Below are 112,971 nucleotides of genomic sequence, written 5' to 3' on the forward strand. Positions count from 1 at the left end.
GACCCCCGACGGGCCCGGTTCAACCCCTGATCTCCCGTCGTCGGCAGAACCGAACGACCACGTTCATACCCCCCCGTCCACTACCGGCTACCAATGGACGGCCCGCTGTGGACCGAGACGCACGCCCCCGACCTCGCGGACGTCCCCCAGGCGGAGGTCCGCGACCGGCTCTCCCGCGCGGTCGACGAGCCGATGAACCTCGTCGTGCAGGGTCCGCCCGGCATCGGCAAGACAGCCGCGGTCCGGGCGCTCGCCCGCGAGACGCACGCCGATGCGGACAACGACCTCATCGAGATCAACGTCGCGGACTTCTTCGACCGCACGAAAAAGGAGATCCGCACTGACCCGCGCTTCGAGCCGTTCCTCCAGGGTCGAAGCCGGATGGCGAAACGCGACATGATCAACCGCGTGCTGAAGGAGTCGGCCGCCAACGCGCCGATGTCGGGCGAGTTCAAGACGGTGCTGCTCGACAACGCCGAGGCCATCCGCGAGGACTTCCAGCAGGCGCTCCGGCGCGTGATGGAGCGCTACCACCGCACCACACAGTTCGTCATCACCACCCGCCAGCCCTCGAAGCTCATCCCGCCCATTCGATCGCGCTGCTTCCCGGTCCCGATGCGGGTGCCGACCACCGACGAGACCATCGACGTGCTCGCCGGGATCTGTGAGGCCGAGGGCGTCGAGTACGACGACGACGGCCTGGAGTTCGTCGCCAGCGCTGCGAACGGCGACGTCCGCGAGGCCGTGCTCTCCGCCCAGGCCACGGCGGTCGAGCACGACGCGGTGACGATGCAGGGCGCCTACGAGACGCTGAACGACGTCGGCACCGACGAGCAGGTGCTCTCGGCGCTGGAGGAGGCCCGCGCAGGCGACCTCTCGGACGCCCGGGGCACGATCGACGACCTGCTCTCCGAGGAGGGGTTCGACGGCGGCGACCTGCTGCGGGAACTGTGCCGGGTCGCGCGCTCGAAGTCCGACGCCTCCTCCGAGTCCGTCGCCCGCCTCCACGCGCTCGCCGGCGAGGTCGACCTCGACCTAACCGACGGCCTCGACGACCGACTCCACCTCACCCACCTGCTCGCCTCGTGGGCGGCGGGGCGGCGGACGACCCGGCAGGGGGTGCGCGGCGACGGGTCGGCGGCGGGCGAGGGGCGGTCGGCCCGCGGCGGGGCGGACGCGTGAACCTCACCCCCGGCGCGTGGCGGTACGTCCTCCCGCCGCTGGCGCTGGGCATCCCGCTGCTCGCGCTGGTGTTCCCCATCGGCCTCGCGCTCGTCGGGATGTCGGCGTTCGCGGCCTGGTTCTTCCGCGACCCCGAGCGCAGTCCGGCGGGCGAGGGCATCGTCTCCCCGGCGGACGGCCGCGTCTCGGTGCTGCGCGAGGACGGCGACCGCGTGCGCGTCGGGGTGTTCATGAGCCCGTTCGACGTCCACGTCAACCGTGCTCCGGCGGGCGGCGAGGTGACGCGGCTCGACCACCGCGGCGCGGCGCACAGACCGGCATTCTCGAAGGAGTCGGCCCGCAACGAGCGCGTCGAGTTCTCGGTCGGCGACGTGGACGGCGCGCTCATCGCGGGCTGGTTCGCCCGCCGGATCACCCCCTCGGTTTCCCGTGGAGACGAGGTGACCCGCGGCGAGCGCATCGGCCACATCGCGTTCGGGTCGCGCGCCGACGTCGTGTTGCCCCCCGAATACGGCACGTCGGACGTGCGGGTGAGGAAGGGCGAGAAGGTGCGGGCCGGCGAGTCGATCGTGGCTCGTCGGGACTGACGACCCCCGACGGCGACTCGGGCGATTTTTGTGCGCGTCCCGGCATCCTCAGTCCGTGCCCTCCTCCGATCCGCCCTGGCGCTACGGCGTCGCGGTGTTCCCGCTCGTTCCGCTCGCGACGCTGACCGACCTCGTCGGCTTTCGGGTGTTCCTCGAACTCGTCGCCGGGGGCTCGACGAGCGAGGCCGGAATGCTGGCCGCCGTCGTCGCCTTCCTCGTCTCCGCCGTCGTCTCGATCGCGGGCGGCGTCGCCGCGCTCGTCGTGCTCGGCGCGCTCCTGCTCGACGCGCGAGCGCTCCGACGAACGGACGCTGCCTTCGCACCGCATCCGGCCGTCGCCGGGGTCGTGGGGCTCGTCCACTTGCTCGCGTGGCTCCTCGCGCCGCTGTACGTCCTCTCGGTGCCGGCGCTCGCCTACTACACCTACCGGCGGTTCGCGTAGTCACCGGGCGTCGAGACGGTCAGCGTCCGTCGAGAACCAGCACGTGCCGGACGAGCGACCGGTGTACCCGGCGCTCGAACGAGTCCGTCACCGACCACCCGGCAGCCTCCGCCTCGGCGCGCCAGGACCGGTCGGCGATCAGCACCCCGCGGGGCGCGACCCGGAAGGCCTCCGAGAGCGCGCCCTCCACGAGGTCTGCCAGCCGGTGCCGGGCGATCTTCGACTGCCGGCCGTACGGCGCGTCGAACACGACGCCGTCGACGGCATCGTCCCGGAGTCCGAGCGCCGTGGCGTCGCCCCGAATCACCTCGAACTCGACATCGCCGGGCAGATACCGTGCGAGGTTCTCCCGCGTTCCCCGGACCATCTTCGCCTGCGCGTCGGCCCCGAGGACGTCGCTGCCGACGAGGCCGGCCTCGATGAGCGTCCCGCCCGTGCCACACATCGGGTCGAGCACGCGGGTGCCGGGGCCGGCGCCGGCGAGGTTGGCGTACGCCCGGGCGTCCATCGGCGCCATGCTCCCGGGCTGGAAGAACGGCCGATCGGTCGGCTTGCGCGTCGAGAAGTCCCGGACCGACTCGGCGACGACCCAGCCGACCAGGCAGGTCCCGTCGGCGAACAGCACCCGGAGGACGTGGTCCGGATCGTCGAGGTCGACCGGGAAGCCGGCCTCGACGAGCGCCTCGCCGCACTCGCGCTCGGCAGCGCCGGTGCTCACGTCGGCCGAGTCGCGGACGACGCGGGCCCGGACCGCGACCGTCCCCTCGCGGCGTTCGGCGTCGGCGACGTCCCGCAGGCCCGACTCAACGACGGCCGTGGCGCTCGCGGCGTCAGCCCCTCCCTCGACCCGACCGAGCAGGTCGAGCGCGCGGTGGGTGTAGGCGAGCCCCCGGACGCGCTCGGGCGCGACCGCGTCGGCGACCGCGAGGCCCGGGGCGAGGACGGACACGCCGCTCGCGGCGGTCGCGGCCTCCCGGGCCGCGAAGGCGTCCTCCTCGCCGGCGAGTTCGAGCCCGTACACGGGCCCCACGTGGCGGCCGTCGGGTATCAACCCCGCGACTCGTCGCGTGTCGGTGCCGGCCCCGGATTTCGGCGGCGATACTACTTTAACTCTTAAATACGACCACTAGCAGGAGAGATGGCCGACGCAAAGGAGTCGATACATATCGAGAACGTCGTCGCGTCGACGGGGATCGGGCAGGAACTCGACCTCCAGACGGTTGCGATGGACCTTGAGGGGGCCGACTACGACCCCGAGCAGTTCCCGGGGCTCGTCTACCGGACGCAGGACCCGAAGAGCGCGGCGCTCATCTTCCGGTCGGGCAAGATCGTCTGCACGGGCGCGAAATCCACCGACGCCGTCCATCGAGCGCTCGATCTGGTGTTCGACGAGCTGCGCGCGCTCGACATCCCGATCGAGGAGAACCCGGAGGTCACCGTCCAGAACATCGTCACCTCGGCGGACCTGGGTGCCTCGCTCAACCTCAACGCGATCGCCATCGGGCTCGGGCTCGAGAACATCGAGTACGAACCCGAGCAGTTCCCCGGGCTCGTCTACCGGCTCGGCGAACCGGACGTCGTCGCCCTGCTGTTCGGCTCGGGGAAGCTCGTCATCACCGGCGGGAAGGAGCCCAGCGACGCCGAGGCGGCCGTGGACGTCATCACCGAGCGCCTCACGGAGCTCGGCCTCTTCGGCTGAGGGATGTTACTCCAGACCTCGCCGGGCCGGGTCGTCGCCGGCTTCCTCCTCATCGCGGTGCTCTCGACGCTCGTCGCCAACACCGCCGCCTACTACGTGCTCGGTGACGCCGCCGAACTCCGCCGCGCGGTGCTCCCGGGCGTCGCCATGGCGGCCGTCGGCCTCACCGCCGCCGTGCTCCCGGTGGCGGCCGTCATCGGCCTCGCGCTCGTCGTCGACTTCGTTGCCGTCGCGGTCGCGTACGACCTGAACCGCCGCGGCACCGCGATGGTGACCGCGATGCACTACACGCTCACGGTCGCGGTCGCGCTGTTCGCCAACTACTCGCTCGCGCTGTACCAGGACGCCCCGCTGTGAACGACGCGTCGCCCCCGCCCGCGGGACCGTCCGAGGGCTCGTCCGAACCCCCGGACGCGCCCGACCCGCGGGGACGGTTTCCCCGACTGCGTCGCCTGTTCTGGATTCCGGACGAGCGCCGGCCGACCGCGCCGCTCCGGCTGTTCGCCGCGCTGGTCGTCGTCGCCGTCGCCGCGGTCCTCACGTCGCTCCTGCTCGTCTTCCTCCCGCTCTCGGGCGTCGCCGCCACGGTCGTCACGAGCCTGGCGATTCCGGTCGCCGTCACGCTCGCGGTGCTGGTTGCCGCCCGGTTCGTGGACCGCCGGCGGCTCGCCGACCTCGGCCTGAGACGGGAGCGGGGCTGGCTCGCGGACCTCGGCTTCGGCCTCGCGCTCGGCGTCGCCCTGCAGGCGCTCGTCGCCGGCGTCGGCCTCGCAGCCGGCTGGTACCGGCTCTCGGGCGTCCTCGTCGGCCCGCCGGTCGGCCTGCTGACGACGCTCGCGCTGTTTCTCGGCGTCGGCGTCTACGAGGAACTGCTGCTCCGGGGGTATCTGCTCACCAACCTCGGCGAGTGGTTCTCGCGGCACGCCGGGCCCCTTCGGGCGGCCGGCCTGGCGCTCGTCGCCTCCAGCGGCGTCTTCGGCGCTGCCCACCTCACCAACCCGGGCGCGACGCTCGTCTCGACGCTTGGCATCACGTTCGCCGGCCTGTTCCTGGGACTGGGCTACCTGCTCACCGGGCGGCTCTCGCTCCCGGTCGGCGTCCACATCTCGTGGAACTACGCGCAGGGGAGCCTGTTCGGCTTCCCGGTCAGCGGGCTGTCGGTGCCCGCGAGCGTGCTCGCGCTGGAGCCGACCGGCCCCGAGGCGGTCACCGGCGGGAGTTTCGGCCCGGAGGCGGGGTTGCTCGGGATGGCCGCGCTGTGTGTCGGCATCGCGGCGACCACGTGGTGGGCCCGCTGGCGCGGGGAGGGGGGACTGGACGAACGGGTGCTGACGCTGGAGCGGCGCTGAACGAGCCCCGACGCGGCGTCCCTCGACGATCCACCCCGGTGACCGTCAACGGCCCGAGGGGGCAGGGTCGACGCGGAACGTTGATACGGCCCGATGCTGGCTCCTTGAACGTGTTCGAGTGGCTGTTCCCGACGTGGACGAACCCGGCCCTCCTCGCGCTGCTCGTCGGTCTGCGCGCGGCGGCCAACGTCGCCCTGACCGCGCTGGTGGCCCGGTCGCGACCCCCGAAAGCGGGGTCGGTGGTCACGGTCGGCGCGGCGGCGCTCACCGTCCTCTCCGCCGCGCTTTCGGTGCTGGTCCTCCGCGGCGACCTCGGGCTCGGCGCGTCGTACCTCGAGTTCGCCGTCCAGGTCGTCCTCGTCGTCGCCGGCGGCTACGCCGTCCGGTCGAACGGCTCCACCAGGCAGGTGCGGGCGGCCCTGCTCGCGGCCGCCTGCGCGATCGGACTGCTCCTCGTCACGATCCCGGCGTACGGCGAGGCGACCGTCGCGCCCTGAGGCGGGCGTCCGGAGCCGCGACGCGTGCTGTGGTCAGCCCACCGACAGATACTTCTCGGAGACACGTCCACAGCCCCCATGCGCCGTCGGACGTACCTCTCGGCCGTGGGCACGGGGATGGCGGGCCTCTCGGGCTGTGCGAGCGGGACTGACCCCGGGACGACGGGAACCGCCACCGAGCCCCCGACGGGCCGACACTCCGTGACGCCGTCCGGGACGCGGACCGAGACGCCGAGGCCGAACCCGGACACGATCTTCGTCGACCGCGAGGCGGGGGAACCCGGAAACCCCGGAACCGCCGAGGAGCCGCTCGACTCGATCCAGCGGGCCCTCGGTCACGCCCGGCCGGGCGAGACGGTGTACGTCCGCCCGGGCGTCTACCGCGAGCCCGTGTCGCCGCCCCGGAGCGGTGAGCCGGGCGCGCCGATCACGATCACCGGCCCGCCGGACGCGATCCTCAAGCCGAGCGAGCGGCGCTACTACATGCTCATCATCCGGCGGAGCCACGTCCACCTCACCGGCCTCACGGTCGACGGGCTCAAACGCCCCGACGAGCCGGACTCCGTCGAATCGTACGCCCGGACCTCGCCGATCGTGACCCGGCCGCCGCCCGACACCGACGAGTACCTCCGGGACCTGGTCATCGCGCCCCACGGGGTCGGCAACACTCGGAAGGCGCTCGTCGCCATCGACCGGACGCAGAACTCCGTCGTCGGCCCGTTCGAGGTGATCGGCCCCGGCGGGACGAAGTACCTGCTCACGGACCGGCACGGGCACAACGGCGAGGTCGTCTACCTCGGCACGTCGCCGAGCAACCTCGGGACCGACTGGCACCCGTGGACCGAGTACGACCGGACGAGCGGCATCCGGGTCCACCACGTCGACAACTCGGCCGGGTACGCCCACTCGGAGCTGGTGAACACGAAGCTCGGGACCCACGACATCACCGTCGAGTACTGCACCGACGGCGGGGGCTCGAAGAACACGGAGGACACCCCCGCGGCGTCGATGCGGCTCCAGAGCTTCGACACGACCGTCCGCTGGTGTGACCTCCGCGACGGGATGGGTCACGGCGTCGAGATCGGGAGCTACAAGGCCCGAGACGCACGCAGGGAGGGGAACCCGTCGGAGATCGAGCGGCGGGGCGGCTCGGACAACGCAGTGTACGGCAACCGGATCACCGGGTTCGACGACGAGGCGATCGCGTACCCGGTCGTCCGCGGACAGGCCGACCAGCGGTACGTCTGCGGGAACACGTACGACGGGGCCACCGACGGCACTCCCGACGCGAACTGCGGCGAGGAGGTGCCGACCGGCGACGGCATCGGGCACACCGGCGGCAACACCGAGCGATAGCTCCCCGTCGTGTCGTGGTGTGGCCTCCCCAACGTCGCCGCCGCACTCACTCCACCAGCCGCTCGATCTCGGTGACGAGGATGTCGGTCGCGCCGACCGACTGCAGGTCCGAGATGACGCCGAACACCTCGCGCTCGTCGACGACGACGTGGACCGCGACGTGGTCGGCCTTCCCGTCAACCTCGCCGGCGTCCGTGGCCGACTTGGGCGAGTCCGCCACGTCCATCACGGTCGGCCCGCCCATCCCCGGAATGACGTCCTTCACGTCCTCCAGCCGGTCGCTCGGGGCGTTCATCATCAGGTAGCGCTTCCCGTCGGCGGCGATGACCGACGAGAGCGCCGTCTCGACCTCCCCGACCTTCGGGTCGTCGGCGACGTCCGGGCGGGCGAACAGCCGGACCGAGGAAGCGAGCACCTCGTCGATCACAGCGAGGCGGTTCACCTGCAGCGTCGTCCCCGTCGAGGTGATGTCGACGATTGCGTCGGCCATCTCGACGTGGGGCGTGAGTTCCGTGGCGCCAGTCACCTCCACGACCCCGGCGTCGATGCCCTTCTCGTCGAGGTACTCGTGGGTGATGCGGGGGAACTCGGTGGCGACCGTGAGCCCCTCCACGTCCCCGGGTTCGGTGATGTCGCCCTCCTCGGGTGCGGCGAGCACGAGCCGGCAGTTGCCGAACGCGAGGTCGAGCAGGTCGTCCAGCTCCGCGCCCGACTCGCGGGCCTGATCGAGCCCCGTGACGCCCAGATCGGCCGCGCCGTCGGCGACGTACTCGGGAACGTCGGCGGCGCGTGCGAACAGCACGGAGACGTCGGGGTCGACGGTGTCGGCGTACAGCTGTCGGTCGGCGGTCTCCTCGACGTGCAGGCCGGCCCGTTCGAGGAGGTCCATCGTCGGCTCGTGCAAGCGCCCCTTGTTGGGCACGGCGATGCGCATGCGCGAGTCCAGGGGGTGGGCCGGGAACTGTCTTTCCCTCCGAGCGGGACCGGCACGGGGAGACGGTAGGCCTTTGGGCCGCGGTGCGGTGTCCCAGGTATGTTCGTCCTCCAGTCCGAGCCGAGCGCCGCCGCGCCAGCGCTCGGCCCGCCGCTCGCCCTCTGGGTCCTCCTGTGTCTGGTCGCGCTCGTGGTGGGGCTCGTCGCCACGGCGATCACCCGCCGGCTGTCGAACCCGGTCGGGAAGTTCCGCCTGCTGTACCTCGGCGTGCTCCTCCCGCTCGGCCTGCTCGCCTACGGCCTCCTCTCGCTGCTGGATCTCGGCGCCGCGCTCCGCGCGCCGCTCGTCGGGCCCCGCTCCGGACCGCTCGGGGTCGTACTCGCGGACTTTCTCACGATGCTGGCGGCGGGGGTCATCGGGCTGGCCGCGTACGCGCCGACGGTCCCCGCCGTCCGCGACGCCCGCGACATCGACCTGGGCGTCGGCGAGAGCCTCGCGGCGATGGCGCGCTACCTCGCCGGGCTCAGCCTCGTGTTCGCGCTGGCGTTCGCGCCGTTCCGCCTCGGCGGGACCGACTCGCCGCTCGCGCTCGTCGCCGGCCTCGCCGTTCTGGTCGGGCTCCTCGTCGCGGCCTCGCCGTGGCTGGTCGAAGCGCTCCGCTCGACCCACCGCCCGAGCGGCGCGGACGCGGACCGGGTCGCCGACCTGCGGAAGCGTGCGGGCCTCGACGTCCGGGACGTCCGGGTGCTCGACACCGACGACGAGGAGACGGCGAGCGCGCTCGTCCGCGGGCCGCCCCGGTTCCGCCGCCTGTTCGTCACGAGCACGTTCCTCGACGCGTTCGAGGACGACGTCGCGACCGCGCTGCTGGCGGTCCAGGCCGGCCGGCTTCGCTCGCACGCGCTGGCCCGCCGCATGGCCGCGGTCGTCGTCCCCGTCTTCCCGCTGGCGGCCGCGGTTTCGGGCGACGGTCCGGCCTGGCTCCTGCTCCTCGCGGCTGTCGTCGCGCTCGTTGGCGGTCTCGGGTTCGCGCGGCGCGGCGTCCTCGCGGCCGACGACGACGCCGCCGAGCGGGTCGGCCCGGACGTACTCGTCGCGGCGTTCGAGCGCTACGCCGCGTTCCACAACCTGGAGCCGTCGCGCCGGCGGGTGCCGAACCCGCTCTCGGCCAACGTCCCGCTCGGCGACCGGATCGACCGCATCCGGGAACGCGGTGCCGACGCCGCCGGCGGTCGTCGTGGCGGGAACGGGGGCCACGCCGACGGCGAGGACGACGCCGCTCGACCTTCGACGGATTGAGGGACCGTCGCCCCGCAGACGGGGTATGACCACGCTCGAAATCACCGGCGGCCGCGTCCTCCGCCCCGGTCGGGACGGCGGGACGGGATCGTCCCGGGCGGCCGACCACTCGATCGAGGCCGCTGACGTCCTGGTCGGCGTCGAGGCGGGCGAGATTCTGGCGGTCGGCCCGGACGTCGCCGAGGGGACCGACGCCACTGCCGGGGAAGCCGGCGGGGCCGACGAGACGCTGGACGCCTCGGGCGGCCTCGTCATCCCGGGGCTGGTGAACGCCCACGGCCACGCGGCGATGACGCTCCTGCGCGGCTACGCCGACGACAAGCACCTCGAGGCGTGGCTCCGGGAGGACATCTGGCCCGCGGAGGCCGAACTGACCCCCGAGGACGTCGCCGCGGGCACGCGGCTCGCGGCGCTGGAGATGATCCGGAGCGGGACGACGGCGTTCGCGGACATGTACTTCCACGTCGGCGAGGTCGTCGACGCGGTCCGGGAGGCGGGCCTGCGGGCACGGGTCGGGCACGGCGTCGTCACCGTCGGCAAGGACGACGAGGGCGCACACGCCGACTTCGAGGAGTCGCTCTCTGTCGCCGAGAAGTTCGACGGCGCGGCCGACGGCCGGGTCCGGACGGCGGTGATGCCCCACGCGCCCCACACGGTCGGGAGCGACTACTTCGCGGAGTTCGTCCCGCGGGCCCGCGCGGCGGGCGTCCCGTTCCACTTCCACCTGAACGAGACCGAGGTGTACGTCGAGGAGATCGGCGAGGAGGCGGGCGTCCGGCCGGCCGAGTACGCCGCCGACCACGACCTGCTGGCCGAGGACACCTGGGTCGCCCACGGCGTCCACATCGACGCCGGGGAGATCGACCGCCTCGCCGACTCCGGCACGGCGGTCGTCCACTGTCCGGCCTCGAACATGAAGCTCAACTCCGGGATGGCTCCCGTCCAGGAGATGCTCGACGCCGGCGTGACGGTCGCGCTCGGCACCGACGGCGCGGCCTCGAACAACGACCTCGACATGTTCGGGGAACTCCGCGACGCGGCGATGCTCGGCAAGCTCGCTGCCGACGACGCGGAGGCGGTCGACGCGGACACGGCGGTGCGGATGGCGACCGAGGGCGGCGCGAACGCGCTGGGCATCGAGGCCGGACGGGTCGAGGCGGGCGCGAAGGCGGACCTCGCGGTGGTGGATCTGGAGGCCGCCCATCTCACGCCCGAGCACGATCTGGTGTCGCACCTGGCGTACTCGGCGAAGGGGAGCGACGTTCGCCACACGGTGTGTGACGGCTCGGTGCTGATGCGGGATCGGGAGGTGCTGACGCTGGAGGAGGACGCCGTTCGGGAGCGCGCGGAGACGGCCGCGAGGGATCTGGCTGCGCGGGCGCGGGACTGACTTCGGGACGTTCGAGGATGGTGTTCTTGCCTGATCGGCGGTTTCGTCGACACGCCGTCGATCGTCTTGGAAGTCTTCGTGGCGTTCGTTTTCAGGCGACAGTCGATTGTCGTGGCGCACACCTCGAAAGCCCGCGCGGCCCCTTTCACTCCCGCCCACTGCGCCTCACCCTCCCCAGCCTCCTGTGCGTTACCTCGGAGCAAACTCCTCGGAAGTCACCCTCGCTTCGCTCGCGTGAGCCTCGCACGAGCGGTCTCGCTACGCTCGATCGCTGCGCGCCACGTGGCCCGTGTCAGGTCGTGCGGTCGGCGCGTGCCGGCGGGCCTCCGTTCACGCGAGCGAGCCTGCGAGCGAGGGTGATCTCACGAGACCACAGGTCTCGGGGAGTGCCCGCCGGGTGCGCGCGAGGGATGAGCGAGTGAAACGAGCGAATCGGCTGGGAGGCGTGTGGCTGTGCGGGGCGGCGCAGTGGGTGGGACTGAAAGGGGCCGCACCGAGCCGACAGGTGCGGGGGCTTTCGAGGCGTTCGATGCGACAACTGAGTCGACACGCATACCAACTGAGTCGACACACGATCCGAGAACGACCCGCACTACTGAGCAGCCAAACCGACCGCCTCGAATCGCCAGCGGACGCACAAGACATATCGGCCCGTCGCACCACCACCCGAACATGAGTTCGACCGCCGAGGGCGTCGAGGTGGACTTCGGCGACGACGGGCTGGTCCCCGCCGTGGCCCAGGACGCGGACACCGGCGAGGTGCTGATGCTCGCCTACGTGGACGAGGAGGCGCTGGCCCGCACGCACGAGACGGGCCGGGCCCACTACCACTCCCGCTCGCGCGACGAGTTGTGGGAGAAGGGAGCCAGCAGCGGGCACACCCAGGAGGTCCGGGAGGTCCGGGTCGACTGCGACGCCGACACCCTCCTCTATCTCGTCGACCAGACCGGCGGGGCGTGCCACACCGGCTACCGCTCCTGTTTCCACCGCACCGTCGACGGCGTCTCCGTGAGCGACGAGAACGGAGGCTCGTCGACCGTAACGGTCGACGTAGACGTCGACGGCGAACGCGTCTTCGACCCCGAGGATGTCTACGAGTGAGACCGCCGCCGGCGACGGCGACGCGGGCGACGCCGAGCGGGCGCTCCGTCGGGCCCGTCGCCGACTGCGCGACGCGGAGTCGGCCGTCGCGGAGTACGGCGAGTCCGACCTCGAACGGGTACGGGACGCGCTCGGGACCGCCGAGGGGCTGCTCGACCGGTACGAGGGCTCCGCGACCGGGACCGGCGACTTCCAGGCGTACGTCGAGTTCCAGGGCGAGTTCGCCGACCTCGTGGAGGGGCTCCCCGACGACCTCCCGGCCCGCGACGCGTTCGAGGCGGCCAACGACGTCGTCGACCAGCGCCGCCTCTCCGAGTCCGACTTCGCCGGCGCCCGCGAGCGGCTCGCCCCGGCACGCGAACTCGCCGAACTACTTTCCGACCGCGAGGCGGCCCGGAGCGCGCTCCGCGAGGCCGAACGCGACGCGCAGGCGCGGGTCGCCGACCTCGACGAGCGGGTCGACCACCACGAGCGCGTCCTCGACCTCGGCGAGGCGCTGACCGGCGAGGACGCCGACGCGGCGTTCCAGGAGCGGGTCGCCGACCTCCGCGGGACGGTCGAGTCGTACGACGGGGCGGTGACGGACGCCTTCCGCGAGTACCGCCGGACGGCGAGCGCCCGCGAGTTCCTCGGCTTCGTCGCCGACACCGCGGCGTACCCGCTGGTCGCGTTCGAGACGCCGCCCGACGAACTGCTCTCGTACGTCGAGTCCCACGCGGTCGGCGAGGAGCCGCTCCCCGACCTGCTGGAGTTCGCCGACTACTCGACGTCGAAGCTCGGTCACTACGTCGAGAACCCCGGCACCTTCCGGACCCGGGTCCCCGTCCACAGGACGTATCTCGACCGGCTCTCGGCGGACCCCCTGCTCGTGGACTGGCCCGCCCCGCCGGCCGGCGAACTCGACGCGCTCGCGGGCGAACTCGTCTCGGTCGTCGCCAAGTTCGCCGACGAGGACGTCGTCGCGTCGGCCCGCGAACTGCGGCGCGCGGCCGCGGCCGACGACTACGACCGACTCCGCCGCGTCGCCCTCGCGGAGTCGGAGCTCACCGACGAGGAGCGACGGAAGCTCGAAGCGGGCGAGATCGAGGCGGAACTGGACGCCGCCCGCGAGGAGCGCCGACGGCTCCGCGACGCGCTGGCGGAGACGGACGATACCTGACGATTCCCGGCCCGGTCGGCCGGCTCCGGCCCCTCACAGCGACTTCTCGTACATCACGGTCGGGTACGCCTCGCCGGCGACCTCGAAGGTCGCCTCGCCCCGGACCGTGAACCCGCGCGAGTCGTAGAAGCCGCGGGCGGCGTCGTTGTCGCGGAACGCTTCGAGGACCAGCGCCTCGGCATCGTCCGGAATCCGATCTACCCCCGCCTCGAGCAGCCGGCTGCCGATCCCCTCGCCCTGCCGGTCGGGGGCGACGTAGACGGCCCGCAGTCCGACCTCGTCGTCGCCGACGAACTGCTTGGTGAGCGCGGCGTCCAGGACGAACTGGGCGAAGCCGGCGACCCCGAGGGCGTCGGCGTCCCGGGCCGCCGAGCCGTCGTCGGCGCCGCCGACGGCGACGAGGAACGTCTGACCCTCCCGCCGCGCGTCGTCGTAGCGCTCGCGGAGTTCCCGCCCCTCCGGGACGGTGAACCCGTCGAGCACCTCGGCCGGCAGGATGTGGCCGTAGGCGTCGCGCCAGGCGGTGCGGTTGACCGCCATCGCGCCGCGGTACTCCTCGAGCGACGTGACCGGGCGGACCTCCATGGTCGCGGGTCGCGCCCCGCCGTGAAAAATCGGGGCGGCGTGACAGATCGGAACGGGATGACGGGTCGGAGCCGAGTGACGGGTCGGGAGCGGGCCGACGGACCGCCCCTGCCGCCCCCGGCCGCCTCGATCTCAGCCGACGTACTGCATCAGGAACCGGGGGATGATGACGAACGCGTAGAGGTCGTTGATCGCGTGGGCGAGGATGCACGCCCCGAGGTTGCGCCGCCAGACGTACAGCAGCGTCAGGAGGAGCGCGTTGACCCCGATCTGGAGCGTCCCGCCGACGCCCCAGAACGGGAGGTGGACCGCGGTGAACACGAGGAACGTGAGGCCCGCGCCGACCCAGACGCTCCCGGTCAGTTCGGCCAGCCGCTCGATCGGGTAGCCGCGGTAGAGCACCTCCTCGGTCACCGCGGCGGTGAGCGACAGCGCGATCAGGAGGGCGACCGGGAGGCGAGCGAGCGTCTCGATGCCGGAGACCGTGGTTTCGAACCCGAGCGCTGCCAGTAGCGGCGTCGTGACCACGTAGCTCGCGGCGCCGAGCACGAAGACGAGCACGGCCGCGGCGACGTCGCGCCAGCCGAGCCCACCGAGCCCGATGGAGTCGAGCCCCCGACCCTCCCAGTACAGCACGAGGGCGACGAGCAGCCCGGTCACGAACCACTTCACGCCGAGGTCGTTCACGACGAGTTGCCTGAACTCGCCGCCCGGCAGCACCGCCGAGCCGAGCGCCTGCAGGACCGAGAGGCCACAGAGCGCGATCACGAGCCCGACGAGGGTTGCGGCGTCGGTATCGATCGATTCGAGGCTGAACGTCGACTGTTCTGCCATACGCGCTCGTCGCCCGGCGACGACATCGACCCTCGGGCCGGACTGTCGAACCGACAGGTCGTGAGAAGGTTTATTGCGGGCCGTCCGCCGGAAGCGCCCGGTACGGCCGATACTGCCCCGAGTTCCGTGTTAGCGCGCCGCCTCGAGCGTCCGTCGCACGTCCGCGGCCAGTTCCTCGGCGCGGTCGGGTTCGCGGCCCTCCGCGTAGATCCGGACCTTCGGCTCCGTGCCCGACGGGCGCACGAGCACCCAGGCGTCGCCGTAGTCGAGGCGGTAGCCGTCGATGGTGCTCGGCGTGGCGTCGGCGTCCGCGGCGTACGCTTCGGCGGCCGCGAGCATCGCGTCGAGTTCGCGGTCGTCCTCGTAGGCGAGGTTGAGCCGGACGTTGTGGTAGTCGCCGTACGGCGCGACGACCTCGCTGACCGGCTCGCGGCGCTCGGCGAGCAGTTCGAGGAACTTCGCGCCGATGAACGCGCCGTCCCGGACCAGCCGGTACTCCGGGAAGAAGACGCCGCCGTTGCCCTCGCCGGCGACGGGGACCGACTCGCCCGCGTCCCACAGTTCGCGGATGCGGGTGATGATGTTCGTCGAGCCGATGGGGGTGAGCTCCAGCGTCGCGCCCGCCTCCTCGCAGACGTCGACGAGGCGCTGGGAGACGTTCACGGCCGCGACGGTCGTGTCGCCGACCGAGAGCCCCCGGGCCGCCAGCGCCGCGAGCGAGGCGTCGCCCTCGACGTACGCGCCCGTCTCGTCGTAGAAGATGGCGCGGTCCGCGTCGCCGTCGTGGGCGATGCCGACGTCAGCGTCCGCCGCGCGCACGAGGCGGCCGAGGTCGCCCAGGTTCGCCTCGACGGGTTCGGGCTGGCGGCCGGGGAAGTGGCCGTCCGCCTGCGCGTTGACCGTGACGACCTCACAGCCGAGTTCGCGGAAGAAGTCGGGGGAGGTGAGCGCCCCCGCGCCGTGGCCGGGGTCGAGCGCGACCGTCAGGCCGGCGGCCGCGACGGCGTCGCGGTCGACCGCGGCGAGCATGTCGTCGACGTACGCCTCGTTGGCGTGGGTGACCGCGGTCGTCTCGCCGACCTCGTCCCACGCCGCGTCGTGGAACGAGTCGGCCAAAAGCGCCTCCTCGATGCGTTCGAGCCGGTCGACCGGGAGTTCGATCCCCTCGTCACCGACGAGCTTCACGCCGTTGTACTCCGGGGGGTTGTGCGAGGCCGTGATGAGCACGCCCGGAACGGCCTCCTCCTCGCAGTAGCGGACCGCCGCCGGCGTGGGCGTGACGCCCAGCCGCGCCACGTCGACGCCGGCGCTGGCGATCCCCGCGGCGGCCGCGTCCGCGAACATCCCGCCCGTCGTGCGGGTGTCGCGGCCGAGCGCCACCCGGTCGGCCTCCCAGACGGTCGCGGCGGCCTTCGCCACGCGCAGGACGAACGCGGGGGTGAGCTCCTCGCCCGCGACGCCGCGGGTCCCGCTGGAGCCGAAGATCTTCATTCGTGTCGGCTTCGGCCCGGTGGCGGCATAGTGGTTCCGAACGACGGTCGCCCGGATCGACTCGCGCCGTCAGTCGCCGGACGGGTCCGACGGTGATCCGACCGTGATCTCGCCGTCGCTCCCGACCATCACGTCGACCCCGGCGTAGGTGAAGGAGACGCGGACGGTCGTCCCGCCGTCGTCCTCGACGCCCGTGAGGAGGCTGTTCAGGGCGTCGACGTCGATGCACTCCTGTAACAGCGGGACGGCCGTGGGGTCGCGGTCGGTGGCCTCCGCGACGGCCTCGATCAGGCCGATGCTCGGCTTACCGCTCCCGTCCCAGACGGCTCGAACTCGGTCGTCCTCCCCCACGATTCCCGATCGTTCCACGTTCGACTCGTTCTCTTTTTCAGTCATTCTGGAGGGTCGCTCCGAACGGCGCTGGTCCCCCGGCGATCCCCGCTCCCCGGCAGTCGTCCGCGCTTGGATTCAGCCCGGGGCATGGTACAATATACCACGGCCGGGTAAATGTCTTTTGTGGCGGGTCTCGAAACCATTCCCCACGCGATACGGCAAATACCGGGCCGTTTTCGGAGGAATGAAATCCGCGCGTTCGGCGTTCACGATCCGGTGCCGGTCACCGTTCTGCCCCGTTCGAACCGCCTCAAACTCGTTCGGTCCCCTCGGACTCCCCGGGCTCGTTCCGATCGCCTTCGGACTCCATCGGACCCGTTTCGGCTCCGGCCGCGCGCGCTCGCCGGGTGGAGCGGCCGGGCTCCCGTCCGGCCGGCAGGGCGACGGCGCGTGAAACCACGGGACCTAAGACCCAGCACGGAGAGCACCACCAACACCACCGATGCCGCGGTTCGCGTACCCCTGCCCGGGCTGTCGCACCACGAACAGCCTGCACGACGCCGCCTGCGACCACGAGGGGACCGCCTGGACCCGCGTGGAGAAGGCGTACACCGACCTGCTCGCGGTGCTGGTGCGCGATGCCATCACGGAGGACGCGCTCCGCCACGCGGTCCACGGCGAGTGGTCGGCGCTCCACAACGCGGCGCTGGACCTGCTCGTCCGCGAGGGTCGGGTCCAGGAGACCGACGCGGGCCTCCGCCTGCTGACCGCCGAGGAGTACCGCGAGGCGGTCTCCGAGCCGCGGAGCGAGCCGATGGCGACGCTGTACCGACAGGGGAGCTACCCCGGCGCGCACGACAACGCCGTGTTCGCCATGATCGCCTGGTACGAGATGGTCGGCCTGTCGTGGGAGGAGACTCGCGAGCACACCGTCGAGTGGCTGGAGGAGTCGGGCACCTGGGCCCGCGGCGGGTTCGAGGAGGCCTCCCCCGCGGCGCTCGTCGACAAGAAACGTCACGTGTACGAGGCCGGCTACGGCTGGAAGGAGAAGGCCCGCGCGGCAAAGCGCGTCATCGAGGCCCACCGGGGCTGAGACTGACACAACCCTAAGTCCGCCGCCGCCGAAGGGGCCGACGTGTCGCTCACGCGCTCGGCCACCGTCGCCGACGCCGAGCCCTCGCCGCCCGCCGGCTCCCGCCGCGCGGTCGCGGTGGTCGTCGGCGTCGTGTTCCTCGACCTGCTCGGCTTCGGCGTCGTCATCCCGGTCCTCCCCTTTTACGTGCGCTCGTTCGGCGTCAGCGACGTGTTCATCGGCCTGCTCGCGGCCTCCTACTCGCTCGCGCAGTTCCTCGCCGCGCCGACGCTCGGCCGCATCTCCGACCAGTACGGCCGCCGGCCGGTGATCATGGCCTCGGTCGCGACGGCGGCCGTCGCGTGGACCGTGTTCGGCCTCGCCGCGGAGGTTGGAACGCTCGCGGGCACTGCCGCGGCCGTGGCGACGCTGTTCGTCTCGCGGACGCTCGCGGGGGCGGCCGGCGGCAACATCGCCGCCGCGCAGGCGTACGTCGCCGACGTGACGCCCGAGGACCGCCGTGCCGGCGCGCTGGGACTGGTCGGGGCGGCGTTCGCGCTGGGGTTCGTCTTCGGCCCGGCCATCGGCGGCCTCGCCGCGAGCGACGGCGTCGTCGCGGCGGCGGACGCCGCGCTCCCGGCGTTCGTCCCGACGACGCGGTTCTCGCTGCCGAGCTTCGTCGCGGCCGGCCTGTCGCTGGTCGCGCTCGTCGCCGCCGCGCTCGTCCTGAAGGAGCCGGACCGGGAGCGCCGTCCGGCCCCGCGGCGGTCGCTGCTCGACTCGTTCCGGGACGCGCTGGCGGACGCGACGCTCCGGCCGCTGGTGGTCGCGTTCTTCCTCGCCTCGGTCGCGTTCGCGGGCATCCAGGTGATGTTCATCCCGTTCGCGGCGGACTTCTACGGCTACGGCGCGACGGAGGCGGCGCTGTTTCTCACGTACATCGGCGTGCTCGGCACGGTGAACCAGGGCGTGCTCGTGGGGAAACTGGAGCGGCGCTACGGCGCGGCGCCGCTGGCGGTCGCCGGCGGGGTGTCACTCGCAACCGCGCTGGCACTCCTGCCGTTCACGCCGGCGGTCGGGAGCCTGCTCCCCGCGCCCGCCGGGCCGGCGTGGCTCGACGGCCCGCTCCTGGCGCTGCTCGCGGACGGCGCGCTGCTCTCGTTCGGCAACGGCGCGTTCACGGTGTCGCTCACGACGCTCGTCTCCCGCGCCGCGAGCGAGGAGACGCAGGGGGCCGCGTTCGGGGTGACGCAGGGCGCCGGGAGCCTCGGTCGGACGGTGGGACCGCCGGTCGCCGCCGCCGCCTACGTCGCGGCCTACTGGTCGCCGTTCGTCGCCGGCGCCGTGGTGCTCGTACCGGCGCTGTTTCTTCTTCGACGGTGAGGGAGTTGCGATGAGGGATTCAGCCGGGTGGCGCGCGTGACGGCGAGCCCCGCAGGGGCGAGCGGACGCGCGCGAGGGACGAGCACCGCAGGCTCGCGAACGCGGTGAGCGAGCCGAGGAGCACAGGAGGCTGGGGAGGCTGAGGTGCTGTGCGGTGGCGGGGCGGTCTGGGTGGGACTGAAAGGGGCCGCGGCTGTCGGCGAACCCCGGCGCCTCAAGCACCGCAGGGAGCGAACGAAGTGAGCGACCGAGGAGCACAGAGCGTGCCGCGGGAGCCGACAGCCGCGGGGGCTTTCGAGGTGCTCCTCGCTGAACCCGAACGGGCGACGAGTGCGAAACGTCGAGAATCAAGCCACGCGGCGAATTTCGAGAACAGTCCCCACGAACCTCGACGAACGCCGGAGTCGAGTGATCCCTACAGAAACTCGGCAACCGCATCAGCGACCGAGTCCGGCCCCTCCACGTGAACCCCCCGCCACCCGAACTCCCGCGACGCCGCCACATCAGCGTCAAAGTCGTCACCGACCATGACGTGCTCGTCGGCCTCCAGCAGCTCCTCGGCCCGCCTGAACACGGCGGAGTCCGGCTTGTGCGCGCCGGCGTCGTAGCTCGTCAGGATCGCGTCGACGTACTCCGTCAGCCCGTTCGTCCCCAGCTTTCCGCGCTGCCACTCGGCCACGCCGTTCGTGAGGACGCCGACCGAGACGTCGTCGGTGCCCGACAGTTCGGCGAGCGCGTCGTGGACCGACGCCGGCGTCTCGGCCTCGTCGAACTCGGCGATGCGGAGGGCGTCGACGAAGTACGCCGGCTCCGCGTCGCCGCCCGCCGCGGCGATGGCGCGCTCGGCGCCGACGCGATACGGGTCGGGCTCGTGGGCCTCGAAGGCCTCGAAGAAGCCCCGGTCGTACTCCGACAGGAACTCGTCGGTCGGCTCGATGCCCGCCGCGTCGCAGGCGCGTTCGAGGATGGCCGCGTAGTCGTCGATGTCGAGCAGCGTTCCGTCGAGGTCGAACCAGACGGCGAGACGGGCCATGCGAACTGGCGGGCCGGCGCGGTGAAAAGGGTGCCGTGAGCGGGGGACGCGGTCGGCTCAGTCGCTCTGGATGCGCGGCGCGAGCATGAACGTCGTGTGGCCCATGCCCTCGGCGAACTCGTAGTGGAGCTTCACCGGGAACTCCTCGCCGAGTTCGATGCGGACCTCCGCGTCGGCCGGGATGGCCTTGTTCATGTCCTTCAGGTAGTCCAGCGAGAACAGCGAGTCGGCCGGGCCGGCCTGCAGGTCGATGAGGTCCTCGCGGGGAAGCTTCAGGTCGACGTCGTCGGTGTCGCCCTCGGCCTCGATGATGAACGCCTCGTCGGCCTCGTCGACGCGCAGGCGGATGTGGTCCGACACCATGTCGGCGGCCTTGATGCCGCGGTCGAGCTGGGCGCCCTCGAGGACGATCTCGGAGGTGAGATCGAGGTCCGGGATGTCCGGCTCCTGGCGGATGGAGTCCGGGTCGATGAGCGCGAGCGTGTAGCTCAGCCCCTCCATCTCGATGTGGAGCTTCCGGGTCTCCTCGTCGAGTTCCAGGTGGACCAGGTCACCCGAGTTGGCCATGCCGGCGATGTCCTCCAGCCGGTTGAGGTTCACGCCGATGACGCCGCCGTCGGCCTCGTAGGACTCGAACGCGGCGGCCTCCAGCGAGAGGTCGACCATGCCGACGCTCGCGGGATCGACCGCTCGGATCGCGAGTTCGTCCTCGTTCAGCCGGATCTTGCACTCGTCGACCAGCACGCTCACCGAGTCGAGTGCGTCCCGGAGGGTCGACGCGCTCACGATGGCCTTGAACATGTGTGGGCGCTACGGTTGACCCCCTCAAAATACCCGCGGTTCACCGACCCGAGCGAGCCGCCGTGTGCACGGAATCGGCCGGGCGAGGCCGTCGATCCGGGAGCGCACGTCCGCGGACCGTTCGTGAAACGCTCTCGCGGTTCGCTCGTAGTTCGGCCGTGGAACGCTCGTAATTCGCCCGCAGTTCAGTCAGGCCGACCGTCGGTGCCGGCGAGCAGGTAGTACACCGCGAGGAACGGCAACAGCGGCAACAGCAGGAGCGCCACGCCGGCCCCGACGAGCCACCCGGCGACGCCCATCTGCGGGAGGCGAGCGTACCCCCGGTTCGATCCCAGCGAGTACGGCGAATCGTCAGCCATACGCGATGATTTTCGACGGGGCGGTTTGAACGCCTCGAAAGCGGTCAGTCGTGAACCGGTCGCGCCCCCCCCCGGGACGCGGAACGAACCGCATAACCGCCTCGGGCCGCAAGGAACGGCAAATGGGTCGCAAGGACGAGTACTACAACAAGGCGAAACAGCAGGGCTACCGCGCCCGCTCGGCCTACAAGCTCCAGCAGCTCGACGAGGAGTCAGACCTGTTCTCGGGCGGCGAGACGGTCGTGGACCTCGGCGCGGCCCCGGGCGGGTGGCTCCAGGTCGCAGCCGAGCGCGTCGGCGACCACGGGCGCGTCGTCGGCGTCGACTTCCAGTCGATCGACGGCCTGGAGCACGACCACGTGAAGACGGTGCGGGGCGACATGACCGAGGACCGGACGCGCTACTACCTCCGGAAGGCGCTCGGCGCCGAGGAGGGCGAGCAGGTCGTCGACGTCGTCGTCTCGGACATGGCCCCGAACATGTCCGGTGAGTACTCGCTGGACCACGCGCGCTCCATCCATCTCGCCCGCCAGGCGTTCGAGGTCGCGCTCGAACTGCTGAAGCCCGGCGGCGACTTCGTCGTCAAGGTGTTCGACGGCCAGGATCTGGCCGACTTTCGCGCGGACGTGGAGCCCGAGTTCCAGTACGTCCGGGCCTACACGCCCGAGGCCAGCCGGAAACAGTCCTCCGAGCGCTACCTCATCGGCAAGGGCCGGACCGACGCGCCGGTCGCCGAGGACGACGAGGTGGAACTGAAGATCGTCGACGTCGGCGACGAGGGCGACGGCATCGCACGGATCGAGGGGTTCACGGTGTTCGTGTCCGGCGCCGAGGAGGGCGAGACGGTTCGGGCCCGGGTCGGGGACGTGAAGCCGCGGTTCGCGTTCGCGGAGCGGCTGGACTGATCTGCAGGTTCTCTACAGGTCGGTGATGCCGTTTGTTCGTCGCGGAGTTGGTCGAACGCCTCCGCCGGGATGCCGAGGACCAAGTAGGCGAGGGGCACTACGAACTCATTTCGTAGTCTTGCCATGGACGGAGAGTCCGTCCATCAATCCGTCGTAGCAGTATTATGACGCGTTCGTCCCGGTGTTCCATCGTGAGGTAACGGTGTTTGCCACCCACCCACCGACACGACCGCATGCCAGACCGAACACGGGAGAGACGCACAGGACTAGCCCAGTCGCGAAGACCCAGAATACGACTCTGGACAGCGGCCATGCCGCCGTCGCACCACTTGACTACTGTCACGATGAGCGTGAGCACCGCGACGACGCCACCAAGAAAACCGGCGCGGAATCCGACATCATCCGGGTCTCTCGAGCGGATTACGGCGATACCCCCCGCGATGAACGCTCCAATAACCATGATACCGCCACCGATGGTCGCCTCCGAGTTCGGCAACCAGTTTATCATGGCAGCGATGGGCAGTGAGGCTACCGCGCCGATGAGCGCGAACCGCCACGCCGATGGGGTAGTGCGGAGGAGCGATGGGGACATTCGTCCCAGGAAATCATCGAGCGCCATCAATACTCTTCGTCAGCGAACGGAGTACGCTCCGTCAGAGTGTCACTCTCGGCGCTCTAAGCCATCAAAAACGGGCCGTGACGACCGCTCGCTGTTCCGCCCGCGTCAGTCCGCGTACGCCAGTCGCTCCGACCCGCTCCGCGACCGGACCGCCCCGACGACGGCGTAGACGAACGGCGTGTCGACGACGGCGATGAGCAGCTTCAGGGCGTACTGCCCGACGACGAGCGCGGCGATGCTCGGGCCCGCGGCGGCCGTCAGCGGCAGGCCGAGCTGTGCCCCGATGCCCAGTTGCGGGAGGACGTAGAACGCGACGCCGACGAACAGCACCGTGTCGACGAGCTGGCTCGTCGCGGTCGAGCCGACGTTGCGGAGCCAGAGGTGGTCGCCGTCGGTCGCGTCGCGGATGCGGTGGAACACCAGCACGTCCCAGTTCTGGCTCACGAGGTACGCGAGCAGGCTGCCGGCGACGATGTTGGTGCTCGCCCCGAGCACGGTCGCGAACGTCGACGCGAACTCGGGGTTCGCGGCCGGCGCGGCGATGGTGCTCCACACCAGCGCGAGCACGACGAAGTTCATCAGGAACGCCACGTTGACCATCTCCTGGGCCGCCCGCCGGCCGTACAGCTCCGCGTAGCAGTCGGAGGCGAAGAACGTCACCGCGTACGCCAGCGCCGCGCCGGGCAGCGTCAGCGTCGCGCCGGCAAAGGGCAGCGAGAAGGGGATCGCGACCGCGAGCAGCTTCGCGGCCGTCACCTGCGCGACCACGAGCGCGGTCACGAACAGCGCGACGATGGCGAGACGTTCGGGCGGAAGTCGGGTGGCGCTACTCATCGTCGTCCCCCGTCGCGTCCTCCTCCAGCCGGCCGTGCCGGGCGTCGATCTCGTCGAGCACGTCGAGGGTTTTTCGGACGGACGCTCTCACCGCGTCGCTCCGGTTCACGAACTTGCCGTCGTCGCCGACGTGCTCGTCGAGGTCGGCGAGGAGTTCGCCGGGGATCTCGACGCTTATTTTGGGCATACTGGGAGATTCCCTCGGGATTATTTGAAGGCACTCATTGATCGGTGGTTGGCTCGGTGGGCTACAGCGGAATTTCGGTCGGGGGTGCCGCGACTACCTCGAAAGCCCCCGCGGCCCCTTTCAGTCCCACCCACCGCAACCGCACCGCCCCGCACCTCACCCTCCCCAGCCTCTTGCGCTTCTCGCTCCCTGCGGTCGCTGTCGTTCGAAAGGCGCTTCGCGCCTTTCGTGATGACGAGACGCCGCTGGCGTCTCGAACCACGATGCTCATCCCTCGCGCGCGTCCGCTCGCCCCTGCGGGGCTCGCCGTCACGCGGGTCACCGCTACCGGTGGGAAGTCACGTCGCCCGCGAAAATCGCGACCGGGCAGCCCTACCGCGTCGTCCCGACCGTCGGCTTCCGGAGGTCCCGCCTGCCGCCGAGCGTCAGCACGAACAGGACCCCCAGCCCGATGCCGTACGCGACCATCAGCGGCACCGTCACGAGGAACATCGTGATGACGTCCGCGGGGGTAAACAGCGCCGCGGCCAGCATGATGGCGACGGTGACCTCGCGCCAGCGCTTCCGCATCGCGCGGTAGGAGACGCCCGCCGAGTTGAGCAGGATCATCAGGATGGGTACGTCGGCCAGGACGCCGATGCCCAGCGTCGTGAAGATGACGAGCCAGAAGAAGTCGCTGATCCGGTAGCTGATGATCATCCCGGCCCGCAGCGCGTCGCCGACGAGCCACGAGATGACCGCCGGCGCGATGGTCGTGTAGCCGAGGTAGAGCCCGCCGAACAGCCCCACGAGCAGCATCGCGGTCCAGCCGAAGATGACCTGTCTTCGCCCGCGGACGAACCCGCGCTCCCGGAGCGCCGGCCAGGCGTAGTACGCCGCGAACGGGAGCACGGCGGCGATCCCGAGCAGCGTCGAGATCTTCACCTCGAAGATGAGCGCCTCGACCGGGTGGAGCACGATGACGCCGAACTGCTCCGCGCCCTCGCCGACCACCTCCTCGGGGAGCCGACGGACGAAGTTCCGCCGGACGTCCCCGATCCCGCCCGAATACAGCCACGCGAACGTCCCGGCCATGACGACGCCGAAGACGACGACGAGCCGGAACGCCCGGGAGCGCAGCGAGTTGGCGATGAACGCCAGGTCGTCGTAGTAGCCGCCGATGTCGTCCTCGTCGGAGTCGCCGTCGGTCAGTCCGTCGAGGAACGTGCTGCTCGCGCGTGACGTCCGGTCGCCGATGTCGTCGGACGCGCCGGGGACGCCTCCCCCGCCCGAACCGCCGGCCGCCTCCCGAGCCCGCTGGACCTCGTCGAACCGGTCGAGGACGACCCGCGCCTTCTCCGTGTCGCCCGCCTCGGCCGCCGTGCTCGCCAGGAAGTTCGCCCGCTGTTCGGACACCGCGGCGAAGGTGGCGTTCGGGGCACGCCGGACCTCCTCGGCCGAGAGCACTCCGATGTCGACCGCCTCCGGGTCGGTGCCGGCCGAGTACGCGACGTACACCGACAGGAGCGCGCCCAGCAGGACTGCGAGCAGCAGCCCCGCGGCGGCGAACAGGCCGAGCGCGGCCGTCCCCGTCACTGGCACCCACGCGGTCAGCGCGGCCGCCGAGGTGCCGTACTCGGTCAGGACGCCGTCGGCGAGTTCGGGCCGTTCGAGCAGCAGATAGCCGACCGCGAAGACGACCCCGCCGATGCCAAGCAGCACGTTCCACAGCCCCGTGAACCGGGCTCGCCAGTCGACGAAGCCGCTCCCGCGCCGGATCGCGCCGAGGACGGCGCCGTCGCCGGTGAGCAGGTCCCGCGGCGGGCCGGCGGAAGCGGCCGCGCCCGCCGCGTCGCCATCCGCCGATTCAGCACCCTCGCCCGCCTCGCCGGCGGCTTCGGCCTCGTCGTAGCGGTCGAGGATGGCCTGCGCCTTCGCGGGGTCGTCGGATTCCATCGCCGCCTCGGCGGCCGCGAGCGCCTCCTCCTCGTCCATCCCGGCGAACGCCTCGGGCGGCGCGGACCGGACGCCGTCGGCGTCGAGCCCGGCGAGGTCGATGCTCCCCGGCTCGCCGACCTTGCCGCCCACGTCGACCGCGGCGTTGAGTTCGACGTAGATGTAGTACGCCAGCGCGACCAGCATCGCCGCCAGCGCGGCGACGACGGCGGCGACGATCGCGACGGTCTCGGTCAGGACTGGGACCCTGGACGTGGTGAGGCCGGCGATTGCGGCGTTCACCGCCTCGGGGCCGCCGCGGAGGAAGAACAGCGCGACGGCCGCGCCCACGAGCACGCCGATCCCGCCGAGTTCGTTCCAGTTGCGCCTGGCGGTGGCGGGGGCGTCGATGCGGGCGCTCCCACGCTTTGCAGTGACGACGACCTTCGCGAGGTAGAGCGAGGCGCCGTACAGCACGAGCAGCGGCACCGCCCACATGACCTGGGTGAACGGGTCCGGCGGCGAGAAGAACGCGCCGAACACGAAGATGAGCAGGACCGCGTAGCGCCACTTGTCGCGGAACGTCTCGTACGGGATGATCTCCGCGTAGGAGAGCGCCGTCACGACCAGCGGCATCTGCGCGGCGAAGCCGAACGAGAACGTGAGCAGCATGATGAACTCCGCCCACTTCACGATGGAGTAGGTCGGCGAGATGCCCGCCGAGAGGGCGTTGTTCGCCAGGAACGCGAACATGAACGGGAAGAAGACGAGGTAGCCGTACGCGACGCCGCCGACGAACAGTCCCGCGGCGAGCAGGCCGATCAGGACGAGTTTCCAGCGGGCGACGGGCGTCTGGGGCCACAGGCCGCGTTCGCGGAGCGGCTCCCGGGCGAAGTAGAGGAACGGCGGGATGGCGACGAGTATCCCGACCGCGAGGCCGATCTTCGCCTGCAACAGGATGACGTCGAACGGCGTCTGGGCGATGATCTTCACCTCCTGTGCGGTCAGCGAGTCCAGCCGGGCCTCGGTGACGGCCTTCAGGAACTCCCAGACGTAGAGCCGCAGCGAGTAGAACGTCCCGAGGAACCCGACGAGAAAGACGATGAACACCTTCTGGAGGTCCTTCTGGGCCGAGCGGAGCATGGCCCGGACCGTGTCCTGGCCGGCCGCCAGCGCCTGCTGGGTGTCCTCGTCGAGTGCGCTCGACATACCGTTGGGGAGCCTCCTCGCGGTTATCAACCTTTTCACACCGCGACCTTTTACGCTGCGGGCCGCCTCCGGCGGCCCTCGGTAAAAGCTCGACCAAAAGCACTCCTCCCTCCCTTCACTCGCTCCGCTCGTTCGGGTCGCTCGTCGGCCCGCTCGCTCGGTCAGCACGGCTACGCCGTGCTTCCCTCCCTCCCGGAGGGTGAACTGGTGCCTTTGGCGGCTGGACGGTCGTCGCCCCGTCGGAAGCCGGACGATCGCACCTGACTCGCCGACGCGACCGACTTTCTCACGAGTCCATCGGAAAAGGCCTATAACTGACGGGGGAGGTAGAACGGATGATGACCGAGGACGCGGACGGGTCTCCAGAGTCGACGCCGAGCGACGGCGCCGACGAATCCGCGTCCGACGACGAGGAGCAGGTCTCGGACGGAGCCTCCGACGGCTCGGAGGCGCCGGACACGGATTCGGGGGAGAATCGGGATTCGACGAACGACTCCGGGTCGGGCACGACGGACGTGGAGGATGCCGACGAAACGGCTACTGACACTTCGGAGGACGACGAGCCCGAGGCGACTGACTCCGCTGCTGACCCCGATTTGGACGGCGACGGAACGCTCGAGAAGGTCGACCGACCTGACGACCCGGCCGACGCGGTGGCCGACGACCTCGACGTCGGCCCCGAGGAGCCCGAATCGACCCCGGACGCCGGTCGGGACGGCGAGGGCTCCGCCGAACCCGTCGACGCCGACGCGGCGGAGGCGGAGAAAGAGGAGGAACTGACGACCGCCCAGAAGGGGATGCAGACCGTCGAGAACGTCGGCAACGCGCTCGGCGGCTCCGTCGAGGGGCCCGACTCCGACCAGGAGATGCCCCTGACCCAGCACATCGAGGAGATGATGCGACGGCTCGCGGCCGTCTTCGCCGTCGCCGCGGTCGTCTCCGGCGCGGTGCTGTTCGTCGGCAGCGTCTCGCCGGTGGTGCCGAGCGCGGCCGAACTCATCCGCTACTTCTGGGACTACCACGTCGGCCTGCCGACCACGCCGGGCGGCGAGGGCGGCTACTCGCCGTACGTGTACGGCCCGCTCGAGTACCTCCTCACCAAGATCAAGGTCGTCGGGCTGGCCGGCCTGCTCGCGGGCCTCCCGATGTTCGTCTACCAGACGTACCGCTTCATGCGCCCCGGCCTCTACCCCCACGAGCGCCGGTACTACCTCGCGGCCGTTCCCACGAGCCTCGTGCTGGGCGTCGTCGGCGCCGCGTTCGCCCACTTCGCCGTCCTCCCGTTCGTCTTCGACTACTTCATCAGCTACACCGTCGGCACCGCCGAACTCGCGTTCGGCCTGAAGGAGACGTTCAACCTCATCCTCATCATGATGGGCTACTTCGCGGTCGTGTTCCAGATTCCGCTGTTCATCCAGCTCGCCATCATGATGGGCGTCGTCACCCGCCAGTGGCTGGAGGACCGCCGGCTCATCTTCTGGGGCGGGTTCCTGGGGCTCGCGCTCACGTTCATCTCGGTGGACCCGACGGGCTTTGCGCCCATCATCGTCGCCGTCACGATGATCACCCTCTTCGAGGGGACGCTCGCGCTGCTACGCTGGACCGGGAACTGAGCGGGCCGGACGCTTTTCTCGGAGGGCCGTGACCGCCGACGCATGCAGCCCTCCAGACGGCGCACGCTCGGAGCGCTCGCGTGTACCGCCCTCGCCGGCCTCGCCGGCTGTACGAGCGGCTTCGGCTCCGACGGCACCTCCACCGACGACTCCTCGGCCGGAAAGCCGTCGACCGACGGCACGCCCTCCGACGAGCAGCCGACCGGCGGGACCCCCGCGGTGGACCTCGAGGCGAGCCTGCACGGCCCCGACGGCACCCGTCACCTGTTCGACGAGCGCGACGTCGAGACCGTCGGCCCGGTCGAACGGACGGGCAGTTCCCCCGGCGTCCCGGTCACGCTGACCGACGGGGGGACGTCGTCCGTCGGCGAGACGGTGCGCACGGCGGGCGTCGCTGACGACCCCGACGCCTGCGAGATCGCCATCGCGGTCGACGGCGAGGAGGAGAACCGCTTTGGCATCACCGGCGGCCTGGCGGAGGCCATCGCCGAGGGGGAGTGGGAGGGCGAGTTCCTCCTGCTGTTCGAGGACCGGGAGCGGGCCACGAAGGTCCGGCAAGCGCTCCTGGGGACCGGAACCGAGTAACCCGCCGCCGGTTCGGTAGCCGCCCTCCTGACGGGATTCGTTCACGGCGACGACTGCCGTTCGGCCGCATCGTCACGCCCCCACCCGCCGGCGTCACCACGGCAACGCTTATATTAGTGTACCCTAATATTAGCAGGTGCTAATGAATGGCCAGCAGACCGACGGCGAACTGACCGACGGGCGGGGGCCGCGAGCGGCCGACTGCTGTGCGCGCGGTCACTCGCTCACCGACGGCGAGGTGGCCGCCGACGTGGAGACGCTCGCGGCGCTCGGTAACGACACCCGGTACGAGGCGCTCCGCTTCGTCGCCGAGGCGGACGACGCCGTCTGCGGCTGCGAGCTGGAGCCGTCGCTCGGCGTGAGCCAGGGCGCGGTCAGCCAGGCGCTCTCGCGGCTGTTCAGCACCGGGCTCGTCGAACGACGCAAGGAGGGCCGGTGGCGCTACTACTCCGCGACGCCGCGGGCGACCCGGCTCCTGGACGTCCTCGGCGACACGAGGTCGACCGCCGATGACTGACGAGGCGGCGGAACGGCGGACGGCCGTGCGGGAGCGCTACGCGGGCATCGCCACGGAGCAGTCGCGCGAATCCGGATCGTGCTGTGGCGGCACGGGCGGTTCCCGTGACTCTCCCGCGGAGCGGTCGTCGAAACACGGCTACTCCGACGAGGACCTCGACGCCGTCGCCCCGGGTGCGAACCTGGGGCTCGGCTGTGGCAACCCGACCGCGCTCGCGGGGCTCGAAGCGGGCGAGGACGTCCTCGACCTCGGCTCGGGCGGCGGGTTCGACTGTTTCCTCGCGGCGCGGGAGGTCGCTCCCGACGGCCGCGTCGTCGGCGTCGACATGACCCCGGAGATGGTCGAGAAGGCCCGCGAGAACGTCGAGTCGAACGACGCGGACGACGTCGAGTTCAGGCTCGGCGAGATCGAACACCTCCCGGTCGCGGACGGCGTGATCGACGTGATCATCTCGAACTGCGTCGTGAACCTCTCGCCGGACAAGCCGCGGGTGTTCCGCGAGGCGTACCGCGTGCTCCGCCCGGGGGGCCGCCTCGCCGTCTCGGACGTCGTGCTGACGGCCGAACCGCCGGAAGGGCTCGACGCCGACCCGGAGTCGGTCGCCGCGTGCGTCGGCGGCGCGTCGCCGACCTCGGCGCTCGAGACGATGCTGACGGATGCCGGGTTCGTCGACGTCTCGATCGAGCCGAAGGACGAGAGCGAGTCGTTCATCCGCGACTGGGACGACGAGCGCGACCTCGCGGAGTTCCTCGTCGCCGCGACCATCGAGGCCGAGAAGCCGACGGCCGAACGCCGATCCGGGCGCGAGGAGGGAGCCGCGTGACCGCTCCCGGAGGGGCCGAGTCTCGCCGGCCAACAGTCCGATCAGGACCGATCCGCGCGGGGTCGAACCGGCCGGAGCCGAACCGACCCGCGACCGCAACGAACCGACCCGCGACCACGGCACTCACCACACGCTCGATGTACGGACCACCCGCTCCGCGAGACCGTTCAGGTATCGACCAGCCCAGTTGGCAGGCAGTGTTCAGGGCCTACGCGATGCTGGCCGCGGGGGTCCTGTCGCTCTTGGCGATCGCCCGCCCGCTCGCCGCTGCCGGCGTCCTCGCGGCCGTCGTCGGCCCGTCGCTCGCCGCACGCCGAGCCGCCGCACTGGCTCGCTGTCTCCGGGTTTGCGGCGAGTTCACGGTCGACCTCGGCGGGAGCGTCCGCGTCACGGTCACGAGGACGGGCGTCGAGGCCGCTTCATGACCGAGCCGTCGATCACCCTCGAACCGGCGGGATCGAAGGGTATCGACCGCGTCGAGGCCGTGCTCGCGGCGAACGACCTCCCGAACGGCGACGTGCGGGCGAAGCCGGAGTGCTTCTATCTCGCGCGGTCGGACGCGGCGGTCGTCGGGGTCGGCGGCCTCGAACCGCACGGGGAGAACGGCCTCCTCCGGTCGGTCGTGATCGGTGAGTCGAACCGCGGGCGGGGGTACGGCGCGGCGCTGTGTGACGCCCTGGAGGCGCGGGCGAGCGAGGAGGGCGTGGGGACGCTCTACCTGCTGACGACGACCGCGGCGGGGTTCTTCCGCGGCCGCGGCTACGAGGCGCTCGACCGGGCAGCCGTTCCGTCTGCCGTCCGGGGGACGACCGAGTTTACGGATCTCTGTCCCGCGTCGGCGACCTGTATGCGGAAGCCGCTGGACCGGTGACCGTCCGCACGACGCTCCCCGGGGAAACCGGACGGCGCGTCTCCAGGGGAACTGGTGACCGGGTGGGTGCTGGTTTTCGACCGGGGCCGAGAGAATAGCCGTCGAGGGACGCTCTACTCGCCGCCCGGGTACGTTCTGGAGAGGTCCTCGGCCACCGCCCCGCCGTCGCCGAACCCCTCCGTTTCGACTCCACCATCGCCGTCTTGCGGTTCCGTCCCTTCGACCGTCGCGGGGCTGACGCTTCCCGTCCGGTACCCCTCCAGGTCGAGCGTGACGTGGTCGAACCCCAGATCGAGCAGGTGCTCGCGCGCTGCCGTCACGAACTCGGGGTCGAGCGCGGCGGCCAGTTCGTCAGCGCCGACCTCGATGCGGGCGAGGCCGTCGTGGTCGCGTACGCGGAACTGCGAGAACCCCCAGGTTCGGAGCATGCGCTCGGCGTTCTCGATGCGGGTCAGGCGCTCCTCGGTGACCTCGATGCCAGTCGGGATGCGTGAGGAGAGACACGCCATCGAGGGCTTGTCGGCCACGTCGAGGCCGTAGTGGGCGGCGATCTCGCGCACCTCGTCCTTGGTGATGGCGGCCTCCAGCAGCGGGGAGGCGACGTTCAGTTCCTCGACGGCCTGGAGCCCCGGCCGGTGGCCCTCGCCGGGGTCGGAGGCGTTCGTCCCGTCACAGACCGTCTCGATGCCGCGCTCGCGGGCCGCCTCGTACATCCGCGAGAGCCGCATCGTCCGGCAGTGGTAGCAGCGGTCCTCGCCGTTGGTCACGAACTCGGGGTCCTCGAGCTCGGAGAACGACACGACCGCGTGCTCGATGCCGATGTCGTCGGCGACCCGGCGGGCGTCCTCGAGTTCCGCCGCGGGCAGCGTCTCGCTCCGCGCGGTGCAGGCCACGGCGTCCTCGCCGAGCGCGGCGTGGGCGAGCGCGGCGACCACGCTGGAGTCCACGCCGCCCGAGAAGGCGACGAGCGCGCCATCGAGGGTGGCGAGCGACTCCTTTGCGGCGGCGGCCTTCGCCGCGACGTCGTCGTTCATGGGTGAACTGTGGACTCGCGGGCCAAAAGGGCCGCGTTTGGGGCGATTCGTACTTTCAGATTCGGGTGGTGCTTCGACGCCTCGAAGCCGAACGAGGTCTGAACGGGCGCGTCCCGGGGCGTCCAGGAGCTGAATCGGTCCCGCTCACCACGTCCGGTCCACGCGCGACCCTTTTCCCCGTCCACCCCACAACGCCACCAGGGATGGAGTTCGGCTTCGAACTGGCGCTGTGTGCCCACCTCGAACGCGCGAGAGACTGGGTGCTCGCCCGCCAACTCGGGGGCGCAGTCGCCTCGCCCGGCTCCCGCGTGATGGACGTCGTCGGGATCGAGCCCGGCCCAGGGTTCGACGACCGGGCCAGCATTACCGACGCGGAGATCCCGCACGCCGCCATCGAGGCAGACGTCGGCGTCGGGCAGGCGCGCGACTGGCGGGACGCGTTCGAGGGGCACCCGGATCACGCCCGCGAGCGGGTCGAGGCGGCGGTCGAGTGCGGCTTCCTCGCGCGCGGGCGGCGCGGCGGCCGGGAGTACGTCCGCCAGACCGCCCGCTACCCCGACGACTGGGTCGGCAAGCTCGTCGGCATCGAGAACAAGCCCGACCTCGGGACGCCGGGCGACCTCGAACGACAGCTCCGGTTCGACGTCTCGCTCGCCCTGTTCGACGAGGTGGTGCTGGCGACCACGAGCCACGTCACCGGCGCGCACCTGAACCGCATCCCGGACGCGGTCGGCGTCTGGCGGTTCGACCCCGGTTCGGGCGAGCGGACGGTGCTCCGCGAACCCGCGGAGCTGCCCGTGACCGAATCGGGCATCGAGACGGTCGGGGAGCGACCGTTACGGACCGAAATCGCGGTCGTCGACGCCGAGACCAAGGCGAAGAAACGCCGCCGCATCGCGGAGCGAGCCTACGGGAAGGGCTGGCGAACGTACGAGTTTCCGGACTGCGCGCGCTGTGTGGCGACCCCCGACGGCCGGTCCGAGTGCGCCCACTTCGACCGCGTCGTCAACCCGGCGGAAGCGTGCGGGCCGGACTGCTCCGGCTACGAGGAGAGTGAACCCGCGTCGGTCGATCCCGCGGCGCTCCGGGACGAGCACACCCCCTGGAACCGCGACCCGGCGGGGGCCGTCCGCAGACAGAGCGGGCTGGACCGGTTCGGGTGACGGCGGATCGGCCGTGGCCGCGGTGGCGACGGCAACCGCTCCCGGTCAGCCTCGCCGTCGAATCGCCGCCACGGCGGCGACGACCGCGAGCGCGACGACCACGCCCGCGCCGACGAGCGGCGCGGAGCCGCCGAGCGAGGGGCCGTCCTCGCGGGGCGGGACCGTCGTGGGGGCGGGGCCCTCGTCGGTGCCGCCGTCCGTCCCGTCGCCGCCGGTGTCGGTGCCGGCGTCACCGCCGCCCGTCTCGCCCCACAGCTCGTCGTCGGGGACGAGCCGGCTGCCGCCGTCCCAGCCCGTCAGGTACGCGTAACACTCCTCGATGCGCGCGGTGTCGTAGCCGGCGCTGCCTTGCATCCGGTGGGTACCCTCGGCCCTGAGCTGTCGCATCGTCGGCCCCTCGGAGCCGGGGTCGGTGCCGACGCGCTCGGCGTCGTACGGCTGCCAGGGGGTGTAGAACTCCCAGACGACCTCGCCGCGCGGCGTGACCTCCACGACCCGGTGGCCGTGGCGGTCGGTGACGAGCGTGTTGCCGTTCGGCAGGCGGTCGGCGTCGCGCGGTTCGTCGAGCCCGCCGCCCTCCAGCACCCACGTCTGCTCCCACTCGCCGTCGACGCGGGCGTACTCGACCACCCGGTCGTTCATGCTGTCGGCGACGAGCACGGTGCCGGTGCCGTTCTCGCCCTCGATGTAATCCGGGTTGTGCTGCTCGTTCAGCACGTCGTAGTCGTCGTCCGAGCCCAGCGTCCACAGGATCTCCTTCGACTCGCGGTCGATGGCGATGGTCTGATCGAAGTTCCGGACCGAGACCATGAACACGCCGTCGCGGATCTCGTCAACGTCGTTGACGTGGGTCCAGTCCTCGCCGTGGGGCCCGCCGCCCGAGTGGGAGAAGCGGTCGGTGTGGTTCTCGAAGCGCCACTCCCAGACGGTCTCCTCGCGGGTGGCGTTGTAGACGACGACGCGGTTCCGGCCGTCGCCCTTGTCGACGGTGACGTACTCGTCGTCGCCGATCGCGTCCACGTCGTGGGCGTCCTCGACGTTCTCCAGCCGCCGGACCGACTCGTGCTCGCCGGTCGCCGGGTCGACGCGCTCGACGACGGAGATGCCCGGTTCGGTCGTCGCCACGAGCAGGTCGCCGTTCGCCATCGGGTCGACGTCGTAGAGCCACCAGCGGCCCGCCGCGCTGTCGTTGTGGACGCCGACGACCGAGCCGTTCGGGGCGACCCCGACCATCAGCGAGGCCGTCTTCCCGCCGGCGCGCGCGCCCTGGATCGTCAGCAGCGTCGTGGAGTCTGGCTCCTGGCTGATCGTGCCGACACAGGGGTTCAGGCTGCCGGACTGGCTCGACTGGACGCCCGTTCCGGCCACGCCGGCGACGCTCCCGGGTCCTGAGCCGCCGGTTCCGCCGGCGACGACGCCTCCGCCGGCCCCGCCGCCGAGCGCCGCGACCGCGGGCGAGAGCGCGAGCAGCGCGACGAGCAGCGCCGTCAGGGCCGCCGCGCGGCCGCGACCCGCTCCGGGCTCACGACCTCCACGGCGTCCTCCACCGGGACCCGTCACGTCGACGCCTCCAGCCTGACGAGCACGTCGTCACGCTCGCGCGGGAAGCCGTCCGTCGCCCGTCCGTCCCGGTTCGAGGTGATGGCGTAGATGCCGCCGTCGGTGCCCTGCTCGACGTGGCGGACGCGACCGAGTTCGTTTTCGAGCACCGGGTTCACGGTCGCGGTGTAGGCGTCGTCGAGCCAGTCGGCGTCGAAGCGCCGGCCGCCGTTCTCCGGCGGGAGTTCGGCCTCCGGCGGGGTGAGCGTCGTCACGAGCACCTGCTGGCTCCGCAGGCCGCCGACGATCAGCCGGTTCCGCCATGACGGGACGACGTCGCCGGTGTAGAACAGACAGCCCGTGGGCGCCCAGGTTCGGTTTCCGGTGTTGAACAGCGGGCGGTGGACGCCCTCCGCGTTCCGGTACTCCTCCTCGGTGCGGACGTCGGGCCAGCCGTAGTACGCGCCCGCCTCGAGGCGGTTGAGTTCGTCCTTCGCGGACGGGCCGTGCTCGGTGGCGACGGTCGTCCCGTCGGGGAGCCAGGCGATGCCCTGCGGGTTCCGATGGCCGTAGGTGAACACCCGCGGGTCGCCCCCGTCGATGTCGGGGTTGGCGGGCGCGGGTTCGCCGTTGACGGTGATGCGGAGCGTCGCGCTCCCGAGGCTCGACGGGTCCGTCCCGTTCGCCTCCTCGCCGCCGTCACCGGTCGTCGCCCAGAGATGTCCGTGCGGGCCGAAGGTGAGCCGGCCGCCGTTGTGGATGTTCGAGCCCGGAATGCCCTCGACCAGCACCGTCTCGGTCCTCGAGGGGTCAGCCGCCGAGAGGTCGAACCGGGAGATCCGGTTCTCGCGCCCGTCGCCCTCGGGGGCGGTGTAGTAGACGAACAGCAGTTCGACGTCGGGGTAGCCGGGGTGGACCGCGACGCCGAGGGTGCCGCCCTCGCCGCCCTTCACCCACCAGGGCTGCTCGTCGTGGCCCGGCGGGACCGACCCGGCGTCGATGGCGTCCTCGGGCGCGAGCACGGACTCGACGTCGCCCGCCGAAAAGCGCGTGACTCGACCGACCCGCTCGGTGACGAACAGGTCGCCGTTGGACGCGACGGAGACGTCCCACGGGATCTCGAGGTTCTCGACGAGGACGTTCACCTCGACGTCGGCCGCCGGCGCGTCGGTCGGCACCGCCCAGTCCTCCGTCGGCGTGAACGAGGTCTCGGGCTCCGGTGCGGCGGTCGGCGTCCCCGTCGGCGTGTCCGGCGAGCCGAGGTCCGGCGGCTCGTCGTCGGGAGGGCTCTCCGGCTGGCTACAGCCGGCGACGGCGGCGGCACCCAGCGCCGCCAGCGCCCGGCGTCGGGACCAGTGGTTCGACATGTGCGTTGGGACCGGTGGCTCGGGGAAGTGTTTTCCGGGTACGGGTGAACCGGAACGGAGACAGCTCCGAACCGACCGTCGGCGGAACCTCGGATTCTCGAACGGCGGACGAACCGACCAAATTGGGAAGAATACGACCGAATCGGGAGGGTTCGCGCACGACCGGTGGTTCCCGAGACGCGTCACCGATCCGACGACGTCGACCCGCCGGCACCGTCGACCGGCGTCGAAGCGTCGGTCGATCCCGACTCCCCGGCGATCCCCAGTCCGGCCACGGCGCCGGCGACCGCGACGCCGAACACGAACGCGGCGAGCAGGCCGGTCGGAAGCGAGCCCAGCCCGAGCGCGTCGCCGAGCCGCAGGGCCGCCCCCGCCGACAGGTTCAACAGCACGACGTAGACGAACAGCCAGCCGGGGATCGTCGGGCCGTCGTGGCCCGTTCCCCAGGCGTCCCACTGGCGGATCAGGCCGTTAGCCGCGATCGCCCAGACCAGCCCGTGTGCGAGCGGGAACAGCAGCACGCGGGGGAACCCCTGGTACGTGAGCGCGGCCGGAACGAGGAACGCGACGAGAGTGAGGAGCCGACGGGCGCGGTCGTCCATACCGTCCCACACGCGTCCAGCCACAAAACCACGGGCGGTCGGGAGCCCCTGGAATCGAGCAGGGGCGGGTTACAGCAGCCCCATCGCGGCCAGCACCACCGTCAACACGTCGCCGTAGACGAGCGACACCACCAGCCCGAAGAACAGCGGGACGACGAACGGCAGCCCCGGCGACACCCAGACCGCGTCGGCCTCCGACACCGTCTCCAGCCCCTCGCGGAGCGTCGCCGGGTCGGTGCCGTAGGCGGTTCCCTCGAGGGAGTCGAGGAAGCGCTCGGCGGCCCACGGGTCCTCGTACTCGGGGGCGTCCACCGGCTCCGCATCCGCGACCGTCCCGTCGACCGATTCACCCGCGGTGGACGTCCCGCCGTCCGTCCGCGGGCCGACGTGGACCGCGCCGTCCGTCGGGTTCGCGGTGTCGGTCACGCTATCGGGGTTCCGGTGACGCTCCGGGTCGGCGCGGAGGTCCGCGAGCGTGCTCCCCCGCCAGCGGAGATACATCCGGAGTGCGTCGAGGTCGAGGCCCCGCGACGGGAGTCCGTCCCCGGCCTCGAGCAGCGAGCCGTGACGGTCCGGCAGCGTCCCGATGGAGGCCCACTCCCCGACGAACATCGCGGGGGAGACTCGACCGGCGAGCGCGTTCCGGACGCCGAGCGAGAGCACGAACACCGCGCCGAGCAGCACGGCGTTCGTGAGCGCCGACATCGCCGTGACGCCGAGCGTCGAGGGGACCACGGGATAGACGGTGTCGTGGAGCCACGTCACGCCCGGCAGCACCCACGTCGGGACGATGTACTCGGGCGTGCCGGGGAACACGACCGCGAGGGTGACGAGCGCCTTCATGTCCGCGCCGCCGAACGCCGCCATGCGATACGCGAGCACGGAGAACGGGACGAGAAACAGCAGCGCGAATCCCGTCCGGATCAGGAACAGCCGTCCCTCGTAGCCCGCGAACGGGTAGAGGGCGGCGGCGTCGAGCGCGAGCGCGACGAGGCCGACCGCGACGAGCGGCGGCCAGAGCCGGTTGGGGAGCCGACGGGTGCGGACGTCTCGGTAGGCCGCCCAGGCGAACGCCGGCACGACCAGGAGGCGGAGCAGGTCGGCCAGCGTGGCGATGCCGAGCACGGTCATTGGGGGCATCGGGGACCGGGGGGAGTTAGCCGTTGGGAATCGCGGTGCGGACGGCGTGCCCCGGGTCGGCGGCCGCGGTGGCGCGGGCGGTTACTCCGCCGTGGGTTCGCGCACGGCGGCGCGCTGGTCGGGGATGAGATCGAAGGCGGGTTCCACGTCGCCGAGCACGAGGAGCGCGTAGTAGCGCAGGTACGTCTGGACCGGCACCTGCACGAGCGCCGCGACGGCGACGAGCGACAGCCCGAACAGGAGGGCGAAGACGGCGAGCAGCCCGATGCCGACCGGTTCGGCGACGAACGCGAACACGGCGATGCCGAGCGCGGCGAGGAGCCCGAACGGGATGAACAGCGCGACCGCCACGAGTGCGGTCACGATGCCGACGGCCAGCCCGCCGAGGACGGAGAGGAAGAACCCCACGACGGCGTACGCGAGGTACTGCACCCACTGGTCCGTGATGGTCGGCCAGAGCCGCCGCCAGCCGGCGAGGACGCCGCCGCCCTCCAGCACCATGAGCGGGACGACGAACACGGTCGTGAACCCGTTGACGAGGCCAGCCACGAGCGCGAGCAGGAGGAGGAGCGGCAGCAGGACCACGAAGAGCGCGATGGCGACGCCGCCGCCGACCCCGCCGACGCCAAGCAGCGGGAGCACGAACGGCGCTGCGAGGAGCAGGACCGCGCCGAACACGAACAGGCCGACGACCAGTCGGAACGCGAACAGCCGCACGCCCTGCCGCCAGCGGCGACCCCAGTAGCGCCTGATGGTGACCTCCCGGTTCCGGAGCGACTCGACGAAGACGAACTCCATGATCGACCCGACGAGAGCGAGCGACAGCGCGACGAGCAGGACCGCGCCGACGACGGCGGCGACCGCGAGCCACGCCCGCGGGCCGAGGTCGGGGAACGCCATCCCGCCCGGCGGCGTTCCCCCGGTACCGTCCCCGCCGGGACCGGCCTGGAAGCTGCTCGTGCCCGCGCCCGGCCCGCCGACGAAGAACACGACGACCGCGAGTTTGACCCACACGGTTCGGTCGATCGGGGTGAGGAACTCGCGGGTGACCGCCAGCGCGTCGTCGACGTTCTCGAGAGCGTGCAGGGCCATGGGGCCCCGTACGGCCGCCAGCATGAAGAGAGTAGGAGTCGGTCGACGCGTGGTCGGGGCTCGGCCTCGTCGGGTCGGAGCTCAAGTGGCGTCGAACGTGTGAGAAGATGGCCGCAGCGTCGTCGGTCGTCGCAGAAACCGGACGTCGCCGATCAGATGACGCGGTTCTGCAGGTAGTCGAGATGCTTCGCGTTGTAGACGATCTGAATCTCGTCGGCCGCCGGCGAGCCGATGCAGGTGAGCCGGACGTTCTTCTCCTCGACCTCCTCGTCCGAGAGGATCTGCTGCATGTCCATGTCGATCTCGCCCTCCGTCACGATGGCCGCGCAGTTGGCGCAGGCGCCGGCGCGGCACGAGAACGGCCAGTCGTACCCCTGTGCCTCCGCGGCCTCGAGGATGTACTCGCCCTCGTTCACTTCGAGTTCGCCGTAGTCCTCGTCGTCGAGGCCGGCGTCGGCAGCCTCCGCGAAGAGGTCGTCGTCGTCCATCTCCCAGCCGTGGTCATCGAGCACTTCGTAGTTGAGGTATTCGACCGTGGGCATCAAGGCCGGATTCGGCGGCCGCCCAATTAGATGTTGCTATCTCCGTGCCCGAATTCGCCATCCTCGGGGGATTAGGCCGGCCGAAACCTCTGGATTCGAGCCGGGCGGGCGGTGCCGTCCGCCTCCCGAACCGACCGCACAGTCACCCGACGGGAGCCGGATCGGGCCCTCAGACCGGCGAGAGCGTGAACAGCGCGTAGGATGCCGCAAACGAGAGCGACGGTGTGAGGATCCAGAAGAAGATGACCCGGCCCGTCGTGCCGGGGTTGAACAGGTCGTCCGCGAGCAGGTCCTCGCCCTCCTCCTCGCCGACGCCGGGCACCGTTCCCTCGCCCTCGTTCTCGGCCGCGAGCGCGTTCACCGACACCTCCGGGCGCTCGCCCCGGACCGCGTCGCCGACGCTCGTCGTCCGGGTCGCGCGGCCCCAGCCGAGGCCGACGATGCACATCGTCGCCGAGACGGCCAGCGACGCGGGGATGTCGATGTACGAGAGGAACGTGATGAGGCTCGCGGAGACGACCTCGACGATGAGCGCCGCGAGCAGCGGCAGGTCCGTGAGGTCGTTGCCGACCGTGTCGAGCGTCCGCCGGGCGATGGTGAACGCCCCGAGGCCAATTGCGGCCGAGGCGACGAGGATGCCCACCTCGATCGAGAGGTTCGCCTCCGGGCTCCCGACCAGCGGCGCGACGGCGTTTGCCGCGTTCGACGCGCCCGCCGAGAACGCCATGTAGCAGGCGATGAGGACGACGACGACCGTGCCGAGCAGTTCGCGCGGCGTCGTCCCTGCCGCGCGCCGAACGCGGGGAAACCCGCCGGCGACGGCGAACTCGACGACCGGCCCGTCCGAGCGGTCGATGGCGAACCGCGCGTCGAGGTACGGGTAGAGATAGCGCCCGATGACCGCACAGACCCAGAATGCGATGACCGGCGAGACGAGCCACCAGCCGATGATGCGAACCATCACGTCCGCGTTCAGCGTGTTCGTCGCCGCGCCCAGCCCGGCGATGGCACCGACGGCGGTCATGGAGGTGGAGGCGGGGACGCCGAACGTGTTGGAGATGAGCAGCGCGAGCCCGACGAAGAAGAGGACGGCCACGCTGGCCACGAGGGTGAACTGTCCGGACGGGACGATGCGGCCGCCCATCGTGTCGATGACCCCGCGGCCGACCGTCCACGCACCCAGCAGCGCGAAGCCGGTCATCAGTCCCGCCGCGGTGAGTTTCGAGACGAGGCCGCTGCCGACGGCGGGGCCGAACGCGACCCCCGTCGAGGAGCCGCCGATGTTGAAACCGACGAAGACGGCGACCGCGAGCCCGACGAGGAGGAGGAGTTCGACCACACCGTCACTGTCGGCCGGGACGAAATAAGTCCCACGTCCGGCGGGTGACTCGGGGGCGGGGCCGGTTCGAAACCCCGGTCCGGTCGCCGGACCTCGTCGGGACCGTCACCAGCGCCACCAGTCGCCGCCGTCGGTTCCGCCGGTGTCGTCGTCACCACCGTCGCCGTCGTCACCGCCCCACCAGTCGTCCCACCAGCCGCCGTCCCACCAGTCCTCATCGGCGGGGGGTGCGGCCGGCGGCGCGGGAGTGGGTGACTGCGTCGGAGTGGCGGTGGGCGTCGCGGTCGGTTCCGGGGACGGCGTCGCGGTCGGTTCCGGGGATCGCGTCGAAGTCGGTCCCGTGGTCGAAACCGGGGGCGGCGGCGACGAGGACGCCGGGGGCCCCACGCCCACCGTCGCGTCGTCGACGACCGTCTCGGACGGCCGGTGGACGACGAGGAGGTCGAGCTCCGCGGGGCCGTCGAACGGGAACGGCGCTGCGGCGTAGCGCCACGTCGAGCCCGGTTCGAACGCGGTGCCGCCGTCGGCGAGCGTCCCGTCCACGAACGTCACGCTCGCGCTTCCGTTCGGTCCCCGAAGGACGAGCGAGAGCGCCGAGAGCGGGACAGCGTCCCCGCCGGCGTGGGTGACCGAGACGCCGGACGCGTTCGCGTCGAAGCGGTAGTCGCCGTACGTGGCGCTCCCGGCGTCGGCGTCCGTCACCGAGCCGACGACGACGCCGACCGTCCCCGAGACGAGGACCGCGACGACGGTGAGCGTCACGACCCCGATCGCCTCCGTCTGTGCGCGCCCGGCCACCCGAAACGGTCGGGCGACCTGACAGTAAATCGCTTCGACCCGGCTATCGAGCGCTGATACTCGCGTGCCGCCACGACAGCGTTTAAGCCGTGAAGCGAGTAGAACGGGACATGGAATGGAAGACTGACTGGGGGTTACGTGGACGCATGGTCTTCACGATGTTCCTCCTGTTCGCCCTCTACATCGTCTTCGCGGCGGTGCTCTCACAGACGAGGTACGTCGGGTTCCTGGTGCTCATGGTGCCGTTCCTGCTCGCGCAGTTCTTCTTCAGCGACAGGCTCGCGCTGTACTCGATGGGGGCCAAGGAGGTGAGCGAGGAGGAGTACCCCGACCTGCACCGGAAGATCACGCGGCTGAGCCAGCAGGCCGACCTGCCGAAGCCGAAGGTCGCCGTGTCCGACGCCCGGACGCCGAACGCGTTCGCCGCCGGGCGCTCACAGAAGAAGGCGACGGTCTGTGTGACGACCGGACTCCTGCGGACGCTCGACGACGAGGAGCTGGAGGGCGTGCTCGCTCACGAACTCGCGCACGTGAAGAACCGCGACGTGATGGTGATGACCATCGCCTCGTTCCTCTCGACCATCGCGTTCATGGTCGTCCGCTGGGGGGCGTTCTTCGGCGGCGGGCGGAACCGAAACGGCGGCGGCGTGCTCGTCGCCATCGCCGCCTCGCTGGTCGTCTGGATCGTCTCGTTCATCCTCATCCGGGCGCTCTCGCGCTACCGCGAGTTCGCCGCGGACCGCGGCGGGGCGGCCATCACGGGCAAGCCGGGCGCGCTCGCCTCGGCGCTTTTGACCATCGACGGCCGGATGGACAAGGTCCCGGACGACGACCTGCGCGAGACCTCCGAGATGAACGCCTTCTTCATCATCCCGCTCAAGAGCGGCGTCGTCGGGAAGCTGTTCTCGACCCACCCGAGCACCGAGAAGCGCGTGGACCGGCTGCGCGACCTGGAGCGGGAACTGGAGACGGTCTGATTCGTCTCGGGTTCCGGGACGTGCACTGATTCTTCGGAGACGGTGAGCAGGATTTCGACGGCCAGGAACGCCTCGATGGCCGCGGGGGCTTCCGCGGTCTGCACCACGATGCCGTCGCATTCTGTTCGACACACTGTATCCAATACCACGAACCAACGCTTATACCCGGAGTTTCCCTACCCCGAAACATGTTCCCGCTCCAGTCGAGCGACATCGCGCTCACGCTCGAAACCGCGCTGCTCGGGGTCGTCGTGGCGCTGTTGCTCGTCGTCACCGTGCTCCTGTTGCGGCTCTGGGCATCCGTCCGGGGAATCGACGACGACGAGATCGAGGTCGACTCGGACGCGCTCACCGCCGCGGTCAGTCGCACGTTCACCGACCTGGAGTTCGCCGAGAAGGTCGACCGCATCGAGACGCACGCCGACAGCATGCAGAACCTCCACGCCGACCTGGACAGCATGCTCCGTGACCCCCGCGAGCGCGGCGCGTTCGGGGAGGAACAGCTCGACGTGCTGCTCTCCGAACACCTGCCCCCGGAGATGTACGGCCTGCGCGAACAGGTCGTCGACGGGAAGACGCCCGACGCCCACATCCGCTCCTCCTCGGGGCTCATCTGCGTCGACGCGAAGTTCCCGCTGGACAACTACGAGCGCGCCGTCGCGGCCGAGGACGAGGCCGAGGCGGCCCGCCACCGCGACGCGTTCGCGGGCGACGTGCGGTCACAGCTCCGGAAGATCGCCGACGACTACGTCCGACCCGCCGCGGGCACGACCGACTTCGCGTTCGCCTTTCTCCCCTCCGAGAGCGTCTACTACCACCTCGTCACCGAGGAGTACGACATGCTCCGCGAGTTCACGAGCGAGGGCGTGCAGGTCGTCTCGCCGCTGACGTTCGGCCACAAGCTCGAGCTCATCAAGGCCGACGTGCAGGCCAGACAGCTCTCCGAGGAGGCCGAGGCCGTCGCCGAGCAGCTCGACGGGCTCCGGGAGTCGTTCGCCGCCGTCGAGGACGAGTGGGGCGTCCTCCGGACCCACGTCCGCAACGCCGCGAACAAGGCCGACGACGTCGACCGGCGGTACCGCAGGCTCCGCGAGGAGTTCGACCGCGTGGACAGTCCGAGCCTGGCGGACGAGAGCGACGCGAGCCCCGCGGTCGGGATCAGCACCGACGGGGAGGGGAACTGATGGGGCTGTTCGACTCCGTGAAGGCGGCGCTGGGCATCCACGCCGAGTCCGACGCGACGCGCGAGGCCTACCCCGAGGACCTGTTCGGGATGAGCACCGCCTACGTGACGATGGAGGCCGACCTCGGCTTCCGGCCGGTCGGCGAGGCCGCGCTCTGCTTCTCCTCGGTCGACTCGACCGACTTCGCCGGGGCGGTCGAGGAGGTCGAGGAGATCCTCCACGCCGGGAGCGAGGAGACGGGCACCGAGTTCCGGCTCCACGAGGACGACCACGGCTATCACTGGGTCGTACTCGCCGACGACGACCCCGAGGACCTGGTCACCTCGATCCACTTCGCCGCGGACACGTTCGTCGAGCGCGGCTACGGTTCGCGGCTCCTCGCCGCGGTGTTCGGGTTCGAACGGGAGGACGCCCCCGACGAGCGGGGCTACTGGGTGTACTCGTTCCGCCGCGGCGCGTACTACCCGTTCGCGCCGACGAACGGCGAGCACGACAAGCGCATCGAGGGGAAACTCGAGTCGGTGCTCGACGGCGAACTCGACCTCGAACCCGAGAAGGAGTACTGGTACCCGCTCTGGCCGGACGGCCCCGGGAACCACCCCTGGGGGTGAGCCGCACCGTCGGCCGTGCCGAACGCTTTTGCCCCGGAGCCTGAATTCCCGCACGTGATCCCCGACACGAAGTCCCTCGTCGCCACGGTCGGCCTCGTGACGGTCGTGCTCTCGGAGTGGCCGCTCGGCGACGAGTCGCCGGCGTATCTGGCGATCCTCGGCGGGCTCGCCCTGCTCATCCTCGTGCTGACGGTCCGAACTGACCTCCGCGACACGCGCGCCGCGGGCGTCGCAGTCGGCGGGCTCGCGACGCTTCTGGGCGGCTTCCACCTCGCGTTCGGGCGCGGACTCCCCGACGTCGCCTTCGGCGGCGTCATCGCCGGCTTCGGCCTCCTCGTGCTGGCGAACAAGCTCGGACTGGCACCGTGGTCCGACGAGGACCCGGTCGTCTGAGCCGCCGGCCGTCGCGGCTTCCCACCTAAACGTTCTCGGATCCGACAGAACCGTCCCGTCGCCTGCTCGCATTTTCACTTCCACTTCTCTGTTAACGGGGGTTTATGTACGGAGCCGCACAAGCCGGAATCACGATGGCAGAAGACGACCTCGAAAGCCTTCCCGGCGTGGGGCCGGCGACGGCGGACAAACTCGTGGACGCGGGCTTCGAAAGCTACCAGAGCATCGCGGTCGCCAGTCCGAGCGAACTGGGCAACACCGCCGACATCGGCGACTCGACCGCCAACGACGTCATCCAGGGCGCGCGTGAGGCCGCCGACGTCGGCGGCTTCGAGTCCGGCGCGCAGGTGCTCGAACGCCGCCAGCAGATCGGGAAGCTCTCCTGGCTCATCCCGGAGGTCGACGAGATGCTCGACGGCGGGCTCGAGACGCAGTCGATCACCGAGGTGTACGGCGAGTTCGGCGCCGGCAAGTCCCAGGTCACCCACCAGATGGCCGTAAACGTCCAGCTCCCGAAGGAGTACGGCGGCCTGGAGGGAAGCTGTATCTTCATCGACTCCGAGGACACGTTCCGCCCCGAGCGCATCGACGACATGGTGCGCGGGCTGGACGACGAGATCATCGAGGCGCTGCTCGAGGACCGCGAGATCGAGGGTGCCCCCGGCGACGACGAGGCGATGGAGGCGCTGCTCGAGGACGTACTCGACAAGATCCACGTCGCCAAGGCGTTCAACTCCAACCACCAGATCCTCCTCGCGGAGAAGGCCAAGGAGGTCGCCAGCGAGCACGAGGACGACGAGTTCCCGGTCCGCCTGCTCTGTGTCGACTCGCTCACGGCCCACTTCCGCGCGGAGTACGTCGGCCGCGGACAGCTCGCCGACCGCCAGCAGAAGCTGAACAAGCACCTCCACGACCTGATGCGCGTGGGCGACCTCTACAACTCGGTCGTGCTCGTGACGAACCAGGTCGCCTCGAACCCGGACTCCTACTTCGGCGACCCGACCCAGCCCATCGGCGGCAACATCCTGGGCCACACCTCCACGTTCCGGATGTACCTCCGCAAGTCGAAGGGCGACAAGCGCATCGTGAAGCTCGTCGACGCGCCGAACCTGGCCGACGGCGAGTCGATCATGCGCGTCCAGGACGCGGGGCTCAAGCCCGAGTAGTCGGCAACGCCCCCGGATTCGTCCGCGACACGCGCCCCGTTTTTCCCCTTCCGATCTCACCCCCGAGCGACGGCGTCGCTGCTGGACGTGGTTTCGGGAGGAAACCGCCACCCGGCCGAACCCGCGAGTGCCTCAGTCCTCGGTCTTCGTCACGTCGAGGTCCTCGAGCTCGCCCTCGTACAGCTTCGCGCCGTCCTGGGCGATCTGTCTGGCGAGCACGGCGCACTTGATTCGCATCGGGGAGATGTCGACGCCGAGCATCTCGGTGACGTCGTCGGTGTCCAGTTCCGCCAGTTCCGCGAGGCTCATCCCGTGGAGCCGTTCGGAGAGCATCGACGCCGACGCCTGCGAGATGGCACAGCCATCGCCCGAGAACGCGACGCCCTCGATGGTCTCCCCGTCCTCGGCCAGTTTCACGTCGACCGTGATGGTGTCGCCACAGGAGGGGTTCTCCCCAGTGTGCGAGAACGTCGGGTCCTCGAGCTCGCCGTAGTTCCGGGGGTTCTTGTAGTGGTCCAGGATCTGCTGGCGATACATGTCCGAGCCGCCGCCGATTCCCATTGTTGTCGGTAGTTGGCGAGTCGACCCGAAAAGCCTACCGCCCCACCTGTTGGAGCGAGCGGCTCTTTTCGTCCGACATTTTCGAGAAGCGGTGAGGGAAACGCGAGCGGAGCGAGCGCGAGGGCACCCGACGATGAAAGATTTAGGCGAACAGCTCCCGCGCGTCGTCGACCGCCTCGACCAGTTTGTCGACCTCCTCGCGCGTGTTGTAGACGTAGAAGCTCGCGCGGGCCGAGGCCGCCGTGCCGAGCACGTCGTGGAGCGGCTGGGTACAGTGGTCGCCGGCGCGGATGGCGACGCCGTGGTCGTTGAGGATGCTCGAGAGGTCGTGGGCGTGGACGCCGTCGACGTTGAACGAGACGAGGCCGGCGCGCTCGTCGCCCGGCGGCCCGTAGATCTCGACGTCCTCGGGCTCGGTGAGCCGGTCGTACGCGTACTCCGTGAGCTGTGACTCGTACTCGTGGACGTTCTCCATGCCGATCCCCTCGAGGTAGTCGATGGCGGCGGTGAGCGCGATGCCCTGCTCGATGACCGGCGTGCCGGCCTCGAACTTCCAGGGCAGGTCCTCCCACTCGGTCTCCTCGAAGGTGACCTTGCGGATCATGTCGCCACCGTAGAGGTACGGCTCCATCCCCTCCAGGATCTCCTCCTTGCCGTACAGCACGCCGATGCCCGTCGGGCCGAGCATCTTGTGGCCCGAGAAGGCGAGGAAGTCGCAGTCGAGTTCCTTCACGTCGACCGGCCGGTGGGGAACCGACTGGGCGGCGTCGAGGAAGATGTACGCGCCGTTGTCGTGGGCGATGTCGGCCAGTTCCGCGACGGGGTTGACGGTCCCGAGCGTGTTCGAGGAGTGGACGACCGAGACGAGCTTCGTGTCCTCGTCGATGAGTTCGCGGGCGTGGTCCATGTCGAGGCGGCCGTCGTCGGTGATGCGGACGAACCGCGCCTCCGCGCCGGTCTTCCGGGCGGTCTGCTGCCACGTGACGAGCGAGGCGTGGTGCTCCATCTGGGTGAGCACGACGTTGTCGCCCGGGCCGAGTTCGTTCAGCCCCCAGGCGTACGCGACGAGGTTCTCGGCCTCGGTGGCGTTCTTGGTGAAGACGACCTCCTCGCGGCCGGCCGCGCCGATGAACTCCGCGACCCGGTCGTGGGCGTTCTCGTAGGCGACGCTGGCCTCCTGGCTCAACTGGTGGATGCCGCGGTGGACGTTCGCGTTGTACGAGCGGTAGTAGTCGGCGATGGCGTCGACGACCTGGTCGGGCGTCTGGCTCGTCGCGGCGCTGTCGAGGTAGACGAGCGGCGTCGTGTCGCCCTCGTCCTCCCCGGGAACGGTGGCGTCGCCGCCCACCTTCCGGTCGAGGATGGGGAAGTCCGCCCTGACGGCCTCGACGTCGAGGGGGGACGGTTCCTGTGTGGGTTCCATTGTCGGGGACAGGGGTTGGAGGGCTAACATCCCTTCGGTCCTGCCGGCCGGGCGAAATCGGTTCCCCTTACGTTGCCGGAGGAACGTCGGGAATCATCCCTCCGTCTCCCCGTCCAGCCCCTCCTCGTCGACCTCCACGAGAAAGCCCGTGACGTACGAGAGCAGCGCGTAGAGGCCGAGCGCGACGACGACGAGCGCGCCGAAGCCGACGACGGGGGCCTGCGCGATGAGGTAGAACGACGCGAGGAGGAGGAGCAGCGCGAACATGCCGAGGAGGGCGTCGATGCGGACGAGCAGGTCGGTGTCGGCCATGACTTTTTCGAGGGTACGTCGGACCAAAAGAATGCGGGCCGTTTCCGGTGGGGCGACGGTTCCGGGGGAGCGTCGTCAGGCGCGCGGCGGCCGCGCGGAGCGCGGCCGCTCGTGCGAGGGACGAGCATCGCAGGCCGAAGGCCGAGGAGCGCAGGAGGCTGGGGAGGGCGAGGTGCGGTGGGTGGGACTGAAAGGGGTCGGCTGGGTACGCGAACCCCGGACCCGCAAGCACCGCAGGGCGCGAACGGAGTGAGCGACTGAGGAGCGCAGCGTGGTCCGCGGGAGCGTACCCAGCGGGGGGCTTTCGAGGCAGTCGTCGCTAAATCCGAGCCATCACAGAGTGCGACACGTGATAAACCGCCAGCTGCAGGGGCTTTCGCGGTGGTTACCCCAGCAATCCCAGCGGCAGCAAAGTCACCTAACCAACTCCCAAAACGTAAGAACCCTCGATCGAACGAACCCTATCGCAGCCAGAGTAGCTGCGCGTGAACCGTCTCCCCGACCTCCAGCACGCGGTCCTCGTCGATGATGCCCGCCTCCACCGCCACGGAGACGCACTCCTCGCCGACGAGGTTCGCCGTGTTCGCGCCCATGAGGCTCTCGACGACCCGGTCCTCGTCGGCCGACTCGGCGTCGTCGCCGCCGTAGAACGCCTCGGTCACCTCCAGGGTGACCGTCCCGTTCTCGTACGTCTCGCCGAGACAGTCCGGGTCACAGACCGAGACCAGGGTCCCCTCGGGCGTGTCACGCTCCTTCAGCAGCATCAGTGCCCCTCGCGTTCCTCGTACTCCTCGACCATCTCCTGCTCGGCCTCCTTGCGGAGCTCCTCGGCGCGCTCGGCCGCGGCCTCGGCCTCCTCCTCCTCGCCGAGCTCGTCGAGCGCGCGGGCCTTCTCCTCTAGCACCTCGGCGTTGCGCATGCCGAGGCGGATGGCGTTGTCGAAGGCGTTGACCGCGTCCTCCAGCAGGCCGCGCTCGACCAGGAAGAAACCCCGATTGTACCACGCCTGGGCGAACCGCGGGTCGATCTCGACGGCGCGCTCGGCGTGTTCGAGCGCCTGGCTCGTCTCGCCGAACTCGTGGAGCGCGTACGCCAGGTTCGTCTCGGCGCTGGCGGCGTGCTCGGAGTCGTCGTCGATACGGAGCGCCTCGCGGTAGGCGCCGATGGCCTCGTCGTACTCCTCCAGTTCCGCGTGGGCGACGCCCTTGTTCACCCAGGCTTCCTGCTCGTCGAGGCTGTCGTCCTCGGCAAACTGGGCGGCGCGGCCGAACGTCTCGGTCGCCTCCTCGAACCGGTTGATCGCCATGTAGGAGAGCCCGACGTCGATGAGGCTCTCCACCTCGACCTGCTCTTTCGCGATGTTCCGCTCGTCGAGGAGGTCGGTGAGGGCCCGGGTGTCGACGGGGTCCACCTGCGAGGGGTCGGCGTTCAGCGCCTCCGGGTCGAGGGTGAACTCCTCGTAGTCCTCGTCGAGTCCCTGCCCGGACGAGAACTCGTGTGGTCGGTCCTGCTCCTCGTCGGTCATACCACGGGGTTGGCGAACCGTGCGGGTAAGGCTTGCGCGTCGGGCTTTTCACGGTCCAGTTCCCCAGTTCCCGTATGCCACGGCTGTTCGTCTCGCTCGACCTCCCCGACGCGCTCGCGGAGTCGGTCGCCGCCCTCCGGGACGAGGCTCCCGACGCGCCCGGCCTCTCGTTCACCGACCCCGAGCAGGCGCACGCGACGCTGAAGTTCCTCGGCGACACCCCCGACTCCGACGTCGAGAAAGTGACCGACGCGCTGGACCGGGCAGTCGCCGACGCCGACGTGGGGCCGTTCCCCGTCGAGGTGGGCGGCCTCGGCGCGTTCCCGAACGACGAGTACATCCGCGTCGTCTGGGTCGGCGTCCGCGAGGGCGCGTCCGAACTCGGCCGCCTCCACGAGGCGGTCGAGCGCGAGACGACCGCGCTCGGCTTCGAGGCGGAGGAGCACGAGTTCACCCCGCACGTCACGCTGGCGCGGCTGAGCAACGGGCGCGAGAAGGACGCCGTCCAGCGATTCGTCCGCGAGCGCGACCCCGACGTGGGGCGGTTCGAGGCGACCGAACTGTGCCTGACGGAGAGCGACCTCACCGAGGCGGGGCCGGAGTACCGGACCGTCGAACGGTTCCCGCTCTGAGCGAGAGTCCGGCCGCGCTGCGAGCGGTTTTCACACGACTGCAGTCGGTTGTGCGGAGCGTTCGCACGCGGTCGGGGCGCTTACCCCGGGTCGCCGAGAGTGCGGGCCATGGCGACCGGCACCCGGGACCCGGTGGCGGACTCGCGCGTCCACCTCGGCGGCCTCCTGGTCGCGGCCGTCGGGTTCGTGGTGACCCGCTCGGCGACGCGAGCGCGAGCGGGACTCGGCCCGGCGAACCGCCCGGCTCACCGCGCTGAACCGAATCCTCAGGCACGAGGTGCTCAACCGCGTGAGCGTCGTCCGGGGCTACGCCGAACTCGACGGCTCGCAGGGGAAGGCCGCCATCGGGCGGAGCGCCGACGCCATCGAGAAGGCCGTCACGGAGGCGGGCCGGATCGCCCGCCCGGACGTCGTCCTCTCGCCGGTCCCCGTCGCCGACGCGGTCGAGCGTGGCGTGGCGTCGGTCCGCGGGCACTCCCCCGACGCGACGGTGACCGTCCGGGACGACGGCGGCGACGCCCTCGTCTGTGCGACCGACCGCCTCGCGGACCTGGTCGAGCACCTCGTCGAGAACGCCGTCGAGTACACCGGCCCGGACTCGCGGGTCGTCGTCGACGTCCGGGCCGACGCCGCGACGGCCACGCTCCGGATCGCCGACGACGGCGGTGGCCTCCCCGAGCGCCAGCGTGCACTGCTCACACGCCGGGACCCTGCCGGAGTACGACGACCCGAACGCGGGGTTCGGGCTGACGTTCGTCCGCCTGCTCGCCGAGGAGTTCGGCGCCGGCATCGCGGTCACGCCGGGCATCGACGGCGGGGGGACGGGCGTGGAGGTGACGTTCCGCCGCGAGGGAACCCCGGCGGCCCGCCTGACCGACCGCGACGGCGTGACTACCGCCCGACTCGCCGACGTTGCCGCCGCGGCCGTGCTCGCGGGCGTCCTCATGGGGCTCGTGCAGACGGCCATGGGCGGGTCCGTCCCGGTCATCGGCGCGCTGTACGGCGTCGAATCCGCGGTCGTCGGCTGGACGACCCACCTGTTCCACAGCCTCGTGTTCGGCATCGGCTTCGCCGCCGCGCTCGACCACCCCCGACTCGGTCCCTGGCGGGGGCGGCCGCTCCGGATGGTGGCGCTGGGGCTCGCCTACGGCGTCCTGCTGGCGCTGCTCGCGGCCGGCCTCGTGATGCCGCTCTGGCTCCGCGCGGTCGGGATTCCGGCCCCGCTCCCGCTGCTGGGCGCCATGGGGCTGGTCGGCCACCTCGTCTGGGGCGGAACGCTCGCGCTCGGGTTGCTCGGGCTGGATCGGCTGCGCGACCGGGTGAGCGCGCCGCGGACGGTCGCGGGCCCTCACGCTGGCGCCGAAAGGGGACGGTAACCCGCTGAACCACCCCGCGGGTTCATTCCCCCCGCGCCCGAACGACGGGACGATGAACGACCCGTACCGGGGGGACTCGAGCCGGGGAGTTCCCTGCGGAGCGAGCCCGACGTGCCGCGCACGGTCGAACAGGCCGCTGAACGAGGGAGCTCCGCACGGGGCACTCAGGAACGGTCGGTCGGTCGGGGCAGATGGCTGAATACGAGATACTACTGGTACTCGTTGGTCTCGCCATCTTCGGGGCGGTCGTCCTGCCGCGAGTCCTCTCGGACGTGCCGATGTCGTTTCCGATAATATACGTGGCCGCAGGGGCGATCCTCTTTTCGCTCCCCCTAGGAGTCGAGACGCCGGACCCCGTCAGACACGGCGATCTCGCCGAGCGACTCACCGAGCTCGTCGTGATAATCGCACTGATGGGTGCGGGACTGAAACTCGATCGGCCGTTCGATTGGCGGGCGTGGTCGAACACCTGGCGACTGCTCGCCATCACGATGCCGGTGACCATCGTCGCCACCGCCGTCCTCGGCTGGGGCCTGCTGGGCGCCCTGCTCCCGACCGCCATCTTGCTCGGTGCCGTCGTCGCACCCACTGATCCGGTACTGGCTTCGGACGTACAGGCGTCGCCCCCGACCGAGGCGATAGACGAACAGACCGATCCCGAGGAGCAGGAGGGCGAGATTCGGTTTGCGCTCACGTCCGAGGCGGGCCTCAACGACGGACTCGCGTTTCCCTTCACGCACCTCGCCATCGCGGCGGCTGCGGCTGCCGGGGCATCGTCACTGGGCTGGGTGGGCGAGTGGTTCCTCGTTCACGTTCTCTACGAGATAGCGGTCGGCGTCGTGGTTGGGTACCTCGTCGGGCAACTCATCGCCCGAGTCATCTTCAGTAGGGCCGTCACGACCGAGTTGGGAAAAGTCATGGAAGGCGCGGAGGTGTTGGCGGCCACGTTCATCACGTACGGCCTGACCGAACTCCTCCACGGCTACGGCTTCATCGCGGTCTTCGTCGCTGCACTCGAACTCCGTCACTACGAGTGGGAACACGAGTACCACGTCGCCATCCACGACTACGCCGTGATGGTCGAACGGATCGTGATGGCAGCGGTCCTCGTACTGTTCGGCGGAACCATCGCCGGCGGACTGTTCGACCCACTGACGATGCTCGACGTGACGGTCGGTCTCCTGCTCGTCTTCGTGATCCGCCCGACGGCCGGGTTGCTCGGTCTGTTCGGCACGTCGATGCCCTGGCGGGAGCGACTCGTCGTCTCGTCGTTCGGCATTCGCGGCGTCGGTTCGTTCTACTACCTCGCGTTCGCGCTCAACGAGGCGACGTTCGCGGAGCGGGAACTGCTCGTCGCCGCCGACAAACTCTGGGCGCTGGTCGGGTTCGTCGCCCTCGCGTCCATCGTCGTTCACGGGATCTCGGCCAACACCGTGATGAGTGCGTTCGAGTGAACCCGTGAGGAGGGCTCCGGCGAACTCACCGCGCCTCCTCTCCCGATAGCGTTCGTCCCGCCTTCAGTCCGGTATCGCCCTCCATGCGGTCGAACGCCGGTGGTGATTCTACCGGCAGCGACGACCGCGAGTCAGACGCCGGTCGCCCGGCCGTCCGGCGCCGCCTCGTCGTCCAGGGGGTCCTCCATCTGGCCCATCACGGCCTCGAACGCGTCCGTCGCCGTCAGGAGGCCGACGACCTCGCCCTCCGAGAGCACGAGCGCGAGCTCCTGCCCTTCGGCCTGGAACCGGTCGACCGCGTCGCTGACGCTCGTCTCGGGACTGATGGTCATCGGCGGCGCGGCCAGTTCCTCGAGGGTCGTCTCGCCCAACCGGAGCTCGTCCACCGCGCTCAGGACGGCGGGGACGTACACGATGCCGCGGAAATCGCCCGACTCCTCGCCGACGAGTGGGTAGCGCGTGTAGCCCGCGGAACGCATCCGGTCGAGGTTCTCCGCGGTCGAGTCGGCCGTCGAGAGGAACACGACGTCCTCCTCGTCGACCATCAGGTCGACGACCGGGCGCTCGCCGGCGGTGAGCGCGTTGACGACCTCCTCGTGGCGCTCCTCGGAGAGGTCGCCGCGGTCGAGCAGCGAGTCGAGGCGATTGCGGAGCTGCGCGCGGTTCTCGACGATCTCCTCTTCGGTCTCCAGCCACGCGCCGGTCATCTCGACGCCGAACAGCGCGAGCGTCCACTTGGCGACGTGGTCGCCGACCCACATCACGGGGTAGAGGAGCTTCGCGAAGTAGTACAGCGGCGTCGCCCCGTAGCGACAGACGAGCTTCGTGCGCTCGACGCCGAGGTACGTCGGCGTCTGCTCGCCGTGCGTGAGGTGGAGGAGGTTGATGATGAGGAACGCGAGCAGCGCGCCGGCGCCGACCGACGCCAGCCACGTGTTCGCGAAGTACGGCTCGAACAGCGCCGCGAGCGCCGGTTCCGCGACGATGCCGACCGCGATGGAGGAGGCGGTGATGCCGACCTGGCAGGTGGTGAGATAGATCTCCAGGTCGTCGGTCATCGCCCAGGCCCGGCGGAGCCCCGGCGCGTCGAACTCCGACTCGCTGTACTGTCGGACCCGCGTCAGGGCGAACTCGATGGCGACGAAGAAGCCGTTCGCCAGGATAAGGCCCAGCCCCGCGGCGAGGCGGACGAGTATCTCGGCGGTGTTCATCGCCCGAACGTCCCGGCCGACGATACAAGGTTTTGTTGGCTCGAACTGGTCGGATGGCCCTCGGCCCCGACTGACCCGCCGCGGACGGGACGCCCCGCCGTCCGGTCAGCTCACGTCCCGTGCTGCCAGGAGCCCATGTACTCGCGCTGCTCGTCGGTGAGTTCGTCGTGGGCGACGCCCTCGGCGTCGAGTTTGATCTCCGCGACCTCCCGGTCCAGTTCGTCGGGCACCTCGTGGACGCCCGCCTCGTACTCGTCGCCGTTCTCGACGAGTTCGCGGACGCAGACCGCCTGCACGCCGAAGCTCTGGTCCATCACCTCGACCGGGTGACCGAGCGCGATGGGCGCCGCGAGGTTGACGAGCCGTCCCTCCGCGAGCACGTTCAGCCGGCGGCCGTCGGACGTCTCGTACGCCTCGACGCCCTCGCGGGCCTCGTAGCGGTCGACCGCCAGGTCGGCGAGTTCCTCGAGGTTCACCTCGACGTCGAAGTGGCCGGCGTTGGCCAGCAGGACGCCGTCCTCCATGACCTCGAAGTGCTCACGCGTGACGACGTCGCGGTTGCCGGTGGTCGTGAGGATCACGTCCGCCTCCTTCGCTGCCTCGGCCATCGGCTTCACGTCGTAGCCCTCCATGTGGGCTTCGAGCGCCCGGCGCGGTTCGACCTCGGTGACGACGACGTCGGCGTTCTGGCCGGCCGCCTTCTTGGCGACGCCCTTGCCGCAGTAGCCGTAGCCGGCGACGACGACGGTCTTGCCGGCCCACGAGAGGTTCGTCGTCATCGCGATCGTGGCGAGCGAGGACTCGCCGGTGCCGTGGACGTTGTCGAACAGGCGCTTCATCGGCGTGTCGTTCACGGCGAAGATGGGGTACTCGAGCGCGTCGTCCTCGTCCATCGCCCGCAGGCGGTGGACGCCGGTCGTCGTCTCCTCACAGCCGCCGACGATGGAGTCGATGAGGTCGGGGTGGTCCTCGTGGACGGCCGCGACCATGTCCATCCCGTCGTCGACGGTGACGGTCGGCCCGTGGGAGAGCACCGACTCGATGGCGGCGTAGTAGCCCTCGTCGTCGACGCCCCGCACCGCGTAGGAGGTGATGTTCTCGTGGGTGTCGAGCGCCGCGCTCACGTCGTCGTGGGTCGAGAGCGGGTTGCAGCCGGTGATGGCGACCTCCGCGCCGCCGTCGGCAAGCAGCTCGACGAGCGTCGCGGTCTTGGCCTCGACGTGCATCGCCATGCCGATGACCTGCCCGGCGAACGGCCGGGACTCGACGTACTCCTCCCGGAGTTCCGAGAGGATGGGCATGTGCTGTATCGCCCAGTCCATCTTCTTTCGGCCTTCCTCGGCGGCTTCCTGCGGGTTCTCGAGATGTTCGGTGACGGGGGCGTACGGCGTCTCGCTCATGTGGCGTGGGTTCGGGTGGTCGGTTCTTAACGCCGCCGAAGGCGGATGCTGGTTCCGTTCGTCGTTCTCGGGGCGGCCGGTTTCGACGTCGTGGTCAGTTCAGTTGTCGTGGCGCACGCCTCGAAAACCCCCAGTCGTTCACGCCCAGTATCGTTTCGGCCTCGGCCACGACCGCATCGAAACGACGACCAACCGACCGGAAGCGCCGACGGCCACGGCAGCTTTCGCGGTGGTCTCGACGCGATCAGTCGGATATCGTTCGGGGAAACCGGATCACGGCCATCGAAGCCGACGTCACCATTGAATAGCCGCGAGCGCCCTCGATTCACCATGGAGCCAGTCGACTTCGAGGAGGCCGAGACGTACGAACCCGACGAGGGCTGGCAGCGCCGCGCGCTCGCCGGGAGCGACGAGTTCAGCTTCGAGTGGTTCGAGAAGCCGCCGGGCCACTCCTCGCCGATGCACGACCACGAGAACGAGCAGGTCTGTCTCGTGCTCCGCGGGGAACTCACAATCCACACCGATGACGACGCCGTGACGCTCGGGGAGTACGACTCGGTGCTGCTCGAATCGTGGGAGTCCCACCGCGTCGAGAACACGGGCGAGGAACTCGCCGTCGGCCTCGACGTGTTCGCGCCGGGCCGCTCGTTCGACTTCTGGACCGACCGCGCGGACGGGGGCGACGAGGAGGACGGCGGCTCGGACGAGGCTGGATCGGGGGCCGACGGGTAGATGCGGTATCTCGCCCGGACCGCGGACGGCCGGCCGCTCGTCGGCGACGACGAGGGGTTCGTCCCGCTCGCGGCCGCCTACCCCGACGCCGAGCGGGTCCGCGACGTCCTCCCGCGGGCGCCCGACGGCCTCCGCGACCTCGACGGGGTTCCCGCGGACCGGACGCCGCGCGAAACCCTGTCGTTCGGCCCGTTCGTCGACGAGCCGGGCAAGCTGTTCGGCATCGGGCTGAACTACGCGGACCACGCCGCCGACCTCTCGGAGGACCCGCCCGAGGAGCCGGCCAGCTTCTTCAAGCCGGCCAGCGCGGCCACCGGGCCGGGCGGCCCCATCCGACTCCCGCCCGAACGCGGCTCCGAGGTCGCCGCCGAGCGGGTCACCGCCGAGGCGGAACTCGCGGTCGTGATCGGGCGGACGTGCCGGAACGTGGCCGTCGACGCGGTCGACGAGGTCGTCGCCGGGTTCGCGCCGGTCGTCGACGTGACCGCCGAGGACGTGCTCGAACGGAACCCCCGGTTCCTGACCCGGGCGAAGAGCTACGACACGTTCCTCGTGCTCAGCCCGCACCTCGCCGTCACCGGGCCCGGCACGGACCTCGAGGACGTCGAGGTGCGGACCGTCGTCAACGACGCCGTGGAGTCGCGAAACGTGGCGTCGAACATGCACTTCTCGCCGCGCGAACTCGTGGCGTTCCACTCCGAGGTGATGACGCTCGAACCCGGCGACGTGATATCGACCGGGACGCCGGGCGCCCACCCCATCGACCCCGGCGACCGCGTCCGCGCCGAGGTGGAGGGAATCGGGACGGTGGCCGCGGACGTCGTCAGGTGAGGACGGATTACTATTCAGTTGGTTACCAGATTACGATAACTACCGTCCTGAGTTTCACTATGTCTATCTGACGCTGCAACAACTATATTACGGTATATGAGTAATTGGTGTGGTATGGCAGAACACAGCACGAACAGGCGGACGTTCCTCGCCGCGACGGGCGTGACGGGGATGGGAGCACTGGCCGGCTGTGCCGGCTTCGGCGGCGGTGGCGGCGGCGGAGGGGGCAACGGTGACTTCCTCTCGACCGCCCAGCAGCTCGGCATCGCGGACAACTGGCAGCAGCGCCGGATCGGGGCCGCCGACGACTGGCCCATCGAGGCGCGGCGGGAGGTGCCCGAGCGCCAGAGCGCCACGACCTGGACCGACAGCGGGGCGTTCCAGAGCGCGGTCGAGAACGACGTGTGGACGCCGCCCGAGGGGTGGCAGGACACCGCCGCGGGCGACGTGGAGACGCTGCAGATACTGAACCACGGCGCGGCGAACATGGAGTTCGACCCCGCGACGCTGGCCGCCCACGAGATGTTCACCGAGATCACCGGGATCGAACTCGACGTCATCGAGATCGGCGTCGACCAGGCGAACACGCGCGAGCAGCAGTTTCTCTCCTCGGAGGAGCCGAGCCCGCACGCGTTCAACGTCGACGGCATCCTCGTCCCGGTGTTCGTCGAGCAGGGCTACCTCGAGGCCACGGACGCTCTCTACCCGGAGGGCGGCTACGAGCCGTACATTCCGGCGCTCCAGAGCCTCGTCCAGTGGGACCTGGACCCCCAGTACGAGGGGACCCACACCTTCGGCTACCCGAACATCGGCGAGGCGAGCATGGGCCACCTGCGGCCGGACCTCATCGAGGAGCAGGGGATCGACCCCGAGCGGTTCCAGGGCGAGTGGTCCTGGGACCTCCTCGAGGAACTGGGCGAGGCGTTCGCGGGCACCGACGTCAACGCGTTCGCGTACTACGCCGGCACCTCGACGTACCTTGCGTACTCGTTCCGGGAGCTGCTGTTCCAGCAGGGCGGGCGCATGGTTCAGGACGACGGGACGGTCGTGATGAACTCGGACGCCGCCGTCCGGGTCATCCAGAAGATGCGGGACTGGCGCGACGCGGGCTACGTCCCCAGCGACGTCATCTCCTACGGCGAGGGGGACATCGTGGACCTGATGGCGTCGGGACAGCTCGCGTACACCACCGCGTTCAGCGACTTCGTCCCCCGGCTGCTCCAGGAGTACGAGCCCGGATCCCAGTACCAGGTGGTCGTCCCGCCGGCGGCCAACGCGGGCCCGTCGCCGACGCAGGCGGGGCTCGTCGCGCCGAACACGACGAGCATCAACCGCTTCTCGGACACGGGCCACAAGCTCGCCGCGATGCTGTACGGCGACCTGAAGCTGAGCTACTTCACCCAGTGGCTGGAGTTCACCTACGAGGGGAACATCTCGTACATGGACCAGGTGTACACCGACTCCTCGGAGAACGACTTCGTCACGTTCGGCGGGGTGATGGGGAACGCCATCGAGAACGGCGTCCTCGAACTGTTCCCGCAGATGGCCTCGGTGTTCCAGCAGATGCTCTCGCCGGTCCAGCGTGCGATCCAGGGCTCGATCGAACCGCAGGCGGCCATGGACCAGGTGCAGGAGTTCGTGGACTCCGAGATCAACGAATGACCGGACGGCACGCACCGATTCGCCATGGCCACTGAGGAGTACGAGGGCGAAGTAGGCCCCCACGGCGGCGGCCTCACCGGCGCCGTCTCCGACTGGGTGAACGACCACATCCGGACGGTGCTGCTCGGCCCGTCGCTGGTGGCGCTGTTCGTCGTGTTCATCTACCCGGCGGTGATGTTGCTGTGGCTGTCGCTCCAGAACACCCGCGGCTTCGGCGAGACGTTCGAGCCCGCGTACAACTACGGGCGCATCTTCACCGACCCGACGTTCTGGAACGCGGTCGAGAAGACGCTGATCTACTCGTTCGGCTCGCTGTTCGTCTCGGTGAGCGCCGGGCTGGTCATCGCGCTCGCGCTGAACAAGCTGCTCAACCAGCGGCTGCGTGACGCCTACTCGACGCTCATCCTCATCTCGTGGGCGGTGCCGCTGTCCATCGTCGGGGTCACCTGGCAGTGGATGTTCGACGGGCAGCTGGGGGTCGTCAACCAGGTCCTGGTCGATCTGGGAATCCTCGAAACCGGCTACTCCTGGCTCTCGAACTCCGTGTCCGCGATGGTCGTCGTCATCCTCGCGGACTCGTGGTCGCGCATCCCGTTCGCGACCATCGTGCTGCTCGCGGGGCTCCAGTCGATTCCCCAGGACATGTACGACGCCGCCAAGACCGACGGCGCGACGACCTGGCAGACGTTCCGGCACGTCACGCTGCCGTACCTCCGGCCGTCGTTCTTCGTCGCGGGACTCATCACCTGGATGTTCGCGTTCCGCGCGTTCGCCATCCCGTACTCGACGACGGGCGGCGGGCCGGGCGGCGCGACCGAGACCCTCGCCATCTACATCCACCGCTTCGGCATCCAGCTGCTCGACTACGGGTTCGCCTCCGCGGTCTCGGTGTTCCTCGTCGCGGTGACGCTCGTCGTCGCGACGGCGTACGTCTACTTCATCCTCGAACAGATGGAGGAGATCGAGGTCTGACATGGCGGGAGCGGAGTTCGGCCTGGACCAGTACCGGCGACGACAGCGGCTCTGGGACGCCGTGGAGAGCCGCTACGTCGTTCACCTCGTGCTGTTCGCGGCGGTGTTTTTCGCGATCTCGCCGCTGGTGTGGCAGCTCCTCACGTCGTTCAAGACCCAGCAGGGCGTGCTCGCGCTGACGTACCTGCCGCTTGACCCGACGCTGGCCGCCTACGAGCGGGCGCTGATCGACCGCGGGTTCTGGCGCGCGGTCGTGAACAGCGTCATCATCGCCTCCGCGTCGACGGCGATCGTGATGGTGCTCGGGACGCCGGCCGGCTACGTGTTCAGCCGGTTCCGCTTCCCGTTCGACAACGCCGTGTTCGTGTTCGTCCTGTTCACGCGGTTGTTCCCGCCGATCGGGCTGGTGACGCCGTACTACCGGATCATGACGACGACCGGGCTGTTGAACACGAAGACGGGCATCGTCATCGCGAACGTCTACCTCTGGCTCCCGCTGGTCATCTACATCATGCGGAACTTCTTCATCACCATCCCCCAGTCGCTCGACGAGGCGGCCAGGGTTGACGGCTGCACGAAGATCCAGGCGTTCTGGCACGTCGTGTTCCCCGTCGTCCTGCCCGGCTTCGCCGCGGGGACCATCCTCACCTTCCTCTACTCCTGGCGGGAGTTCCTGTTCGCGTTCACCGTCAGCACCGACCTCACCTCGATGACCATCCCCGTGGCGACGTTCCTGTTCGTCGGGGACGCCGGCATCGACTGGGCGGCGATGGCCGCCGCCTCCATCGTCTCGGTCATCCCGTCGGCGCTGGTGGTGGTCTTCTTCCAGCGGTACATCGTCGTCGGCATGACGGGAGGGCTGAAGGGATGACCGGGATCAGGCCGCCCCGAGCGACGCGAATCACCCGCGCGAGCGGGACTCCGGACGCACCGGCCGCACGACCGACCACGGAGACCATCGATCAATGAGCGACACAGCAGGACCCAAAGCGGACGAGCGGACGACCCAACCGACCGATCGCGACGTCAGCCTCGAACTCAGGGACGTCACCAAGACGTTCACCGAGGACGACGGCTCGACCGTCGTCGCGGTCGAGGACCTGGACCTGACGATCTACGACGGGGAGTTCGTCGTGATCGTCGGCCCGTCGGGCTGTGGAAAGACCACGACGTTGCGGATGATCGCCGGCCTCGAGGAGCCGACCGAGGGGGACGTCGTCATCGAGGGACGCGACGTGGCGGGGCTCGACCCCCGCGAGCGCGACATCGCGATGGTGTTCCAGAACTACGCGCTCTACCCCCACAAGACGGTCCGGGAGAACATCGCGTTCCCGCTCCGGATCCGGAAGTTCCCGGACGAGGAGGTCGAGGGGCGCGTCGAGGACGTCGCCCGGTCGCTCGACATCCCGGAACTGCTCGAGCGCCGCCCGTCGGAGCTCTCGGGCGGCCAGCAGCAGCGGGTCGCGCTCGGGCGCGCAATCGTGCGCGACCCGGCGGTGTTCCTGTTCGACGAGCCGCTGTCGAACCTCGACGCGAAGCTCCGCATCGAGATGCGGACCGAGCTGAACAAACTCCACGACCGCGTCGGGAAGACGTCGGTGTACGTCACCCACGACCAGGTCGAGGCGATGACGCTCTCGGACCGCGTCGTCGTGCTCGACGACGGGCGGCTCCAGCAGTTCGCGCCGCCCCAGGAGCTGTACGGCGCCCCCGCCAACAAGTTCGTCGCGGGCTTCATCGGCGAGCCGCCGATGAACTTCTTCGCCGCCCGCGTCGAGGAGCGCGGCGGCGACTGGTGGGTCGTCTCCGACGCGTTCGAACTCCGCCTGCCCGACGAGCACGACGCGAAACTCCGGGAGTGGACCGGCGACCTCGAGAACGCCGAGTTCGGCGTCCGACCGGAGCACCTGTTCGACGTCGCCGTGGAGGGCGACCCCGGCGAGGGAGCGACGTTCGACGCGCTGGTGAAGGTGATCGAACCGATGGGGCCACACATGGACGTCACCGTCGCGCCGTCGGAGCGGCCCGACGACGAGGACGCCGAGTTCACCGCGCGGGTGTCGAACGAGAGCGACGTGGCCACCGAGAGCCGGGTCACGCTCGGCGTCGAACTGGACAAGGCACACCTGTTCGACGGCCGGACCGGCGAGAACGTCCTCCGGTAGTTGCCGGGCCAGCCCCGCCCCTCACTCCGCCGGTTCGAACGACGGCTCGCCGTCCACGAACGAGAGTTCCTCCGGTCCCTCCACGACGACGCCCTCGGGCGGGTCGCGCGCGAGCGCCTCGGAGACGCGGAACGACGACAGCGACGCGGTGTCCCGGATCCAGGCGACGCGGACGTCCGCCGGGTCGTAGGTCCCGACGGTGGAGAGCGCGGCCGTCAGCGCCCGCTCGTCGTCCGGGAGGACGACCGGGAGCTTCGCCTTGCTGAGCGACCCGCTCGTCAGCGCGTTCGTGTACACCTGGTCGAGGTCGAGTTCATCGGCGACCGCGCGGGTCGTCACGTCCGCCAGCCCGATGCCGTTGCCGTTGCCGTGGGTCGCCTCCGTCAGCCCCCGCACGACGATGCGCTTGATGTCGGGCAGCGCCGGGTCCTCGGCGTTCAGCACGCTGTACCGGCCGACGACGTTCGTGTCCATCCCCGCGCCGGAGACGTCCTTGCCGATCTCGTCGACGACGAGCACGTCGAGGTCGTCGAACGGGAGCGTCGGCATGTACTCGTCGGCCCGCTCCAGCAGCGGCTCCTCCGCGTCGGGGAGCGCCGACGCGGGCACGCCCTCGACGTGGGCCGTCCGGTCGTGGAAGTTCTCAACGACGGCGAGGCCCCCCAGCAGCGGCGTCTCGGCGCGGACGACGTCGTAGGCCGCGGCGATGACGGGTACGTACCCCTCGACGAGCGCGTGCTCGTGGGCCGCCTTCGCGCCTGGCTGTTTGCCCAGCCCGATGGTCGCCATCTTCGTCAGCCCGCTCTCGAACCGGCCGGTGAAGTTGGTGTGGGCCTTCACGCGGTTGATCACGAGGACCCCGTCGGCCTCCAGGGCGGCCGTCGAGAACGGCACCGTCGCGCCGACCGCGGAGTCGCCGAGGTCGGTCGTGTCCATCCGCGCGTCGATCGGACAGCCGAGTGCGTCCTCGGTCAGCCCGATGCCGGCGAGCGTCCGCCGCTGGCCCTCGGCGGTCGCGCCGCCGTGGCTCCCCATCGCCGGCACGACGAACGGCTCGAAGCCGCGACGTGCCAGTTCGTCGATCACGGCCCGTGCTGCTGGAACGACGTCGTGGATGCCACGGCTCCCCAGCCCGACCGCGACGCTCCCCCCCGGGGGGACGTCGCCGAGCGGGAGTTCGTCCACCTCCGCGCGGGTCCTCCCCTCGACGTCGTCGAGTTCGGGCGTCTCCGGCTCGTACCGCACCGACGCGAACCGGGGGAGGGTCGGTCGGCCGAGCGCCGCGTCGACGACATCGGCGTCCGGGAATCGCATGCTCGTTCGTTGGCGAGCGGCGAGTAAACCGTGTCGGCGGTGCTGCGCGGTCTCGTGTCCCGTCGTTTCGTGTCGTGTGGTACCACTGAGCATAACGATTTACCGATCCGTCCCGAAAGGCTCGTATGGAAGTCGCCGAGGTCGAGAGTTTCGCGGTCTCCATCCCGCTGGCGGAGCCGGTGTCGTTCGCGACCCGGACCGTCGAGGAGCGTGACCACGCCGTCACGTACGTCCGGACCGACGACGGGGTCGAGGGGCTCGGCTACACGCTCGGCTACGGCGGGGCGGGGCTCGTCGCCGACGCCGTGACCGACGTGCTCGCGCCCATCGTCGAGGGCGAGGACCCGCGCGACACCGAGCGCCTGTGGCGCGAGATGTTCGACGGGACGGTCCAGATCGGGCGGAAGGGCGTCATGCTGCGGGCCATCGCGACCGTGGACGTCGCGCTGTGGGACGTCGCCGCGAAGGCGGCGGGCGTGCCGCTGTACAAGTACCTCGGGGCGTACCGCGACTCGGTTCCCGCCTACGCCAGCGGCGGCTACTACCGCGAGGGGAAGGGGCTGGAGGGGCTCCGCGAGGAGATGGGGCGGTACGTCGAGCGCGGCCACGACGCGGTGAAGATGAAGGTCGGGCGGCTCTCGCCCGCCGAGGAGGCCGAGCGCGTCGCGGCGGTCAGGGAGACCATCGGCGACGAGCGGGTCCTGATGGTCGACGCGAACGGCGCGTGGAAGAGCAAGCCGGAGGCGCTCCGAACGTGCCGGGCTATCGCCGAGTACGACCCGTACTTCGTCGAGGAGCCGGTGATGCCCGACGGCGTCTCGCTCATGGCCGAGGTGAACGACGCGCTGGAGTACTCCGTGGCGGCCGGCGAACTGGAGTTCTCGCGGTACGGCTTCGCCGAGTTGCTCCGCGAGGGCGCCGTCGACGTGGTCCAGCCCGACGCGACCGTCTGTGGCGGCATCACCGAGTGGCTGAAGGTGGCGAACACGGCCGCCAGCTACGACGTGCCGGTGGCGCCCCACTACAACTGGGACCTCCACGCCCACCTCGTCGCAGCCAGCGAGAACGGCACCTGGGTCGAGTACTTCCACCGCGACTCGGACGTGAAGGTGTTCGACGACGTGATCGAGGAGCCGCTGACGCCCGAGGACGGCGAGATCGCGCTGCCCGACCGCCCGGGCCACGGCATCGAACTCGACCGGGACGCCCTCGCGGCGTTCGAGGTGTGACCGTGCGGGACTACGGCAACCGGGCGACGCGCCGGGCCGACGCGCGTGACGTGGAAATCACGGGGCTCGACACCGCCGTGATCGAGGGGAACTTCGACTGGAACCTCGTGCGGGTCCACACCGACGAGGGCGTGACGGGCATCGGCGAGTCGTACCGCGGCGGGGCGGTCACCGACGTCATGGCGTACATGGGCGAGTTCCTCGTCGGGGAGAACCCGCTCGACGTGGAGCGACTGTTCCGCCGGATGGTCCAGGAGACGTCCGGGCACGGCGGGACGACGGGGAAGGTCGTCACCGCCGCGTCGGGCATCGAGATCGCGCTCTGGGACCTCGCGGGAAAGCTGCTCGACGTGCCGACCTACCAGTTGCTCGGCGGGAAGTACCGCGACGACGTGCGGGTCTACTGTGACCTCCACGCGGGCGAGGCGTACGCGGTCGACGACGCCTCCGGGTTCACCGAGTACGCCGACGAGGCGGCGTACCGGCCGGCCGCGTACGCCGAGACCGCCGGGGCGGCCGTCGAACTGGGGTTCGACGCCATCAAGTTCGACCTGGACACGCCCGGGGACAACGAACCGGACCCGTTCAACGGCCGGCTCTCGGCGGCGGACGTGGAAGACAAGCGCGAGATCGTCGCCGCCGTCGACGACGCGGTCCCCGACGGGGTGGAGGTCGCGTTCGACTGCCACTGGGACTACTCGCTCGACTCGGCAAAGCGCCTCGCGCGGGCACTGGAGCCGTACGGCCTCATGTGGCTGGAGGACGTCGTCCCGCCCGAGAACGCGGCGGCCCAGCGAGAGGTTGCCCGCTCGACGAGCACGCCGCTGGCGACCGGGGAGAACCGCTTCCGCGTCCACGAGTTCTCCGAACTGCTGTACGAGTTCGCCGTCGACGTCGTGACCCCGGATCCGACGACCTGCGGCGGGCTCGCGGAGTCGCGGGCCATCGCCAACCGAGCCGAGGAGAACTACGTCGTGTTCTCGCCGCACAACGTCTGTAGCCCCGTCGGGACGATGGCGTGTGCTCACCTCGGGGCGTCGGTGCCGAACTTCGGCGTGCTGGAGTACCACGCGCTGGAGGTGGACTGGTGGGACGACCTCCTGGCGCGCTCGGAGCCGCTCATCGAGGACGGCTCCATCGCCGTCCCTGAGACGCCGGGGCTCGGCGTCGAACTCGACGAGGAGGTCGCCGCGGAACACGCGAAGGGAGCGGGCGATCTCTGGCCGTGAGTCGCGGGCCGGAAGCCTGGACCACCAGGCCCCGAACCCCTTCGGCCGGCTCAGACGAGCGTGTCCGGCCGCGTCGAGAGGTAGTCGAACACCGCGCCGAGGCCGAAGCCGTAGCCGAGGTGGCCGACGAACGTGAACAGGAGGTAGCCGGCCAGCCAGTACGACGGGTCGTAGAACGCCATGGCGAACCCGGTCCAGATGACGGCCCCGAACGTGATGCCCCGGAGGGCGAAGCGGTCGCCCGGCAGGTACGAGCCGATCGAGGCGAACAGCAGCGGCCAGATCACCATCCCGCCGGCGAGGAACACGAGGAAGCCGACGGCGACGGGGTACTGCGGGAAGAACACGATGGTCCCGGTCATCTCGGCCAGCGTCCCGAACGCCGCCAGGTCGAACGCGCCGAACGTCCGCGCGACGAGCAGGCCGACGGTGATGATGGCGGTGCCGACCGCGCCGCCGACCGCGCCGACGAACCCGTCGGTGATGACGCCGAACAGGTGGTCGAAGTCCGGTTCAGCCTCCTCCTGGGCGGCGTCGACGGTCGGGGTGTCGACCCGTGATCGCTCCTCGTCCATGTCATATGATACCATCGTTCGTGGTGAAAAGCGTTCCGTCGATCTCGGCCGCCGGAGCCGGCTTTCGGGGGAGGGCCCGGTGGCTCTCGCCGCAATGAATAAGTGAACCGGGGGGAAGTTGGGACCAACGTGCAGAGTTAACGGATGGCATGACATTCAACCACATCGGGGCGGCAGTCACGCTCGCGCCGCTCCAGAACGGTATCGTCCCGCGAGGGACGCGCGTGGAAGTGTTCCGGGAGATCTTCGACGTGTTCCTCCTGCTCGGGACGCTCGTCGGCGTGGTCGTCGTGGGGTACATGCTCTACAACGCCTACAAGTATCGGGCGGGCGCCGATGGCGTCGAGCGGAAGAACGGCGAGGACGAACTCCCCACGCTCGGCGAGCTGCCGACGGGCGGCGGCGGGGGCGGCAAGCTGTTCGTCTCGTTCACGCTGAGCGCCGTCATCGTGATCTCGCTCATCGCCTGGACGTACGGCGCGCTGGCGTTCGTCGAGACCGACTCGCCGGTCGACGAGGACTCGCTCCGTGTCCAGGTCGAGGGGTACCAGTTCGGCTGGCAGTTCGAGTACCCGAACGGCTACACCGACACGACCCTCCGGGTGCCGGTGGACAGGTCCGTCCAGCTTTCGGTCACCTCCCGTGACGTGTTCCACAACATCGGCATACGCGAACTCCGGGTGAAAGCCGACGCCATCCCCGGACAGACCACGAACACGTGGTTCATCGCCGACGAGCGGGGGACGTACATCGCGCAGTGTTACGAGCTCTGTGGCGTCGGCCACTCGTACATGACCGCCCAGGTGAAGGTTATGCCACAGGACGAGTACGAGGCGTGGTACGCCAACACGACCGCCGAGAACGGGACCGCCGGCGGCGCGAACGGCACCGCCGGCAACGCCACCGGCTCCGGTAGCTCCGCGAACGTGGTGGGTGCGCTATGACCGAGCGCGACGAGGTCGACGACCGGGCCGACGAGGCGACTACGACCGACGAGACGACCGCGACCGACGGCGGCCACGGGGCAGCCGGCGAGCTCGAGGACCACCACGGCCTCCCGGGCACGAACACGCTCACGCGCTGGTTCGTCACGACGAACCACAAGGACGTCGGCATCCTCTACACGGTGACGGCGCTGTTCTTCCTCGTGTTCGGGGGCGTGCTGGCGATGCTGATGCGGGCACAGCTCTGGATCCCGGGCGACCAGATCCTCTCGGCGGCCGCCTACAACCAGGCCGTCTCGGCACACGGCCTGCTGATGGTGTTCTGGTTCCTCTCGCCGTTCGCGTTCGGCTTCGCCAACTACGTCGTGCCGCTCCAGCTCGGGGCCAAGGACCTCGCGTTCCCGCGGCTGAACGCGCTCTCCTACTGGCTCTACCTGTTCTCGGGCGGGCTGTTCTTCGTCTCGTTCTTCCAGGGCGGGACGTTCACCGGCGGCTGGACGATGTACGCGCCGCTCAACCTCCCGATGTACACCCCGGAGCCGGGGGCGACGACGACGGTGCTCGCGATGATCATGTTCGTCGCCTCGGTGACGGTGTCGTCGGTGAACTTCCTCACCACGATGCACCGCATGCGCGCGGAGGGGATGCGCATGCGGGACATGCCGCTGTTCAGCGCCTCGATCCTGCTCACGGTGTGGATGATGCTGTTCGCGTTCGCCGCGCTGCTGGCGGCGATGATGATCCTCACCTCGGACCGCCTGCTCGGGACGACCTACTTCGCGGCGACGAGCGCGGGCGGGTCGCTGCTGTGGGCCCACCTGTTCTGGTTCTTCGGCCATCCGGAGGTGTACATCGTCTTCTTCCCCGCGCTGGGGGCCATGGCCGAGATCTTCCAGACGTTCACCGGGCGCCGCATCGTCGGGCGCAAGTGGTTCATCGCGTCGATGCTGCTCGTCGCGCTCCAGAGTTTCGTCGTCTGGATGCACCACATGTTCCTGACGGCGATCAACCTGCAGATCAAGACGCTGTTCATGGCGACCACCATCGGCATCTCGCTGCCGTTCGACCTGATGGTGTTCGCGCTCATCTACACGACGATCAAGGGGCGCATCCGGTTCAAGACGCCGTTCCTGTTCGCCTTCGGCGGCCTGCTGGTGTTCATCATCGGCGGCATCACCGGCGTGTTCCTGGGCGCGGTCGTGCTCGACTACGAGTTCCGGGGCACCTACTGGGTCGTCGCGCACTTCCACTACGTGATGGTCGGGGGCGTCACCGCGCTGGTCGGCGCGCTCTACTACTGGTACCCGAAGATGTCGGGGCGGATGTACGACGAGTTCCTCGGGAAGGTCCACTTCGCGGTGTACTTCATCGGGTTCAACCTGCTGTACTTCCCGATGTTCATGGCCTGGGAGACGCCGCGCCGGGTGTTCGAGTACCCGATGGCGCTCATCGGCTACCACCAGAGCGCGACGATCGGCGCGTTCCTGCTCGGCGGGTCGTTCATCATCATGTTCTGGAACCTCACGAAGAGCCTCTGGGCCGGCGACCCCGCGCCGGACAACCCCTGGGAGTACGCGACGACGGCCGAGTGGGTCGTCTCCTCGCCGCCGCCCCTGGAGAACTTCCCCGGGCGCCCGAGCTACGCGAGCGGGTCGCTCTCGTTCGTCGACGAACTCCGGCCGGGCGGCGACTCGGGGACCCCGAGCGTCGCGGACGGCGGCGTGGCCGACGGGGGCGTCGCCGACGCGACGATGCCGGTCGCACACGACGCGGGCGAGCACGCCGAGGAGGACCACGGCGCGGACCACGCGAGCGTCTGGCCGTTCGTGATCGGCCTCGGCGGTTTCTTCGCCCTGCTGGGCCTGTCGGGCTTCCAGGAGGGGAGCTTCGTCGGCGGGATGGCCGGCGCGATGTACGTCGGCCTCCTCGCGGTCGGGACCGTCGTGCTCGGCTACGGGCTCGTCGGGCTGACCCGCGAGCCGTTCGAGGGGCTCACCGGCCCGTTCGGGTCGAGCTGGCCGTTCGAGAACATCGAGAACACGAAGCTGGGGATGTGGATCTTCCTCGGCTCGGACGTCGTGCTGTTCGGCGCGTTCATCGGCTCGTACGTGTTCATCCGGGTCGCGGAGGGGTGGCGCAACTGGCACCACCTCATCCCGGAGGCCCACGTCCCGCTCCCGGGGCTGATCAACACGTACCTGCTGCTCACCAGCAGCTTCACCGTCGTGCTCGCGCTGGTCGCCGCCGAGAAGAACAAGCGGTGGGGCGTCGTCGGCGGCCTCGGCGCGACGTTCCTGCTCGGGGTCGGGTTCCTCATCAACAAGGCCCAGGAGTGGCTCCACCTGTTCCACGTGAGCACCGAGGCGTTCCCGCACGGCTGGACCCTCTCGACGAACGTCGCCTCCTCGACGTTCTATCTCACGACCGGGCTCCACGGCGCGCACGTCGCCGTCGGGCTGCTCATCACGCTGTACATGCTGGTCCGCGCGGTGAAGGGGGCGTACCTCGACGACGAGCGGCCGGTGGAGTACTTCGGGCTCTACTGGCACTTCGTCGACATCGTCTGGCTGTTCCTCTTCCCGCTGTTCTACATCCTCTAGGTGAGACCAATGACATCAACAAAACTCTACACGGCGATATACGTGGTCCTGTTCGTGCTGGCGACCGGACAGGTGCTCATCGAGCAGTTCGAGGGGTTCACCTACTGGACGGCGTTCGCGATCATCATGGTCGTCTCGGCCGCGAAGGCGGTCGTCGTCGCGGCCTACTACCAGCACCTGCGCTCGGAACCACGTTCGGTGACCTACATCATGGTCGGCGGGCTGGTCGCCGCGCTGGCGCTGACGGTCGCGGCCTCGTACTCGATCCTCTAGCCTCACGCGCGGCGACGGCGTCCGGGGGCGACCCCGTTTTCGCCGACTCGCTCCAGCCGACGACAACACTGATTGGGGTCGGCCGGAATCGGGCGGACATGGTCTCCCGCAGCACCACCGTCGTCCTCGCCCTCCTCGCGTTCGTCGGCGGCGTCACCGCCGGCGGCCTCACGGCCGTCGTCGCCACGGACGACCCGTTCGCCGGCCAGCAGGACGCGACGCTCCAGGGGTTCGAGACGGTCAGCGTCGCCTGCGTCGACCCGACCGAACGGGGGAAGATCGACCGCACCGCGAGCGCCCCGAACGGCTCCGGGGCCGACCTCACGCTCCGCGAGAACGTCACGGTCCCCGACACCGCGTCGGGACTGGAGCCCCGGTTCGACCGCATCGCCCCCGGGACGTTCCTGCTCGACGTGCGGACGGTCACCGCCGACGGGGAGGACGCCGGGGATGACTGCGGCGAGGGCCGCCCCGAGGCCAGGTACGTCGCGAACCTCACCCTCCCGACCGAGGAGTACACGCTCGTCCTGTTGCGCGACGGCGAGTACGTCGGCGTCAACTACGCCACCTCCGGGGCGCTGTCCGGGAGCGCCGGTGCGGGCCGGAGCGCGTCCGCGTCCGACGGCGGCGAGTCGTCGGACGATGCTGACGCCGGGAACGCCTCCTGACCGGCCCGGCCCGGATTCGCGGGACGCCGCCCGCTCACCGATCCGAACCGACGGGCCGCTTCCGACAGCGTTTCACCGCGGGCCGCCCGAGTGCCGCCAATGACCCTGCGGGTGACGTTCCTCGGGACGAGCGGCGCGGTGCCGACGGTCGAGCGCGCCCCCAGCGCCGTCCACGTCAACCGCGAGGGCGACGAACTGCTGTTCGACTGCGGGGAGGGCACACAGCGGCAGATGATGCGGTACGGCACCGGGTTCGGCCTCTCGCACGTGTTCGTTTCACACCTCCACGGCGACCACATCCTCGGGCTCCCCGGCCTCGTGCAGAGCCTCGATTTCAACGACCGCGAGGAGGCGCTCGCCATCCACGGCCCGCCCGGATCGAAGCGAACCATCCGCCGGCTGGTCCACGCGGGCGGGCACGAGCCCACCTTCCCGGTTCGTATCGACGAGGTCCGCCCGGGGAACGTCGCGCTCGCCCGCGAGGAGTACCAGGTCCGGACGTTCGAGACGGACCACCGGACGACCTCGATGGGGTTCGCGCTCGCCGAGGCAGACCGGAAGGGCCGCTTCGACCGCGAGAAGGCCGAGGACGAACTCGGGATTCCGCCCGGCCCGGCGTACGGCCGGCTCCACGGCGGCGAGGCGGTCGAACTGGACGACGGCACCGTGATTCGGCCCGAGGCGGTCGTCGGGCCGCCCCGGCCGGGCCGGACCGTGGTCTACACCGGCGACACGCGACCCGTGGACGCGACCGTCGAGGCCGCCGACGGCGCGGACCTGCTGATCCACGACGCGACGTTCGCGGACGACGACGCAGAGCGCGCCCGGAAGACGGCCCACTCGACCGCGACCGAGGCGGCCGAGATCGCCCGCCGGGCCGGCGCGAAGCGGCTCGCGCTCACCCACATCTCCTCCCGGTACGCCGCCCGCGCGGGGCTCCTGGAGTCGGAAGCGAGGGAGGCGTTCGAGGCGACGGGGGTCGACGCGCGGACGGGCGTCGGAGGCGGAAACGGCGACGCCGTCTCGGTGTTCGTCCCGGACGACGGCGACGAGGTCGAGGTCCCGTTCCCGGACGACCGGTGAGTCGGTCCGGCGACGACGACCGGCGAGTCGTCTTCGGGGCGGCGAGGAGTGACTACGTTTCCCACACGGCGACCATACCCGCCACATAGCGGCCGTTAAGCCGCGATGGACGGACCCACGGACGATGACCGACGCCGACCTCCGCCTGTTCCTGGCCGACGCGAACGCGGGGTTCCGCGCCGCCGCGGTCGAACTGCTGGGACGGGACGGAATCCTCGTCGAGTCGACCCCGCGGATCCGCTCGGTCCCGGACTCGGCGTGGCGAGCCGACTGCGTCGCGGTCGATCCGGGGGTCGCGGCCGGCGCCGTCCGGGCAGTCTGGCTGGCGCGCCGCGGGCCCCCGCTGGTCGTCGTCACGGGCGCGCCCGTCGAGGACCTGCCCGAGGTGCTGCTCGCGGCCGCCGACGGCTACGTGGAGAAGGGGACGAACGGGACGTTCGGCGCGCTCGAGGGCGCCGTCCGGCGCGCCGCCGAGGGGCGGAGCGAGGCCCCGACGGTCACGGGCGTCGCCTGATTCGGGGGCGCATCCGGTCTGGCCCCTCACGGACGCCACACACGCAGGGTGGCTGGAGCGGCGACCCGACTCCCGATCCATCGACGCCGTGGGTCGGTTCCGGCGGGGCATTTTTAGCCCCGAACCGCCAACGAGGGGGCGTGAACGCCCGGACGAGCGTGCTCGACTCCCTCGTCTACGGGGTCGACGTGCAGAGCGGTGACATCCGGGGCGACGCGCCCTCCTACGCCCTGGTGGCCTTCGACGGCGAGACGCTGGAACGCGACGTGGTGAGCCACCGCAAGCTCAGACGGCGCATCGACGCCGAGGGGCCGGCGCTCGTCGCCACCGACAACATGTACGAACTGGCCGAGGACAAGGACGCTCTCGTCCACTTCCTCCGCGCGCTCCCCGCCGAGACGTCGCTCGTGCAGGTGACCGGCGACGAACGGCCCGAGCCCCTCTCGCGGGTCGCGGCCCGCCACGGCGTCCCGTACGGGAAGGACCCGATGAAGGAGGCCGAGGCGGCCGCCAGGCTCGCGGCCGCGAACGTCGGCTACGCGGTGCGCGCGTTCGCCGACACGACGACCGTCAAGGTCTCGCGCGGCCGCTCGACCGGCAAGGGCGGGTGGAGCGAGGACCGCTACACCCGGCGCATCCACGGGAACGTGAAGCGGCGCGCCCGCGAGGTCGAGGACGCGCTGGAGGGGGCGAGCCTGGAGTTCGAGATGGACGTGAAAGAGCAGTACGGCGGCTACGGCAACGCGGTCTTCACCGTCGAAGCGCCGCCGGCGGACATCCCCGTCTCGCGGAACCGCTCGGGCGACACCCGGGTCGAGATCGAGCGGGAGCGGCGCGACGGCGTTGAGTTCGAGCCGCTCGCCAAGCGCCGCGACCACGTCGTCGTCGGCATCGACCCGGGGACGACCACGGCGGCGGCCGTCCTCGACCTCGACGGGAACGCCCTCGACGTCGTCTCGACCAGGACCGCCGACACGGCCGAGGTCATCGAGTGGCTCGTCGAGCGGGGCCGACCCGTCGTCGTCGCCGCGGACGTGACCCCGATGCCCGAAACGGTCGAGAAGTTCCGCCGGTCGTTCGACGCCGCCGGCTGGGCGCCCGAGCGCGATCTGCCGGTGGACGACAAGCTCCACCGGACCGAGGACGTCGCCTACGACAACGACCACGAGCGGGACGCCCTGGCGGCGGCGCTGTTCGCCTTCGACGACCACGAGGATCAGTTCGAACGGATCACGCACAAGACCCCGGCTGGGATCGAGCGCGGGGAGGTGATCGCCAGGGTCGTCGCCGGCGAGGAGTCCGTCGAGGCGGCGCTGGCGGAGCTGAGCGACGACCCCGAGGACGAGGGGGCCGAGGAGTCCGACCACGAGCCGCGGGAACTCACCGAGCAGGAGGAGCGGATCCGCGACCTGGAAGCCCGGGTCGAGCGCCTGCAGGAGCACGCCGAGGACTTGAAAGCGGATCGGGCGGAGAAGGACGACCGCATCGCGGAACTCGAGGACGAACTCACCGAGGCCAGACGCGAGTCGCGCCGCGAGGCGCGGCGCGACCGCGAGGTGACGCGCCTCCGGCGCGAGAACGACCGGCTGGAGCGGGAGAAGGACGACGCCGAGGCGCGCGCCGAGGAGCTGTCGGACAAGCTCGACCGGCTGAAGGCGCTCTGGAAGCTGGACCACGACGACTTCGCGGACGTGGCCGAGGGCCGCGACCTCGTGCCCGTGAAGGTGGTCGAGCAGTTCACCAAGGCCGCGCTCGACCACGCGGAAGAACAGTTCGGCCTCGCCGCCGGCGACGTGGTGTACCTCCGGGACGCGTCCGGCGCGGGCCGGGCGACCGCCGAACGGCTCGCCGACGTCGAGCCGCGGGCGGTGCTCCGCAGCGGCGGGCTCTCGGACGCCGCCGACGCGGTGCTGTTCGAGCACGAGGTGCCGGTCGGGCCGGCCGCCGACGTGCAGGTTCAGGAGGTGGACGAACTCGCGGTCGCCCGCGAGAGCGACGTGGAGGCGCTCGTCGCGGACTGGGCGGACCGGGCCGAGGAGCGCGAGCGGGAGCAGACCGCCGACATGGTGGACGAGATCATCTCCGAGCACAGGGCGAGCGGCGCGGAGTGAGCGGCGGCCGAGCCGGTTAGTACCCCGCTAATCGAGCCCCTACCGAACTGCTGGTTGCACTCGCCGACAACCACCTGACTGCGAGCCGAACACTCTCGAATTCGGACACCTCGAAGACCCCTTCGTTTCGAGTGGAGTGTGGGGATTTACCACGGGAGTAGTCCTCGTGTACTCAGTTGACGCGTTCGACCTCGTACCCCTGGTCGCGGACCGCCGAGATGATCCCGCTCGCGTGCTCGCGGCCGCTGGTGACGACCCGGAACACGAGGTACGCCTCGCCGACGCGGAGGTCCTCGACCGCGCGGTCGTGTCGGACGTGCCGGATGTTCGCGCCCTCCGCGGCGATGCGGTCGGACAGGCGCGCCATCTCGCCGGGCTCGTCGTCGATGCGGACCCGGAGCCGGAGGAGCTGGTCCCGGTCGGTCATCGCGTGGGTGAGCACCGTCTGGAGCATCGACATGTCGATGTTACCGCCACACAGCACCGGGACGACCGTCTCGTCGGTCACGTCGAGGTCGGGCGAGAGCATCCCCGCGACGGAGGTCGCGCCCGCGCCCTCGACGAGCTGTTTCGCCCGCTGGAGCAGCGTGAGGATGGCGTGGGAGATCTCGTCGTCGCTGACGGTCACCACCTCGTCGACGTGTTCCTCGATGAGTCCGTAGGTCAGCTCCGAGATGCCGCCGGTGGCGATGCCGTCGGCGATGGTCCGGGTCTCGTCGACGCCGACCGGCTCGCCCTTGTCGAGGCTCTCCGGGACCGTCGCGGCCTCCTCGGCCTGCACGCCGACGACGCGGACGTCGGGCGCGACGGCGGCGAGCGCGGTCGCGATACCCGAGATGAGCCCGCCACCCCCGATGGGCACGACGACGGCGTCAACGTCGGGTACCTGTTCGGCGATCTCGAGCCCGAGCGTCCCCTGGCCGGCGACGATGTCGGGGTCGTCGTAGGCGTGGACGAACAGGCTCCCCGGCTCGTCGGCCAGTTCCTCGGCGTGGGCGAGCGCGTCCTGGAAGCCCGCGCCGTGGAGGACGACCTCCGCGCCGTACCCGCGGGTGGCGTTCACCTTCATCTGCGGGGCCGTCTTCGGCATCACGATGGTCGAGGGGATTCCCTCGTGGGCGGCCGCGAGCGCGACGCCCTGGGCGTGGTTGCCCGCGCTGGCGGCGACGACGCGCTCGGCCTCGCCCGCCTCCGCGACCCGGGAGAGCTTGTTCGACGCGCCGCGGGTCTTGAACGAGCCGGTGCGCTGGAGGTGCTCCATCTTGAGGCGCACGTCCGCGCCGCTCAGTTCCGAGAGCGAGCGGGAGCGTTCGATCGGCGTCTCGCGGACGATGTCGGTGGCGAACCGCTCCCGGGCGGCCCGGATGGCGGTGACGTCGACGGTCATGGGTGCGCGTCGCGGCGCCGTTACAAAAATTGCGGGAATGGCTAGTCGAGAACGTGCGGGAATAGCCGGTCGGGGAACGCGATCAGAGGAAGTCGTGGACGTCCGAGTACCACATGTCGTGGTGGTCCACGCGGTCGACCCGTTCGGCCAGGTCGACCGCGATGGCGTGCCAGCAGCGCTCGTCCGGACGCTCGGCGTCGAGGTTGTACGTCGCGTCCGGGCAGTCGCAGTCGCCCTCCTCCACGATGTGCTCGGCGCGGTGGCCGACGACGACCGTGAAATCGCGGTACTGTTTCACCCGTTGCTCGGAGACGGCCTCGATGGCGCGCCGGCCGCGACCGTCGTGGGTCTCGATGATCGCCTTCACGATGACCGGGCGGAGTTCCCCCGTCGCGGCGAGGGCCGCCCGCCAGTCCTCCTCCGCGAGGGCGGCGACTTCCTCGGCCGAGGGGCCGTCGCTGTCCGCGTCGGCGGACGCCTCGTCTGCCGGGTCGACGTCCGCCGGATCCGCGTCGGAAGCGGCCGAATCCGCCTCGGAAGCGACCGGATCCGCCTCGGCGTCGATGCCGGCGTCGGCGTTCCCCTCGGGCACGTCCGGCGCTTGGTGCCCCCGGGGGAAAACCACTTCGGAGGCTCGAATCCGCGGGTTTCGCGCCTTCGGAGGGACGCCCGCGGCGGCCGTCCGTCGCAGTCGGGTCGCTTATCCCCGCTAGCGCCCCAGTGCCGACAGCATGGAGATCGAGGAAGGGGGCGTCACGGTCGAGATCGAGGACGCCCGCGACGGGGCCAGCGAGGGGCGCACCGACGACGTGTTCTACAACCCCGAGATGGAGCTAAACCGGGACGTCACCGTCGCCACGCTCCGCGCGTACGCCGACCGCGAGGGGCGGGCCGAGACGTACCTCGACGCGATGGCCGCCTCGGGCGTCCGGGGCACCCGCGCCGCCGCCGAAGGCTGGGCGGTCACCTGCGCCGACGTCGAACCCGAGTCCGTCGAACTCGCGGCCCGGAACCTCGCCGACTACGACGGCTGCGAGGCGGTCGAGCGCGACGCGAACGCGCTGCTCCACGCCGACTTCTTCGACGTGGTCGACGTCGACCCGTACGGCTCGCCGATACCGTTCGCCGACGCCGCGGTCGCCGGCACCCGGAACCTGCTGTGTGTCACCGCGACGGACACGGCGCCCCTGTGTGGCGCGCACTTCGACGCCGGCGTCCGTCGCTACTCGACGGTCCCCCGGAACACGGACTACCACCCGGAGATGGGCCTCCGAGTCCTGCTCTCGGCGCTCGTCCGTCGCGCCGCCAGTCGGGACAAGGCGGCCACGCCCGTCTGCTCGCACGTCTCGCGCCACTACGCCCGGACGTACCTCGAACTCGACGCGTCGGCCTCCGCGGCGAACGACCGGCTCGACGACCTCGGACACGTCCACCACTGCCAGGACTGTCTCGAACGCGAGCACGAGTACGGCCTCCACGCGGACCCGCCCGAGGCCTGCCCTCACTGCGGGTCGAACCGCCTCGTCATCGCGGGTCCACTCTGGCTCGGCCGGGTCGCCGACCCCGAGTTCGCCGACTCCGTCCGCGAACACGTCACCGACGATATGGGCACCGCAAAACGCGCCAGGAAGCTGCTCGAGACGGTTTCCGACGAACTCGACACGCCGACCCACTACGACCAGCACCGGCTCTGTGAACTGTGGAACCGGCCGGCCTCGGGGATGGACGAGTTCGTGGAAACCCTGCGAAGCGCCGGCTTCGACGCCAGCCGCGCCCACTACGCCGGCACCGCGCTGAAGAGCGACGCGACGATCGCGGAGATGCGGGAGGCGACCGCCGACCTGGGGTAACCCTCGCCTTCCGCGGACACGATACGGACCGGCAGGCGCGCCCGACGACGACCCCGAGGACCGGTCGGGGAGGATCATCGAACTCGGCGACCGTCACGTCTCGGCCGCCGACCGGGGCCGAGCCCTGGACGACGCTCACGGCCGCGTCAGTCCACGAACACGTACCGTTCCGCCTCGATGGCGAGGGTTCCGTCCGTCGTGATCCGGACGTGATAGCCCGCGTACTCGAACGCGAGGTGCCCCTCGGTGAGGCGAGACCTCCCGGTTTCATCCGCGGTGAAGAGGGTCTCGAGCGCGTCCGGGTCGACGGCGTCCGCGAGGAGCGGCAACTCGGTGGGGACGGTGTCGTCGACGGCGGCGACCGCCCGGAGCAGTTCCGTCCTCGCGGATTCGGTCTCCGGGTCGAACTCGTGCAAGTAGCGGTACGGTGCGGTTGAGGGCTCGTCGTCGGTTTCGTTCTGGTCCGGCATTGGTGGATCACGGAGCGTTGGACCCTGTGGTGTTCCCGTGGACACGGCCGACCACGCACACGACTCACCGCACTACTGGCGTCCTGCTTCCCATCGAGAGTGGACACACGGCGTGAAATCTCTCGTTTGCACGTGGAGACCGGATGCACAAAACCCCCGCATTCACCCGGATCATCAAAACCGGCCAGTCGGTCGCGGCGCTACCGGACGATTCGCGGCGTATCGGCGACCGTGTGTTACACGGGGGGCGCCGGACTCGGGTGCGGAATCGCCATAGCACTCTTGTCGCTGTCAGGCGAACCACGGACCGTGTCAACGCAGCTCCGGGCCAGAGCTTCGCGGACAGTCGCCGTCCTCGGCCGGGTGGCCCGGACGACGAGCGATCGGGACGTCACCTTCCTCGCGGCGGGCGTCGCCTACTACGCGTTCGTCTCGTTGCTCCCGACGGTCGTCCTCGTGTTCGTGCTGGCGACCGCGGTCGGCCAGCAGCAGCTCGTCGCGGCCGTCGTCGACGGCAGCGCCGGCGTCCTCACCGAGGCCGGCCAGCAGTTCGTCATCGAGGCGCTGGCCAGCGGGGCGGGACGGGGCGGCACCACCGTCTTCAGCGTCCTGCTCGCCGTCTGGGGCTCCCTGAAGGTGTTCCGGGGCATCGACACCGCGTTCGAGGAGATCTACGGCGCGAGCGACTCCAGTTCGTTCGTCGGGCGGCTCCGGGACTCGCTCGTCGTCGCGGTGAGCATCGGCGCGAGCTTCCTCCTCATGCTCGCGCTCGGGGGCGTCCTCGCCGTCGTCGACCTGGGATTCGGGCTCGGCATCTTGAGCTTCTTCGTCCTCCCGGCCGTCCTGACGGCCGCGTTCCTCCCGATGTACTACTTCTTCCCGAACGTGGACGTGAGCGTCCGCGAGGTGCTCCCCGGCGCAGTGTTCGCCGGGGTGGGCTGGACGCTGCTCCAGGCGCTGTTCCAGGTGTACGTCGGGTACCAGGGGAGCGCCGGGAGCGGCCCGCAGGTGTACGGCGCGATCGGCGCGGTGCTGCTGCTCGTAACGTGGCTCTACCTCGGCGGGATGGTCCTCCTCGTCGGCGTCGTCCTGAACGTGACGCTCGCGTCGGAGGGCCGTTCCGGCGTCGACCACGACGAGGATCGGGGGCGTGGCGAGCTCGTCGGCGACGGGAGCGGCCTCGGCGCCCCGGCCGGGCACGACGGGTCGACCGCCCCCCACGACCCGACGGACCGGCACGGTAAAGGGGACCCCGGACGACGCCGGTCACGTATGAGCGGGGACGATACCGACGAGCCCGCACCCGACATCGCCGAGCTGGACCGCCGGGTCGCGGCGCTGCGGGCCGACCTCGACGACATCGACGGCCGGACCGTCGAGAAGCCGGCCCTCGAGTCGGAGCTGAAGCGGTACGTCCGCGGCCGGATGCGCCGGGGGCACGCACGCGGCTGGGGCCCGTACCTCGTGCTGCTGTACGGCGTCGTTCTGACGCTCGGCGCGTTCAGGTGGCTGGAGGGGCTCGTCGCCATCGCCGCGATGCTCATCCTGTTCCTCTCGACGCTCGGACTGTACACCCTGTTCCTCATCGTCGGAGTGGGGCTGAACCTCCTCGACGTCCCGGGCAAGGCGCTCGACGCCGTCCGGGCGAGGCGGTGACCCATGCGCGGGGTCGGACTCGCCGGGGCGCTCGCGGCGCTGCCCGAGCCGGTCGTGGCACTCGCCGCGCTGCTCACACAGCTCGGCGACGCGTGGTTCCTCTATCTCGGCCTGACGCTGCTCTACTGGCTCGGTAGCGACCGGCTCGCGGTGAACCCGCGGCGGGTCGGCGCGACGCTCGTCGCGCTGGGGCTGGCGGCCCTCGCCGTGACGACCGCGCTGAAGACGCTCTTCCTGTTCCCGCGACCGCCCGGTGCCGCGGTGGCGACGGCGCCGCTGTGGCTCCCCGACCTCCTCGGCCCGGCCTACGAGAACGCGGCGACCGGCGAGAGCTTCGGCTTCCCGTCGGGCCACGCCATCGGCGCGACGATGGTGTACGGCGGGCTCGCGGCGTTCCTCGACGTGTGGGACCGCCGGACCCGCTGGCTCGCCGCGGGGGGCGTCGTCGTGACCGTCTCGCTCACGCGACTCGTGCTCGGCGTCCACTACCTCGTCGACGTCCTCGTCGGGATCGCGGTCGGACTCGTCGCGCTCGCGGTCCTCGACCGCGTCGCCAGGTCGGGGTTCCAGCCCCGGCCGGACCGCGCGTTCTTCGCGGCCGCCGTCGCCGGCGTCTGTGCGATGGCGGTCGCGTTCGCGGGCGGGCACGGAACCGAGACGCTGGACGCGGCCATCGCCGCCGGCGGCGCGCTCGGCGGCTACGCCGTCTGGCGGCTCCGTGGGACGGAGACGGCGCCCGTCGGCCCCGCGGCGGCCGCGCTCGGCGGGGTGCTCATCGGGACGCCGTTCCTCGGGGCGTACGGCATCACGGTCGTCGGCCTGCCGTACGTGTTCGGCGTCGTCCCCGACACGACCCGGTATCAGCTGCTCGCGGTGCTGCCGCTCTCGTTCCTGGCGGTCGCGCTGGTCGTCGCCTGGCCGACGGTCGTCGGCCGCCTGGGTCGGCCCGAGCTCGCGGAGCCGGCGGGCGACGGCTGACCGGGTCGCTGACGACTGCCGGGCTGGTTCGCTGACGACGGCCATCCGAACGCGGTCCCGGCGCGGAATCGACGGCGACGCGTCTCACCGTCGAGCGACGCGCAAAAATCGGAGGTCCGGGAGCGGCTCAGAACGTCTCGAGGTACTGGTCGAGCTCCCACTCGGAGACCTCGACGCGGTACTCGTCGTACTCGGCCGTCTTCGCCTCGACGAACTTCTCGCTGACGTGCTCGCCCAGCGCGTCCTGGACGACCTCGTCCTCCCCGAGCGCGTCGATCGCCTCGCCGAGGTTCGAGGGCAGCGTCTCGATGCCGTACTCCTCGCGCTTGGCCTCGTCGAACTCGTAGATGTTCTCGCGGATCGGGTCGTCGCAGTCGAGCTCCCGCTCGATGCCGTCGAGCCCGGCGCTGATGAGCGCGGCGAACGCGAGGTACGGGTTGCACGACGGGTCCGGGAAGCGCGCCTCGATGCGCGAGGCCGCCGGGACGCGCGCGGCCGGCTTGCGGATGAGCGCCGAGCGGTTCCGGTCGGACCACGCCACGTAGACGGGCGCTTCATAGCCCGGCACGAGCCGCTTGTAGCTGTTCACCGTCGGGTTCGTGACGGCCGCGATCGCGGGCGCGTGTTCGAGGATGCCCGCGGTGAACTGCTTTGCCGTCTCGCTCAGGTCGAACTCGTCGTCACCGTCGTGGAACGCGTTCTCGCCGTCCTCGGTGAAAAGCGAGATGTGCGTGTGCATGCCCGAGCCGTTGATGCGCGGGATGGGTTTCGGCATGAACGTCGCGTGCAGGTCGTGCTGGGCGGCGATTGCCCGGACGACCGTCCGGAACGTGCCGACGTTGTCGGCCGTCGAGAGCGCGTCGTCGTACTCGAAGTTGATCTCGTGCTGGCCCTCGGCGACCTCGTGGTGGGACGCCTCGATCTCGAAGCCCATCGACTCCAGGCCGTAGATGATGTCACGGCGCACGTCGCTCGCGAGGTCCTTCGGCGCGAGGTCGAAGTAGCCGCCGGCGTCGTTGGTCGTCGTGGTCGCGCGGCCGTCCTCGTCCTCCTCGAAGAGGAAGAATTCCGGCTCCGGCGCGGCGTTGACCTCGAAACCCATCTCCGCGGCCCGGTCGAGGACGTCCTTCAGGACGCGCCGGGGATCGCCCTCGAACGGCTCGCCCGTCGAGGTGTTGATGACGTCACAGATGAGCCGTGCGGCGCCGCCGCCGTCGTTCTCGCGGGTGCGCCACGGGAGCACGGCGAACGTCGCCGGGTCGGGTTTGAGCCGCATGTCCGACTCCTGGATCCTGACGAACCCGTCGATGGAGGAGCCGTCGAAGTAGATCCCCTCGCTGAACGCCTTTTCGGCCTGGGAGGCCGGGATGGAGACGTTCTTCACCGTCCCCAGGATGTCGGTGAACTGGAGCCGGAGGAAGTCGACGCCCTTCTCCTCGATCTCGTCGAGGACCCGCTGTTCGTCCGCACTGAGCCCGCCGTCAGTAACCGCGTTTTCGTCCGTCATGTACTCAGACGGTAGGACTGTGAACACCCAGTATAAAATCCTTGTCGGTCGGTGCAACCATCCCCTCCTGAGCCAATGGGTGGACATTCGTAAAATTCTAAACCCCCAGACCCGTGGTGGAACGTGATGACGTACGAAAACCTCGACGCGAAACTCGTCAACGCACTGCTCGGAAACGGTCGCGCCAGCCTCCGGAGCCTGGGCGAGGACCTGGACGTCTCGGTGACGACCGTCTCGAACCACCTCCGCGACCTGGAGGAGGAGGGCGTCATCGAGGGGTACACGCCCCGCGTGAACTACGACAAGCTCGGCTACGACGTCACCGCCATCGTCCAGTTGAAGGTCGAGGGCGAGGCGCTCCCGGAGATCGTGGACCGGCTCGAGGACCAGAAGCAGATGGTGTCGGTGTACGAGGTGACGGGCGATTACGACGTCATCGCCATCGGCAAGTTCACCGACACCGACGAGATGAACGAGGGCATCAAGGGCCTGCTCGCGGACGCGGACATCCGCGAGACGAACACCTCCGTCGTGTTGAACACCGTCGTCGAGAACGGCCAGTTCGACCTCGACGTGGAGTAAGCGCGGTCGAGCCGTCGCTCGTCTCGCCGTTCCCACGGTCGCTCACAGAACCACCTCGGCCGGCCGTCCCGTCGTTCTCAGCGCCTCGATCCCGGGGGTCACACCAGATACTCGGTCACGTCGTCCATGTCCGTCCGACAGAACGGACAGCGGTAGCGCGTCGAGAAGCCGCCCGACTGGGCCGTCGTCTTCGCCTCGAGTTCGTGCATCCCGATCTGACGGCCGCAGTCGGGGCAGTTAACTTTCGGCACGGGTGTGTCACTCGATTCCACGGTCATAAACCCCATGACACGGCGTCGGAGAGTAATCTATTTGGTCGAAGAATCACAGTAGCGGCCCGCTACCCCGTCCCTGTCGGGATGACGCGATCCGAAGACGAGCGTCAGATCCGGCCGTCCAGTCAGTCGAGTGACTTCTCTCGCCGCTCAGTCCCGCTCCTCGAACGTGAACGTTCCGTCCCGCTGGACGACCTCGCCGTCGAGTTCGATGACCGAGTCCTCGCTCATGTCGACGATCATGTCCACGTGCTCCGCGGACTCGTTCACCTCGTTGCCCTCGCCGACGGTCTCCGGGTACGCGCTGCCGACCGCCATGTGGACCGTATCGCCCATCTTCTCGTCGAACAGCATGTTGTAGGTGAGCCGGTCGATGGCGCGGTTCATCCCGATGCCGAGTTCGCCGAGGTAGCGGGCGGCCTCGTCGGTGTCGAACACGCCCGCGAGCACCGCCTCGTTGCGCCCGGCCGAGAACGACTCGACCCGCCCGTCCTCGAAGCGGAGGCGGACGTCCTCGATCTCGCGGCCCTGCCGGTACAGCGGCATGTCGAAGTGGACCTCGCCGGTCACCGACTCCTTCACCGGGGCCGTGAACACCTCGCCGCCGGGCAGGTTCTCCTCGCCGACGTCGTTGATCGCGGTGTTGCCGGCGATCGACATCGTGAGGTCGGTTCCCTCGCCCGACCGGATCCGGACCTCGTCGGCGTCGTTCAGCAGGTCGACCAGTTGTTGCTGGAACTCGCCCTGGGCCTCCCAGTCCAGCGACACCGCGTCCCAGACGAAGTTCTCGTACGCGTCCGTGCTCATGCCCGCCAGCTGGGCGTGGCCCCGCGTCGGGTACTGGGTGAGACACCAGCGCTTCGAGAGTCGCTCCCGCTGGACGGGACGCATCGCCCGGTTGTACGCCGCGGTCGTTTCGGGGTCGACGTCCGACTTCTCGGCGACGTTGCCGCCCGAACGTGCGATGACGAACGCGTCGGCCTCCTCGTACAGCGCCCGCCGGTGCTCGGGCGTCTCGAACTCGTCGTCGCCGGCGCGGAGGAACGCCCGCGTCGCGCGGTCGTCGTTGTTCAGGAGTACCGGGTTCGCGCCGCGGTCGCCCGCGAGTTCGTGGACGGCGACCGCGAGGTCGGCTGCCTCGCTCGGCAACTGGACGACGAGGTCGTCGCCCGCCCCCAGGTCGATCGAGTGGTCGACGATGATCTCTGCGTGCTCCCGGATTCGCGGATCCATTGGCGTGAGGTGCGGACGACGAAAGGTATGGATTTCGACTGGCGGGCGACCGGGCGCTCGCCGGGACACTACCCCTCGTTCTCGACCCGTTCGAGCACGATTCCCTCCGCGAACCGACCGCGCTCCGACGCCTTGGCGGTTCGAATCCGGTTCACGTGCGACCGGTCCCGCCAGTCGAGCAGCGTCTCCACGACCTCCAGCACGTCCGCGAGTTCGGCGTCGGCGTCCTCGTCGTCGTCCGTGCGGGCCTCGCGGAACTCGGTCGCTTCCTCGACCAGTTTCTCCGCGAGGTAGGCGTCGTACTCCGCGCCCTCGACCCGCCGGGTGACCGGCGTCTCGTCGTTCCCCTCGATTATCTCGGGGATGCGGTCGTGGACGAGTTTGTCGTACTCGGTGGGCATCGTCCGGGGATGGGCAGGGGGCTCTGAAAAGTCGGCCGGGTCGGTGGCCACCTCGGGCGTCCACTTCACCGACGGCCGGTGTCGGCTCAGGCGTTCACTTCGACGGCGTACCGTTGCCGGCTCAGGCGTTCAGCACGGCCCGAAGGATCTCCGGCGCCGCATCCAGCGCGTCGGCGAGCGCGCCGACGTCGGGGCCGCCGCCCTGCGCGAAGTCCGGCGGGCCGCCGCCGCCGCCGCCCACGCGGCCGGCCAGTTCGCCGACGACCTCGCCGGCGTTCACCCCCACGTCGTCCGGGACGCCGACGACGAACGTCGCCGCGCCGCCCGCGCCCGACCCGAGCACTGCGATGCGGCCGTCCGCGACGAGCGCGTTCGCGGCCGCCCGCAGTTCGTCCGAGTCGGCGTCCATCCGCTCGACGATGGCGGGTGTACCGTCTATCTCGGCGGCGGGTTCGGCCGTCTCGATGCGCAGATTCGCCAGTTCCTCCTGCAGTCGGTCGATGGTCTTGCCGCGGTCCTTCCACTCGGTGAAGAACCGCTCGGCCGTCTCCGGCACGTCCTGCGGGTCGACGTCGAGAACCGCGGCCGCGTCGTACAGCGCGTCCTCGGTCCGGTGGGTCGCGTCGACCGCTGCCTCGCCGGCGGCGAAGACGATGCGCTCGACGCCGTCCTGCACCGGCTCGGTCTTGAGCACCTTGATGAGGCCGATGTCGCCGGTCCTGGCGACGTGGGTGCCGCCGCAGGCCTGCACGTCGTCGCCGACGGTGATGACCCGGATCTGCTCGCCCGGCGGGATGCCGCCCTGGTAGAGGTCGAAGCCGTACTCGGACTGGGCGTCGTGGCGGTCGGGCCACTCCTGCTTGACCGAGCTGTTCTCCCGGACGAGGTCGTTGGCGACGCGTTCGATCTCCTCGACCTCCTCGCGCGAGATGCGGTCGTAGTGGGCGACGTCGAGCCGGGAGGAGTCGAGCCCCTTCTGGGCGCCCGCCTGCCGGACGTGCTCGCCCAGCACCTCGCGGGCGGCGTAGCCGACGACGTGGGTCGCCGTGTGGTGGGCCATCAGCCGGCGGCGGCGCTCGCCGTCGACCTGGCCGCGGACGAACTCGCCCTTGCCGGGGTCCGCGTCGGTCCGGTGGAGGATGACGCCGTCCCTGATCTGGACGTCGTCGACCTCGGCGGTGAGGTCGTCGGTCGAGAGCGTCCCGCGGTCGGCGGGCTGACCCCCGCCCTCGGGGTAGAACATCGTCTGGTCGAGCACGACGTCGTAGCCGTCCTCGCGCTCGAACACGTCGAGGACGACCGCCTCGAACTCCGTGCGGTCCTGATCGTCGTAGTAGAGCCGCTCGGTCTCCGGGAGGTCCGCGAGGCGCTCGTCGCTCCCGGCCCCCTCGCTCGCCGCGTCGACGGCGTCGTGGCGGGCGGCGACGAGCCCGTAGAAGTCGTCGGGCACCCGCACGGTCGCGCCGCGCTCCTCGGCGATCTCCCGTACCATGTCGGGCTGGATGCCGTGGGAGTCGTACAGTTCGATGAGTTCCTCGACCGGAATCGACTCGTCCGTGCCGGCGTGCTCGTCGGCGAGCGCCTCGACCTTCCGGCCGCCGCGCTCGAGCGTCTCGCGGTACTTCTCGACCTCGGTACGGACGATGTCGCGGATGGTGTCCCGGTTCCGGTAGCCGAGGCGGTCGGCCTGCATGTCGACGAGTTCGTCGAGCGGGGCGTCGACGCCGACGGTGTCGACGAGCCGCTTCGTCCGGCGGAGCACCATCCGGGCGAGATAGCCCGTGCCGACATTCGAGGGGACGATCTCGTCGCCGAACATGTACGCGAGCGTCCGGCAGTGGTCCGCGATGGCGTAGATGTCCTCCAGCGGACGGAGCAGGTCGGTGAGCCGCTCGGTCCCCACGTCGAGCTTGTCGGCGATGTTGTCGCGGGCGGCCTCGACGTCCTCGGCCTCGTCGATGTCGAGGTGGCCCGAGAGCTTCGACGCGCGGTGGACGAGCGTCTCCTCCGCCTCGGTGAGTTCGATCCCGGCGTTCTCCTTCAGGAACGAGATCATGTCCGGGTAGACGGCCTCGTACACCGTCGGGGTGCCCTGGCTCATCCAGGTCCACCGCTCCAGCCCGTAGCCGGTGTCGACGATGTACGTGTCCATCTTCGAGTACGTGTTCCCGTCCTTCATCTCGAACTCGCCGTCGGGGTCCTGCTCCATCGACATGAAGACGAGCGTGGCGAGTTCCGCGCCCTTGTAGATGACCTCGATGGCGGGGCCGGCGTTGCCGCCGCCGACCCACGGGTCCTCGATGTAGGTGATCTCCGCGAGGTCCGCGCCCATCGACTCGAAGAAGCCGTCGCAGTAGCGGACCGTCTCGTCCTTCCAGTACACCTCGCCCGAGTAGGCGTACTTGTCGCCGACCTCCTCGCGGGCGTTGAACGCGTGGTGGGCCATCATCTCGAACGCCATCGTGTGCCGGCCCGTCTTGCCGACGTTGTCGATGTCCTGCATCCGGATGCACGGCTGGCTGATACAGAGCGGGTTCGCCGGCGGCGGCGTCCGCCCGGAGGTGACGAGCGGCTGGAAGTCGTAGATGGATGCCTGCGTCAGGAGGACGTCGTCCCGCCAGCGGTTCGCCGCGACCGGGTACGGCTCGATCCGCTCGTGGTCGTTGTCCTCGAAGTACGAGAGGAACGCCTCGCGCATCTCCTCGAGGCTGTACGCCTCGTCGAAGCCGGGGTCGTCGATGAAGGAGTAGTCCTCGCACGGCGGTTCGCCGCACAGCTTCCGCTCGGGGTCGCGGGTCCAGAAGTGGTCCCCGCAGGAGGAACACTCGCGTCGGTGGAACCCCTCCTCCTCGAAGTAGTCGAGGCGGTATTCCCCAGTGAGGTCGCTCATTACGCCTCACTACCCCCGTCACCGTGCAAAAGGGTTCCGGGCCGGCGACGGCGCCGCCCGACGCCGTTCACGGGCCGGGAGCCCCCTCACCGACATTCTTAAATTCCCGTTCGCTAACAATGGGTCCGACTGTCCGGTGGACCACATGACACCGTCGCTCAGGCACCTCGTCGTCGCCGGCGACGACGCCGCAGACGTGGCTGCGGGGCTCTCCGACGCGGGGAGCGACTCGGTCGAGGCCGTGGCCCTCTCGGAGCTACGGGGGCGGATCCGGTCGGGGTCGACCGACTCCCCGCCGCCCGACGCGGTGGTCCTCTCGAACGCTGCCGAGCCGGACGAGGAGACGCTCGACGCGCTCGACGTCGCCGGCGTCCCCGTCGTCGTCATCGGCGCGGAGCCGCCGCCGTACGCCGACGGGTTCGTCCCGACGGACGACCCGGCGACATTGCTCCTGGAACTGTCCCACGCGGTCGCCGGCGAGACGCGGCTCCAGTTGCGCGAGAGCCGAAACCGCATCACCCGACTGCACGATGGAGCGGCCGAAATCGCCGCCTCCCGGAGCTTCGACGAGCTGTTCGAGCGCGCGAGCGACGTCGCCGAGCGGGTGCTCTCGTTCGACCACAGTTGGCTCGGCGTACACGAGGGCGACCGGCTCGTCGCCCGCTTCCGGATCGGCGACCCCGACCCGGTGCGGGACGGCATCGACGTCGACGAGGGGCTCGCGGGCGTGACGTTCCGGGAGAACGAGTCGATCCTGGTCGAGGACGCCGACGAGCACGGCGGGGTACGGGATCCGGACGGGTTCGGGTCGTTCGTCAGCGTGCCGGTCGGCGACGTCGGCGTGTTCCAGGCCGCGTCGTCCCGACGGGGCGGCTTCGACGGGGAGGACCTCGAACTCGCCGAGCTGTTCGCAACCCACGTCGCACAGGCCCACGGCCGCATCCAGGCCGAGACCGACCTCCGGGAGCGCCAGCGGACGGTGACCGAACTCCACCGCGCCGCTCCCGGCCTCATCGACGCCGACAGCGAGGAGGCGCTGTTCGAGCTCACCGTCGACATCGCGGAGAAGGTGCTCGCGTTCGACCGGTCGTACCTCCTCGTGGCGCTGCCTGACGGCGACGGCTTCGAGACGGTCGCGACCACCGACCCGGACGCCCCCGACCGAGCACCCAACGCCGGCGTCCTCGGCAAGACGTACGAGGAGGACCGGACGTTCCTCGTCGACGCGGTCGCGGACCACCCCCACGCGCGGCCCGACCGGGACGGCCCACAGAGCGCCATCAGCGTCCCGTTCGGCGACGACGCGGTGTTTCAGGTCATCGCCGAGCGGGAGGGCGCGTTCGACGAGGCCGACCGCGAACTCGCCGAACTGCTCGTCTCGCACGCGACTGCGACGCGCGAGCGGGTCCGCTCGGAGTCGGCGCTCCGGGAGTCCCGCCGAACCATCGAACGGCTCCACGAGGCGGCCACCGAGATCTCCCTGGCCGAAACCGAGGACGCCGTGCTCGACCGGGCCATCGACGCCGCCGAGGGCGTGCTCTCGTTCGACAGGTGTACCATCAGCCTGCTCGACGAGACGGGCGAGATGCTCGTGCCGGCGGCCGAACCCGAGAGCGCGGACCCGGACGCCTCCCGCGCGATGCACGTCTCGGAGGGCGTGACGGGACGGACGTTCCGGACGGGCGAGTCGGTCCTGATCGAGGACGTCGCCGACAGCGAGGACGCATCGCCCGCCAAGCCGGAGTACCGCTCCGGGGTGAGCGTGCCGATCGGTGACCTCGGCACCTGTCAGGCGGTGGCGACGCGGCCGAACGCGTTCGACGAGACGGACCTCGAACTCGCCGAACTGCTGATGTCACACGTCGCGGTCGCGCTGGAGCGCGTCCGTGCCGAGGGGGACCTCCGCGCCGAGCGGGACCGGCTCTCCGCGCTGTTCGAGAACGTCCCCGACGCCGCCATCTCGTTCGAGATGGTCGACGGCCAGCCCATCGTGCAGGAGGTCAACAGCGCCTTCGAGGACGTGTTCGGCTACGACGAGGCGGACGTCCTCGGCCGGGACGTCGACGAGTTCATCGTTCCCGACGAGGGCGACCTGAAGCGGGAGGCCGCGGAGCTGAACAGGCGACTCAAGCAGGGGGACAACGTGAGGCGGGAGACCCGGCGGCTGACCGCCGACGGCGTGAGGGACTTCCTGATGTACGTGGTCCCGCTCGAACTCGACACCGAGAACCTCGGCGGCTACGCCATCCTCTCGGACATCACCGAGCGGAAGGAGCGCGAACGGGCGCTCGAGCGGCAGAACGAACGGCTCGAGGAGTTCGCCTCGGTCGTGAGCCACGACCTCCGGAACCCGCTCTCGGTCGCGGAGGGCTACCTCGACCTGGCGCGAGAGACGGGCGACGACGAGCACATCGACACCGTCGCGGACGCCCTCGATCGGATGCGGGGACTCATCGACGACCTGCTGACGCTCGCCCGGGAGGGCCGGGTCGTCGGCGACACGGAGGCCGCCGAACTGGCGGCCGTCGCGGACGTCGCCTGGCGGCACGTCGACACCGACGAGGCGACGCTGGCGGTCGAGGAGGACTGCGTCGTCGAGGCCGACCCGGACCGCCTCTCGGAACTGCTGGAGAACCTGTTTCGCAACGCGGTCGAGCACGGCGACCCCGACGTCGCCGTCCGCGTCGAGTGCACCGAGGCCGGCTTCGCCGTCGAGGACGACGGGGACGGCATCCCGGAGGCCGACCGCGAGACGGTGTTCGAGCCGGGCGTCACCACCTCCCAGGACGGTACCGGGTTCGGGCTCGCCATCGTCCGCAGGGTCGCGGAGGCCCACGGCTGGTCGGTCGAACTCACGGAGTCGTCGTCGGGCGGCGCGCGGTTCGAGTTCTCGACGTGAGGCCGCCAGCGACCGGGTGGCGCCTGGCGCGTCCGAGCCGCAGCGAGGAGCGCCCCGACCACCCCAGAGGGTGTTCTGATGGCTGCACGGGTGGCCCACGCTTAAGCCGAACGCGACCGTCCCTTCGACCGTGTCGACCGCAGCCAGCGGCGGGGCCGCGGGGCGGCTGGGATCCCGGCTCGGCCTCGTCGCGCTCGTCGTCCTCGTCAACGCGCTCGGCGCGGCGCCGGCGCTGCTCGCCGGCCCGGACACCGCCTGGTTCGCCGCGCTGGCGAAGCCGGGGCTCTACCCGCCGCCGGTCGTCTTCGGCGTCGTCTGGACGCTCCTGTTCACTCTGCAGGCGGTCGCGCTGTGGCTCGTCGTCCGCGGCGGCTCCGGTCGGACCGGGGACGGTGACGCCGGCGTTCGAGGCTGGGGTCGCCCCCGGCGCGTCGCGGTCGCGGCGTTCCTCGTCCAGTTCGCCGTCAACCTGGCCTGGACGCCGACGTTCTTCGGACTTCAGCGGCTGCTGGGCGGCCTGGTGGTCATTCTGGTGCTGTTCGGACTGGCGCTCCTCACGGCCGGCGCGTTCGCGCGGGTCGACCGCCGGGCGGCGCTGCTGCTGGTGCCGTACCTCGCGTGGGTCGCGTTCGCGGCCGTGCTGAACTACCGGTTCTGGGCGCTGAACGCCTGACCGGTCGCCCGTCAGGCCGACTCGACCGCGTCCGCGATGCGGTCGAGCGCCGTTTCCACGTCCTCGCCGTCGACGTCGAGGTGGGTGCAGAGCCGGCAGGTGTGCTCGCCGAACGGGGAGAAGGAGACGTCACGCGCCTTGCAGGCCGTCGAGAGTTCCTCGCCGGTGAGTCCCGCGCCCCCGCTATTGACCATCACGATGTTCGTGTCCGGCGTCGGCGCCGAGAGCCCCTCGATGGCGTTCAGGCCCTCGGCGAGTCGCCGCGCGTGCTCGTGGTCCTCGGCGAGGCGGTCGACGTTGTCCAGCGACTCCAGTCCCGGCGCGGCGATGATTCCCGCCTGCCGCATCGCGCCGCCGAACAGCTTCCGGATCCGGCGCGCCCGGTCGACGAACGCCGCCTCGCCCGCCAGAACCGACCCGACGGGCGCGCCCAGCCCCTTCGAGAGACAGAACAGCACCGAGTCGACGTGTTCGGTCATCGCGGCCGGGTCCTCCTCGAGCGCGACGCAGGCGTTCAGGAACCGGGCGCCGTCGAGGTGGACCGGCACGTCGCGCTCGTGGGCCGCCGCGGCCGCCGCGTCGAGGTGCTTCTTCGGGACCGCGACGCCGCCCCGGGAGTTGTGGGTGTTCTCGAGACAGAGCAGCCCCGTGCCGGGGCGGTGGAGGTCCTCGGCGACGTACCCGGCTTCGACCTGCTCGGGCGTCGGGACGCAGCGCTCGCCGCAGTCGAGGATACGCGGCTGGACGCCCGAGAGCTGCGGGATGCCGCCGAGTTCCCACTTGTACACGTGGGCCTGCTCGTCGCAGAGCAGTTCCTGGCCCCGGTCGGTGTGGGTCCGGATGGCGATCTGGTTGCCCATCGTCCCGGAGGGGACGAACAGGGCGGCCTCCATCCCGGCGAGGTCGGCCGCGCGCGCCTCGAGTTCGTTGACGGACGGGTCGTCACGGTACACGTCGTCGCCGACGGGCGCGTCCGCCGCGGCCCGCCGCATCGCGTCGCTCGGCTTCGTGACGGTGTCCGAACGGAGATCGATCATCGGGTGACAGTCGTCGTTCGCGCGGAAATATCGCGCGGTCCCCGGGCGATGTTGCTCCTTCGTCGCCGCTACTGTCCCACCGCCCGACCGTCCACCGGCCCTTACGCCCAACTGCCCACTAGCCCATACGCCCGACCGGCCACCTGCCAGCGTCCGCCGGACTACCCACGGCGGCACGAGCGGTAGTCGGGGGAGCGGCGCTCGGCCGAGTTCCCGCAGGGGGAGGGAATGGAAGGGGCCGCGGCTCTCGGGGAACCCCGGACCCGTAAGCACCGCAGGAGCGACCGCAGGAAGCGGCGAGGAGCACAGCGCGGTCCGCGGGAGCCGAGAGCCGCGGGGGCTTCCGAGGCGGTCCGAACGGGGCGGGTGGCTGCTCCAGGTACGGTGATACAGGAGACGACTGATGACACACGGGGAAACCGACCGGACCACACGCACCACGAGAAGGCTTACGTTGGCTCCCCCAATACCCCGACTCGATGGCCGACATCCTGCCCTCCACCCCCGACCTCGGGAGCCCCGAGGAACGCGAGCCGCGGGTGCTCGGCGTCGACGCCGACGACGCCGACGACGTGCTCGCCGCACTCTCCTCCGAGACCGCGAGGACCGTCCTCGCGACGCTGCACAGCGACCCCGGCAACGCCAGCGACGTCGCCGAGCGCGCCGACACCAGCCTCCAGAACGCACAGTACCACCTGAAGCGGCTCCGCGAGGCCGGCCTCGTCGAGGTCGGCGGCACCGCCTACTCCGAGAAGGGCCGCGAGATGGACGTCTACCGGCCCGCCGACCGCGCGCTCGTGCTCGTCGCCGGGCGCGAGGAGGACACCCGCGGGCTGAAGGGGACGCTCAAGCGCCTGCTCGGCGGCGTCGGCGTCGTCGGGCTGCTCGCGGTGCTCATCGAGACGGCCCTCGAGGGGCCGTTCGCCCCGCCGCTCCCGTTCGGAACGGCCGCGAGCGGCTCCGCCGACGCTGGCGGGGAGTACCAGATGACGGCCGAGTCGACGGATATCGCCGCCTCCGCCGGGCCGACCCTGCTGGAGCAGGTCGCGGCCTCGCCGGGCGCGCTGTTCTTCCTCGGGGGCGTACTCGCGCTCGCGCTGGCCGTCGGGTACGTCTACTGGCGACGGAGCCGCTGAGTCGGGGGCTCACCGCGAGCTGTGACGACCGCGGGACCCGCGGTCGACGGGTGCGTGTGTGACTAAAAGCGCCGTTTGACATTACCGTGGGTATATGCTGTGAGCGGCAGTACGGGTGAGTACGGTCCCCCGACGCTTCGGCCCTCCAACCCGGTCCCCGCTGAACCCCCCGCTCCGCCCGAACGGACGGCACCCGTTTCGAGACGCTCTCTTGTGGAGGACCCTCGCCGGTCCACACCGACCATCGTTCGTCCTACTCGCGGTCGGGCGACACCGTGAACCGCCGGAACGGTTCCCCGTCCGTCGTCACCAGTCGCCCGACCAGCCCCTCCGCCGCCGGGTCGGCTTCCAGTTCGGCGTGTGCGGCGCGGTTCCCCCGCGGCTGGGCGTGGCTCCCCGGGTTCAACAGCGGGACGTCGCCGGAGTCGTCGAACTCCGGGCGGTGGCTGTGGCCGAACACGACCAGGTCCGCGTCCCGCTCGCGGCCGAACAGCGCCAGCCCGGTCGCGCCGCTCCGACTGCGGTGCCGGACGGCGACCGTGACGCCCTCGTAGGCGACGACCCGGTCGGTCGGGAGCCGGTCCCGCACGGCCGCGTCGTCGTTGTTGCCGACGACGCCCGACAGCGAGTCGTTCTCGTCGAGGAAGGCGTCGAGCACCGGTTCGCGGTAGAAGTCGCCGGCGTGGATCACGCGGTCGGCCTCGCGGACCGCCGCCAGCGTCCGTCCGCGGAGGCGATGGCCGTCCGTGCCGTGGGTGTCGGAGACGACGGTGAGCACGTCCGACCGTACGGGTGCCGACACCTGAACGGTTCGGTCCGGCGGCCGGTCGTGCCGCGGCGACCCGCCGTCCGGAACCCGCAGCCATCCCACAGCCAGACGACAGCGACGGCGCAGGAACGTATTTGTACCACGGATTCTGGGCCGTACAATTATACGCGCCGACGCCTAGCCGAGCGTATGGCAGAGGAGTCACGCGACGGCGGGGAGACGGACGCGTCCGGACCGAGCGGTCCGCGTGAGACCATCAACCAGGGAATGCTGGACCTGGAACACGTGTGCGAGACGCTCGCTCACTCGCGCCGTCGCTACCTCATCTACTCGCTGAAGGAGGACACCGAGTGGTCGCTGCGGGAACTCGCAACCAGGGTCGCCGCGTGGGAGGACGACGTCCCCGAGGCGGCCGTGAGCGAGGCGCGCCGCGACCGGGTGTACGTCTCCCTGTATCACACGCACGTGCCGAAGTTGCGGGACGAGGGGGTCGTCGCGTGGGACCCGGGGACGGAGACGATCACGGCCGGCGAGCACGCCGAGCAGGTGCTGGCCGCGCTCGCCGGGATGGGCGCGAGCCTCGACGCCAGCCAGGAGGCCCACGCGCGCACCATCGACGGTCCGGGGGTCGAGGAATGACGAGTCCGGCCGACGAGTGGACCGCCGACGGGGGAGAGTCCCTGGACGAGTCGGACGGGACCTTGCGGGAACTCACGCAGGCACACTACGACCCGGCGACGAACGGGGAGCTCTCGACGGCCATCGTCTACGCCGTCGCCGAGGCCGCGGGCGTCGAGGCGACCGAACTCAGGTCGCCCCTGCTGTACGACGCGGTCGACGTGGCCGCACTGGAGAGCGCGCTTTTCGGCCCGAACACGGACGGGCACTCCCGACGGGGCGTCGAGACGGTCGAGTTCGAGTTCGACGGGTACCTCGTCCGCGTCCGCAGCGACGGCTGGATCACGGTGCTGGAACCGGGATGAGTCCGGCGCGGACCGAATCCCCCCGGCGGCCCGACCGGTCCACCCAAAGATAAGTTCGGGGCGGGCGAGTGTCCGGCAATGGCCGGGAGCAAGTCCGTCGTCATCGCCGCGCTGTTCGCCAACGGCGCGATCGCAGTCACGAAGTTCGTCGGCTACCTGCTGACCGGAAGCCCGTCGATGCTCTCGGAGACGTACCACTCCGTCTCGGACACCGGGAACCAGGTGTTCCTGCTCATCGGCATCCGCTACTCGGCCCAGGAGGCGAACCGGACGCACCCGTTCGGCTACGGCAAGGCGCAGTTCTTCTACGCGTTCCTCGTCTCCGTGCTGCTGTTCGGCATCGCCGGCTGGGAGTCGCTGAACCACGGCTGGAACGCCCTCACCGGGGGCGGGCACGGTGCCGAGCAGGCCGACGTCGTCATCGCCGGCGTGAACCTCACCGAACTGCTGCCCGTGGAGGCGTTCTGGGTCAACGTCGTCGTCCTCGTCGGCGCCATCCTGTTCGAGACGTACGCGTTCTGGAAGGCGTACCAGGAGCTGAACCGCCAGACGGAGCTGTACGGCTGGTCCGGCTTCAGGGAGGCGTTCCGGAAGACGAGCGACGTGACGACGCTCACCGCGTTCACCGAGGACGCGGTGGCGCTGGGCGGGGCGATCATCGCGCTCGTCGGCATCAGCCTGACCCGATACACGGGTAACGGCGCGTACGACGCCGCGTCCGCGGTGATCATCGGCCTGTTGCTGATGGGGTTCGCGCTCGCGCTCGCCTGGGAAAACAAGCGCCTGCTGGTCGGCGAGTCGCTCCCCGAGGACGTCGAAGCCGAACTCCGGGCGGCGGTCTCGGGGAACGGTCGCGTGACCGACCTCCGGGAGCTCCGGACGATGTTCATCGGGGCGAACGAGGCGCTCGTGACCGTGACCGTCGGCTTCGACGACGACATGGTCACCGACGAGGTCGAGGCGGAGATCGAGCGGATCGAGCGGGCGCTGCGGGAGCGGGACGAGCGGGTGAAGCTGGTCTACGTCGAACCGGAGCGGTAACTCGGCGCCCGAGGGCGCGTGCGAACTCCCGACACGCCCGACTTTTCCCGTCCCGGCCTGATGGGCCCCCATGGGAATCGGGGAGACGGCGCGGGCGGCCTACCGGGACGCGCTGCCCGCGCTGTCGGGCAGCCTCGTCGGCGGGCTGCTCGCGGGCGTCGTCCTCGGCGGGATGCGCGCGGAGTTCCGCGCCGTTCCGGGCCTCCTCGTCCTCGTCCCCGCGCTGCTCGCGACCCGCGGGAACGTCTACGGCAGCTTCGGCGCGCGGCTCTCGACCGGGCTCCACCAGGGGCTCGTCGAACCGCGCGTTTCCCCCGGCGACGAGCGGCTGCGCGGGGCCGTCGCCGCCGCGCTCTCGAACGGCGTCGGCGTGGCCGCCTTCGCCGCGGTGGCGGCGTTCCTCGCGCTCCGACTGCTCGGCGAGCCGGTCGCGCCGCTCGGGACGCTCGTGCTGATCGCGGTGCTCGCGGGGCTGCTCTCGGGCGCCGCGCTCGCCGCCGTCGTCATCGTCGTCGTCTTCGCGGGCTACCGGCGCGGGCTCGACCCCGACACGCTCGTCGGGCCGCTGGTGACGACGACCGGCGACGTGTTCGGCACGCTGTTCCTCCTCGTCGCGGTGCGGGCGACGCTGGCGCTCGTGGGGGGTGGCGGATGACCGCGGCCCGGCGGTGCCGACCGGACGCCAGCGGAGGTGACCGATGACCGAGGAGTGGACCGTCCGGCGCATCTCGCGGGCGATGGTGCCGCTGCTGCTCGTGCTCACGGTCGTGGAACTCGGCTCCGGGCTGGTGCTGAGCGCGTTCGAGGAGCGCCTGCTGTCGGCCCCGTCGCTGCTCGTCCTCCTCCCGGTGACCATCGGCACCGCCGGGAACCTCGGGTCGGTGCTCGCCTCCCGGCTCTCGACGGCGTTCCACCTCGGCACGCTGTCGTTCTCGCCGACCGACGACGACCTGGCCGGCAACGCGCTTGCGACGGTCGCGCTCGCGCTGACGCTGTTCCCGGCCGTGGGGCTCGGCGCGTGGGCGCTGGCCGGGCTCACCGGCTCGACCGCGCTCCCGCCCGGGACCGTCCTCCTGATCGCGGTGAGTTCGGGCGTCACGCTCGCCGTGCTGGCGGTGGCGGTGACGCTGACGGCGACGTACGCGGCCTACCGGCTCTCGCTCGACCCGGACGACGTGGTCATCCCCGTCGTGACGAACGTCTGTGACGTGCTCGGCGTGCTGGTGCTGTTCGCGGCCGTGCTGGCGTTCGCGCCGTAGGACCGTCGTCGGTCCCGCGGCGACGCGACGAAACTACACGCCGCCGCCGGAACCGCACGCATCGCCGGACCTGCACGTGCCACCGACGGCGACTGCCGGGGACCTGAATCGTTCACACGCGACCGCAGCCCCTAAACCCGGACCGCCCCCCACACCAGACGATGGACGGCACGCTCCGCGACGACGTCGTGGTCGTCTCCGGCGACGCCCGCCAGCGGTTCCACGACGCGCGCGGCTACGGCCGGGCGCGCGGCCCCGACGTGACGCTGGCCCGGATCGAAGCGGCACACCTGCTGTACCGCGGCGACCTCGAGACGGTCGACGGGATGGCGTTCCGCGAGTTCTTCACCCGCTCGGTCGAGCGCGGGGAGCGGTTCGCCGCCCGGTTTCTCACCTACGCCGACCTGCGCGAGCGCGGCTTCTACGTCGCGCCCGACCGCGACCGCTGGCCCGGCGAGAGCGCCGACCCGCTCCCGGACCTCACCGTGTTCGAACGGGGCGAGAAACCCGGCGGCGACGTGGCCTACCGGGTTCGCGTGGTCGGCGAGCGTGAGGAGCTTCCGGCCCGCGACCTCGCCGGCCTGACCCTCGCGGTCGTCGACGAGGAGAGCGAGGTGACGTACTTCGCGTGCGAGGCCGGCGGCGGCTTCGACGGCGACACCGAGTACGACCTCCCCGATTCGCTCGACTCGGACCTGCTGGAGGACCGCGTCGTCTGCTGGGACCCGCCGGGGTCGCTGTACGGGTCGGCGTTCTACGGCCAGCCCGTCGCCGGCCGGGACGCCGCCGTCGTGGCGGGGCTCCAGCTCTCCTTGCTCGAAGCCGCCGACCTCGCTGAACGCGGGACCCTCTCGCTCGACGCGGACGCCGTGATCGAGCGCGGCCGGAAGGTCGAGGGCGACCGGTTCGACCGCCGGCTGACCGTCTACCGGCGCCTGCGCGACCGGGGCGTCGTCCCCAAGACGGGCTACAAGTTCGGCGCGGACTTCCGCACGTACGACGCCGTCGAGTCGGTCGAGGCGCTCCCGCACTCGGAGGCGCTGGTCCGTGTCGTCGCGCCCGACCACCGGTTCCACCCGCGGGACCTCGCGCTCGACGTGCGACTGGCCGGCGGCGTGCGGAAGCGAATGGTTTTTGCGCTGGCCGGCGACGACTCGGTCGCGTACCTGACGGTCGCACGACTCACCCCATGACGAGCGACGATTCCGCCCCCGACGGGGGCACGACCGGCGAGGAACAGGGCGGCGCGAGTGACGACGGCGGCGTCGCGCTCGACCCCTGGGGCTCGGCGACCGTCGGCGACTACCGGAACCTGTTCGAGGAGTTCGGCATCGAGGAGTTCGACGAGATCATCGACCGCGTGCCCGACCCCCACTACCTCATGCGCCGGGGGGTCATCTTCGGCCACCGGGGGTACGACGCCGTCGCCGACGCGATGCGAAAGGGCGACGAGGTCGCTGCCCTCTCGGGGTTCATGCCGACCGGCGACCCGCACATCGGGCACAAGCTGGTGTTCGACGAACTGATCTACCACCAGGAGCACGGCGCGGACACCTACGGGCTCATCGCGGACCTGGAGGCCCACTCGGCCCGCGGGATGACCTGGGCGGAGATCGACGAGCACGCGCGGGACTACCTGCTCTCGCTCATCGCGCTCGGCTTCGACGCCGAGGCGGGGACGCTGTACCGCCAGTCCACCAACCGGGAGCTCCAGGACCTCGCGTTCGAACTCGGCGCGAAGGCCAGGTTCGCGGAGTTCGAGGGCATCTACGGCTTCGACGGCGGCACCTCCGTCTCGCACATGCAGTCGGTCGTCACCCAGATGGCCGACATCCTCTACCCGCAACTGGTGGACGGGCCGAAGCCGACCGTGATCCCGGTCGGCCCGGACCAGGACCCGCACGTCCGCTTCTCGCGGGACATCGCCGCGCGGATGCGCTACTTCAGGGTGACCGAGGCGTTCGCCAGCTTCGAGCTGACCGACGCCCAGCGCCGCGTCGTGGCGGTCGCGTACGACGACCGCGAGGCGTACGCCGCGGACCCGGAGACGCCCAGATGTGAGGAGGCCGCCGAGTACCTCCGGAACGCTCGCGGCGACGACGCGTCGGACGTCGGCGCGGCCGACGAGGTCGTGGACGCGACGATCGGGAAGCTGGCGAACGGCGGGAAGGAGCCGCTCCGCCCCCGGCTCCGCTTCCTCGACCGCAACGCGACCGACGGGGCGTTCGAGGCGCTGATCGACGCGGTCCCGGGCGAGAAGCGCGTCTTCGAGGCCCACGTCGACGCGTTCGAGATGGACCGCGCGGCCGCCGAGGAGCTCGCCCGCGAGGTCGAACTCGACCACGACGGCTACGGGTTCGTCGCGCCCTCGTCCATCTATCACCGGTTCATGACCGGCCTGACGGGCGGGAAGATGTCCTCCTCGGATCCCGCGTCCCACATCTCGCTGCTCGACGACCCCGAGGACGGTTACGACAAGGTGAAGGCCGCGACCACCGGCGGCCGCGAGACGGCCGAGAAGCAGCGCGAACTCGGCGGAAGGGCGGACGAGTGCCCCGTCTACGAGCTGTACGCCTACCTGCTGGCCGGCGACGACGACGAGTTCGCCGAGGCGGTGTACGAGGAATGCGTCGGCGGCGAGCGCCTCTGTGGCGACTGCAAGGAGCAGGCCGCCGGGCTGATGCGCGAGTTCCTCGCGGAGCACCAGGAGAAACGCGAAGAGGCCGAGGAACTGCTCGCGGACTTGGACGTCGACCTCGACGTCGACGCGAGCAGGCGCGGCGTCGCGCCGAGCGCCGAGGAGTAGTCGGGACGGACGACTCCGGCACGAAATGTGAACCCGCTAACGTGTGGGACGGACCGACAACACTTTATTGTTGGTCTTTGAGTGGCGAATGATTCGGGATGCTCGACGTCTCATCGGAGGACATCACCGAGGGCTCGCTGGGGAAAGCCCTCGCGTACCTCTCGATACCGATCGTCGCCCAGCAGCTCGCGCTCGTCGCACAGCAGGTGATCGACGTGTTCTGGATCGGCCGGCTGAGCGGCGACGCCGTCGCGGCGGTCGGGCTCGTGATGCCGGTTCTTGGCATCTTCGCGGCCGGCACCATGGCCGTCTTTCTGGGGAGCCAGATCGTCGTCTCCCAGCGGATCGGCTCGGGCGACGTCCCCGGGTCGCGCCGCGCCGCCTTCCACGGGCTCGTCGGCGCGGGCGCGGTGGGGGTGACGCTCGCGGCCGTCACGAATGCCGTCGCGCTCGACATCACACGGCTGTTCGACCCCGGCGAGACCGTCGCCTCGCTCGCCGCGATCTATCTGGGGACGATGGTCTTTTCCTACACGATCAGCGGGATGAGCGACGCGATGGAGGCCGCGTTCGTCGGGTCGGGCGACTCGCGGACGCCGCTCGTCGTGAACCTCGTCGCCGTCGTCGTCAACGTCGTGCTCGACCCGTTCCTGATGTTCGGCTGGTGGCGCTTCGACGCCTACGGCATCGCCGGCGCGGCCTACGCGACGCTCGTCGCCTACGCGGTCGGACTCGCCATCGCGCTCGCGGTCGCCGTCTCCGGGCGCGGCGGGTTCACGCTGACGCGCGATGCGGTCGGCATCGAGGCGACCGAGTTCCGTGAACTCGTCGACGTCGGCGGCCCGAAGGCCGCCCAGGAGAGCGCGCGGCAGGTCGCCAGGCTCGTCATGGTTGCCGTCATCTCGACCACCGGCGGCGGCGCGGCGCTGGCGGCCTACACCGTCGGCGCGCGGATCTCGACGGTCGCGTTCGTCCCGGCGGCCGCGGTCGGCTCCGCCGGGACGACGCTCGTCGGCCAGAACCTGGGAGCCGACCGGCCCGAACGAGCGACCCGGGCGACCTGGCTCGGCGTCGGCGTCGGCGCGATCGGCGTCGGCGTGCTGGGGATCGTTCAGTGGTTCGTCCCGGGCTTGCTCGCCGAGGTGTTCGTGCCCGGAATCTCGGGCGAGACGCTGGCGTACACGGTTGCGTACCTCCAGATCCTCGCGCTCGGCTACTGGGCGCTCGGGGCGATCTACACCGTCGAGGCCGGCTTCAACGGCGCCGGTAAGACGAAAATCTCGATGTACTCCACGATGCTCCAGTACTGGGCGGTCCGCGTCCCGGTGGCCGCTGTCCTCGCGTTCGCGCTGAGCTTCGGCGCGCTGGGGGCGTTCTGGGCGGTCACGCTCTCGAACGCCGTCGCCGCGGTCGGCCTCTGTGCGTACTTCCGCTACACGACGGACGGCGGGATGCTCGACCGCGCTGCGGCGGCCGCGACCGGCTCGGACGCGGCGAACTGAGCGGTAGGGAAGGGGTGAACGGACCGCCTGCTCGGCAACCGATCGGGCGGCCCGATGGCCATTCTAGAACCTGTCGTCCTCGATTCCGGGGTCGGGCGGGGCGATCCCCTCCTCCTCGCGCGCCAGGTCGTACTCGGCCCGCAGTTTCTGGACCCGGTCCCGGATGTCGGCCGCGAGTTCGAACTCCAGGTTGTTCGCGGCCTCCTGCATGCGCTCCTCGAGCGCCTGGATGCGCGCCTGGGCTTCCTCCCCGTCGGCGACGTCCTCGCCCGCGATTCCGGAGGTGTCGGTCTTCGAGCCGGGGAGGTTCGTCTCGCCGATCTCCTTCTCGATCGTTCGGGGCTCGTAGCCGTGCTCCTCGTTGAACTCGCGCTGGATCCGACGGCGGCGTTGCGTCTCCTCGATCGCCGCCGACATGGAGTCGGTCGTGTCGTCGGCGTAGAGGACGACCTCGCCACGGACGTTCCGCGCGGCCCGACCCATCGTCTGGACGAGCGTCGTCTCCGAGCGGAGGAATCCCTCCTGGTCGGCGTCGAGGATGGCGACGAGGCTCACCTCGGGGATGTCCAACCCCTCCCGGAGGAGGTTGATGCCGACGAGCACGTCGATGTCGCCGAGGCGGAGCGACCGGACGAGTTCGTGTCGTTCGAGCGTGTCCGTCTCGTCGTGCATGTACGCGACGTCGACGCCGGCCTCCTCGAGGTACTCCGTGAGGTCCTCCGCCATCCGCTTGGTGAGCGTCGTGACGAGCGTGCGCTCCTCGCGCTCGATGCGCTCGTCGATGCGGTCCATCAGGTCGTCGACCTGTCCCGTCGCGGAGGTGACCTCGACCTCGGGGTCCACGAGGTGGGTCGGGCGGACGATCTGCTCGACGACCTGCTCGGAGTGCTCGCGCTCGTAGTCGCCCGGCGTCGCGGAGACGTAGAGGGTCCGATCGGTCTTCTCCTCGAACTCCTCGAAGGTGAGCGGCCGGTTGTCGTAGGCGGTCGGGAGCCGGAATCCGTTCTCGACGAGCGAGTCCTTCCGCGACTTGTCGCCCGCGAACTGGCCCTTGATCTGCGGGATCGTCTGGTGTGACTCGTCGATCACCGTGAGGAAGTCGTCCGGGAAGTAGTCCAGCAGGGTGTAGGGCGCGTCGCCCGACTCGCGGTTCGAGAGGTGGACCGAGTAGTTCTCGATGCCCGAGCAGTAGCCCGCCTCCCGAAGCATCTCCAGGTCGAACGTGGTGCGCTCCTCGATGCGCTGGGCGGCGACGAGGTCGCCGTCGCGCTCGAACTTCCGGACGCGTTTCTCCATCAGGTCCTCGATCTCCGCCATGGCAGCCTCCAGGCGCTGCTCGGGGATGGAGTAGTGCTCCGCCGGGTGGATCATCACGGCCGGCTCCTGGGACTGGACCTCGCCCTGCATCGGGTCGACTTTCGTCATCCGGTCGATCTCGTCGCCCCAGAGCTCGACGCGGACGGCGTAGCGGCCGTACATCGGGAAGACCTCGACCGTGTCGCCCCGGACACGGAACGTACCCTGCTGGAAGTCCACGTCGTTGCGCTCGTAGTTCAGGTCCACCAGCCTGGCGAGGAGCTCGTCCCTGCCGATCTCCTCGCCGACCGCGAGTTCCAGCGACATCTCGCGGTAGTTGGCCGGATCGCCCAGCCCGTAGATTGCCGAGACCGAGGCGACGACGATGACGTCGTCGCGGGTGAGCAGCGATCGGGTGGCCGAGTGGCGCAGCCGGTCGATCTCCTCGTTCAGCGACATTTCCTTGTCGATGTACGTGTCCGTCTGCTCGACGTACGCTTCCGGCTGGTAGTAGTCGTAGTAGGAGACGAAGTACTCGACGGCGTTGTCCGGGAAGAGGTTCTTGAACTCCTCGTACAGCTGTGCGGCGAGGGTCTTGTTGTGCGCGAGGACGAGCATCGGCCGGTCGAGCCCCTCGGTGACCCACGAGACGGTGTTCGTCTTCCCCGATCCGGTCACGCCGAGCAGCGTCTGCTTGTCCATGCCCTGCCGGTATCCCTCCACCAGTTGTTCGATGGCCTCCGGCTGGTCGCCCGCCGGGTCGAACGGCGCGTCGACGCGGAGGGGACGGTCCAGCCCCGGACGGTCCGGCGACAGCGGCCCCTGCGATTCGCTCATTGACGGGGGCAGGGGCCCGAGTCACTTGACGGACGCGGTTGGGGTGGCTGACAGGCGGCACGGGTGGCCGGGTCATCGGCTCGAAGCCGAGGCCGACCCGGGGTCCGCTCGGACCCGCTGGCGGGGCGGTGTGCCGCGCGACCGCGTTTCGCCCCGCGACATCGGTCACGTCACGGGGCGTCTGGTGCCGGTATCACTGATAAAATTTCGCCGATGCAACTGACTAGCCACCTGGCGCGCGACCGCTCGTGCGAGGCTCACGCGAGCGGAGTCGTTCGAAAATCGAAGAGTTTCGTGATGCTGTCGGATTTCGACGGAATCCGACCGCTGACGGGAAACCGTCGGTTTCCCGTACTGACGAAAGACGCCCTGGCGTCTTTCGAACCACGAGGGTGAGTTCCGAGGAGCTCGCTCCGAGGTAAGACGAGCACCGGAGGACTGAGCGAAGCGAAGGAGCGAAGAGCACAGGAGGCTGGGGAGGGTGAGGCGCGGTGCGGTGGGTGGGACTGAAAGGGGCCGCGGCGTTCACGGGCGCTTGCGCCCGTGAATTCGGGAGAGCGTGCTCTCCCGTAAGTCGGCGCAGGCGCGGACCGACAAGCACCGCGGGCGAGCGAGCGAAGCGAGTGAGACGAGGAGCACAGCGGCCGCACCGAGCCGAGCGCCGCGGGGCCTTTCGAGGTGTGTACCACACCGACCTAACCAATCCTCGATCCGACAGCCGAGAGGGATTTCGAGGCAGCTTGCCAGCCGGACATAACCACCCAGAACAACCGAAATCATCCACCCGGAACCACGCGAACCCACGCAACGTTTTTGTCCGAACACGCCACAGCACCCGACATGGCACGAGAACCCGCCATCGACCGCACCGTCCCGCAGCCGACGACCGGCGGGTTCGCCTTCTTTTTCCGCCGCGCCTGAGCGGCGGACCCGAGCGGCCCCGGGAGGGACCGCGACGCGAAACCGTTCGGTTCGGCACGCGGTTCGGAGCGGCGACGTTCCCCGAACCGACGACCATCGGAACGTGCGGCGTCGCTCGCCCGCGCGAACCACACAACAGAACGCCTATCGGACGACACGCCACACACCAACCCAAGACCATGCCACGCTCACCTGCGGAGGTCGCGCTGCTGGAGGCCGCCAGCGCGACCGACGCGAAGACCGTCGAACAGCTCGCCGCGGAGACCGACTTGAAGCCGGAGACGGTCACCCGCGCCGCCTTCGAACTCCGGGACGAGGGGCTCGTCGCCGTCGAGGAGGCGACCGAGACGACCGCGACGGTCACCGAGGAGGGACGACGGTACGCCGCGGACGGGCTGCCCGAGGTCCGGCTCTACCGGGCCGCGGTCGACGCCGGAGCCGACGATGACCCCGTCTCGATGGGGCAAGTCATCGGTGCGTCGGGGCTCGAGGGGCCGGAAGTCGACATCGCGCTCTCGAACTATTCGCGGAAGGGGTACGGCGAGATCGACGCCGGGAACGTCACCGCCTCGGCGGACGCGCCGGTTCGGACCGCCGAGGACAAGGAGAAGACCACCCTCGAACTGCTCGCGGGGAACGCCGACGACGGCGACGAAGTTCCCGAGTGGGAGGCTGACGTGATCGAGCAACTCGACCGCCGCGGGCTCGTCGAGGTGTCCGAACGGACCGTCCGCTCGGTGACGCTCACCGACGAGGGCGTGACGGCGCTGATGGAGGGCGTCGAGGCCGCCGAGACCGCCGACCGCCTGACGCCCGAGCTGCTGACGTCGGGCGAGTGGGAGGACGCCGAGTTCTCGGCGTACAACGTCGAGGCCGACGCGCCCGAGATCGAGGGCGGTCGGAAACACGTCCTCCGCGGGATGGCCGACCGCGTGACGGACGTGCTCGTCGGCATGGGGTTCCGCGAGATGGACGGCCCGCACGCCGACGCGGACTTCTGGATCAACGACTGCCTGTTCATGCCCCAGGACCACCCGGCACGGACCCACTGGGACCGCTTCGCACTCGACGTGCCGCCGGTGCGCGAACTGCCCGAGCAACTGGTCGACCGCGTCGAGGCCGCCCACCGCGAGGGCGTCGGCGAGGACGGCGACGGCTACCACTCGCCGTGGTCCGAGGAGTTCGCGCGGGCGATCGCGCTGCGGGGCCACACCACCTCGCTGTCGATGCGTTACCTCTCGGGGTACGCGGACGCCGACTTCGGCGGCGAAGGGGGGCCGCCTCAGCGCACCGACATCGAGCCGCCACAGCGGTACTTCTCCGTCGAGAAGGTGTACCGCAACGACACCCTCGACGCCACGCACCTGCTGGAGTTCTTCCAGATCGAGGGGTGGGTGATGGCCGAGACCCTCTCGGTCCGGGACCTGATGGGCACCTTCGAGGAGTTCTACCGGCAGTTCGGCATCGAGGACGTCCGGTTCAAGCCCCACTACAACCCATACACGGAGCCGAGCTTCGAGCTGTTCGGCACCCACCCCGAGACGGGCGAGGAGATCGAGATCGGCAACTCGGGGATGTTCCGCGACGAGGTGCTGGACACGCTCGGGGTCGACTGCGACGTGATGGCCTGGGGGCTCGCGCTCGAACGGCTCGCCATGCTCACGACCGGGGCCGAAGACATCCGCGACCTGCACGGCACGCTCGCGGACATCGAGTTCCTGCGGACCGCGGAGGTGACCTACTGATGCCCGTCGTCGACATCGACACGGACGAACTGCGCGAACTGACCGGCCACGACGAGAAGACCGACGGGGAGTTCGAGGAGGACCTGTTCGCGCTCGGCCTCGAGTTCGAGGGCGAGACCGACGAGGGCGACCTGCAGTTCGAGTTCGGGCCGGACCGGCTCGACCGCCTGTCGGTCGAGGGCGTCGCACGGTCGCTCCGCTACCAGTACGGCGACGCCCGCGGCGTCCACGTCCCCGACCCGAACGACGCGGACTGGACCATCGAGGTGGACGAGTCGGTGCCCGACGAGCGCCCGTTCGTCACCGGCGCGGTCGTCCGCGGCCTCGACCTCGACGAGTCGGCGCTCGACTCGCTCATCCAGCTCCAGGAGAAGCTGCACGCGACGATGGGCCGCGAGCGCGCCAAGGGCGCCATCGGCATCCACGACCTCACGATGCTGAAGGGCGGCCGGCTCTCGCAGGAGTCCGAGAGCTCCGGAACCGCCGAGGGGCCGGCCTCGAAGATCCAGGGGACGCCAAACACCATCACCTACCGTGGGGTCGACCCGGACGGCGACCGGTTCGTCCCGCTGGACTCGAACGCGGAACGCACGCCCGCCGAAGTGCTGGAAGAGCACCCGGTCGGGGGGAAGTACGCCGACCTCGTCGCGGACCTGGATCGCTACCCGGCGATCTACGACGAACTCGGCCTGTTCTCGTTCCCGCCGGTCATCAACGGCCGCCGGACCGAGGTGTCGACCGACTCGCGGGACCTGTTCGTCGAACTCACCGGCACCGACCAGTGGACCATCGACCGGATGTGCGTCATCATCTGCTACGCGCTCGCCGCCCGCGGCGGGACGCTGGAGGAGGTCGAGGTCGTCTACGACGACGGCGCGACCCACCCCGACGAGTACGGGCCGGAACTGATCCGACCGAACCTCGAGACCGACGAGAAGTCGGTGAGCCACGAGCGCATCGAGTCGACCCTCGGCGTCGAACTCGACCGTGACGAGGTGGTCGACCTGTTCGAGCGCTCGGGGCTGGACGCCGCATACAGCCTGGGAGAGGAGGCGACGACATACGACGTGACGGTGCCGCCGTACCGCGTCGACGTGCTCCACCCGCTCGACCTCATCGACGACGTGGGGCGGGCGTACGGCTTCAACTCGCTCGACCCGACCTACCCCGACATCGGCACCATCGGCGGCCGTCACGAGCGCTCGCGGCTGGAGGACGCCGTGCGGACGAGCCTCGTCGGCCTGGGCTTTCAGGACACCCTGAACTTCCACATGACGAGCGCCGCCGAGAACTACGACCGGATGGGCGTCGAGGAGGGGAGCGACGTCCTCGGCGCCGGCGAGCGCGCCGAGATCACCAGCCCGTACAGCGAGGAGTACACCCAGCTTCGGACCTGGGCGCTCCCCTCGCTCGCGCAGGTGCTGGAGAACAACACCCACCGGCCCTACCCGCAGGACCTCGCGGAGGTCGGCTTCGTCGCCCGCCGCGACGACGAGGCGAACACCCGGGTCGCCGAATCGCGCCACGTCGCCGCCGCACTCGCACGGACGGACGCCTCCTACGAGGACGCGAAGGCCCGCCTGCAGGCGCTGTGTGACGACTTCGACGCCGCCCTGGAGACGCCCGCGACCGACCACCCGAGCTTCATTTCGGGTCGAGTCGCCGCGGTCGTCGTGAACGGGGACGCCGTCGGCGTCGTGGGGGAACTCCACCCCGCCGTGCTGGTCGAACACGACATGGAGGTTCCCGTGGCCGCGTTCGAGTTCGACCTCTCCGCGTTAGCCTGACCGTTCGGCCCCCGTCGGGGCGTTTCGCCGGCGTCGATCCCGGGAAACAGGCGGGACCCACCGTCGGAGCCGGCGTCGCTCGCTCCAGTTTCCCCCCGGAGCCGCGCGCTCGTGAAGCGGCGTCACGTCACCCCGCCGGGGGAGGCGCGTTCCACTCGAAGTGGAGGGGTCGGCGGGCAGCCGGCGAGTCGGTTGGCCGGCGGCCGAACGTCGCCGATGTCACGGTCCGTACGGTTTTGTCGCTCCGCTTGCTATCGACCCACATGAGCAGACAGGAACTCGAGGACGCCAGCGACCACCTGCGCCGGGCTGCCGAACGCGCGGAGGGGGACACGCGGGAGAAACTCGGCGAACAGGCGCACCGCTTTGCCGACGCAGCGAACCGGGAGAACGGCCCCGACCACGGCTGGCTCGACCGTCACACCCACGTCGTCCGCGAACTCGCCACGGACCTGGACGAGGAGGGCCAAGAGCAAGTCGAGGCGGCGGTCGAGCGGATCAATGCCTACCGGGAGACCGTTCCCGGCGTCTGACCGGGCCGCCGAACCCCGCCACGACGCCGCTCGACTGGGGTTCCGTCGGTAGCACGGCCACTCAGCAGACGTTCTTCGGCTTCACGCCCATCCCCTCCAGCGTCTCGACGTAGTCGTCGTAGGCGGCCTCGACGACCGCGTCGGCCGCCTCGCGGGCCGCCGCCCACTCCTCGTCGGCCTCACAGACCTCGTCGAGGAGGTCCGTCGCCTCGCCGAGGCGGTCGGAGACGTCGGCGCGCAGGTCGCGGAACTCGTTTGCGGCCGTCGGGTCCGCGTTGCCGACGAAGAAGCCGACCACCTGTCCGGTCCGCGTGTCGGCGAGCAGACAGCGGGCGAGCAGGCCGCCGGCGCGGGCGGGCGTCGTCTCCAGGTCCGCGAGCACCTCGTACTCCGGGAACGACCTGGCCTCATCGGCGTCGAACCCGTCGGGCGCGACCGCGTCCCGGTGGTCCCGCCCGTCCTCGCCGACCGCGCCGAACAGGGCGGCGGCGTCCCCGCTGCCCTCCGTGGCGCTCCAGGCCTCGAACCGCTCGGCCGCCGCGGCGGCCTCGGCGGCGGCCGCCGCGCGCACCGCGTTCGCGGCCATCTCGCCGCCGGTCAGCGCGTAGAGCGACTTCGAGGAGCCCAGCCGCGAGAGCGCCGTCTCGTTGCGCGCGCGCAGGTCCGAGAGAAAGGTTTCGCCGTTCATGGCCGGCGGTAGGGGCGTGACGCGCTTGAAACCCTCGGCAGCGGCGGATTCGGCGGCGGGGTCGCCGACGGTAGCGTTACGTGACCGGGGACCGTGACGCCAGCCATGTCCACCGATCGGTCCCCGTCGCTCTCCGACGCGTTCACCGGCGCCGGCCGCGTGCTCGCCGACCACCCCGTCGCCGTCGTGTCCGCCTACCTGCTCGTGGTCGCCGTGGTGCCCATCGCTCGCGTTCCGTTCCTGGTCGCGCTGACCGCCGCAGTCGGCGTGCTGGCCGCGGCCGGCCGCATCGAACCCGTCGTCCAGGCGCTCGCGGAACAGGCGAGCATCTCGGAGGACGGGGGGCTCGGCGGCGGCGGCATCGGCGAGGGCGGCATCGGCGGCGGGTTCGGCGGGGGCGACCCGCCGATCTCGCCGGAACTCGAGCGGGCCGTCGAGGGATTGTTCGTGCCGGAGGTCGGCCTGCTCCTCGTCGCGGGGGTGCTCCTCACGGTAGTCGTGGCGGTGCTCGTGGGGGCGGTCGCCACGGCGGTCTCGACGGGGACGGTGTGGGCCGCCCTCGACGGGCGGCCGCCGCTGGAGGACGGCGTCGCCACCGCGGGGCGCTGGCCGACGTTCCTCGGCGTGACGCTCGTCCGCGCGGTCGCCGTGCTCGTGCCCGTCGCCGTCCCGGTCGCGCTCACGCTCGGAATCGCCACGCTCGCGGGGGGCATCGGTGTCAGCGTCGGCGTCGCGGTGGGCGCGCTGCTCGTGCTCGCGGGCGCGCTGGTGTCGCTGCTGGTCTACCTGCTGTTGGTGTTCGCCGAGGCGGCGGTCGTCGTCGACGGCGCGGGAACGGTGGAGGCGGTCCGCGGGAGCCTCGGGTTCGTCCGCCGGAACGTGCTGGCGACGGTCGTGTTCGCGCTCGTCGCGCTGGGCGTCTACGTCGGGGCGAGCGTGGCTGTCGGCCTCCTCAACCTCGTGGGCGTGAACCGGCTCGGCGCGCTGGTGCTCTCGCTGACGGTCGCGCCGCTGCTGGACGCCTTCGCGGTCGCCCTGTACGCCGAGACCGGGCTCCCGGCGGCCGATCGGGCGCCGCTCGGCACTCGGGTTCGCGGCGCGCTCGCCGACGGCTGGAGCGCACTCTGGCGGTTCGTCCGCGAGCACCCGGCCGCCAACGCCGCCGGGGCGCTGCTGCTCACCGGCGGGGCCGTCGCCGGCTACCTGTTCACCGCGCCGATGGGCGTCACGCTCCCGCCGCCCGAGAACGTCGCGACCGTGTTCGGCGTGGTCCCGGTCGGCCCGTTCCTCAACATCGCGGCGAACAACTGGCTCGTCTCGGCCGGCACCGCCTTCGGCGGGCTGGCGGCCGGCGTCCCCGCGGCGGCCTCGCTGCTGTTCAACGGCGTGCTCATCGGGGCGCTCGGCGGCATCTTCGACCGGGTGGCGTTCCTCGCGCTGGTCGCGCCACACGGGGTCATCGAACTCCCCGCCATCGCCGTCGCGGGCGGGCTCGGCGTCCACCTCGGCGTCGTCGGGTGGCGCGGCGCGCGCGGCCGGTCGGACGCGGGGACGGTCGCCGCGGAGCTCCGCCGGGCGACGTGGGTGCTCGTGGGACTCGCGCTGGTGCTCGTCGTCGCCTCGTTCGTCGAGGCGTTCCTCACGCCCCGCATCGCGGCGTTCGTGCTCGGGTGAGCGTCACGCCGGTCGGGGCGTATCACGGGTCGTCGACGTCGGGCGACCGGCGGCGGCTGGCGGCCGAACTGTCCACCCGCGTCGAAGACGGCCATCCATCACGGCGTGCGCGACCGCGAGCCCCTCGGGGGCGAGCACAGACGCGCGCGAGGGATGAGCACCACAGCGAACGAAGTGAGCGAGGAGCGCAATCGGCTGGGGAGGGTGTGGAGGCCGTGCGGCGCGGGCGGGCGGGCTTTCGGGCAGTCTCCATCTGATGAACACGGCATCACGCAAGCCGCGAGTTGCACGAGGAGGCGGGCGATTTCTACCGAACCGTTCCCCGAACCCGATTTCGTCAGCTCATCGGATCGAATCGCACACCAGCTATTTGCCAGGACCGCACGAACCCCCGACGATGACAACGACACTCACCCTCCCCGCGCCCCGTCGCGCCGGCCAGTACCTGTTCGGCGCCTCCTCGGTCGTCCTCGCGCTGCTCGTCGTCGGCATCGCCCTCGTCCACCTCGCGGCCGGCGTGGCCAGCGCGGCGTTCGCCGGCGTCGCCGGCCTCGCGCTGCTCGCGGTCGGATTCGTGGCGGCCCCGGCCGGTCGGCGGGTACTCGACCGCCGCGGGGTCCGGCTCGACGCGACCGAGGCTGCGCTCGCAGTGGTCGGGTTCCTGGCGCTGGCCGGCGCGGCGTTCTCGCTGTTCTTCCTGCTGTAGCGCGCGCCGGTCCGTCTGCCGGCGGTTCGCTGAACGTCCACTGGAAGTCCGCTGGAAGTTCGATGCGGGTTCGGCGTCGACTCGGCGTGTCGTGAGTGCGCGAAAAACGTCGTGGTGCGGCCCGATGTCCCTCCTACTCCGCGTCGCCCGTCTCGACGGGCGCGCCGACAAGGTTGCCCCATTCGGTCCAGGAGCCGTCGTAGTTGACGGTCTGGTCCTGTCCGAGCAGTTCGTGGAGCGCGAACCAGGCGATCGAGGAGCGCTCGCCGATGCGGCAGTAGGCGACGATCTCGTCGTCGCCCGAGTCGATGACCTCGCCGTAGAGCTCCTGCAGCTCGTCGGCGGTCTTGAACGTCCCGTCCTCGTTGACCGTCGCGGCCCACGAGATGTTGCGCGCGCCGGGGATGTGGCCGCCGCGCTGGGCGGTCTCCTGCAGGCCCGGCGGGGCGAGGATCTCGCCGCGGAACTCCTCGGGCGAGCGCACGTCGACGAGCGGGACGCCGGCGTCGATGGCGTCACCCACCTGGTCGCGGTACGCGCGGATGGACTCGTCCGGCTCCTCGGCCTCGTAGGTCGTCTCCGGGAAGTCGGGCACCTCCTCGGTGAGCGGGTAGTCGTTCTCCAGCCAGTAGTCGCGCCCGCCGTTGAGCAGGCGCACGTCGTCGTGGCCGAAGTACTTGTACTGCCAGTAGGTGTAGGCGGCAAACCAGTTCGATGAGTCGCCGTACAGGACGACCGTCGAGT

General features: G+C 70.5%; 110 protein-coding genes (1 of these 110 only partly in view). 65 read left to right on the forward strand and 45 right to left on the reverse strand.

Annotated features, from left to right (window positions below; genetic code table 11):
- Positions 1-93 precede the first annotated feature (93 nt).
- From RJT50_RS00005 to RJT50_RS00015, 3 genes are read left to right on the forward strand one after another with little or no spacing between them, the layout of a single operon-like run.
- Positions 94-1,182, forward strand: coding sequence for an AAA family ATPase (locus RJT50_RS00005; RefSeq protein ID WP_313692899.1), 1,089 nt, complete (start codon positions 94-96; stop codon positions 1,180-1,182).
- On the forward strand, positions 1,179-1,769 hold the full coding sequence (locus RJT50_RS00010) for a protein sorting system archaetidylserine decarboxylase (RefSeq protein ID WP_313692901.1): 591 nt from the start codon (positions 1,179-1,181) through the stop codon (positions 1,767-1,769). Before RJT50_RS00005 ends, RJT50_RS00010 begins: the two co-directional genes overlap by 4 nt.
- A gap of 55 nt (positions 1,770-1,824) precedes the next feature.
- A complete protein-coding gene (locus tag RJT50_RS00015; protein ID WP_313692903.1) occupies positions 1,825-2,211 on the forward strand; it encodes a hypothetical protein in 387 nt (128 codons plus the stop codon).
- 19 nt (positions 2,212-2,230) lie between these two features.
- Here RJT50_RS00015 and RJT50_RS00020 read toward each other — a convergent pair whose 3' ends face one another.
- Complete coding sequence (locus RJT50_RS00020; RefSeq protein WP_313692905.1) at positions 2,231-3,232, reverse strand: methyltransferase domain-containing protein; 1,002 nt, start codon at positions 3,230-3,232, stop codon at positions 2,231-2,233.
- Between the two features lie 117 nt (positions 3,233-3,349).
- Here RJT50_RS00020 and RJT50_RS00025 point away from each other — a divergent pair, with 117 nt between their 5' ends.
- The 5 genes from RJT50_RS00025 (at position 3,350) to RJT50_RS00045 (ending at position 7,112) form a co-directional block, all read left to right on the forward strand.
- Entirely contained in the window at positions 3,350-3,910 is a 561-nt protein-coding gene (locus RJT50_RS00025) for a TATA-box-binding protein (RefSeq protein WP_313692907.1), read from the forward strand.
- A 3-nt stretch (positions 3,911-3,913) separates the two neighbouring features.
- On the forward strand, positions 3,914-4,267 hold the full coding sequence (locus tag RJT50_RS00030) for a DUF7473 family protein (protein ID WP_313692909.1): 354 nt from the start codon (positions 3,914-3,916) through the stop codon (positions 4,265-4,267).
- The gene (locus RJT50_RS00035) at positions 4,264-5,259 is read left to right on the forward strand and encodes a CPBP family intramembrane glutamic endopeptidase (RefSeq protein WP_313692911.1); all 996 of its coding nucleotides are present in this window, start codon (positions 4,264-4,266) and stop codon (positions 5,257-5,259) included. The genes RJT50_RS00030 and RJT50_RS00035 overlap by 4 nt, the downstream gene beginning before the upstream one ends.
- Before the next feature lie 110 nt (positions 5,260-5,369).
- Entirely contained in the window at positions 5,370-5,756 is a 387-nt protein-coding gene (locus tag RJT50_RS00040) for a hypothetical protein (protein ID WP_313692913.1), read from the forward strand.
- A 78-nt stretch (positions 5,757-5,834) separates the two neighbouring features.
- A complete protein-coding gene (locus tag RJT50_RS00045) occupies positions 5,835-7,112 on the forward strand; it encodes a right-handed parallel beta-helix repeat-containing protein (RefSeq protein ID WP_313692915.1) in 1,278 nt (425 codons plus the stop codon).
- Between the two features lie 46 nt (positions 7,113-7,158).
- Here the strand turns inward: RJT50_RS00045 and hisG are convergent, their stop codons facing one another.
- Positions 7,159-8,046: an ATP phosphoribosyltransferase gene (gene hisG / locus RJT50_RS00050; protein ID WP_313692916.1), complete on the reverse strand. Its 888-nt coding sequence runs from the start codon at positions 8,044-8,046 to the stop codon at positions 7,159-7,161.
- Between the two features lie 99 nt (positions 8,047-8,145).
- Between hisG and RJT50_RS00055 the strand changes: the two genes are divergently transcribed.
- From RJT50_RS00055 to RJT50_RS00070, 4 genes are all read left to right on the forward strand, one after another.
- Positions 8,146-9,345: a peptidase gene (locus RJT50_RS00055; RefSeq protein ID WP_313692918.1), complete on the forward strand. Its 1,200-nt coding sequence runs from the start codon at positions 8,146-8,148 to the stop codon at positions 9,343-9,345.
- A 25-nt stretch (positions 9,346-9,370) separates the two neighbouring features.
- Entirely contained in the window at positions 9,371-10,735 is a 1,365-nt protein-coding gene (locus RJT50_RS00060) for an amidohydrolase (protein ID WP_313692920.1), read from the forward strand.
- Between the two features lie 672 nt (positions 10,736-11,407).
- Positions 11,408-11,836 carry a phosphoribosyl-AMP cyclohydrolase gene (gene hisI / locus RJT50_RS00065; protein WP_313692922.1) on the forward strand — a complete coding sequence of 143 codons (429 nt, stop codon included), beginning with the start codon at positions 11,408-11,410 and terminating at the stop codon, positions 11,834-11,836.
- Positions 11,823-12,995: a DUF7118 family protein gene (locus RJT50_RS00070; protein WP_313692924.1), complete on the forward strand. Its 1,173-nt coding sequence runs from the start codon at positions 11,823-11,825 to the stop codon at positions 12,993-12,995. The genes hisI and RJT50_RS00070 overlap by 14 nt, the downstream gene beginning before the upstream one ends.
- Positions 12,996-13,028: 33 nt before the next feature.
- On the opposite strand, the gene RJT50_RS00075 is transcribed toward RJT50_RS00070, so the two are convergent.
- The 4 genes from RJT50_RS00075 to RJT50_RS00090 all read right to left on the reverse strand — a co-directional run bounded on the left by RJT50_RS00075 (position 13,029) and on the right by RJT50_RS00090 (position 16,301).
- A complete protein-coding gene (locus tag RJT50_RS00075) occupies positions 13,029-13,580 on the reverse strand; it encodes a GNAT family N-acetyltransferase (protein WP_313692925.1) in 552 nt (183 codons plus the stop codon).
- A 132-nt stretch (positions 13,581-13,712) separates the two neighbouring features.
- Positions 13,713-14,414: a CPBP family intramembrane glutamic endopeptidase gene (locus tag RJT50_RS00080; RefSeq protein WP_313692927.1), complete on the reverse strand. Its 702-nt coding sequence runs from the start codon at positions 14,412-14,414 to the stop codon at positions 13,713-13,715.
- A 129-nt stretch (positions 14,415-14,543) separates the two neighbouring features.
- Entirely contained in the window at positions 14,544-15,905 is a 1,362-nt protein-coding gene (glmM, locus tag RJT50_RS00085) for a phosphoglucosamine mutase (RefSeq protein ID WP_313692929.1), read from the reverse strand.
- 69 nt (positions 15,906-15,974) lie between these two features.
- On the reverse strand, positions 15,975-16,301 hold the full coding sequence (locus tag RJT50_RS00090) for a HalOD1 output domain-containing protein (protein WP_313692931.1): 327 nt from the start codon (positions 16,299-16,301) through the stop codon (positions 15,975-15,977).
- Positions 16,302-16,740: 439 nt separating this feature from the next.
- Here RJT50_RS00090 and RJT50_RS00095 point away from each other — a divergent pair, with 439 nt between their 5' ends.
- Positions 16,741-17,331, forward strand: coding sequence for a DUF7474 family protein (locus tag RJT50_RS00095; protein WP_313692933.1), 591 nt, complete (start codon positions 16,741-16,743; stop codon positions 17,329-17,331).
- Positions 17,332-17,373: 42 nt separating this feature from the next.
- Positions 17,374-18,693, forward strand: a complete 1,320-nt coding sequence (locus RJT50_RS00100) for an MFS transporter (RefSeq protein ID WP_313692934.1) — start codon at positions 17,374-17,376, stop codon at positions 18,691-18,693.
- Between the two features lie 415 nt (positions 18,694-19,108).
- Here RJT50_RS00100 and RJT50_RS00105 read toward each other — a convergent pair whose 3' ends face one another.
- The 3 genes from RJT50_RS00105 to RJT50_RS00115 form a co-directional block, all read right to left on the reverse strand.
- Positions 19,109-19,726, reverse strand: a complete 618-nt coding sequence (locus tag RJT50_RS00105) for an HAD family hydrolase (RefSeq protein ID WP_313692935.1) — start codon at positions 19,724-19,726, stop codon at positions 19,109-19,111.
- Positions 19,727-19,783: 57 nt separating this feature from the next.
- Entirely contained in the window at positions 19,784-20,527 is a 744-nt protein-coding gene (locus RJT50_RS00110; RefSeq protein ID WP_313692937.1) for a DNA polymerase sliding clamp, read from the reverse strand.
- Between the two features lie 185 nt (positions 20,528-20,712).
- Positions 20,713-20,886 carry a DUF7535 family protein gene (locus RJT50_RS00115; RefSeq protein WP_313692939.1) on the reverse strand — a complete coding sequence of 58 codons (174 nt, stop codon included), beginning with the start codon at positions 20,884-20,886 and terminating at the stop codon, positions 20,713-20,715.
- A gap of 122 nt (positions 20,887-21,008) precedes the next feature.
- On the opposite strand from RJT50_RS00115, the gene RJT50_RS00120 reads away from it, so the two are divergent.
- Entirely contained in the window at positions 21,009-21,791 is a 783-nt protein-coding gene (locus tag RJT50_RS00120; RefSeq protein ID WP_313692941.1) for an RlmE family RNA methyltransferase, read from the forward strand.
- Between the two features lie 97 nt (positions 21,792-21,888).
- Here the strand turns inward: RJT50_RS00120 and RJT50_RS00125 are convergent, their stop codons facing one another.
- The 4 genes from RJT50_RS00125 to tatC (RJT50_RS00140) form a co-directional block, all read right to left on the reverse strand.
- Positions 21,889-22,383 carry a DUF5518 domain-containing protein gene (locus RJT50_RS00125; RefSeq protein WP_313692942.1) on the reverse strand — a complete coding sequence of 165 codons (495 nt, stop codon included), beginning with the start codon at positions 22,381-22,383 and terminating at the stop codon, positions 21,889-21,891.
- A 132-nt stretch (positions 22,384-22,515) separates the two neighbouring features.
- Positions 22,516-23,244 (reverse strand): queuosine precursor transporter, encoded by a 729-nt coding sequence (locus tag RJT50_RS00130; RefSeq protein ID WP_313692944.1) that lies wholly within the window; start codon positions 23,242-23,244, stop codon positions 22,516-22,518.
- A complete protein-coding gene (locus RJT50_RS00135) occupies positions 23,237-23,431 on the reverse strand; it encodes a ribbon-helix-helix domain-containing protein (RefSeq protein WP_313692946.1) in 195 nt (64 codons plus the stop codon). Before RJT50_RS00135 ends, RJT50_RS00130 begins: the two co-directional genes overlap by 8 nt.
- 372 nt (positions 23,432-23,803) lie before the next feature.
- Entirely contained in the window at positions 23,804-26,554 is a 2,751-nt protein-coding gene (gene tatC / locus RJT50_RS00140; RefSeq protein ID WP_313692948.1) for a twin-arginine translocase subunit TatC, read from the reverse strand.
- Between the two features lie 335 nt (positions 26,555-26,889).
- On the opposite strand from tatC (RJT50_RS00140), the gene tatC (RJT50_RS00145) reads away from it, so the two are divergent.
- The 6 genes from tatC (RJT50_RS00145) (at position 26,890) to arsN2 (ending at position 30,963) form a co-directional block, all read left to right on the forward strand.
- Entirely contained in the window at positions 26,890-28,167 is a 1,278-nt protein-coding gene (gene tatC, locus RJT50_RS00145; RefSeq protein WP_313692951.1) for a twin-arginine translocase subunit TatC, read from the forward strand.
- 42 nt (positions 28,168-28,209) lie between these two features.
- The gene (locus RJT50_RS00150) at positions 28,210-28,752 is read left to right on the forward strand and encodes a preprotein translocase subunit SecD family protein (protein WP_313692952.1); all 543 of its coding nucleotides are present in this window, start codon (positions 28,210-28,212) and stop codon (positions 28,750-28,752) included.
- A gap of 142 nt (positions 28,753-28,894) precedes the next feature.
- Positions 28,895-29,269, forward strand: a complete 375-nt coding sequence (locus tag RJT50_RS00155) for an ArsR/SmtB family transcription factor (RefSeq protein ID WP_313692953.1) — start codon at positions 28,895-28,897, stop codon at positions 29,267-29,269.
- Positions 29,262-30,092 (forward strand): arsenite methyltransferase, encoded by an 831-nt coding sequence (gene arsM / locus RJT50_RS00160; protein WP_313692954.1) that lies wholly within the window; start codon positions 29,262-29,264, stop codon positions 30,090-30,092. Before RJT50_RS00155 ends, arsM begins: the two co-directional genes overlap by 8 nt.
- A gap of 197 nt (positions 30,093-30,289) precedes the next feature.
- Positions 30,290-30,517, forward strand: a complete 228-nt coding sequence (locus tag RJT50_RS00165) for a hypothetical protein (protein WP_313692957.1) — start codon at positions 30,290-30,292, stop codon at positions 30,515-30,517.
- On the forward strand, positions 30,514-30,963 hold the full coding sequence (arsN2, locus tag RJT50_RS00170; RefSeq protein ID WP_313692959.1) for an arsenic resistance N-acetyltransferase ArsN2: 450 nt from the start codon (positions 30,514-30,516) through the stop codon (positions 30,961-30,963). The genes RJT50_RS00165 and arsN2 overlap by 4 nt, the downstream gene beginning before the upstream one ends.
- 113 nt (positions 30,964-31,076) lie before the next feature.
- On the opposite strand, the gene larE is transcribed toward arsN2, so the two are convergent.
- Positions 31,077-31,997 carry an ATP-dependent sacrificial sulfur transferase LarE gene (gene larE / locus RJT50_RS00175; protein WP_313692960.1) on the reverse strand — a complete coding sequence of 307 codons (921 nt, stop codon included), beginning with the start codon at positions 31,995-31,997 and terminating at the stop codon, positions 31,077-31,079.
- 203 nt (positions 31,998-32,200) lie between these two features.
- On the opposite strand from larE, the gene RJT50_RS00180 reads away from it, so the two are divergent.
- Complete coding sequence (locus tag RJT50_RS00180; protein ID WP_313692963.1) at positions 32,201-33,160, forward strand: DUF5787 family protein; 960 nt, start codon at positions 32,201-32,203, stop codon at positions 33,158-33,160.
- A gap of 45 nt (positions 33,161-33,205) precedes the next feature.
- Here the strand turns inward: RJT50_RS00180 and RJT50_RS00185 are convergent, their stop codons facing one another.
- From RJT50_RS00185 to RJT50_RS00220, 8 genes are all read right to left on the reverse strand, one after another.
- The gene (locus tag RJT50_RS00185) at positions 33,206-34,720 is read right to left on the reverse strand and encodes an aryl-sulfate sulfotransferase (RefSeq protein ID WP_313692966.1); all 1,515 of its coding nucleotides are present in this window, start codon (positions 34,718-34,720) and stop codon (positions 33,206-33,208) included.
- Positions 34,717-36,066 carry a PQQ-dependent sugar dehydrogenase gene (locus tag RJT50_RS00190; RefSeq protein WP_313692969.1) on the reverse strand — a complete coding sequence of 450 codons (1,350 nt, stop codon included), beginning with the start codon at positions 36,064-36,066 and terminating at the stop codon, positions 34,717-34,719. Before RJT50_RS00190 ends, RJT50_RS00185 begins: the two co-directional genes overlap by 4 nt.
- Before the next feature lie 182 nt (positions 36,067-36,248).
- Positions 36,249-36,668, reverse strand: a complete 420-nt coding sequence (locus RJT50_RS00195) for a hypothetical protein (protein ID WP_313692971.1) — start codon at positions 36,666-36,668, stop codon at positions 36,249-36,251.
- Positions 36,669-36,737: 69 nt separating this feature from the next.
- Positions 36,738-37,799, reverse strand: coding sequence for an A24 family peptidase (locus RJT50_RS00200; protein ID WP_313692972.1), 1,062 nt, complete (start codon positions 37,797-37,799; stop codon positions 36,738-36,740).
- 90 nt (positions 37,800-37,889) lie between these two features.
- On the reverse strand, positions 37,890-38,900 hold the full coding sequence (locus tag RJT50_RS00205; RefSeq protein WP_313692974.1) for a DUF7544 domain-containing protein: 1,011 nt from the start codon (positions 38,898-38,900) through the stop codon (positions 37,890-37,892).
- Between the two features lie 152 nt (positions 38,901-39,052).
- On the reverse strand, positions 39,053-39,442 hold the full coding sequence (gene fer / locus RJT50_RS00210; protein ID WP_313692975.1) for a ferredoxin Fer: 390 nt from the start codon (positions 39,440-39,442) through the stop codon (positions 39,053-39,055).
- Between the two features lie 169 nt (positions 39,443-39,611).
- The gene (locus RJT50_RS00215) at positions 39,612-40,781 is read right to left on the reverse strand and encodes an inorganic phosphate transporter (RefSeq protein WP_313692977.1); all 1,170 of its coding nucleotides are present in this window, start codon (positions 40,779-40,781) and stop codon (positions 39,612-39,614) included.
- 105 nt (positions 40,782-40,886) lie between these two features.
- Positions 40,887-41,579: a type IV pilin domain-containing protein gene (locus RJT50_RS00220; RefSeq protein WP_313692978.1), complete on the reverse strand. Its 693-nt coding sequence runs from the start codon at positions 41,577-41,579 to the stop codon at positions 40,887-40,889.
- Positions 41,580-41,689: 110 nt separating this feature from the next.
- Here RJT50_RS00220 and htpX point away from each other — a divergent pair, with 110 nt between their 5' ends.
- The 5 genes from htpX (at position 41,690) to radA (ending at position 45,910) form a co-directional block, all read left to right on the forward strand.
- Positions 41,690-42,556, forward strand: coding sequence for a zinc metalloprotease HtpX (gene htpX, locus RJT50_RS00225; RefSeq protein WP_313692979.1), 867 nt, complete (start codon positions 41,690-41,692; stop codon positions 42,554-42,556).
- Between the two features lie 188 nt (positions 42,557-42,744).
- On the forward strand, positions 42,745-43,740 hold the full coding sequence (gene rmuC / locus RJT50_RS00230) for a DNA recombination protein RmuC (RefSeq protein WP_313692980.1): 996 nt from the start codon (positions 42,745-42,747) through the stop codon (positions 43,738-43,740).
- A complete protein-coding gene (gene pspAB / locus RJT50_RS00235; RefSeq protein ID WP_313692981.1) occupies positions 43,740-44,351 on the forward strand; it encodes a PspA-associated protein PspAB in 612 nt (203 codons plus the stop codon). The genes rmuC and pspAB overlap by 1 nt, the downstream gene beginning before the upstream one ends.
- Before the next feature lie 54 nt (positions 44,352-44,405).
- Complete coding sequence (locus RJT50_RS00240) at positions 44,406-44,744, forward strand: hypothetical protein (protein WP_313692982.1); 339 nt, start codon at positions 44,406-44,408, stop codon at positions 44,742-44,744.
- Positions 44,745-44,878: 134 nt separating this feature from the next.
- Entirely contained in the window at positions 44,879-45,910 is a 1,032-nt protein-coding gene (gene radA, locus RJT50_RS00245; RefSeq protein WP_313692983.1) for a DNA repair and recombination protein RadA, read from the forward strand.
- A 132-nt stretch (positions 45,911-46,042) separates the two neighbouring features.
- On the opposite strand, the gene sufU is transcribed toward radA, so the two are convergent.
- The 5 genes from sufU to RJT50_RS00270 all read right to left on the reverse strand — a co-directional run bounded on the left by sufU (position 46,043) and on the right by RJT50_RS00270 (position 49,731).
- Positions 46,043-46,465 carry a Fe-S cluster assembly sulfur transfer protein SufU gene (gene sufU, locus RJT50_RS00250; protein ID WP_313696061.1) on the reverse strand — a complete coding sequence of 141 codons (423 nt, stop codon included), beginning with the start codon at positions 46,463-46,465 and terminating at the stop codon, positions 46,043-46,045.
- Positions 46,466-46,613: 148 nt separating this feature from the next.
- Positions 46,614-47,894 (reverse strand): aminotransferase class V-fold PLP-dependent enzyme, encoded by a 1,281-nt coding sequence (locus tag RJT50_RS00255; RefSeq protein WP_313692985.1) that lies wholly within the window; start codon positions 47,892-47,894, stop codon positions 46,614-46,616.
- Between the two features lie 93 nt (positions 47,895-47,987).
- A complete protein-coding gene (locus RJT50_RS00260; protein ID WP_313692987.1) occupies positions 47,988-48,206 on the reverse strand; it encodes a hypothetical protein in 219 nt (72 codons plus the stop codon).
- A 461-nt stretch (positions 48,207-48,667) separates the two neighbouring features.
- The gene (locus RJT50_RS00265; protein WP_313692988.1) at positions 48,668-48,970 is read right to left on the reverse strand and encodes a DUF424 domain-containing protein; all 303 of its coding nucleotides are present in this window, start codon (positions 48,968-48,970) and stop codon (positions 48,668-48,670) included.
- Entirely contained in the window at positions 48,970-49,731 is a 762-nt protein-coding gene (locus RJT50_RS00270; protein WP_313692989.1) for a tetratricopeptide repeat protein, read from the reverse strand. Before RJT50_RS00270 ends, RJT50_RS00265 begins: the two co-directional genes overlap by 1 nt.
- 74 nt (positions 49,732-49,805) lie before the next feature.
- On the opposite strand from RJT50_RS00270, the gene thpR reads away from it, so the two are divergent.
- On the forward strand, positions 49,806-50,363 hold the full coding sequence (thpR, locus tag RJT50_RS00275) for an RNA 2',3'-cyclic phosphodiesterase (RefSeq protein WP_313692990.1): 558 nt from the start codon (positions 49,806-49,808) through the stop codon (positions 50,361-50,363).
- Between the two features lie 306 nt (positions 50,364-50,669).
- Here thpR and RJT50_RS00280 read toward each other — a convergent pair whose 3' ends face one another.
- Complete coding sequence (locus RJT50_RS00280; protein ID WP_313692992.1) at positions 50,670-51,005, reverse strand: hypothetical protein; 336 nt, start codon at positions 51,003-51,005, stop codon at positions 50,670-50,672.
- Between RJT50_RS00280 and RJT50_RS00285 the strand changes: the two genes are divergently transcribed.
- Both RJT50_RS00285 and RJT50_RS00290 read left to right on the forward strand, forming a co-directional pair.
- Positions 50,914-51,747 carry an ATP-binding protein gene (locus RJT50_RS00285; protein ID WP_425499740.1) on the forward strand — a complete coding sequence of 278 codons (834 nt, stop codon included), beginning with the start codon at positions 50,914-50,916 and terminating at the stop codon, positions 51,745-51,747. The two genes, RJT50_RS00280 and RJT50_RS00285, sit on opposite strands and share 92 nt — an antisense overlap.
- A 183-nt stretch (positions 51,748-51,930) precedes the next feature.
- Complete coding sequence (locus tag RJT50_RS00290; protein WP_313692996.1) at positions 51,931-53,193, forward strand: cation:proton antiporter; 1,263 nt, start codon at positions 51,931-51,933, stop codon at positions 53,191-53,193.
- Positions 53,194-53,324: 131 nt separating this feature from the next.
- Here RJT50_RS00290 and RJT50_RS00295 read toward each other — a convergent pair whose 3' ends face one another.
- Positions 53,325-54,404, reverse strand: a complete 1,080-nt coding sequence (locus RJT50_RS00295) for a CNNM domain-containing protein (RefSeq protein WP_313692997.1) — start codon at positions 54,402-54,404, stop codon at positions 53,325-53,327.
- Positions 54,405-54,514: 110 nt separating this feature from the next.
- Positions 54,515-55,804: an adenosylhomocysteinase gene (locus RJT50_RS00300; protein WP_313692998.1), complete on the reverse strand. Its 1,290-nt coding sequence runs from the start codon at positions 55,802-55,804 to the stop codon at positions 54,515-54,517.
- Between the two features lie 330 nt (positions 55,805-56,134).
- On the opposite strand from RJT50_RS00300, the gene RJT50_RS00305 reads away from it, so the two are divergent.
- The 6 genes from RJT50_RS00305 to RJT50_RS00330 all read left to right on the forward strand — a co-directional run bounded on the left by RJT50_RS00305 (position 56,135) and on the right by RJT50_RS00330 (position 62,166).
- Positions 56,135-56,536 (forward strand): cupin domain-containing protein, encoded by a 402-nt coding sequence (locus tag RJT50_RS00305; protein WP_313693000.1) that lies wholly within the window; start codon positions 56,135-56,137, stop codon positions 56,534-56,536.
- A complete protein-coding gene (locus RJT50_RS00310) occupies positions 56,537-57,367 on the forward strand; it encodes a fumarylacetoacetate hydrolase family protein (protein WP_313693002.1) in 831 nt (276 codons plus the stop codon).
- A gap of 114 nt (positions 57,368-57,481) precedes the next feature.
- Positions 57,482-59,029, forward strand: coding sequence for an ABC transporter substrate-binding protein (locus RJT50_RS00315; protein ID WP_313693003.1), 1,548 nt, complete (start codon positions 57,482-57,484; stop codon positions 59,027-59,029).
- 24 nt (positions 59,030-59,053) lie between these two features.
- On the forward strand, positions 59,054-60,001 hold the full coding sequence (locus RJT50_RS00320) for a carbohydrate ABC transporter permease (protein WP_313693004.1): 948 nt from the start codon (positions 59,054-59,056) through the stop codon (positions 59,999-60,001).
- A 1-nt stretch (position 60,002) separates the two neighbouring features.
- Positions 60,003-60,872 (forward strand): carbohydrate ABC transporter permease, encoded by an 870-nt coding sequence (locus tag RJT50_RS00325; protein WP_313693007.1) that lies wholly within the window; start codon positions 60,003-60,005, stop codon positions 60,870-60,872.
- Between the two features lie 94 nt (positions 60,873-60,966).
- Positions 60,967-62,166 (forward strand): ABC transporter ATP-binding protein, encoded by a 1,200-nt coding sequence (locus RJT50_RS00330; protein WP_313693008.1) that lies wholly within the window; start codon positions 60,967-60,969, stop codon positions 62,164-62,166.
- A 21-nt stretch (positions 62,167-62,187) separates the two neighbouring features.
- Here RJT50_RS00330 and RJT50_RS00335 read toward each other — a convergent pair whose 3' ends face one another.
- Complete coding sequence (locus RJT50_RS00335; protein WP_313693010.1) at positions 62,188-63,480, reverse strand: nickel pincer cofactor-dependent isomerase, group 22; 1,293 nt, start codon at positions 63,478-63,480, stop codon at positions 62,188-62,190.
- A gap of 125 nt (positions 63,481-63,605) precedes the next feature.
- Here RJT50_RS00335 and RJT50_RS00340 point away from each other — a divergent pair, with 125 nt between their 5' ends.
- Together RJT50_RS00340 and RJT50_RS00345 are read left to right on the forward strand one after the other, a co-directional pair.
- Positions 63,606-64,709 (forward strand): mandelate racemase/muconate lactonizing enzyme family protein, encoded by a 1,104-nt coding sequence (locus RJT50_RS00340; RefSeq protein ID WP_313693012.1) that lies wholly within the window; start codon positions 63,606-63,608, stop codon positions 64,707-64,709.
- A 2-nt stretch (positions 64,710-64,711) separates the two neighbouring features.
- A complete protein-coding gene (locus RJT50_RS00345) occupies positions 64,712-65,938 on the forward strand; it encodes a mandelate racemase/muconate lactonizing enzyme family protein (RefSeq protein WP_313696062.1) in 1,227 nt (408 codons plus the stop codon).
- A 50-nt stretch (positions 65,939-65,988) separates the two neighbouring features.
- Here RJT50_RS00345 and RJT50_RS00350 read toward each other — a convergent pair whose 3' ends face one another.
- Positions 65,989-66,513, reverse strand: coding sequence for a DUF6789 family protein (locus tag RJT50_RS00350; RefSeq protein ID WP_313693015.1), 525 nt, complete (start codon positions 66,511-66,513; stop codon positions 65,989-65,991).
- Between the two features lie 149 nt (positions 66,514-66,662).
- Between RJT50_RS00350 and coxB the strand changes: the two genes are divergently transcribed.
- The 7 genes from coxB (at position 66,663) to RJT50_RS00385 (ending at position 74,706) form a co-directional block, all read left to right on the forward strand.
- The gene (gene coxB, locus RJT50_RS00355) at positions 66,663-67,457 is read left to right on the forward strand and encodes a cytochrome c oxidase subunit II (protein ID WP_313693017.1); all 795 of its coding nucleotides are present in this window, start codon (positions 66,663-66,665) and stop codon (positions 67,455-67,457) included.
- Entirely contained in the window at positions 67,454-70,057 is a 2,604-nt protein-coding gene (locus RJT50_RS00360) for a cbb3-type cytochrome c oxidase subunit I (RefSeq protein WP_313693018.1), read from the forward strand. Before coxB ends, RJT50_RS00360 begins: the two co-directional genes overlap by 4 nt.
- A gap of 9 nt (positions 70,058-70,066) precedes the next feature.
- The gene (locus RJT50_RS00365) at positions 70,067-70,330 is read left to right on the forward strand and encodes a cytochrome C oxidase subunit IV family protein (RefSeq protein ID WP_313693019.1); all 264 of its coding nucleotides are present in this window, start codon (positions 70,067-70,069) and stop codon (positions 70,328-70,330) included.
- 98 nt (positions 70,331-70,428) lie between these two features.
- On the forward strand, positions 70,429-70,998 hold the full coding sequence (locus tag RJT50_RS00370) for a hypothetical protein (protein WP_313693020.1): 570 nt from the start codon (positions 70,429-70,431) through the stop codon (positions 70,996-70,998).
- A gap of 99 nt (positions 70,999-71,097) precedes the next feature.
- Positions 71,098-72,081: a ribonuclease Z gene (rnz, locus tag RJT50_RS00375; protein WP_313693021.1), complete on the forward strand. Its 984-nt coding sequence runs from the start codon at positions 71,098-71,100 to the stop codon at positions 72,079-72,081.
- A 124-nt stretch (positions 72,082-72,205) separates the two neighbouring features.
- A complete protein-coding gene (locus RJT50_RS00380) occupies positions 72,206-72,595 on the forward strand; it encodes a hypothetical protein (RefSeq protein WP_313693023.1) in 390 nt (129 codons plus the stop codon).
- Between the two features lie 140 nt (positions 72,596-72,735).
- The gene (locus RJT50_RS00385; RefSeq protein WP_313693025.1) at positions 72,736-74,706 is read left to right on the forward strand and encodes a DUF460 domain-containing protein; all 1,971 of its coding nucleotides are present in this window, start codon (positions 72,736-72,738) and stop codon (positions 74,704-74,706) included.
- 172 nt (positions 74,707-74,878) lie between these two features.
- Here RJT50_RS00385 and ilvA read toward each other — a convergent pair whose 3' ends face one another.
- Entirely contained in the window at positions 74,879-76,093 is a 1,215-nt protein-coding gene (gene ilvA / locus RJT50_RS00390; protein WP_313693027.1) for a threonine ammonia-lyase, read from the reverse strand.
- 82 nt (positions 76,094-76,175) lie between these two features.
- Positions 76,176-76,463 (reverse strand): hypothetical protein, encoded by a 288-nt coding sequence (locus RJT50_RS00395; protein WP_313696063.1) that lies wholly within the window; start codon positions 76,461-76,463, stop codon positions 76,176-76,178.
- Positions 76,464-76,824: 361 nt separating this feature from the next.
- On the opposite strand from RJT50_RS00395, the gene RJT50_RS00400 reads away from it, so the two are divergent.
- Positions 76,825-77,943 carry a tRNA (guanine(26)-N(2))-dimethyltransferase gene (locus RJT50_RS00400; RefSeq protein WP_313693028.1) on the forward strand — a complete coding sequence of 373 codons (1,119 nt, stop codon included), beginning with the start codon at positions 76,825-76,827 and terminating at the stop codon, positions 77,941-77,943.
- A 146-nt stretch (positions 77,944-78,089) separates the two neighbouring features.
- Here RJT50_RS00400 and ddfA read toward each other — a convergent pair whose 3' ends face one another.
- On the reverse strand, positions 78,090-78,413 hold the full coding sequence (gene ddfA, locus RJT50_RS00405; RefSeq protein WP_313693030.1) for a DdfA family disk-determining factor: 324 nt from the start codon (positions 78,411-78,413) through the stop codon (positions 78,090-78,092).
- A 309-nt stretch (positions 78,414-78,722) separates the two neighbouring features.
- Here ddfA and RJT50_RS00410 point away from each other — a divergent pair, with 309 nt between their 5' ends.
- The gene (locus RJT50_RS00410) at positions 78,723-80,069 is read left to right on the forward strand and encodes a YihY/virulence factor BrkB family protein (protein WP_313693032.1); all 1,347 of its coding nucleotides are present in this window, start codon (positions 78,723-78,725) and stop codon (positions 80,067-80,069) included.
- A 3-nt stretch (positions 80,070-80,072) separates the two neighbouring features.
- Positions 80,073-81,047 carry a phosphatase PAP2 family protein gene (locus tag RJT50_RS00415; RefSeq protein WP_313693034.1) on the forward strand — a complete coding sequence of 325 codons (975 nt, stop codon included), beginning with the start codon at positions 80,073-80,075 and terminating at the stop codon, positions 81,045-81,047.
- Between the two features lie 127 nt (positions 81,048-81,174).
- On the opposite strand, the gene glnA is transcribed toward RJT50_RS00415, so the two are convergent.
- Positions 81,175-82,554: a type I glutamate--ammonia ligase gene (gene glnA / locus RJT50_RS00420; RefSeq protein ID WP_313693036.1), complete on the reverse strand. Its 1,380-nt coding sequence runs from the start codon at positions 82,552-82,554 to the stop codon at positions 81,175-81,177.
- 126 nt (positions 82,555-82,680) lie between these two features.
- On the opposite strand from glnA, the gene lrp reads away from it, so the two are divergent.
- Positions 82,681-83,136 (forward strand): HTH-type transcriptional regulator Lrp, encoded by a 456-nt coding sequence (gene lrp / locus RJT50_RS00425; RefSeq protein WP_313693039.1) that lies wholly within the window; start codon positions 82,681-82,683, stop codon positions 83,134-83,136.
- A gap of 98 nt (positions 83,137-83,234) precedes the next feature.
- On the opposite strand, the gene RJT50_RS00430 is transcribed toward lrp, so the two are convergent.
- The 4 genes from RJT50_RS00430 to alaS form a co-directional block, all read right to left on the reverse strand.
- Positions 83,235-83,387, reverse strand: coding sequence for a hypothetical protein (locus RJT50_RS00430; protein WP_313693042.1), 153 nt, complete (start codon positions 83,385-83,387; stop codon positions 83,235-83,237).
- Positions 83,388-83,561: 174 nt separating this feature from the next.
- Complete coding sequence (locus tag RJT50_RS00435) at positions 83,562-84,644, reverse strand: aminopeptidase (RefSeq protein WP_313693044.1); 1,083 nt, start codon at positions 84,642-84,644, stop codon at positions 83,562-83,564.
- Positions 84,645-84,712: 68 nt separating this feature from the next.
- Positions 84,713-85,045: a nucleoside triphosphate pyrophosphohydrolase gene (locus RJT50_RS00440; RefSeq protein ID WP_313693046.1), complete on the reverse strand. Its 333-nt coding sequence runs from the start codon at positions 85,043-85,045 to the stop codon at positions 84,713-84,715.
- A 121-nt stretch (positions 85,046-85,166) separates the two neighbouring features.
- The gene (gene alaS, locus RJT50_RS00445; RefSeq protein ID WP_313693048.1) at positions 85,167-87,935 is read right to left on the reverse strand and encodes an alanine--tRNA ligase; all 2,769 of its coding nucleotides are present in this window, start codon (positions 87,933-87,935) and stop codon (positions 85,167-85,169) included.
- 145 nt (positions 87,936-88,080) lie between these two features.
- Between alaS and RJT50_RS00450 the strand changes: the two genes are divergently transcribed.
- A complete protein-coding gene (locus tag RJT50_RS00450) occupies positions 88,081-90,834 on the forward strand; it encodes a GAF domain-containing protein (RefSeq protein WP_313693050.1) in 2,754 nt (917 codons plus the stop codon).
- A gap of 130 nt (positions 90,835-90,964) precedes the next feature.
- Positions 90,965-91,507, forward strand: coding sequence for a TspO/MBR family protein (locus tag RJT50_RS00455; protein ID WP_313693051.1), 543 nt, complete (start codon positions 90,965-90,967; stop codon positions 91,505-91,507).
- 11 nt (positions 91,508-91,518) lie between these two features.
- Here the strand turns inward: RJT50_RS00455 and RJT50_RS00460 are convergent, their stop codons facing one another.
- Entirely contained in the window at positions 91,519-92,544 is a 1,026-nt protein-coding gene (locus tag RJT50_RS00460; RefSeq protein ID WP_313693052.1) for a threonine aldolase family protein, read from the reverse strand.
- 479 nt (positions 92,545-93,023) lie between these two features.
- Here RJT50_RS00460 and RJT50_RS00465 point away from each other — a divergent pair, with 479 nt between their 5' ends.
- Positions 93,024-93,680: an ArsR/SmtB family transcription factor gene (locus RJT50_RS00465; RefSeq protein ID WP_313693053.1), complete on the forward strand. Its 657-nt coding sequence runs from the start codon at positions 93,024-93,026 to the stop codon at positions 93,678-93,680.
- Positions 93,681-93,933: 253 nt separating this feature from the next.
- On the opposite strand, the gene RJT50_RS00470 is transcribed toward RJT50_RS00465, so the two are convergent.
- On the reverse strand, positions 93,934-94,458 hold the full coding sequence (locus RJT50_RS00470; protein ID WP_313693054.1) for a metallophosphoesterase: 525 nt from the start codon (positions 94,456-94,458) through the stop codon (positions 93,934-93,936).
- 180 nt (positions 94,459-94,638) lie between these two features.
- Between RJT50_RS00470 and RJT50_RS00475 the strand changes: the two genes are divergently transcribed.
- The 8 genes from RJT50_RS00475 (at position 94,639) to RJT50_RS00510 (ending at position 102,040) form a co-directional block, all read left to right on the forward strand.
- Positions 94,639-95,088, forward strand: a complete 450-nt coding sequence (locus RJT50_RS00475) for a DUF7344 domain-containing protein (protein WP_313693056.1) — start codon at positions 94,639-94,641, stop codon at positions 95,086-95,088.
- Positions 95,085-95,432: a HalOD1 output domain-containing protein gene (locus RJT50_RS00480; protein ID WP_313693058.1), complete on the forward strand. Its 348-nt coding sequence runs from the start codon at positions 95,085-95,087 to the stop codon at positions 95,430-95,432. Before RJT50_RS00475 ends, RJT50_RS00480 begins: the two co-directional genes overlap by 4 nt.
- Before the next feature lie 78 nt (positions 95,433-95,510).
- On the forward strand, positions 95,511-96,473 hold the full coding sequence (locus RJT50_RS00485) for a cation diffusion facilitator family transporter (protein ID WP_313693059.1): 963 nt from the start codon (positions 95,511-95,513) through the stop codon (positions 96,471-96,473).
- 70 nt (positions 96,474-96,543) lie between these two features.
- Complete coding sequence (locus RJT50_RS00490) at positions 96,544-97,128, forward strand: magnesium transporter (protein WP_313693061.1); 585 nt, start codon at positions 96,544-96,546, stop codon at positions 97,126-97,128.
- 43 nt (positions 97,129-97,171) lie between these two features.
- Positions 97,172-97,732 carry a magnesium transporter gene (locus RJT50_RS00495; RefSeq protein ID WP_313693062.1) on the forward strand — a complete coding sequence of 187 codons (561 nt, stop codon included), beginning with the start codon at positions 97,172-97,174 and terminating at the stop codon, positions 97,730-97,732.
- 161 nt (positions 97,733-97,893) lie between these two features.
- A complete protein-coding gene (gene endA / locus RJT50_RS00500; RefSeq protein ID WP_313693063.1) occupies positions 97,894-98,925 on the forward strand; it encodes a tRNA-intron lyase in 1,032 nt (343 codons plus the stop codon).
- Positions 98,922-100,538 carry a tryptophan--tRNA ligase gene (locus RJT50_RS00505; RefSeq protein WP_313693064.1) on the forward strand — a complete coding sequence of 539 codons (1,617 nt, stop codon included), beginning with the start codon at positions 98,922-98,924 and terminating at the stop codon, positions 100,536-100,538. Before endA ends, RJT50_RS00505 begins: the two co-directional genes overlap by 4 nt.
- Before the next feature lie 98 nt (positions 100,539-100,636).
- Positions 100,637-102,040, forward strand: coding sequence for an MATE family efflux transporter (locus tag RJT50_RS00510; protein ID WP_313693066.1), 1,404 nt, complete (start codon positions 100,637-100,639; stop codon positions 102,038-102,040).
- A 63-nt stretch (positions 102,041-102,103) separates the two neighbouring features.
- On the opposite strand, the gene uvrB is transcribed toward RJT50_RS00510, so the two are convergent.
- Positions 102,104-104,173: an excinuclease ABC subunit UvrB gene (gene uvrB / locus RJT50_RS00515; protein ID WP_313693069.1), complete on the reverse strand. Its 2,070-nt coding sequence runs from the start codon at positions 104,171-104,173 to the stop codon at positions 102,104-102,106.
- Between the two features lie 1,100 nt (positions 104,174-105,273).
- Between uvrB and pheS the strand changes: the two genes are divergently transcribed.
- From pheS to RJT50_RS00530, 3 genes are all read left to right on the forward strand, one after another.
- Positions 105,274-106,839 (forward strand): phenylalanine--tRNA ligase subunit alpha, encoded by a 1,566-nt coding sequence (gene pheS / locus RJT50_RS00520; protein ID WP_313693071.1) that lies wholly within the window; start codon positions 105,274-105,276, stop codon positions 106,837-106,839.
- A complete protein-coding gene (gene pheT / locus RJT50_RS00525) occupies positions 106,839-108,626 on the forward strand; it encodes a phenylalanine--tRNA ligase subunit beta (RefSeq protein ID WP_313693073.1) in 1,788 nt (595 codons plus the stop codon). Before pheS ends, pheT begins: the two co-directional genes overlap by 1 nt.
- Before the next feature lie 263 nt (positions 108,627-108,889).
- Complete coding sequence (locus RJT50_RS00530; RefSeq protein ID WP_313693075.1) at positions 108,890-109,159, forward strand: DUF7553 family protein; 270 nt, start codon at positions 108,890-108,892, stop codon at positions 109,157-109,159.
- Between the two features lie 61 nt (positions 109,160-109,220).
- Here the strand turns inward: RJT50_RS00530 and RJT50_RS00535 are convergent, their stop codons facing one another.
- A complete protein-coding gene (locus tag RJT50_RS00535; protein ID WP_313693077.1) occupies positions 109,221-109,847 on the reverse strand; it encodes a transcription antitermination protein in 627 nt (208 codons plus the stop codon).
- 105 nt (positions 109,848-109,952) lie between these two features.
- Between RJT50_RS00535 and RJT50_RS00540 the strand changes: the two genes are divergently transcribed.
- On the forward strand, positions 109,953-111,521 hold the full coding sequence (locus RJT50_RS00540) for a stage II sporulation protein M (protein ID WP_313693079.1): 1,569 nt from the start codon (positions 109,953-109,955) through the stop codon (positions 111,519-111,521).
- Positions 111,522-111,918: 397 nt separating this feature from the next.
- The gene (locus tag RJT50_RS00545; protein ID WP_313693080.1) at positions 111,919-112,227 is read left to right on the forward strand and encodes a hypothetical protein; all 309 of its coding nucleotides are present in this window, start codon (positions 111,919-111,921) and stop codon (positions 112,225-112,227) included.
- Positions 112,228-112,360: 133 nt separating this feature from the next.
- Here RJT50_RS00545 and RJT50_RS00550 read toward each other — a convergent pair whose 3' ends face one another.
- On the reverse strand, positions 112,361-112,971 hold the 3' portion of the coding sequence (locus RJT50_RS00550; protein ID WP_313693083.1) for a sulfurtransferase. Its footprint extends 250 nt past the window's final position; only the last 611 of its 861 coding nucleotides appear in the window; its start codon lies off the right edge, out of view; the stop codon is at positions 112,361-112,363.

Origin of the sequence: Halobaculum sp. XH14 (assembly GCF_032116555.1) — an archaeon.
GTDB lineage: Archaea > Halobacteriota > Halobacteria > Halobacteriales > Haloferacaceae > Halorarum > Halorarum halobium.

Coding starts and splice junctions, on each gene's coding strand:
- ilvA (WP_313693027.1), bottom strand. CDS start 76,093: ATGACCGTCGACGTCACCGCCATCCGGGCCGCCCGGGAGCGGTTCGCC.
- RJT50_RS00055 (WP_313692918.1), top strand. CDS start 8,146: ATGTTCGTCCTCCAGTCCGAGCCGAGCGCCGCCGCGCCAGCGCTCGGC.
- RJT50_RS00125 (WP_313692942.1), bottom strand. CDS start 22,383: ATGTCCCCATCGCTCCTCCGCACTACCCCATCGGCGTGGCGGTTCGCG.
- RJT50_RS00335 (WP_313693010.1), bottom strand. CDS start 63,480: ATGCGATTCCCGGACGCCGATGTCGTCGACGCGGCGCTCGGCCGACCG.
- RJT50_RS00460 (WP_313693052.1), bottom strand. CDS start 92,544: ATGATCGATCTCCGTTCGGACACCGTCACGAAGCCGAGCGACGCGATG.
- RJT50_RS00360 (WP_313693018.1), top strand. CDS start 67,454: ATGACCGAGCGCGACGAGGTCGACGACCGGGCCGACGAGGCGACTACG.
- RJT50_RS00150 (WP_313692952.1), top strand. CDS start 28,210: ATGCAGCCCTCCAGACGGCGCACGCTCGGAGCGCTCGCGTGTACCGCC.
- RJT50_RS00270 (WP_313692989.1), bottom strand. CDS start 49,731: ATGACCGACGAGGAGCAGGACCGACCACACGAGTTCTCGTCCGGGCAG.
- thpR (WP_313692990.1), top strand. CDS start 49,806: ATGCCACGGCTGTTCGTCTCGCTCGACCTCCCCGACGCGCTCGCGGAG.
- RJT50_RS00205 (WP_313692974.1), bottom strand. CDS start 38,900: ATGGCCCTGCACGCTCTCGAGAACGTCGACGACGCGCTGGCGGTCACC.
- RJT50_RS00005 (WP_313692899.1), top strand. CDS start 94: ATGGACGGCCCGCTGTGGACCGAGACGCACGCCCCCGACCTCGCGGAC.
- RJT50_RS00295 (WP_313692997.1), bottom strand. CDS start 54,404: ATGAACACCGCCGAGATACTCGTCCGCCTCGCCGCGGGGCTGGGCCTT.
- hisG (WP_313692916.1), bottom strand. CDS start 8,046: ATGCGCATCGCCGTGCCCAACAAGGGGCGCTTGCACGAGCCGACGATG.
- RJT50_RS00475 (WP_313693056.1), top strand. CDS start 94,639: ATGGCAGAGGAGTCACGCGACGGCGGGGAGACGGACGCGTCCGGACCG.
- RJT50_RS00115 (WP_313692939.1), bottom strand. CDS start 20,886: ATGGCTGACGATTCGCCGTACTCGCTGGGATCGAACCGGGGGTACGCT.
- larE (WP_313692960.1), bottom strand. CDS start 31,997: ATGAACGACGACGTCGCGGCGAAGGCCGCCGCCGCAAAGGAGTCGCTC.
- RJT50_RS00340 (WP_313693012.1), top strand. CDS start 63,606: ATGGAAGTCGCCGAGGTCGAGAGTTTCGCGGTCTCCATCCCGCTGGCG.
- glmM (WP_313692929.1), bottom strand. CDS start 15,905: ATGAAGATCTTCGGCTCCAGCGGGACCCGCGGCGTCGCGGGCGAGGAG.
- RJT50_RS00045 (WP_313692915.1), top strand. CDS start 5,835: ATGCGCCGTCGGACGTACCTCTCGGCCGTGGGCACGGGGATGGCGGGC.
- RJT50_RS00440 (WP_313693046.1), bottom strand. CDS start 85,045: ATGCCCACCGAGTACGACAAACTCGTCCACGACCGCATCCCCGAGATA.
- RJT50_RS00075 (WP_313692925.1), bottom strand. CDS start 13,580: ATGGAGGTCCGCCCGGTCACGTCGCTCGAGGAGTACCGCGGCGCGATG.
- rnz (WP_313693021.1), top strand. CDS start 71,098: ATGACCCTGCGGGTGACGTTCCTCGGGACGAGCGGCGCGGTGCCGACG.
- RJT50_RS00480 (WP_313693058.1), top strand. CDS start 95,085: ATGACGAGTCCGGCCGACGAGTGGACCGCCGACGGGGGAGAGTCCCTG.
- endA (WP_313693063.1), top strand. CDS start 97,894: ATGGACGGCACGCTCCGCGACGACGTCGTGGTCGTCTCCGGCGACGCC.
- RJT50_RS00120 (WP_313692941.1), top strand. CDS start 21,009: ATGGGTCGCAAGGACGAGTACTACAACAAGGCGAAACAGCAGGGCTAC.
- RJT50_RS00090 (WP_313692931.1), bottom strand. CDS start 16,301: ATGACTGAAAAAGAGAACGAGTCGAACGTGGAACGATCGGGAATCGTG.
- RJT50_RS00540 (WP_313693079.1), top strand. CDS start 109,953: ATGTCCACCGATCGGTCCCCGTCGCTCTCCGACGCGTTCACCGGCGCC.
- RJT50_RS00305 (WP_313693000.1), top strand. CDS start 56,135: ATGGAGCCAGTCGACTTCGAGGAGGCCGAGACGTACGAACCCGACGAG.
- RJT50_RS00510 (WP_313693066.1), top strand. CDS start 100,637: ATGCTCGACGTCTCATCGGAGGACATCACCGAGGGCTCGCTGGGGAAA.
- RJT50_RS00290 (WP_313692996.1), top strand. CDS start 51,931: ATGGCTGAATACGAGATACTACTGGTACTCGTTGGTCTCGCCATCTTC.
- RJT50_RS00025 (WP_313692907.1), top strand. CDS start 3,350: ATGGCCGACGCAAAGGAGTCGATACATATCGAGAACGTCGTCGCGTCG.
- RJT50_RS00255 (WP_313692985.1), bottom strand. CDS start 47,894: ATGGAACCCACACAGGAACCGTCCCCCCTCGACGTCGAGGCCGTCAGG.
- RJT50_RS00535 (WP_313693077.1), bottom strand. CDS start 109,847: ATGAACGGCGAAACCTTTCTCTCGGACCTGCGCGCGCGCAACGAGACG.
- RJT50_RS00530 (WP_313693075.1), top strand. CDS start 108,890: ATGAGCAGACAGGAACTCGAGGACGCCAGCGACCACCTGCGCCGGGCT.
- RJT50_RS00095 (WP_313692933.1), top strand. CDS start 16,741: ATGCCGCGGTTCGCGTACCCCTGCCCGGGCTGTCGCACCACGAACAGC.
- RJT50_RS00415 (WP_313693034.1), top strand. CDS start 80,073: ATGCGCGGGGTCGGACTCGCCGGGGCGCTCGCGGCGCTGCCCGAGCCG.
- RJT50_RS00070 (WP_313692924.1), top strand. CDS start 11,823: ATGTCTACGAGTGAGACCGCCGCCGGCGACGGCGACGCGGGCGACGCC.
- RJT50_RS00485 (WP_313693059.1), top strand. CDS start 95,511: ATGGCCGGGAGCAAGTCCGTCGTCATCGCCGCGCTGTTCGCCAACGGC.
- RJT50_RS00030 (WP_313692909.1), top strand. CDS start 3,914: ATGTTACTCCAGACCTCGCCGGGCCGGGTCGTCGCCGGCTTCCTCCTC.
- arsM (WP_313692954.1), top strand. CDS start 29,262: ATGACTGACGAGGCGGCGGAACGGCGGACGGCCGTGCGGGAGCGCTAC.
- coxB (WP_313693017.1), top strand. CDS start 66,663: ATGACATTCAACCACATCGGGGCGGCAGTCACGCTCGCGCCGCTCCAG.
- RJT50_RS00315 (WP_313693003.1), top strand. CDS start 57,482: ATGGCAGAACACAGCACGAACAGGCGGACGTTCCTCGCCGCGACGGGC.
- uvrB (WP_313693069.1), bottom strand. CDS start 104,173: ATGAGCGAATCGCAGGGGCCGCTGTCGCCGGACCGTCCGGGGCTGGAC.
- tatC (WP_313692948.1), bottom strand. CDS start 26,554: ATGTCGAGCGCACTCGACGAGGACACCCAGCAGGCGCTGGCGGCCGGC.
- RJT50_RS00325 (WP_313693007.1), top strand. CDS start 60,003: ATGGCGGGAGCGGAGTTCGGCCTGGACCAGTACCGGCGACGACAGCGG.
- RJT50_RS00060 (WP_313692920.1), top strand. CDS start 9,371: ATGACCACGCTCGAAATCACCGGCGGCCGCGTCCTCCGCCCCGGTCGG.
- RJT50_RS00265 (WP_313692988.1), bottom strand. CDS start 48,970: ATGCTGCTGAAGGAGCGTGACACGCCCGAGGGGACCCTGGTCTCGGTC.
- RJT50_RS00365 (WP_313693019.1), top strand. CDS start 70,067: ATGACATCAACAAAACTCTACACGGCGATATACGTGGTCCTGTTCGTG.
- RJT50_RS00190 (WP_313692969.1), bottom strand. CDS start 36,066: ATGTCGAACCACTGGTCCCGACGCCGGGCGCTGGCGGCGCTGGGTGCC.
- RJT50_RS00490 (WP_313693061.1), top strand. CDS start 96,544: ATGGGAATCGGGGAGACGGCGCGGGCGGCCTACCGGGACGCGCTGCCC.
- pheT (WP_313693073.1), top strand. CDS start 106,839: ATGCCCGTCGTCGACATCGACACGGACGAACTGCGCGAACTGACCGGC.
- RJT50_RS00505 (WP_313693064.1), top strand. CDS start 98,922: ATGACGAGCGACGATTCCGCCCCCGACGGGGGCACGACCGGCGAGGAA.
- RJT50_RS00330 (WP_313693008.1), top strand. CDS start 60,967: ATGAGCGACACAGCAGGACCCAAAGCGGACGAGCGGACGACCCAACCG.
- pspAB (WP_313692981.1), top strand. CDS start 43,740: ATGGGGCTGTTCGACTCCGTGAAGGCGGCGCTGGGCATCCACGCCGAG.
- RJT50_RS00380 (WP_313693023.1), top strand. CDS start 72,206: ATGACCGACGCCGACCTCCGCCTGTTCCTGGCCGACGCGAACGCGGGG.
- lrp (WP_313693039.1), top strand. CDS start 82,681: ATGACGTACGAAAACCTCGACGCGAAACTCGTCAACGCACTGCTCGGA.
- RJT50_RS00370 (WP_313693020.1), top strand. CDS start 70,429: ATGGTCTCCCGCAGCACCACCGTCGTCCTCGCCCTCCTCGCGTTCGTC.
- pheS (WP_313693071.1), top strand. CDS start 105,274: ATGCCACGCTCACCTGCGGAGGTCGCGCTGCTGGAGGCCGCCAGCGCG.
- RJT50_RS00465 (WP_313693053.1), top strand. CDS start 93,024: ATGGCCGACATCCTGCCCTCCACCCCCGACCTCGGGAGCCCCGAGGAA.
- tatC (WP_313692951.1), top strand. CDS start 26,890: ATGATGACCGAGGACGCGGACGGGTCTCCAGAGTCGACGCCGAGCGAC.
- RJT50_RS00200 (WP_313692972.1), bottom strand. CDS start 37,799: ATGACCGTGCTCGGCATCGCCACGCTGGCCGACCTGCTCCGCCTCCTG.
- RJT50_RS00135 (WP_313692946.1), bottom strand. CDS start 23,431: ATGCCCAAAATAAGCGTCGAGATCCCCGGCGAACTCCTCGCCGACCTC.
- RJT50_RS00435 (WP_313693044.1), bottom strand. CDS start 84,644: ATGGATCCGCGAATCCGGGAGCACGCAGAGATCATCGTCGACCACTCG.
- RJT50_RS00450 (WP_313693050.1), top strand. CDS start 88,081: ATGACACCGTCGCTCAGGCACCTCGTCGTCGCCGGCGACGACGCCGCA.
- RJT50_RS00105 (WP_313692935.1), bottom strand. CDS start 19,726: ATGGCCCGTCTCGCCGTCTGGTTCGACCTCGACGGAACGCTGCTCGAC.
- RJT50_RS00130 (WP_313692944.1), bottom strand. CDS start 23,244: ATGAGTAGCGCCACCCGACTTCCGCCCGAACGTCTCGCCATCGTCGCG.
- arsN2 (WP_313692959.1), top strand. CDS start 30,514: ATGACCGAGCCGTCGATCACCCTCGAACCGGCGGGATCGAAGGGTATC.
- RJT50_RS00350 (WP_313693015.1), bottom strand. CDS start 66,513: ATGGACGAGGAGCGATCACGGGTCGACACCCCGACCGTCGACGCCGCC.
- radA (WP_313692983.1), top strand. CDS start 44,879: ATGGCAGAAGACGACCTCGAAAGCCTTCCCGGCGTGGGGCCGGCGACG.
- RJT50_RS00400 (WP_313693028.1), top strand. CDS start 76,825: ATGGAGATCGAGGAAGGGGGCGTCACGGTCGAGATCGAGGACGCCCGC.
- RJT50_RS00180 (WP_313692963.1), top strand. CDS start 32,201: ATGGAGTTCGGCTTCGAACTGGCGCTGTGTGCCCACCTCGAACGCGCG.
- fer (WP_313692975.1), bottom strand. CDS start 39,442: ATGCCCACGGTCGAATACCTCAACTACGAAGTGCTCGATGACCACGGC.
- alaS (WP_313693048.1), bottom strand. CDS start 87,935: ATGAGCGACCTCACTGGGGAATACCGCCTCGACTACTTCGAGGAGGAG.
- RJT50_RS00320 (WP_313693004.1), top strand. CDS start 59,054: ATGGCCACTGAGGAGTACGAGGGCGAAGTAGGCCCCCACGGCGGCGGC.
- RJT50_RS00495 (WP_313693062.1), top strand. CDS start 97,172: ATGACCGAGGAGTGGACCGTCCGGCGCATCTCGCGGGCGATGGTGCCG.
- RJT50_RS00080 (WP_313692927.1), bottom strand. CDS start 14,414: ATGGCAGAACAGTCGACGTTCAGCCTCGAATCGATCGATACCGACGCC.
- RJT50_RS00155 (WP_313692953.1), top strand. CDS start 28,895: ATGAATGGCCAGCAGACCGACGGCGAACTGACCGACGGGCGGGGGCCG.
- RJT50_RS00300 (WP_313692998.1), bottom strand. CDS start 55,804: ATGAGCGAGACGCCGTACGCCCCCGTCACCGAACATCTCGAGAACCCG.
- hisI (WP_313692922.1), top strand. CDS start 11,408: ATGAGTTCGACCGCCGAGGGCGTCGAGGTGGACTTCGGCGACGACGGG.
- ddfA (WP_313693030.1), bottom strand. CDS start 78,413: ATGCCGGACCAGAACGAAACCGACGACGAGCCCTCAACCGCACCGTAC.
- htpX (WP_313692979.1), top strand. CDS start 41,690: ATGGAATGGAAGACTGACTGGGGGTTACGTGGACGCATGGTCTTCACG.
- RJT50_RS00545 (WP_313693080.1), top strand. CDS start 111,919: ATGACAACGACACTCACCCTCCCCGCGCCCCGTCGCGCCGGCCAGTAC.
- rmuC (WP_313692980.1), top strand. CDS start 42,745: ATGTTCCCGCTCCAGTCGAGCGACATCGCGCTCACGCTCGAAACCGCG.
- RJT50_RS00110 (WP_313692937.1), bottom strand. CDS start 20,527: ATGTTCAAGGCCATCGTGAGCGCGTCGACCCTCCGGGACGCACTCGAC.
- RJT50_RS00195 (WP_313692971.1), bottom strand. CDS start 36,668: ATGGACGACCGCGCCCGTCGGCTCCTCACTCTCGTCGCGTTCCTCGTT.
- RJT50_RS00310 (WP_313693002.1), top strand. CDS start 56,537: ATGCGGTATCTCGCCCGGACCGCGGACGGCCGGCCGCTCGTCGGCGAC.
- glnA (WP_313693036.1), bottom strand. CDS start 82,554: ATGACGGACGAAAACGCGGTTACTGACGGCGGGCTCAGTGCGGACGAA.
- RJT50_RS00260 (WP_313692987.1), bottom strand. CDS start 48,206: ATGGCCGACACCGACCTGCTCGTCCGCATCGACGCCCTCCTCGGCATG.